Origin of the sequence: Microcystis wesenbergii NRERC-220 (assembly GCF_032027425.1) — a bacterium.
In the GTDB taxonomy this organism is placed as follows: Bacteria; Cyanobacteriota; Cyanobacteriia; order Cyanobacteriales; family Microcystaceae; genus Microcystis; species Microcystis wesenbergii_A.
In genome coordinates this window covers 2458874-2572287 of the sequence record NZ_JAVSJA010000001.1, presented here as the reverse complement: position 1 = coordinate 2572287, position 113414 = coordinate 2458874, and the positions used below count along the sequence as shown (strand labels likewise).

Genomic DNA, 113414 nt, shown 5'->3' with positions numbered 1-113414 from the left:
AATTTCTGGGTGTTTAGCCACTAAATGATTAAGCAATTTTCTTATTTTACTTTCATTGATTGGTGTCAATAACTCCTCTAGAGAGGCTTTTTTGATAATTAATTCTGGTTGACGAGAACAGGTTAATAAAACTGCCACAATATGCTTACACCAACCTTCATAATCGTAGGGACAGGAACAGGAGATATTCTCAAGGTTTTCTTGGTTAAAAGCGATAGCAACTCGATAGGGTTTAACCTCACTACCACGGACTAAAGCTTGCAGGTTTTGCCCCCGTTGCCAAAGAGAAATAACTGCACCGCTATCGTAATAATCCCGACCGCGCTGATAGGAAGCATTGGTGGTATTTTGCCGGATAATTTTTTCATTGATAGGAGGAATAGTCATAGTCAGAAAAGGAGAGGATTGGGTGATAAAATCTTGTCTGTGGCAAGAAAACTACCGGCAGCGAGGCGGACCACTGCATCAGCAACCGAGTCCACTTATCTTCAGTTTAGCCTAAATGTGCTATAGTAAAAACACTATGGAAATTAAAAACATTCCTCTGTCCCAAATTCGTCGTCCTTTACCGCGACAAACCGATCCCGAAAAAGTTAATCAGTTGATGCAATCGATCGCTGAGAAGGGATTACGAGAACCGATCGATGTTTTGGAGGTGGATGGTAACTACTACGGTTTTTCCGGTTGCCATCGCTTTGCAGCTCATCAGCGTCTCGGTAAAGAAACAATTCTCTGTCGAGTTCGTCGCGCTCCTAAATCTGTTTTAGCTAAACACATCGCTTAAGCTGAGAAGTCCCATGAATGAGTCCTTATATAAATATCATCGGCAAAAATTAGAGCAGTTAATGGCAGAAATTGGCTGTAAAAACCTAGAAGAATTGAGTCGGTTATCGGGTCTATCTTCTTGGCAATTGCAGAGAGTTCGCCATGGTTTAATCGCCAAATTATCCTCTGAATCTTTGGTGAAATTAGCTAATGGGCTGCAGCTGCCAGTTAGCGATCTTCTCGCTCATTTTCAAATCCCGACGATGGGGACAGAGGATCGTTCAGGGGAATCAAAAATTCTCGAACAAGAGTATCAAAATTTACAGCAAAAATTAGACAAGCAAAAAGAAGAATTAGCCGCAGAATTTCAACGTCAAAGCATCGAAGCGATCGAATCTTGGTTAGTTCAATGGCCCACGGCCGAGGCCGTTGCCCGCAAAAATCCCGACCTAGCAGCCGTCAAAATCCTCTCCCTAGTTAAACCGATTATGCAGTTACTGGAGCGCTGGGGAGTGCAACCAATTGACAGTGTCGGTGATCATGTTAGTTATGATCCGCAAATCCATCAATTGATCGATGGTCAAGCAGCAATTGGTACACCCGTTATAGTGCGTTATCGGGGCTATCGTCATGGGGAAAAACTACTTTATCGTGCTAGAGTGAGTTTAATTAAAGTAGAAATGCCGGAAATTCAACCAGCAGAAACAGAAAATGTCACCGCTTAAAGTGATAATTCTTACATAGCTTCAGCGCCGCGAAAACGTCTTCGGAGAAGTTCTCTGAAAACGATATCGATAATTGATCGCAAAGGTAAAGAAATTGTTTCTGGCATCTTGACAAATTTGCTTATATGTGCTGTGAAAACTTCTCTCACGGTCTGCTTTTATCTCATCGGTAAAGATTGCAATCCAAAACAAAGACCTTGACACACTCGTGTTAGGAAATTTAAGTCTAAAGTAGCGATTGTATCCCGAGAACTATGATAATAGGGATTACGCATATTAGCCGTATCTGTCACCATAATTGCCGAATAACCGCGACTCCAAAAAGGAGAATGATCGCTGCGTCGAGTATCGGGGACGATATAACCTCCAAAAATTACGGGCAACCACTCGCAGGGAGTCTGATTTTCCCGCAGGACTCGACTGAGAAAATTTAAATCCTTGCGGGTTTTGAGATTGCCAATCAAAGCGATAAAATCCCCAGTGTTGGGGTAAAAATATTCTAGAAAAGCCGGATATTTTTGAGAATGGGGATTTTTATCACAGTAACCGAGCATTTCTAAGGATAACATTAACCTTAAATCCTGCTTAGTTTGTTTTAATTTTTCCGCGTAGGCAATGCTCCCCAGTAATCCGTATTCTTCTAGATCGAAGGCAAGTAAACGAATTGGATAATTAGCCTGATTCTCCCCAAAAAACCTCGCTAATTCTAATAATACCGCTAATCCCGTAGCGTTATCGTCGGCCCCCGGCGACCCCGGCACCGTGTCATAATGAGCGCCAATTAAAATCGGAGGTTTTTGACTGTTGTTAGGCAAATCCAAGATTAAATTTTCGTAAGCTTTTCCCCGAAAATGGAAAAAATGTGATTCAACCTTTCCCCACTGTCCTAACTCTTGTCGCAGGTATTCTCGCACATAAAAATGTCCTTGACTAGAGAAAAAAGGGTTTCTTTCTCGGACAATTTGTTCTAGGTGTTGGCTTAAGCGATCGCTAAGAAGATCAAACATTGATAGCAGCAGATAATTTAATTAAAAGAGCCAATGGATAGAGAAACTGAGGCAAAAATCGGAGAAAATAACAATTGTTAATGATCAAGTATTCTGTGGAGCTAAAATCATGACAAATCTCCAATTGACTAGCTATGAGTGTATCGTGATCGGGGCGGGATTAGCAGGATTAATCGCCGCGCGTAATCTCCAGAGGCGAGGTCATCAAGTTCTGGTAATCGAAGCGCGAAATCGTTACGGTGGCAGAATGTCTGGTCAATATCTCCCCTCCGGACAGTGGATCGATCGAGGTGGTCAGTGGGTGGGCCCAACCCAAGAGCGTTTTTTAGCCCTCCTTGATGAGTATCAAATACGTCGTTTTCCCTCTCCCAATCAGGGAAAAACCGTCCTAGTCTTTAACAAAAAACGCTATGAATTCAACGGTTTTTTTCAAGGTTTCCACGAGGGAGAAATACCGGATATCGGCCCGGCAGAATGGCAAGATGCGATGTCAGCATGGGCGCGTTTTCAAGAACTAGCCAAAACCCTACCTTCCGGTTATCCCCAAAGCAACGATCACACCAAAAAACTAGACAGTAAAACTTTTGCCCAGTGGATTGAAGAAAACACCACCACAGATTTTGGTCAATGGTATTTTGCTTATATGGCCCGTGCAGTGGGGTTTCTCGGGCCGGCCGAACCCAACCAAGTATCACTGCTGCACGTTCTTTGGGGACAAAATTGCGCCGCTCAAGCTGAACATCCAGAAGCCGAACTGATCCATGGCGGAGCGGGACAAATTCCCGACAAGATCGCGGCGGAGTTAGGAGGGCGAATTCGACTGGGGGAACCGGTTTTTCGCCTTAATTATGACTCGGCCGGCGTGACCGTAGAAACCAGCCAGAACACTTTTACCGCCAAATTTGCCATCATTGCCATGCCGCCCCATCTTGCCGGCCGCATTATTTATCATCCCCCGCTGCCACCCCAGCGAGAACAACTAACCCAACGAGTACCGATGGGATGCTGCGCTAAAGTCCTGATTTCCTATGAACAACCTTTCTGGCGAAAACAGGGACTAGCGGGACTTGCTCAAGGGAATTGTCAATGGTTGGAACTCTGTGCTGATAGTTCCGATCCCGAAACCGGCGTGGGGGTAATGGCCACCTTCCTAGTTGGCGATCGCTATAGTCGTTGGCGCTCGATGAGTGGCCCGGCGCGCCGTGCCGCCGTCCTCTCGGATTTAGCTATTTATTTCGGTCAAGAGGCCCTTTTCCCGATCAGTTACGATGAGGTGGATTGGCCCGGGGAGCCCTGGACTGGTGGCGCATATTCCGCTTTTATGCCCCCCGGAGTCTGGACAAGTTTCGGCGAGGCTCTTTTTACTCCCGTCGGACCGATTCACTGGGCCGGCACAGAAATGGCCGATCGCTGGCCGGGATTTTTTGAGGGAGCGATCCGCACCGGTGAGGCAGCGGCCGATCGAATCGCCTTGCTTTTCCGCGAAAAATGAGCATCTACAGGGCTACGCACCTCCTTAGGTCAAAAAAGTCATCATAGTCAATTTTCGTGGATAATAGGGCAGAAAAATCCTAAATCATCACTATTTCGCCCTGGTAATGTTCGACGAAATATTGGACACGATGACGATATTCTTTAATTGTCCGATCGACCCATTCCCGATGTTCACTGTTAGCGTAGATATGCACTAAAGGTTCTCCGGCATCGGGTAAAATCAATACCCAGTCATCATTAAGGGGATTAATCACCTTCACCCCATCGATCAACTCTAGATTATCGGTAGCGTGAGTTTCCACCAGATAGCGCATCAAGGATCCCTTTACTTTCCAAGGACAACGCACCGCCGTATTCTTATTATAAATGCGCGGTAACTCGGCCCGCACCTGAGCTAGAGAACGTTCCTGAATGGTTAACATCTCCAAAAGTTTCGCCACGCTGAACATGGCATCGAAACCAGGATGTAATTGCGGAAAAATAAAGCCAGTTTGCCCTGATCCTCCTAAAACCACATTAGGATTGGTTTGACATCCTTCCATTAAAGCGCTAGGACTGGCTTTTGTCCGCACCACCCGGCCATCGTGACGACGCGCGATCTGTTCCACGGCACTAGAAGCATGAACCGGCACTACCACTGTACCGCGAGGATGGGCGGTCAGAATTGTATTCACCATTAAAGCGGTTAATTGTTCCCCGCGAATCGATAAACCACTCTCATCGACGAGGACTAATTGTTCCCCGTTGGCCGAAACTTGTACGCCTAAGTTCGCTTTCAGGGCCTCCACCACATGGCCCAATTGATGGATCAGTAACTCTCTTTCCTGCATGGAAAGGGCATTCTGACGTAAACTGGCATTGAGAACCACGGCATCACAGCCAAATTTGGCCAGTAATTCTGGTAAAATTGCCCCTGAGACTCCGTAGGCGTAATCAATGACGATTTTGGAACCACTATTGCGAATGGCCTCCACATTTAGCTGAGTTTCAAAGGTTTTGCGGTAATTATCGAGAATATCAGCCGGATAGGACATACTGCCGATTTCCTGCATTCCCACCCGTCGCAGATCTTCTTTGAAATAAGCACCTTCGATTTTCTTTTCCTTGGCTTTGGAAACATTAATCCCTTTTTCGTCTAAAAACTCGATTAAGAGAAAATCCGGGCGATCCGGGTGGATACGAACGTGAATGCCACCGACTACGTTTAATTTAGCCACTAAAGTCCTGGAAATCGGTAAAGCATTCGCTTGTAGGTTTTGGATATTCACCCCCACGGACATTAAACCGGCAATCAGCGAGCGACTGACCATGCGCGAGACACTACGTTGATCCCGGGAGACGATTACCGTTGACCCCGGTTTCAGGATGGAACCGTAGGATGCCCCCAGTTTAACGGCGAATTCGGGCGTGATATCGATGTTAGCGAGGCCCGATACTCCTCGTTGACCGAAGAGGTTTTTATGGGCAGTATTTCCCCAAATCAGGTTAATATTGAGGATGGCTCCCGATTCGATCTGTTTACTCGGCCAGACTCTGACCCCAGAATTGATCTGCGCTTCTTCCCCCACGATCGATAATTGTCCGATCACCGCACCTTCGTGTACCTGGGACCGTCGATCGATTCTGGTTCCCCTAGCGATCGTACAAGCGGCTAAATTGACCTCATCCCCGATCACCACACCATTCCAGAGGATGGGACGTTTCAGATCGGAACCAGCACCGATGGTGACATTATCGCCGATAACCGAACCCCTCTCGATCAGAACATTTGCACCAATACGGCAATGATTGCCGATCATGGCCGGTGCCTCGATCTGGGCGCTAGGATCGATATAGGTATTAGTGCCGACCCACACCCCGGGGGATTTTTCTCGATAGGGAAATTCTAGGTTAACTTTGCCGGATAAAGCATCGTATTGCGCTTCTCGGTAGGCCTCCAGATGACCGACATCGCACCAATAACCATCGGCCACATAACCATACATAGGTTCGCCCCTTTGCAGCAGCAGCGGAAACAAATCTTTAGAAAAGTCGGTTTCTTCTTTGTAGGGGAGATAATCGAGGACTTCTGGTTCGAGAATATAGGTTCCGGTGTTGACAGTATCGGAAAAAATCTCGCTGGTGGATGGTTTTTCGATAAAACGGCGAATTCTGCCTTCTTTGTCGGTAATCACTACCCCAAATTCGATCGGATTGGCAACCCGCGTCAGGACGAGGGTTGCTTTCGAGTTTTTACTTTTATGGAATGCGATCGCTTTTTGCAGGTCAAAATCGGTGATACTATCGCCACTAATCACCAGAAAGGTATCATCTAACCATTCGGCAATATTTTTCACACATCCTGCGGTGCCTAGGGGTTGATCCTCCTCGACAGCGTAGGTAATTTTTACCCCAAAGTCGCTGCCGTCTTGAAAGTAGTCGCGCATGACATCGGGAAGATAGTGCAGGGTGGTGATAATTTCGGTAATGTCATGTTTTCGTAGTAAATTGATAATATGTTCGGCGATCGGACGGTTGAGAATCGGGACCATCGGTTTGGGAAGATCACAAGTAAGCGGACGTAATCTTGTCCCCGAACCACCTGCCATTAATACCGCTCGCATAATTTCCTCCCAAGGCTATCTTTTCGCCGTTTTTAAATATTTTTTTCAAATTCTGGCTTGAGTTTCCCGACCTCGATCGAGCTAGTCCCTAACCGGCATTCTAACACCGTCCCCCCGATTCAGAACAATATTTTCTTTTCCCAAGCCAGCAAAACCAAAGCTTAAAATAGGAGATGTGAATTGTCTAAATCTAAGGATGAGATGGCATGAGACTGGTTATTTTTCTCTTAATAATTGTTTATGGTGCCGGTGGTTGGAAATTCTGGAATGGATACAGAAGCACTAATTTTAGTTCCAGTTTACCCAATCGTTTAGCTCTAACGCTGTTCTGGCCGCTTCTGTTGGCTGTTAATCCCGCCTATCGCAAGAATTTTCAAAAAGCCCTCAAGGGCAAATAAAATTAACATACTGCCAAGGTCACGGCCATAAAACAGAAAGTGGGTGGGTATCGAGGCGTTTTCTGCCGGATTAGTCGAGATTACCCCCCCCAAAAAACCCTAAATAATCCATGGCAATCGGCAATTTAGCTGTGGATGGCTTATTATGGTTAGGGAAAAAAAGGGGTCGTAGCTCAGTTGGATAGAGCGAGTGCCTCCTAAGCACTAGGCCGCCGGTTCGATCCCGGCCGATCCCGCCTTTTTCAGTGTTGCCAAAGGCACGGCGTAGCCGTCCAGTGATCAGTAAACAGTGAAAAGATGCTGGGAAACTGCTATTTAATACTGCTCACTTAAAACTCAAAACTTAAAACTGATAACTGATCACTGATCACTGATCACTGATATTTATCTTCTCATTCTGCCCTTAACTTGATACCAAAGCCTTCTTAAACGTAGATCGAGAGAAAAACCCCGACTGGTGGGAATAACAATCGTGCCACCGATGCGATCGTGGAAAGCGCGGTTAAATTGCTCATCACCGATCGCCATACCACAGTCGGCGAAAAGGGGCGAAGATAATAAAATCAAACTTAAAGGATTGCCAAAAAAAGTATTTAACCCTACCATCATTAAAGCTGCCCCGCCACCAGCGATCGCCTCTCGTTTGCTTAACTCCAAAATTCCGGGTAAACGCTGAAGTTGTAGATCGATGATCTTCATATCCAGGGCCCAACGTCCTAAACTCTGACCCTGATTCTGCGCTACCAATAACACCCGCAAACACCACCAAATCAGGAGAAAAAGGAAAAATTGCAGTACAGGCGCACTATTAGCAAAGGAGCTTAAAAACCAGATCGAGGCAAAGTCGATCAGGAAAGCATAGGCGCGACGATCTAAGGGAATTTTCGGAAATTTTTGCGGTAGATTATCTTCAGGCGGGATGGGGTAAACCATAAAAGACCTCTTGTAAAAATCAAAAATTGTTGTTAGGGTTAGGGGTCAGTAGCCAGTAGTCAGGAGTCAGGAGAATTAAGAATGAATGATAATCAGTTAAATAATCTATTTACAGACTTTATGCCATTTAATTCTTATTTTTGCCGTTTTTGAACCCTGAAAAATTAATTATGCAAGAGATTTAAAGTAAATTCTCGGAAAAATCCTGCTGTTTATCTTCCACTTTAATCGGGAAATTGGCAATTCTAGGATAGTTGTCTCTTGTCTTTTTTCTCCCCCCGTCTCGGAGTCTTCTGTCTGGGGGTCTCCTCACCTAAGGTCAGATTTTTGATTTTTGCAGGAGATATAATTATTAATCGACTCGGAGATCTAAGCTACCATTGAGCAAAGGTAGCCCAGAATACAGGGATAATCATGGAGCAAGATTCATTAACAACGGAGGTTATTCTGACCCATCCGCGGCAAAGTTTGGGAGAGATACAGTTGGATTGGATGCCACAACCGGGTAATTATTTGGCCTTAAAAGGACAAACCTATGCGGTTTTGGAACGTCACCACCAGTATCAATACAAGATTGGTGGCTATTGTTTACGCAAAATATCCCTTTATGTACAAACTGCTCCCACTCCTAACGAAAAAAGTTTTATTGAAGGACGTTGGGTGATGGGGGATGCTAGTTGTCGTTTTAACGCCAGATCCGAACTGTTACGCTGTGCGATTAACCCCTCCGGTCCCTGTCAAGATTGTCGTTTTTACGAAACTATTAACCCTTAAAAGAGCCTTTTTCGGCAACAATCTGGCTATTTTCCCCAGCTAAGCTAAGACGCATTTAAACCGCTTACTCTTAGATTAGCCGAACCGCCCCCAATCCCTTTACTGTTGCCTTTTGCCTCTTGCCTCTTGCCTCGTCTCAACAAGCAATTTAAATTAAGAACAGCTTAATCGCTATATTGATCAATCGCCTATGAATCATCCTTATTCTTGGATCGAGGATAGCTTAAAAACCCTCCATCGGGCCAATTGGTATCGAAGGGTTAAAACCATTCAAGGCCGGGGCGGAGCCGTTATAGAATTAGAGGGTCGATCGCTGCTCAATTTTGCCAGTAATGATTATCTGGGATTAGCAGCCGATGAAAGAATGATCGCGGCAGCCATAGCAGCGACACAAAGCTATGGAACCGGAAGCACCGGCTCGCGTCTATTAAGTGGACACCGAGATCTTCATCGAGACTTAGAATTAGCGATCGCATCTTTTAAAAATAGCGAAGACGCGATCGTTTTTAGTTCGGGATATTTAGCCAATTTGGGGACAATTACCTGTTTAGTGGGGCAGAAAGACCTGATTTTAGGCGATCAATACAATCACTCTAGCCTCAAAAATGGAGCCAAGTTAAGCGGTGCCACGGTGAAAGAATACCAGCACAATAGTCTCGAAGATTTAGAAAATCAGTTATTAGCCCACCGTCATCACTATCGTCATTGTTTACTGCTCACCGATACAGTGTTTAGTATGGATGGGGATATCTGTCCCCTAGCGGGAATTCTCGCTCTAGCCGAGATTTATAATTGCATGGTTTTGGTGGATGAGGCCCACGCTACCGGAGTTATGGGGGAAAATGGCACAGGTTGCGTGGAATATTGTGGTTGTCAGGGACGGGAATTAATTCAGATGGGAACCCTGAGTAAAGCTTTGGGCAGTTTAGGGGGCTATGTGACCGGAAACGCCAAAATTATCGATTTTATCCGCAATCGCGCCGCCACCTGGATTTATACTACCGGTTTATCCCCCGCCGACACCGCCGCCGCTAGAATGGCTTTAGAGATTATTGGTCTGGAACCGGAACGTCGCCAACGCTTACACCAAAATATTAATTTTGTCAAGAGTAACTTAAATAATCTTAATATATTGCCTTCGGAAGCGGCGATTTTATGTTTACCGGTAGCCAATCCGGGTCAAGCCCTAGAATTATCACAAAAACTGCTAGAAAAAGGGATTTTTGCCCCCGCCATTCGTCCTCCTACCGTTCCCACCAGTCGTCTGCGGTTTACTGCCATGGCTACCCATAGCCTCGCCCATCTAGAGGTTCTTGTCCAGTCTATTGGCGAATCTTTCCCCACATAGGGAAAAAGTTTTTGGTGGGAGCAGGGTATGGGAACGGCTTATGCTGCGGCAGGTTTAGGGACTCTTGAAAGGATTGACAATTTTCAGCCCATCAATGTCTGAATAGCCAAAGTCTTCTGTATAGAGAGTTTCGACGTTTGCTTCCAAACAAGCAGCAACCACCATCGAATCCCAATGAGACAAACTAAAACGGCTGATCAAGTCCTCAGCACGATTAATCACAGCCCAAGTTGGCAAAGCTGTGTACCAAACCTGTTGCAAATCTCGAATGTACTGATAGGCTTGCGCTCTGTCATACCCAAATGGCTCAAGTTTGCGGCTTGCCGCTAAATATTCGCAGGCAACCCGCCAAATTAAAACTCCCTCTGTCAGATTAGCTACTAGAGAAGCTGCGATTGCCTGCTCACTAGGATAACGCGAATCATTGACGTAAATTAAAACATTTGTGTCAACGGCGTTCATGCAACATATCTCTCGTAAACTGGGGAGCATTAGAGGGAATGGGGTTTTGTTGCATTCGCTCAACAAGCAGCCTTAAAAAATTCTGCCTAGCCGCAATATCGGTAATCTTTGGGGGAATAATTTGAGGTGATTTTACAAAAAGCTCCACCTCAGTGCCTTCAGGTAAATCGTAAGCTGTTTGAAGGATGAACGTACCACTATGATAAATCGCTTTCAAAGCTTGGGGCATGGGGAAATCTCTATCACAAGAATTAGGGGTGATTTAGTTAGCTGCTTACAGTCTAGCCTACAGGATTGCCCCTCTATTTTAACCAAAGCTAACATTCCTCAACTTGGCCCACCAGATCAGCATTGCACTTTAACCCACAGCTTCAATCAATGTGCATGGTGCGTTCCCCCAAAAATCGATCGGTGAAGCAGTAGGAGCCACATTAGGGAACGCACCCCACCAGATCAGCGTGCTGCTACGCAGTGCCTTCGGCATCGCACTTTGTAAAATGGGTTGAAATAAATATTGCAATAGACTCATTCTCCCGCAATTGTCAAAACCTTTCTGTAGAGTGTTTCGCTAATTCGGAATTCTGCTTTTGAGATTAGCTGATCAACAATCGGTTTAATATTCATAATCAATTCTTTTTGCTTGGCTTCGAGTAAAACGCCCAATATTCCAGTAATATTTAGCCCAAGAGATCGTGCAACTTTGCGTCCTTTTCTTTCATCCAAAATTAATATATCTGCGCCTAATTCTAGCGCTAAAATAATCCCTTCTGATTCTCCTCGGTCTAATTTATTGAGTAGTTGATTAACTTGGTTTTGCTGGGTGACGGGCCGTGTTTCTATCCAAGATAAGGTCATGATTTCAATCGTGCCAGGAACGGCGTAACCTAAACTCGCCATTTCCTCATAAACGGCTTGAGGAATGATAATTGTTCCATAGAGTTGATGCAAAAGGGTTAACTGGTTAACGGCGGCTAGGTTGGTAATGGGTGAGGTGTCACTCACGACGATCATAGTCTGCCTAGTTTTTGTAAGGTTTGGATGTCTTCTTCTAATTCTTCAAGGTCATAATGGACACAAATCTCTCGTAGATTAAGTTCGTGTTGAAATTGGAGGAGGTTCATGCCTGCAAGATGACGGGCTTTGCCGATGCTGATTTTGTCTTGTTTAAAGAGCATGATGGCGATTTCTAGTTTTAGCTCGTCTTCGGAGAGTCCTGATGCGGTCAGTATGTCATTAGGAATAACTACGCTCATAATTTTTAGGGGTTGGCGATTGTCAAATCAGCGATGGTTTTATGATAGCTCGCTTGTGTCTAGTGCCTTGAGGGAGGTTTATGATTTCTCCAATCTCCGTTAAAAAGAAGCAAATATCAAATAATCCTCTTTTAAATAGCAAAAAAAGAGACCCTTGCGGTTCTCCTGTTGTAATCCCTTCAATTAAAGCTTAGTTTTTGTCTGCCTGAGTGGGGCGGCGCTTGAAGCCAGCCCCCAGAGCGACGACAGCCCCCAGACCAACGAGGGCAGAGGGTTCCGGGGTTTGAGCGGGGGGAGCGGCATCGCACTTAAACCCACAGTAAATGTGCATGGTGCGTTCCCCAAAAATCTATTAGTGGAGCAGTAGGAGCCACATTAGGGAACGCACCCCACGGCTGCGTTGTTAGACCGCACCTCACCGAATCTCTTCTAGCACTGGCTCATAAGGCTTCAATCTTGACCTTACCGCCCTCAATGTTATCGACCTGCAACCGATATCTGTAAAGCAGCGCCATTCCTAGTAGAGGCTCTGTTTCTGATTCTGCAATATCAATCTCTTGGTACTGCCCATCCCATATCACAGTCCCAGTGTACAGATCAAAATAAGTTTCACTGCCATCACCCAGCGTGACAAAATCAGAACCACTCCAAGGTAAATTTAATGTAGCGATGATTGTAGAGGGCAAAGATAAAAATCCATTGAACCCGGTATCAATCACCGCGTCAACCGCTTGCAGTTGCCGATTTGAGTTTCCGACTACAATCGTTAGCGTGGCTTCACGCCGCCAATTGACAACACCTTCCATCATGGATTTTTCTTCAAACTCCGTGCCCCGAAATGATAAACAGCGCGATGTCCGATACGAATGATCCAAGGTTGGGCATCGGGGTGACGTTCAAAGAGCCGATTAGTTGCAGGCACAACGTTTTCATCGACTTCAAACTCTCCAGTTTCAATGTCGATCGCTACAATCTTACCTTCATTACCGGCTTCGACTTGCTGCCGAATGCCAGATTCGTAGAGTTTTTGCCCTCGCTCGGCTAACTCATCTTTGGGATAACGCCGTTGACGAACTGCCATCTGGTTGACCTCAACTCAGTATTTTGCCTTAATTATACTCTGATTTATTCTAACGAAGTGCTCCCGCTCTACTACTGATGAGCCGCCTCATCGGAAGCCCCCCAGTGGTGCACTTCAAATTTGAATCGGCGCTTCAATCAATGTGCATGGTGCGTTCCCCAAAAATCGATCAGTGGAGCAGTAGGACTTGCATTAGGGAACGCACCCTACAAGATCAGCGTGCTGCTACGCAGTGCCTTCGGCATCGCACTACAAATCATCAATCGTTACCAACCCACCTTCCGTAAACTGAATCACAAGTTCATAGCTATCTAATAAAGCAGTTCCAACCAGGGGTCGCCGCCCTGTGGCAAATACACGAGTTTCTCACTCCTCACCATTCCAGATAATAATTGCTTTGTGAAGAGGCAGCATTACTTGGCTGTTGTCTGCTAAATTCGCACGCATATCGTACCTGAAAGGAAGATTCAGTAATGCTACTGCTTCGGGTGGTAAACAAAGCTCATCTGTAAATCCTGTATCTACTACAAACTCAATCGGAAAGTCAGCGCGATTTGGAATCCGAAATGGGATAGTGATAAGCGGGTGTCCATTAGCCACAATACCTGAAATCACTTAACTACACGCTCCATAACACCCCCACCAAAAGCGGCAGCAACGTTGTAGCCAATTTTGATCCCAAAGAGCCGAGCATGGGGGTGTTTCTCGCTCAATAAGTCAGCAGCGTGTAAGCCATTTTTATCAACTTTGTAGTCACCTGTTTCAATGTCAATGATGACCATCTTGCCAATGTTTTCTTCAACTTCCACCTCTTGGCGGATTCTGCTTTCGTACAGTTTCTCTGCCCGTTGAGCAACTTCTTCACGGCTTAAAAGGATTGCTTGCATATACTAACTCCCGATTACGGCTTTTCTATTTAATTAATATCCCCAGCGAGTGGGGACTAAAACAATTATCTTTATTAATTCTAAAGGGATATGTGTTTCCATGCAATTAAGGTCCCCAGCGAGTGGAACGGTGGATCGAATCTAAACGTCGGTGGGATTCTAAGTGGTTTCCATTCAATTAAGGTCCCCAGCGAGTGGGAACTCCTATGGGTAGTATGATTGAAGATAAAGATAGCTTCAAATGTTTCCATTCAATTAAGGTCCCCAGCGAGTGGGAACAAAGCCATTAATCAACAATTACCCAATAAACAGATGGTTTCCATTCAATTAAAGTCCCCAGCGAGTGGGAACTTTACATTTCTTCAAATAATCAAAAAGGATTACTGATTAGATAGACTTAAAGTACAAACTCGTCGCAACATATTCTGACTAGCAATACTATCAGCGGGAACTAGAAAATATTGAGGCCAATAATCTATAAAAGTAGTGTAGGTTTTCCAGCTAGGATTAGCACTTAATTTACCATGATTACAGGACTTGGTATAAGCATTTCTTGTTCTGCCACCAATACTGTATTCAAAGATAACAACTTTTACCTTTGGGTATGTATCATTCTCGCTATAAAATCCATCTTCATTATTGAGAGTATCGTCAGCTAACATAATTTCAAATTTGACACTACGCTCATTTAATTTTATGATTTCACCGTTATTAGTTTGACCAAAATCTACCCACTTTTCTTGTTTATTTTGAGCTAATACAGGTGTTGTGAATATAGGTAGACAAGAAATTGCGATCGCTGTAGTGTATTTGATTAGTTGCATAATTTTAGAACCTCACAATGAATTAAATATAGTTTCCATTCAATTAAGGTCCCCAGCGAGTGGGAACTCAAATCACCTCAGTCTAAAAATAAGGGGGAATTAGTTGATGTTTCCATTCAATTAAGGTCCCCAGCGCGTGGGACGCACCCTACCAGATCGGCGATCGCACTTCCCGGTCCGAGATTCCGGGGGATTCCACCCTAATCCACAGGACATCATGGCCATTTTGTACTAGGGCTTCAACCGCATCAAGGGGGAAATTTTCGTTCGCTAGAAAACGCATCAGTTAAGCAGGAATAGCATAGACTTTCTCAGATTTGAGCATTACACTAGCATAGCTAAGACAAGCTTGAATATCTTCTACTGTAATACCTGGGTAGTTTCGCAGAATTTCATCAATACTCCAACCTTGGGCGAGAAGATCGATGATAAATTCAACCGCAATCCTTGTTCCTTTAATGATAGGTTTTCCCACCAAAATATCGGGATTTAGTGTAATTCGAGTTTCCCAGTCCATAGCTACATCATTGAAAGTGTTTTCAAAAAGGTCAAGGCTGCGTGGGACGCACCCTATATCTCGTTTTATTATAACAGGATTTGGTATCACAGTTTCAATCAATGGGCATGGTGCGTTCCCCAAAAATCGATCGATCAGTGGAGCAGTAGGAGTCACATTAAGGAACGCACCCTACAAGATCGGCGATCGCACTACAAGATATGCGATCGCACTCATAAATCAAATATCTGCTCAAATTTTTCAGGATCAAAATATTTAATAATCATTTCATTGCACTTGAAAAAGTGTGAGATAAGGTCGCTCCAGATCTCTAACTTTATGTCCCCGTCAATGCGCCAAAGCTTTACTTTACAATGACTCTTGAACTCTTTTGGCATAAAAGAATTCTTTCTATTTTGATAACTATCTCTAAGATAAACTTTAACCGCTCCATCCAAATGACGAAATGCTTTTATTTGAATGTCACGTTCACTATGCACATACCGATTAAAGTAGTAATGATCAAATATATAACTATCGCCTGAAATTTCCTCAGCCTCAAATGTTTTAATTCCATCACGATAACTCCAATAGAACTCAGTACGGTCAAGGCTACACGTCTGTTCAAATAATGAATTTTTGTTTCGCTCTACAACAGTCAAGCCAATATAATTTTGGTCATCCAACTTGTTTTTATCAAATGGTAAACCACGCCATCCGTCCATCTCAATAACTTGGCGATAAAACTCTTTTAACATGATTCGTCGGTGATCAATGGCAATCCGAAACTGATTTTCATTTTTTGTATATCGGTAGTACCTTATAAATCCATCTAGAAAATCAAAGTTTGGATTAGATCGGTATCCTCGTCTGAGAAGTTGATGATAATAAAGAATGTGGTCTTTATATTGAATTCCGCCATCAAAAAGAACAAAATTAGAATCTATATGAAGTAATCCATCTTTATCAAACTTATCAGCTAATTCTGGATATATTTTTATCACTTCACTTTGTAATAAATCTTGCTCAAGTACCCCCTTAAAGGAAAAATAGCTTCGCTCGACTTCTGATGAAACATAATAAAGGGCAAATCTTCGCCGCTGCTGCTCAGTCTCTACCTCTAATTTTATATCAAATAACGTTCTGTAGCCACGAGGCATAGCACTTAGAAGTTCTTCAATTTCACTTTGACTACAAGCTGATAAATATTCGTATGCATCGTTAACCAATTCACCTAGATGCTCACTAATTGGATGGGATTGAGCTTCAGGCATATATTGGGATAAAAACATAGGGGAAATATTATAGTGCCTAGTCTTCTTTATCAAGACTTCAAGCTTTCTGGAATCGAGCGGCAAACTTTGTAAACTCATTGTTTGTATAACCTTAAATAACCAAATAATAAAGTTTTTGAAAGGATGTAAAGCACATAAGAGATAAACTAGGACACCTAACCATTTATTATACGAAAACTTTCCGTAAAAAACTCTCCAGAGTAACGATATGGGTCAACTTTCGGCATATCACCCTATTTAGGCGCGATCGCCAAAACTTTTCCCCATATCACGCCCAAAAGCGTGTTAGCCAGATTAGCTTACTGCAAACAATCTCTTTTTAAGGAGACTTATCACAGAAGCTTTCTAGAAAGCTAGCAAAGATTCTTGTATCTGGCTGCACTTTGTCACAAAATTTCACTATTATTTCGGGTAAGGTATGGTAAATCTCTTGATAGATTCAATCGGGACTAACTTCTGGGAAAACCGCTATAGTTCTCCTGCAAAAATCAAAAATCTGACCTTAGGTGAGGAGAATCCGAGACAGGAGGAGAAAAAAGACATAAAAAATTTAGTACAAATGCTCTGTTCTCCCTGCTCTGGCGCTCCCTAGCTTACCAGAGGTCGATTGCGACGACAATTATCACAATGACCACAGCGAAAATTATCGGCATTTTCCTGAAAACCAAAGGCATTTAAGAGAAAGTGCCAACGACAGCGACGGGTATAGAGGTAGGGAAACATCTCATTTTTGGGGTTAAAAGTCATCTTGGCTGAATTATGGCGATAAATAAGCCGATAATGAAAAGGATCGAGCCATTCTAGGCGATCAAGACTGTGTAAAAGGGAGAGAATGAGCGCACCATCGGGAAATTCGGCACTAATCGCCTCTAATTTGCCCTCTAGGGGAATTTGGGCTAAAATTTGCCAAGCTTGTCGGTATTGGCGTTCCTGTTGCAAGTTAAAGAATTTTTGCTGGTTTTTATCGCTATTATCTAACCATCCCGTCGGTTCACTAATTAAGGTGAGAGCCTGCATTTTACCGCCATCGCGACCACCGCGGCCGATTTCCTGTAGGTATTCCGATAGTAAAGCTGGGGGTTGGTAGTGGACAACCCAACGCACATCGGGTTTATTGATACCCATGCCAAAAGCTGAGGTACAGACAACAAAAGTTAAATCCCCCCGCAGCCAATTTTGTTCTATTTCCCGACGCTGAAAGGGGGATAAACCGGCATGATAGGCACTGGTGCGATAGTGGAGAGATTGCAACCATGCCGCTAAATTTTCACTGTGGCGACGGGAACGAGTATAGATCAGGCCGGATTGTCGAGGTTGACCGGTGAGGAAGTTTAATAGTTGATGACGACGACAACCGGGGCTAATACATATTTTGGTGCTTAAGTCAAGGTTTTGACGGTAAGGATTTATTAAGAAAAGCTGCGGTTTTTCTAGTTGTAAGACGCGGGTGAGAGTCTCACGGGTAGCGGGGTTAGCGGTGGCGGTAAAAGCAGCGATCGCTATTTGGCTGCCGGCCGGTTTCGATTGTAGAAGAGCGGGACGGACAGCCCCAAGACGACGGTAGGCAGGACGAAAATTATCGCCCCACTGGGTTAAACAATGGGCCTCGTCGAGGATGAGAGCGTTAATTTTAACGTGGGGAAGGGTTAATTTTGACCAGAGGGGCGGACTTAAGAGGGTTTCCGGCGAAAGATAGAGAAGTCGCAGGGTTTGATCTGCGATCGCATCTAAAGTTTTCTTTCTCTGTTGTCGGGGGATTTCGTGATGAATCAGGGCGACGGGTAGTTTTCTGGCTAATAATTCCTCCACCTGATTTTCCATTAGGGCAACCAGGGGAGAAATCACTAGGGTTAAGCCGGTTTTTAATAAAGCGGGCAATTGAAAACAGATAGATTTACCGAATCCCGTGGGCATGACAATCAGAGCATCTTTTGCCGCTAGAATTGTCTCGATAATCTCCTGTTGGGGAAAGCGAAAGCTATCATAGCCCCAAATTTTTTGAAAAATAGTCTGGATGCTTTCGGGATATTGGGAAGACATGGTTAGACTGCTGGGGTGTGGGGTGTGGGGTGTGGGGGAGAGGAGAGCATTTGTATCAAAATTCAGGGTACTGTTTAAAGGCGCAACTGGTTAGAAACCTCTGGGTTAAACAGTTTGAGCGGTTTTGACTATCCCGAAAGGGGAACAATTTTTCCCCGTACTTAAATTTTTTTTACACTTTTTTAATAATCTGTTACACTTATAGCGAATCAATCTTTGTCTGGGGAATTACTGATGACTGAACCTGTTAGTGCCACCGACCCCGCAGTAGAAACCGCCACCGAAGCGCAACCCAGTTACGTCAAGCTGGCGATGCGGAATATGGTCAAGAAAAAAGGCATCTCTTTAAAACACTTTTTTTTGACTACGGCAGCCTTACTGGCCTTTTTTGTCGGTGTTTCTTATCTGACGCGTCCCTAGGATGAAATCTGGTGAGTGAGACTTTGCCCCTAGTGGTGGATTTATGCCTACAGGATAATTATTTTGCTCCCGGAAATAGTCCTGTGGATGGGGAAACTTGGCACTATTGGTTGGAGACATGGTTAGGCTATCTATCGGATTATCTCCCCGTTGCCGCCGGTTATGAAATAAGTTTGCGCTTAACAGACGATCGAGAAATTCAGACCTATAATTGCCAATATCGCCACAAAGATCAACCGACGGATGTTCTCGCTTTTGCCACTCTCGAAGTGGATTTACCAGTCGATGAGCGCATTTTAGAGACAGAACCTTTATATTTGGGGGATATTATCATTTCTGTCGAGACAGCACAACAACAGGCTTTAACACAAAATCATCCTTTGGCGCGAGAATTGGCCTGGTTAACTGCCCACGCTTGTTTACATCTTTTAGGTTGGGACCATCCCGATGAAACAAGTCTGTTAGAAATGCTATCTTTACAGGAAACTTTATTAGAGACCGTCAAAATTGCCGATACATAGTTAGTTATTTTTGTCAAGCATTATTGAGGAATATGAAGACAAATTATCATCAAGCCAACCAATCTGCCAGCATATCTAATCCCTATCTCAATAATAATTTTATCCCTCGATCGGGACGGGTGGATGAGGGCAACAATTCGACTCAAAGAGAATACGCTTGGCAAGTCGCCTCGAATCTGTTAGTCAGTTTTCGCTACGCTTGGGCAGGAGTCCGTTATGCTTTTGTCAGTCAGAGAAATTTTCGCATTCACACCCTGATTACCCTAGTAGCGATTAGTTGGGGCTTATTTTTGCGAGTTAATGTCCTGGAAATGGCGATTGTCACCCTTACCTGCGCCCTGGTGATGGTCTTAGAATTAATTAACACTGCTCTAGAATCAGTGGTGGACTTGACGGTGGGGCAATCCTACCATGATTTAGCCAAAATAGCGAAAGATTGTGCCGCTGGTGCCGTTTTAATCGCCTCGATCGCAGCTTTACTCGTAGCGGCTTTTATTTTTATTCCCCATTTATTAGTTTAAGCTGGAAGCTTTTTTCAGTGTTGCCAAAGGCACGGCGTAGCCGTCCAGTAAACAGTAAACAGTGAACAGTGAACTGAAAACTCAAATCTGATCACTGATAAGCTGTACTGATTTTAAAATGCGTAGGGGAAACTTCAGTACAAATGCTCGAACTTCCTCTCCCTGCTGCCAACTCCGGCACTGCGGTGCAGTCCTAACCAGTAATATTAGATAGTCAACAGCTTAACTGATCACTGATAACTGATCACTGATAACTGATTTGGCATAAGGGGACTCGACAGCTTTTAGCCGATCAATTTAACTTTTCTTAACCTAAGCCTAAACTGGTAAGGGGAGAGGGTTTCGCTATATATAAAAAATTGTAATCGTCGATACAGCAAAAAATCTCTTTTGTCCCTCTATAGGTTAGACTATAGTTAGTGATAAGACTTCTTTTGTAGATCTTGCAGGAAATCTCCCATGAGTGCCATAACTTTCTCCACCGCTCCCACCGCTTACTCTATCAGGATGATTAAGGACGAAGTCCGTCAGATGGTAGAACAGGGGGTAGTGAGCAGACACCAACCGATCTACACTCTCTGTCAGTTCATTCCCCCCCGGGAGTGGGTTTGTGTTGAATGTGAACTAGAACGGTGTGACTACCTTCTCAGGGATCAAATTGGTGACTTAATCGCCTCGGAATCTTGGGATAATGATTAAACTCTCCCGTTTGCCGATCTGGGGAAAAATCGGACTAATCAGAAATTTAGCAGCTTTGTCCACTTTCTTAACTATTATAATTCAGCCCCAGTTAGTTCTGGGGCTGAAACTATGGGAACAGGAGGGGGATAATTGTTAAGAAAAAAGAAGTTTTTGTGAGATTTAGCAAAGTTAGTTCACAAGTTACCCATTGCCAAGGGACGCTATCTCTAACATCCCCAAATTTTCCCTAACTTAAAATCAGTAGTTGGCGCTGTTGTAAAGAACGCACACCGGTTAATCCTAAAGCAACTTGAGCGTCGATTTCTCCCACGCTTAAACGACCATCACAAGCTTGTAAAAAAGCAAATTCTCTTTCCGAGAGATTAACCGGCCGATAATCGTAATCTAGAACACTTGCACTAGGCCAGCCGTAAAGACAGGGATGAACTTCGGCCACTGCATTCTCTAGGACTTGATCCCCGGACCAATCGGCAGTAAAAATCGGTGGTTTAGCGAGGAAAAATTCATAGTGGGTGATTTCCGGGTCTAATAATTCCGTCAAGCGATAACGTTCCCTTTCCCCTAAATTTTGCGCTCTAGCCATCAATTCGGGGGATTTACCCAATAAACGCTCTAATTGCCAGTAGGAAGGGTTAGAAAAGCCAATAAAGGCTAATCCTGACGCATCAATCAGTTGAAAGAGGGTATCGATATTATAGTCCACTTCCCGGGGGTGAACGTACATATCAGCGAAGGACTCATCGCGATGATTTTCCATTGACCAACGCTCTTTTTCCCGTTTCAAAATGCGATTATTTTCCGGTAGAGAGGCAAAAATCTCTCGGCCGACAGCGACCCCATCTTTATAATCCCCGCGTCGGTCTCCCTGCAAAAGTGCGATCGCAGATTGCATTAACTGGATTTCCCAGCGGCCCAATTGAGCATAGACGAAAATGTGCAGCAGACCACCGGGGGCCAGTTTTTGTGCGAGGGATTGAATCCCTTTAATCGGGTCCGGGAGATGGTGCAGCACCCCGACGCAGTTAATTAAATCAAATTCTCCGGGGAGATTGGTGGCCGATTCGAGGGGTAAATGGTGAAAATCCAGAGAACCTCGGTGCTTTGCTGCGACTCCCGAACGATTACAGCGTTCTTTGGCAATTTCTAGAGCTTTTTCACTGATATCTATCGCGACTACATGAGCGAAAGGGTTGAGCGCGAGCAGATATTCGGTTCCCGCACCAGTACCACAACCTGCATCGAGAATGCGGATATCCTCTCGTTCGGGTTTACGATGACAACAAAAGTTATAGGCAGCAATCCAATTCCAGCGCCAATTGTAACCCGGAGGAGGTTCGTCTAGGAGCGGTTCGGGGGGGAAAGGATAGGTATTGTAGAGACGTTGTACAGCAGTGCGAATAGTAGCGTCGTCGGACATGAAAATTGGCGGAGTTTAGGATAACACTCGATCGATTGTCTCACAGAGGGCAGCGATCGGGAAAGTCAGCCGGGGTTTTTTTTGAGTTGGTCGAGGGTAAATGATAAATAATCATTATGACTATCCGGTTCTGTGCCAAAATTAGATATTATTTCCTTGCTCAATATTCTTTTCTATTCCTTGTCCTACTGTCTCTTAACCCTATCTAAGTTTTACTGGCAATTATTCGAGAGTCATTCTCTAACAATTATCTCAAATATAAGCAAATCTTGCCGATACAAAAACCATGAAAATTAAGTCTATAAAGCTTATTAATTATCGAGGTGCAGTCAGTTTAAACATCGACTTTCATCGGCAACTCAACGTATTCATAGGAGTTAATGGTGCGGGAAAATCCACCATTTTAGATAGTTTGGCGATTATGCTTTCATGGTTAGTTAATCGCCTAAAAAATACTAATGCCAGTGGACGACAGATGAGCGAAACCGAGATTAATAATGGTCAGGGGACGGCTATAATTGAAATCACGGGGGTGACGGAAGATAGTCAAGAGATTACTTGGAAAATAGTAAAAACTAGGACTGGATATATCCACGCTGGAGAACGGAGTAATTTTAGCCAATTAAATGAATACACTCAACAAATACAACGACAAATTACTGAACATCAAGGACAAATTAACTTACCTTTATTTGTTTATTATTCTGTTAATCGAGCAGTGCTGGATATACCCTTAAAAATTAAAACAAAACATCAATTTGAATCTCTAAGTGCCTACGAAAATGCTTTAACCAGTGGATCAGATTTTCGCACTTTTTTTGAATGGTTTCGCGAGCGCGAAGATTTAGAAAATGAAAATAGAAAATATCAGGATTATCTAATTAAACCAGAAGGTTTTTGTTTTCCTGATCCCCAATTGGAAGCGGTTCGGGAAACGATCGAACGTTTTCTACCCGATTTTAGTAATCTTAGCGTCCGTCGTAATCCCTTGAGAATGGAAGTAACAAAAAAGAATAAAATAGTTACTGTTAATCAACTTTCTGATGGAGAAAAATGTCTGATTGCTATGCTGGGAGATTTAGCTCGAAGAATGGCGATTGCTAATCCTCAAAATCCTTATCCCTTAACGGGTACTGGCGTTATTATCATTGACGAAATTGATTTACATTTACATCCTCAATGGCAAAGATTTGTAGTACCTAAATTACTAGAAGTTTTTCCTAACTGTCAATTTTTTATTTCCACCCATTCTCCTAATATTATCACTCATGTTCAGCCAGAAAGTTTACACTTCATGGAACAAACAGAAATGGGAATAAAATTTCATCCCGTGCAAGAGTCCTACGGCAAAAATGTTGATCGAATTTTAGAAGATTTGATGGGATTAGAGACAACTCGTCCCAAGGAAATCGCTGAAGCTTTGAAAGATATCTATGAACAAATCTCTCAAAATCAATTAGAGGCAGCTAAAAATAAAATCAATGATCTCAGAGCTAAAATTCAAGATGATCCAGAATTAATTAAAGCTGAAGTTATTATTCGACGCAAGGAAATTATCGGAAAATGAAGTATATTAGGAAAAGACAAGAACCACCAGAGTTTAAGAATTGGAAAGAGCAAGCTAACTCAGATTGGCAGCCCGACTTTAAAAATTTAGCAGGAAAACCAAAAGAAATACTAATTAAAGCTTTGATGACAGAACAGGGGGAAATATGTTGTTATTGTGAAAATCGATTGATTGATGGTAAATGCCATATAGAACATTTTAAACCTCAGAGTGATCCCACTGTTGATCCCTTAGATTATGCCAATTTGCTATGTTCCTGTCAGGCAAATCTTACGCCTAGTGAATTTCGGTACTGTGGTAATCTAAAAAATAACTGGTTTGATGAAAATCTCTTAATCTCTCCACTTAATCCCGATTGTGAGTCTCACTTTGCTTTTAATGATGATGGTGCAATTAAACCCGCACAAGAAGATGATCAAAAAGCAATTAATACTATCGAAAAGTTGGGATTAAACCTCAATAAACTCAAGGCACTTCGTAAGGCAGCCATCGATCCTTTTTTGGATGAGGAGATAGATAATGACGAATTAAAATTTTTTGTCAATGGATATTTATGCTTAGATGATCAACAAAGATACAAACCTTTCTGGACAACAATCAAATATTTGTTCAGCGATTTAATTGAATAATCGTTCCTTGACAAAAATACAAGAATTATTATAAAAGTTTAAATAAACAAGAAAAAATATAAAGTCTTATGAAGATTATTCAAGAATTATCTCAAAAGTCAACAATTGATGAGATTCTGGCCAGATAATGGGAGTGGAGGGGTGGATCAACCTTTCCCAAGTTGAACGGAGATTGTTGTCGAGAGTCGGAGAGAAAAGCAATGAATATCAAGGATACGTTACACAATCTTGTCCAGTACCTAACAGAGGCTTTTGCTCGCATTTTTAGCCCCAACAATGATGAGTATCCCGATGTGGGGATGCAGCCTTTTGATGCTGAACCCTACCATGCTCCCAAGGGTAATTCTTAACTAAAAATGACGGATAATTGCTTTGAAATAAAATAAGGTAGGGATAAGAACCCTGCCTTATTTTCTGGAAAAATAATTAATCCTCTGCTTGCCAATCGGGACAACTATCACCATTCCAACCGTAGGGATGGAAACCGCAGACGAGAAGATTGTCTCCGTAGATATAGCCGTGATAATTACGGCAACCGATACAAGCAGGATGGGTGTTAGGATCGGGGTTAACCTTGGGAGTGAGGATAAAATCCGAAGGTTCATCTAATTCCGAAAATAGGGATTCATCGGAGTTAAAAAATTCTTCTAATTCCTGGGGCAAAACCTCTTGAATAAACTGTTCCAGATCGATGATAATTTCCTCATTAATTTCTTCGATAGTTTGGGTCACTTCTTGGAAAAAAGTTTCAACTCCCAGCGCCACAGTTTCGATCACTTCCCAAAAATCCTTCTGCCAATCGTCCATGTTTATACTTGCGTCCCTTGTCTGGTAATAATTAATTATTTGCCGCTAAAATCTAGGTTTTAATCCTGTTGCAGTTTCCGTAATTCTTCCTGAAGACGTTCCACCTTTTGCCGCAATTCATCTACTTTTGGATCGGCTGCTTTGGTGTCCTCCTCATCTTCAATAATTTCTATCCGCCGGGGTTCATGGGGAATATTAGATTCATTACCTGCCACCATTTGCTGTTGTGCCTGTTTCACCAACTCATCAACGTATTTGCGCGCTTCTTCCGCGTTTATTTCGCCGCGAGAAATCATCTCATCGGCTATTTTTTGGGCTTGATTTCTTAATTCTTGTAAATTTACTTCAGCTTTTTCGGCGGCATAAGCGGCAATGCCTACGCCCAAATAAACTGCTTTTTTGACTAAATCACCTAAGTTGGCCATAGCAAAAATCCTGAATCGATCGCTCTTACTTCCCAGAATAAACGATCCTTCTCGCAAATGGAAATGGGTTTTGGGAGTCAGTCCCGATGAAAAAATTTTCACCCCCACAGATGAAAGAGGTTTCCTTCCCTACACCCCACACCCCACACCCTACACCCTCTTTCAAGTCAGTGAACAGTGAACAGTAAACAGTAATCAGTGAACGCTTGCGCCTCTATCCAAGAGAGCCATCAGTGAACTGAAAACTCACATCTGATAACTGTTAACTGATGAGGTAAAGTTTTGTAAAGAGATGAGGTGGTGGCAACAGCAAAATTGATGGCTATAAAGATTAAATTTTAGTCAAATTGCTGGTTTTTCGCCCTCAAAACGACGATAAAGCCTCATTAGGTCATTTTTGACCTAAATAGTGTGATTAAGCTCAAAATAACTAAATATTGCGGCTAGCTGCCGGCAGCCAGCAGCCGGCTGAATCGATTTGTGTTCATCCTAACCAAAGATTTAAACTAAAGAATCGAGACCAGATTCCCGATTTAATCACAAAAAACTATGTTTCCTATTCATCGCCCCCGTCGTCTGCGTCAAACCCCTCAAATGCGCCGTCTGGTGAGTGAAACCGTCTTGACAGCCAATGACTTTATCTATCCCCTTTTCGCCACGGCGGGGGAAGGTATTGCCCAGGAAGTCAAATCGATGCCGGGGGTGTACCAATTATCAATCGATAAAATTGTTGACGAAGCCAAGGAAGTGCGGGATTTAGGAATTCCAGCGATTATTTTATTCGGGCTGCCGGAAAGTAAAGACACAGAGGCGACGGGAGCATGGCACGATCATGGTATTGTGCAAAAAGCGGCCACAGCAATTAAAGAGGCAGTTCCTGATTTACTCATTGTCGCCGATACTTGTTTGTGTGAATATACCAACCATGGTCATTGTGGTTATCTGCAAACGGGAGATTTAACCGGCAGGGTATTAAACGATCCCACTCTGGAATTATTGCAAAAAACCGCCGTTTCCCAGGTAAAAGCGGGAGTGGATATCATTGCACCATCGGGAATGATGGATGGTTTTGTGCAGGCAATTCGTCAAGGATTGGATGAGGCGGGTTATAGTGATACACCGATTCTTTCCTATACGGCTAAATATGCCTCTGCCTATTATGGGCCGTTTCGGGATGCCGCCGATTCTACCCCCCAATTCGGCGATCGCAGAACCTACCAAATGGATCCGGGTAATGCCAGGGAAGCCTTAAAAGAGGTGGAATTAGATGTATTAGAGGGAGCAGATATGTTAATGGTTAAACCTGCTCTATCTTACCTGGATATTATCTGGAGAATCAAGGAAATGACTAATTTACCCGTGGCTGCCTACAATGTGTCGGGGGAATATTCAATGATTAAAGCGGCGGCGTTAAATGGCTGGATTGACGAAAAACGGGTGACTTTAGAGACTTTAACCAGCTTTAAACGGGCGGGTGCCGATATTATCTTAACCTACCACGCTAAGGATGCCGTGCGCTGGTTAGCAGAGGGTTAAATCGGAAAGGTGACAATTTTTGGCTAACCGATCAGGATAAGGGGGGGTGAGGTTGCTACTATTAATTCTAGGGATTACCTGAAAGGGATTAAGTAGTTAGGTATTAAAAACTGTCAGATTCCCCCGCCTATCGGCACCCCCCTTATCAAGGGGGGGCAGGGGGGATCAAAGACAAAATCTATCTTCAATTTAATTATAACCAGCTACTTACCTGAAAAAAATACTTGCCAACGATTGAGTTTAGGAGCGGTAGATAACCTCTCATTCAAGCAACTACATAGCGCACTGCTGCAACGATTTGTTAACCGATCGTGGAATCTATGATGCCTTTTATACAAACATTTTCGGTAAAAGTTCTGATCATCCATTCATGCTTATTTTTTAGATGTTCATGTTCCGACGGTTCCACAGTTTTAGTCCTTCAAACCAGAAAATACTGACAACTCCAGAAACTAAGCTGACCAGCAAATCATCAGTATGTAGAAATGAAAAGCCGAACAGGTGTCGTAGCAGGGGAACATAGAGAACTAATCCCAAAAAGAGTAGTCCACCGCCGATCACCCACCACAAAGCCTGATTAGGAGCTTGGAGCATTTCTGGAATCGTTCGGGACCAGGAACGATTGGTTAGGATCATAGCCAGGTTGGAGATAATCAATGTCGTAAACGCTAAGGCACGGGCATCAAATTCACTATTGCCGTTGTTATAGGCGATCGCAAATACAATAACCAGTACCACTAAAACGCTGATCCCTTGAAGCAAAGCCAATCGCAACGTCCGACGACTGAACAAGGGTTCTTTGGGATTACGGGGTGGGCGGCGCATAATATCGCTTTCTGCCGGTTCAGCTTCAAACACAACCGTGCAGGCCGGATCGATAATTAAGTGCAGAAAGGCAATGTGGATGGGGAGTAGCACCAAAGGCCAGCCAAAGATGACTGGAATCAACGACATACCCGCGATCGGAACGTGAACGGCCAAGGTATAGGCCATCCCCTTCTTCAGGTTGTCAAAGATACGTCTGCCCAGTTTGACCGATTCGACGATGGACGAAAAATCATCTTTCAACAGGACCAAATCGGCAGACTCTCGCGCTACATCGGTCCCCCGTTCACCCATGGCAATGCCGATATGAGCAGACTTGAGAGCCGGGGCATCGTTGACACCATCACCAGTCATGGCCACAATTTCCCCGGAGCGTTTCAGTGCATTGACAATCAATAGTTTTTGTTCGGGGACGACACGGGCAAAGATGTTGGTGCTTTGAATGCGATCGCGCAGTTCCGACTCACCCATTTGCTCCAGTTCCCTACCGGTGATCACCTTGTCTAAAGGCCTGAGTCCAATCTGACGGGCAATGTTCTGGGCTGTTACCGGATAATCACCCGTAATCATCACAACGCGAATTCCCGCACCATAGCATTCAGCGATCGCAGGTGCCCCAGTAGGACGCACGGGGTCTTCCAGGCCGATCAGTCCGACAAATTCAAACTCAAAGTCGTGTTGTTGAACAGGTAAGCGATCGTCAGATTCTAAGTAGGCTAGAGGCCCAGATGACTCAAAAGCGTGAGTTTTGGGTAATGTTCCCATTTTGCGTCCTTGGGCAACTCCCAGAACTCGCAAACCCTCTCCGGCCATTGCCTGGATCTGTTCGACAAGCTCCTGTTGTTGAATCGGGCTGAAATGGCAGAGATCGGCGATCGCTTCGGGGGCCCCTTTTGCCGCAACGGTAAGCTCCCCCGTCAGGGATTCCCAGACACAGGACATGGCCAAGAGATCGGTGGACAGGGGATATTCGTGCAGTAGTTGCCAATCGGTGTGCAGGTGTTCGGTCTTGGCTAGGTAATTCCAACCAATTTGCTGCAAAGCTTTTTCCATCGGGTCAAAGGGATCTTTGCGACTCGCTAGAATACCAAACTCGATCAGGGGATGAAGGACTTCTGGCAAGGGTTCGCGCTCGTGGAGCGTCACATCGTACAGATAAGCACCGGGGCCGCTGTAAACCAACAATTGTTTGACGGCCATTTGGTTCAATGTCAGGGTTCCAGTCTTATCGACACAAAGAACGGTGACAGAACCCAGGGTTTCAACCACTGGAATGCGACGGGTTAGTACCTGTTTTTGCGAGAATCGCCACGCTCCCAGAGCCAGAAAGATGGCCAGCACCACCGGAATTTCATTGGGCAAAATTGCCATCGCCAGGGCTAATCCTGCCAAAAAGCCATGCAACCAATCGGCCCGGGTTAATCCATAAATCACCACCACCGCCGCACAAATGGCCAGCGCGATCATCGTCAATTTACCGACAATGCGACGGGTTTCTTTCTGTAAGACCGTGTCTTCCGGTTCAACCGTTTGCAGAGCTTTGCCAATTTTTCCCATTTCAGTGCCGATACCCGTTGCTTGCACCTGGGCAATGCCCTGCCCTTGTACCGCCAGAGTACCGGAATAGACGGTGGGCAAGTCGTCTCCACCCGGTCTCAAGGTGGCTGAAAGGTGCTTCGGGTCTTCTTCCCTGTGGATGGTGCGTTTCCTGACCGGAACTGACTCTCCGGTTAACAGCGATTCATCAATCGTCAAGTGAGTGGACCACAACAAAATCGCATCCGCAGGAACGCGATCGCCCTCCTCCACCACGATCAGATCCCCCTCTACCACTTCTCGGCCGGCAATTCGCTGCCGCTCCCCATCTCGAATCACCAAGGCCCGCGGACTGGATAAGTCCCGCAGTGCTTCTAGAGAACGTTCCGTTTTCTGCTCTTGGTAAAGATTGATGCCAATAATAAAAAAGACAAACCCCAACAAAATCAGAGCTTCTTGAGCATCACCCAAAAAGAGGTAGATGACACCACAGGCAATCAGGAGCAAGAAAATCGGCTCTTGGATAATGTCTAGGGCGATGGTTAAAAAAGTACGATGCTGGGTTGAAGGGAGTTCGTTGTAGCCGTGCTGTTTCAAGCGATCACTAGCTTCTTGACTAGACAACCCGTTAAACTGCCTATTTTGTATATGTGCAACCATAACAATTACCTAGGTTTTTCACACAGGCTATTCTCCCATATAGAGAGTGGGTAATTGGATCGGGCTTACTTCTGTCTGAGATTAGATCAAATCTTGGAGAAGGTTGCGAAGAAAGCAACGGCTATGGTCGGTATGAGGGCTAACCCTCTGTAGCGATCGCACTTGCTCAAAGAATAATTAATGTCCAAACCTGATTTTTTTGGGTTCCTTCCACTGATTTTAGGCGATTATCGATGCCCTCAACCTTTTCGGTTAACTTTGCCTGTCTTACCTCTAGCTTATTTAACCGTTCGTCGATTTTGTCAAATTTTTGGTTAACATCTTTTTGGAGATTGTTAATTTTCCCCTCAATCCTAGTCAAAACAGCTTCTAGGGAATAGGTAACGGTTTCGTTAGACATGGTGAGCAACTCCATTAGATCATATTTTCTCGGTTCCCGATCGACAGTCAGCTATCGGGGACTATTTTAAGACTAAACCGGTTCATCGCTTTCTTGCCAAGAGTGGAGAGGTTGATAGACAAAAGAAGACGACGAGAACTTGGCAACATTCAGCACTGTCTCAAGAAAAGGGAATTAGTGCAAGGTGAAGGGGAAAATCGGCACTAGAGTTATGTTCCGCGATAGTTTTAAGTCTAGCAGTTTCCTTTAAAATAATAGACACAATTGCCTTTGTTCAGTTGTCAGTCTTCGGATATAAAAATAAAATAAGAATTGGCTAGGACATATATTAAAATAGCAATTTTCTGGCTTTAACCGGCATCTTGCTCATTTTGATCGATAATTGTCTGGCCAACAGCCACGACTTTAACTATTGCCCTCATCCCCTATAAGTACATAGACAAAATTAATTACACCTATCGAACCACCTCTGGCCTGTTGTCTATCCTAACCAAGAAATGAAAAGAAAAGAGCTTAAAATCGGTCGCCGCTATTCTAGCAAACCCCTGCAAATATTTTTAATTATTGCCTTCATCGCCGCCGCTCCCTTTGCTATTTTTTATCTTATTGCCTTGGCTTATCTCTGGCAAGGCGATCGACTTTTGGCCGCGGGGGAAAAGGAATCGGCTCTGTCTGCTTACCGAACCGTTTTATCTTTCCACGAAAATTTGGTCCCAGCCCATATAAAAATCGCTCAGGTCTTGCAAAGTCAAAAACGCTATTCTGAAGCCTTAGAAGCATATAATCGTGGTTTTATCGTTAATGATAAACCATCGACGGAACCCTCCCTAAGTAATCATTTAGTCGCTTTGGGAGATATCTTCGCCCAAGAGGAAAAATGGTCAGAGGCGATCGATGCCTACCAAAAAGCAATTATCATTAAACCAACTTTTAAAGGGCAATTTCAGCTAGGAAAAGCTCTCTATAGTTTACAACGTTGGGATGAGGCGGCGAAAGCTCTGCAAGCAGCGGTTTTTCTCGATCCTAGTCAGGGAAAAGCCTATTTTTATCTGGGAAAGGCCTACAGTGAACAGCAACTCTGGCCAGAGGCCAGTTATGCCTATCAGCAAGCTCTAGAATTGATACCTAATCAGGGTGAAATCTACAAAAAATTAGGAGAAGCCCTAGGAAAACAGGGAAAATGGCAGCAAGCAGAGCAAATATATCGACAGGCTTTAATTTACGCCCCTAAAGATGGGGATATTTATAATTATTTAGGCAAAGCTTTAGCGGAACAGGGCAAACTAGGGGCAGCGATGGCAGTTTTTCAACAGGCACGCCAAATTAGTCCCAAAAATGCCAAGATTTACGAAAATCTCTGTTATACCTATATCAATAGCGGTCAGATCGATCAGGGTCTCAATTGGTGTCGGCAGGCCGTAGAAATTGATCCCAATTTATCAGAAGCTAGATTTATTTTACAGGAAATCCAACGGGGGCGATTAATTCATGACAATCCCGAATTATTAAAAATGCCAGAGATAATTCCCAGTGTTAAGAGTGATCCTCTGGTAAATTTAAAACGCTCAATTGTTAAAATTATCATTCGCGGCCAAAATAAAAATGGCATCGGCACTGGTTGGTTATTAAAACGAGATCAAGACACAGCTTGGATCGTGACTAACCGCCATGTGGTGACGAATTCCCGTCAAGAAATCGATGCAGAGGCGCGCATTTTTGTCGAGTATTATAGCCAACCCCCCCAGGGAAAACTTCGCAAGCGTTCAAAAGCTAAAATTCTCCACACTACCCCCCCTAATGACTGGCTCGATTTAGCAGTATTAGAGGTAAAAAATCCTCCCCCAGATTTAAAACCTTTAGCTTTAGCACCCCTCCCAATTGCCCCTAATCAACCGGTAATCTCGATCGGTAATCCTTTTAATCAAAAAGATTGGACTGTCAGCAAAGGCACTGTTAATGATAATAACGAAAAATCCTTAAGTTTGTCCATGTTTGTCGTTTCTGGACAGTCGGGAAGTCCAGTTTTAAACGATAAAAATCAAGTGGTGGGAGTGATTTCTCAAGCGAGTTTATTTTGTGATGATCCCTCCACTCCTAAACCCCTAGAAAATGCCGTTAGATTGGGCTGCGGTTTCGCAATTCCCATTGACAGAGTGCGAGAAAGGTTAAGGGATTGGGGAACTTTTTCAGTTATCAGTGAACAGTAATCAGTAATCAGCTTCTGAAGGCAAGAGGCAAGAGGCAAAAGAAATAATCTGGCAATTCTCCTACCTAAAAAGAAGGTTATAAACTAAGTACATCAAAGCTTTTAGCTTAACAAATTAGGTTTTAGTTTCGGCCTTTGTTATCAGTTATCAGTGGATAGTGATACTAAATCCAGTTATTAAAAACTGATTATTTATTCCCCTTTGCATGAGTGCCTCTTGCATGACTGCTTCTCCGCATAACTAGCCTGTACTCAACGGATTTAGTATGATTGATCACTGTTTACTGTTTACTAAGTAGCTGGTTATAATTAAATTAAAAATGGATTTTAGGTTCGATCCCCCCTTAGTCCTAGGGTTGATTCATAGTAGGGTTGATTCATGAATCAACCCTACCCTTAGTCCCCCTTGATAACGGTGGTGTCTGATAATTTTTAACGCCTACCTACTTATTTACTGTTTACTGGTTACTGATAACTGTTTACTGGTTACTGATAACTGATAACTGCTATGCTACTCTAGGCAGAAAACCATTCGATCGAGATCACCGTGGCTAACCAAGAAGCAACTTCCCCCGCTATTCGTACCCCCTTATACGACCTAATTGCCCAACAAACCAGCAAATTTACCCCTTTTGCGGGTTGGGAGATGCCGATACAGTTTAGCGGCCTAAAAATCGAACATAATGCTGTCCGCAACGGTGTCGGGATGTTTGACATTTCCCACATGGGCAAATTTATCTTAACTGGAGATAATCTGGTTCAATCTCTCCAAACCCTAGTTCCCTCTAATTTAGCCCGTTTAAGGGCAGGAAAGGCACAATATAGCGTTTTACTTAACCCAGAGGGTGGTATAATCGATGATATTATCTTTTACTACCAAAGCGAAAGCCAGGGCGTGTTAATTGTTAATGCCTCAACCACCGATAAAGATCGAGAATGGATTTTAGGCAATTTAGAGGGTTCGGGGGTCAAATTAGCGGATTTATCCCGAGAAAGGGTCTTAATTGCTCTGCAAGGACCAAAGGCAGCGACAATTTTACAGCCCTTGATCGGGGAAAAATTAAGCGATTTTGGTCTATTTAATCACTGGGAAAGCCAGCTTTTCGGGGAAAAAGTTTTTATCGCTAGGACCGGTTACACGGGAGAAGATGGCTTTGAAATTATGGCCCCTCCTGAAATCGGACAGCAACTTTGGACAGAATTCTTAAATTTAGGGGTGACTCCCTGCGGTTTAGGGGCCCGGGATACCCTGCGTTTAGAGGCAGCTTTAGCCCTTTATGGACAGGATATCGACGATAGCACGAGTCCCCTAGAGGCTGGCTTAAATTGGTTGGTTCATCTGCCAGAAAAAGGCGATTTTATCGGTCGCGATGTCCTTGAAGACCAAAAACTTAATGGTGTCAATCGGCGCTTGGTGGGATTGCAGATGTCTGGCAAACATATCGCTCGTCACGATTATCCAGTAGTATTTGCCGGAGAAACGGTGGGTAAAGTCACCAGTGGCACTTTATCACCAACTTTAAACACAGCGATCGCTTTAGCCTATCTTCCCACACCTTTCGCCTCGATCGGACAGGCGATCGAAGTGGAAATCCGCGGCACCACCTACCCCGCTACCGTAGTCAAAAAACCCTTTTACAAAAGTAAAAAGTAAAAAGGTGATCGAGGTTAGGTGGCTTTTCAGTGAACAGTAATCAGTAATCAGTGAAGAGAAAACGGCAACTGCTAGATAACACTGTCCACTTAAAACTCAAATCTGATAACTGATAACTGATAACTGATAACTGATAACTGAAAATGCAATCCGTAGACTTTACCACCCTCAGCGCCACTTGTGCCGAAATTGCCGCCCCTTGGCTACCGGCGAGACTAGAACAAGTGTATCAAATTGATCGCCAAACGATCGCCCTCTATTTACGAACCTTCGATCGCAAGGGATGGTTAATTATTTCTTGGCATCCCCAAGGGGCGCGGCTGCATATTGGTGAGCCACCGCCAAAAGTCCCTGATACCTTCACTTTCAGCGATCAATTGCGTCATCAACTCAATGGTTTGGCGCTGACAAAATTAGCATTTGTTGCCCCGTGGGAAAGAGTCATCGATCTACAATTTGCCCAACGTCCCGATGATCCGGCGCTGTGGCATTTGTATATAGAAATTATCGGCAAATATAGCAATGTCATTTTAACTGCGGCTGACAATCAAATTGTCACCGTTGCCCATCAAGTCAATGCCACCCAGTCCAGTGTTCGCACCGTACAAACGGGACAAATCTATCAACTACCCCCCGTTTTATTGGCAACAAATCCCAGTTTAGAAGAATCCTTGAGCAGTTGGCAAGCTAGGGTTAGTTTAATCCCTAAAACTATCGAAAAACAGTTAGTTAGTACCTATCGTGGAGTTAGTCCAGTTATCGCTCGATCGCTGTTGCAAAAAGCCAAAATTAACCCGAAATTAAACACGGATCAGTTAGATACTAATGATTGGGAAAAGCTCTTTTCAGCTTGGCAAGAATGGTTAAAAATGCTCGAAAATAAAACCTTTCAACCCGGATGGACAAGAGAAGGTTATACAGTTATCGGTGGGGAGATACTGGCAGCGGCTAAAAATGTTCAAGAATTATTAAACCGTTATTATAGCGACCAAATTAATCAAGAAAGCTTTCGACAACTACAGCAAAAATTAAGCCAAAAAGTCATCTCTTTACTGACTAAACTGCAAACTAAAGCCGCAGGATTTCAAACAAGACTAGCAGAATCTGCTCATGCTGATCGCTATAAAGAGCAAGGGGATTTATTAATGGCAAATCTGCAGCAAATACAGCAGGGAATGACTAGCATTAGTTTGGCGGATTTCCAGACAGGAAACCCTGTCATTATTCCTCTCGATCCCGAAAGAAATCCCGTGCAGAATGCCCAATATTTTTATAAACAACATCAGAAATTAAAAAGGGCGCGGTTAGCGGTGGAACCTTTATTAGAGGAAGTGGTCAGTGAAATTAATTATCTCGAACAAGTGCGATCGAGTTTAAGTCAACTAGAGAATTATAGCAGCAGCGAAGATTTAGAGGCCCTAGACGAGATACAAGAAGAATTAATCCAACAAAAGTATCTAGAAAGCAATTACCGGCGTAATCGGGCGAATAATAAAGAATCCGAACCCATGCGCTTTACTACTCCCTCTGGAGTAGAATTATGGATTGGCAGAAATAACCGTCAAAATGATCGGCTAACTTTTCGTAGTGCCAGCGATTACGATATCTGGTTTCATAGTCAAGAAATCGCTGGTAGTCACGTTTTACTCCGTTTAACCCCCGGTACAGTTCCAGAAGCCGCCGATCTGCAATTTGCCGCCGATTACGCCGCTTATTATAGCCGCGCTCGCCATAGTGAACAGGTTCCCGTCGTCTATACCCGTCCCAAATACGTCTATAAACCCAAGGGCGCCAAGCCCGGTATGGTGGTTTACAAACAGGAAACGGTAATCTGGGGCTGTCCTCAGAGGGTTGAGGATTACCGCAAAAAATAATTTTTTACCAAATTGTTTACTTTTTTTTACACAAAATGGGTATTGTCTGTTACAATTTTTACTATAGAGACAAATGCAGTTCAGGCGCTTGGGAACGCAAGAACTATATTTCCTCGGATTACAACAACAAACAACAGCAAACCAGTGGTAGCAGCCGATAGTCTCGGGAAAGACACAAAAAACCGACTATTCAGGTGATATTAAAGCGACCACTGGTATTTTATCTTCACCTAACCGGTTCTGTCACTTTCCTCAACTTTCTTTTCGGTTTCCGAGACTTATTGCCCAGATGACTGAGTTTGATTGTTGAGAATATTTGCTCTATCTTTGGGATGAAAGAGGGATAGTTGGCATCCAGCTTTTTTTGACATACCCCACGCCGTTTACGACGTGGATTCTTCTAGCATCACTGCTGAGAATTTCTGGCTCAACGAGTCCACTTGAATTAGATTCCTGGCGAAATCCAACCCAGAGGTGGTTCTCTCCCCAGACTTTCGCGACCTTACAGAAGCCTGTTTTCGTATGCCCTACGATACAGTTCAAAACCTCTAAAATCATTGGTTTCTTTGGTACTTGGTGCTGAGAATTTTTACCTATAGGAGCATTCCCCTATAGAACCCCATAACTCTAGTTTTCAAGGCTTCGGCCGTGAGCTTTTGCCGAACGGTGCGTTCATCCGGCGATGACTGGGTTTTTTAAGCGGTTGCTTACCCTGCCCGCTATTCTTAATATCATACATCCTATAAAGTCGCCCTCAAAGGGCGAGGCTTTAAACCCAATTTTTCGGTAAAGAAATTTAAACTTAACGCATAGTTAAGCCTCTTCGGCCTAAATAAACGACTAGAAACAGTTTTTCTCGGGAGGCCGGGTTTATGGATAGCCCATTAGGAACGATGAACTTTCAACAGACAGAGCTATATAAAAGAATTCAGGCATTTGCCTTGGATCGGCCAGATAGTCAATTATCTTTCAGCCAACGATTAGCAAAAGATAACGGCTGGTCCTTAGGCTATACTCAGAGAGCGATCGAGGAATACAAAAAGTTTATATTTCTAGCCGTTGCAGCAGGACATCCGGTCACGCCATCCGACCAAATCGATCAAGTTTGGCATTTACATCTGACCTATACGCGATTGTACTGGCAAGAGTTCTGTCCCAAAATTTTGCAAACCACATTACATCACGAGCCGACTCGTGGGGGTTCATCCGAGCAATTAAAATTTGGCAGTTGGTATAGCAAGACGCTAGAAAGTTACGAACAGTTTTTTGGACATATTCCTCCAATAGATATTTGGCCTAAACCCAAAGACCGATTCGGGCGAGATTTGCATTTTATCCGGATCAACAGTCAACAAAGCTGGGTTTTGTCAAAACCTAATTTGACAATCTTCTTGAAACCACAACTGCGAAAAATAGGCATCTTTACCTTTTTAGTCTTCCTCTCACTGATGATAACTAGCTGTCAGATAATCTCCCAAATTCCTAACCCAATGAATTTTACAGGTCCGGAATTTTTAACCTTCTATATTTCCCTAGGAGTAATGGGAATCGCTTTGGCAGCCTGGCTACGTTTTTCCCTGTGCCTAGTTAGCGGTAATATAAATCAGCAACCTGATTTAAATACTTACGAGATAGCTTTCTTGGCGGGGGGCAATCATCGCCTGATTATGGCCGCAATCGCCAGTTTGGTAAAACAAGGCTATGTGGAGGTATTAAAAGAAAAATCACCATTTGCTTTTAGAAAAACACAAGGCAAACTGGTGGTGACAGGAAAGATCGATGCTATTGCCGATCCTGTAGAAAAGGCGGTCGCCCAAGATATTTTGGCCACTGATGGGGCAATTGAACAGGTTTTCCGGAAGTCTACAGGAATGAAAGATAGCATTCGTTCCCGCCTAGAACAGCTTGGTTTGTTTCTGAGCGATGCCCAAGCATTGAAAGCGCAAATTTATCCATCATTGATTGTGGTTATTCTTCTAGGAATAGGCTTGTGCAAAATGGCGGTGGGAATTTCTCGCGATAAGCCCGTTGGTTTACTTCTCATCTGTATATTTGGGCTTCTAGTTTTGGGAGCAAGGTTTTTTGTCAAACCACAGCGTCAGCGCAGCCGTTATGGAGAGATCATTTTTAATGATTTAACAAATCGCTTACAACATTTAAAAACAGCCAATAGCAGCGATTCTGAACTTGTACTTGCGGTTGCGTTGTTTGGAGCAACAGTTCTGATGGCGGATATGGCTTTAGCAGACTTGTATCAAATGCTGACTCCCATAGCCGCTGCTAGTAGCGGCAGTGGTGGCGGCAGTGGCGGCAGTGATGGCGGCAGTGGCGGCAGTGATGGCGGCAGTGGCGGCAGTGATGGCGGCAGCGGCGGTTGTGGCGGCAGTGGCGGCAGTGATGGCGGCGGCAGTGGCGGTTGTGGTGGTTGTGGTGGTTGTGGTGGTGGTGGTTGTGGTGGTGGAGGTTGATTGAGTTCAAGGCTATTAACAGCCGCTCGATCGTTCCGTTGAACATTCCCGCCACCGTAGCCCTGTTAATTTTTGCCTTAATCTCCTCCCTGGTTTGATTGCTTAAGTAGGGTTGGCTTAATAAGCTAAAACGCATCTAAGATGCGTTTTAGCTTACAAGTAGTCGTGCAAAATTAATTTCCCTGCAGCCAGAACTATAACCTAATTATCCACTGGTTAAGCGTCAAAACATCTAGGCTTTTCCTTGATCCCAGTAATGTAAACTTTAATTAAGAAAAAGACTTCTAGCCCCGATCCGATGTTATATTAATAATTGAAGCTAAAGAAAAAAGCTTCCCTGACAGATCGACTGGCAAGGTTATAAAGGTCAAGTTCACAAAGGAGTAAACCCTGTTAAAGTTACATTCTGTCTCGATAACGACGATAACAGCGATCAACCTGAACGCTCATATTTCCTAGAGTAGAGAACAAGGGAGTTAGGCAATTGGAACTAGGGTTCAATGCTTCTCCAACCAGTCTCAAGTTGTGAGGGGAAATACCTGAGAATCGGTAAACTGATCGCTGTTATTGTTTGTCAACACAAGTAATTGATAATTGCAGTCGCTCTCCTTTGATGAGATAATAGAAAGTCTTCTGTTCAAAAGGATATCGATAGGATGCGACTCTCTCAACAGCTTTTTGTCACCCTCCGGGAAGATCCGGCCGAGGCGGAAATCCCCAGTCATAAATGCTTGGTCCGTGCCGGTTACATTCGTCGCATTGGCAGCGGCATTTACGCCTATTTACCCCTGATGTGGCGGGTTTTACAGAAAGTCTCCCAGATAGTCCGGGAAGAAATGAATAAAGCCGGCGCCCAAGAATGTTTACTTCCCCAACTGCAACCGGCGGAACTCTGGCAAGAATCGGGCCGTTGGGACACCTACACGAAAGCAGAAGGGATTATGTTTGCCCTGACGGACAGGCAAAAGCGGGAGTTAGGATTAGGACCGACTCACGAAGAAGTAATTACTGCCGTCGCTCGTGATTTAATTCGTTCCTATCGACAATTACCAGTTAATTTATATCAGATTCAAACTAAATTTCGCGATGAAATTCGCCCTCGTTTTGGTTTAATGCGAGGACGGGAATTTATTATGAAAGATGCCTATTCTTTCAATCTCGACGAGGAATGTTTAAAGAAAACCTATCAAGCGATGGATATAGCTTACCGCAATATTTTCCGCCGTTGTGGGTTAGCTTTTCGGGCAGTAGAAGCAGATTCTGGAGCGATTGGCGGTTCCGCATCCCAAGAATTTATGGTCTTAGCTGATGCCGGAGAAGATGAGGTTTTATTTACTGCCGATGAAAAGTATGCGGCTAATGTGGAAAAAGCCGTTTCTTTGCCAGCAGATAAAGTGGCTTCTCCCTTTAAAAAGTTGGCTAAAAAAGAAACTCCTAACACCAACACGATCGAAAGTTTAGCTAAATTTCTCGATTGTTCTGCCACTGCTATCGTCAAAAATGTTCTCTACGAAGTGGTTTATGATAGCGGCATAACTGTTTTAGTTTTACTGCATATTCGCGGCGATCAAGAGGTTAACGAAGTTAAACTACAAAATGAATTAGTTAGACAGGCGGGCCGTTACAATGCTAAAACAATTTTGGCTTTAAAAATACCCGATGCTGCCGCTCAACAGAAATGGGCAACTAAACCCTTACCTTTGGGTTATATCGCTCCCGACTTAGAAGATAATTTGCTCAAAAAAGCCAGCGATATCGCCCCTCAATTTTTACGCATAGCAGATACCACCGTGACAGACTTAGAAAACTTTATCACTGGTGCTAATGAAACGGGGTTTCATTTAGTGGGGGCGAATTGGGGTAAAGATTTTATCTTACCGGAATTAATCGTCGATCTACGCAAAGCCCGGGTAGGCGATCGAGCTATTCACGATCCTAATCAAACCTTGCAAAGTGCTAGAGGAATTGAAGTCGGTCATATCTTCCAATTGGGCTATAAATATTCTCAAGCTATGAATGCTTTTTATACTAATGAAGCGGGAGAATCTACCCCCATTTGTATGGGTTGTTATGGCATAGGAGTATCGCGTTTAGCCCAGGCAGCCGTAGAACAATCCTACGATAAAGATGGTATTATTTGGCCCGTAGCTATTGCCCCCTATCAAGCGATTGTGGTTATTCCTAATTTAGCCGATGCCGAGCAGGTAAAAACCGCCGAAAGTTTATACAATGAGTTAAATCAAGCCGGCATTGAAACCCTTTTAGATGACCGGGATGAACGTGCAGGAGTTAAGTTCAAAGATGCGGATTTAATTGGGATTCCCTATCGCATTGTCACGGGTAAATCTCTCAAATCGGGTAAGGTGGAATTAGTCGAAAGAGCCAGTAAAAAAGCGTCAGAAGTAGCAATTAATGAGGTAGTTTCCTATTTAAAAACTGCTATTTCAAAGGTAAAAGCTTCTGATTGAGTGATTAAATATACAGATAATTTTGCTTGTTTATGGTTTGATGAGCGAAGATGACTGGTTGAAGGCATCAAAAACTGTTGCCTGGTTTTTAGCATAAGTTGCTGTTTGCTTCGCTTTCTCTTTAATTCTATCAGCTAATTTCAAAAGGCTGACTCTGTAATTCTGGGCTGCTCAAAAGCTTGACGATGATTCAATCCCTCCTCTTGCCGCAATAAGGAATCAGTGAGCGTATTTTTTTAGGAACGTAGAATATCGGACAAAATATCTATAATTAAGGTTTGGGTTTTTAATGATAATGAGCCTAGTTCACGCTGAACCAGTGAGGAGCGAATTTTTACTAAATGATCAAGTCTGATGGCTGACGATTTGCGAAGACCACTCATCATAAAATCTGGATTTTCTGGTCTCAGAATAATATCTGTATGAAGGGTATTTTTTGGAATACGACTGGTAATTAGGGCAAAGATAATGTGTTGATAGCCTCCAATTTGATTGGTTAGGCAATAAGCAGGGCGAACTTTACTGGAAGATAAATCGTCGAAGGGAAATTGAATTAAAACGATTTTACCCTTCATTGCTTACCGGTTGTCCATCGTTTAGGGTATAAATATCTTCTTCGGGATCATGCAGAAAAGCAAAGCTAGGGTTATGGGAAACGGTATCTAGCCAGTTTTTTTCGTTCAGTTCATCCTCCGACATCAAAAGAATGACGCGCACAAATCTATCTTTTTCTTGGGGAATAGGATGATCAAGTTGAATTTGCCCTTGGGTGTTGAGGATACCAGTGGTTTCAATCGCACCCATAGCAAAGTCTAAAGGGGGCGATTCGACTCTAACATTAAAAATTATGGAAAGTGGAAGTAGCTACAGCGATCGCATTTTTTATTGGTTATTGGTGCGCTTCCATATAGGCTCGGAGCAACTCATTGATCTGTGTTTGATAGCCTTTTCCCTGAGATTTAAACCACTCGAATACATCATTATCAATGGAGAGAGTAACTTCAGCTTTGGCCCTGATTACGGGGACACTTCGCCGCACTACGGCTCTCCCAAACATTTCGGGTGTAATTTCTGGACAGTCTGACAAATCAATATCTTCATCGCTCATTGCGTCTAATCGTTGCCAATCAGTTTGAGAGTTGCTTAAAGTAGGTTCGTTGTTCATATTTCGTTGCCTTTCTTGCAGAAATAATACGAGTGTAATCCTCACGTTCGGTATGGACAACGGCAATAATTCGCCCTTTTAGTAAACCCAATGTAACAAAACGCTGCTCTCCATAATCGAGACGATCATCTTCAACCGTTAAAATGTCCCCATCGAAAACGGCGGGAACATCGGCAAAATCTATACCGTGTTTACGAAGATTAGTAAGTCGTTTTGCTTCATCCCATCGGTATTCCATAACTGAACGACTGTTACAACAATCTATTGTAGTTGCCAATTGTTGTCACCGCCACGCTCCAAGTTATTGGGATTGTGATATGGATAGTAAAATAATCTACAAGATCACCCTAGTAAACTTCATCGTGGGTTCCAAGAGATTCCAAAAGAATGGCTTGCTGATTTTCATGATCAACAAATTTAAAGATAATTCTCAAATCGTAGCCTGCATTACAAGCATAGGATTCTTTGAGTTCCCCTTTTAATTTGTGGGTTCTTAATCTAGGTTGAAAAGGGTCTATTTGCAATAATTCTAAGGTGTCTTGAATATTTTGAGCGAACGAAGGCTGTTTTTTGATAATTTTACGAGCGTTTCTAATAAACACATTGGAGCGCAATAACACAAAACTCATGCAAGGATCTCTTCCATTAGTTGTTGAGGGGTTGCGGATTGGCATTGACCTTGAGCGTATTCCTGTTGAGCTTCTTCAATGTCTTTAATTAATTCGGCTCTTTTTTGGTCTCGCAGGCGACTTTTCAAGATGTGAATAAGTTGTTCTTGAGCTTCTGGGGGAAGTTGTTCGGTTGCGTCTAGTATTTCTGCAAAGGTGGCTTGAGTCATGGTTTTAGTTGGTTATGGTGGTCTTTGGAGCTAATTATAGCAGTAAAGATAGGATGGGTTAGCGTGGCGTAACGCATCCTACAATATCGGCGATCGCACTGGATGAAGGGGTTTCTCAGGCGATCGCCAAAGGTTTAAGAATGTGAGGGATTGATGTTACAATGTCTTCAGAGGAAGGACTGATTGGGGCTTCTGATGAGGAACAGTTAGCTTATGCTTTGTCGCAAGGCTGAGTTGTTTTCAGGTTTCATGTCTCTGATATTGGAAGCAGCGATCGCCGATGATTAAGTTTTGGTTTTTAAATTTAAGATCAGTTTTGGAGACATGAAGAAAATTTGGCAAGGTCTTTTTTCTGTAGTTATTTAGAGGTAGAGGTTGAATTAACCGATGAGCGAGAACAGCATATTATTGATCGCCATCCGGGGACATTACCCGATTATGAGGAGCAATTAGCCCAGACTTTAGCTGATCCAGATTTAATTCGTTCTAGCGATCACGATGAAAAGGCGTTGTTATTTTCTAAGTGGTTTTCAACGATTCGGACGGGACGATTTTTAATTGTGGTGGTGGTTTCCCAATCTGCTCTTAGTCGTCATTGGATCGTGACTATATACACAGCCCGAAAAATTACAGGGGGAATAATGGTATGGAAAAAAATCTAACTTTTCGCTATGATCCGACGGGAGATATTCTTTATGTAGATGTCTGTTCTCCCTATGCAGATCAAGAGTCGGAGGAGATTGGGGATGAAATTGTCGCTCGTCTAAATCCGACTTCTGGGGAGATTGAGAATTTGGAGATTTTATTTTTCTCGAAACGCTGGAATCAATCCTTACCGTTACAATTGCCGATTGATGCTGCTTTTCGATTAGTGGGATAATTGAATCCTTTAGAAAAGTGAAGCAGTTATCAGCAGAAATACATCAGGATTGAACGAAAATTGAAACAATACGGATTAATGTCAGGATTTGATGGGGTAAAAACTTAACATTCTTTACAGGTGTATTTAGGTTGGGATGGAATTGACATTTCTTGGGTGTACCATGTTAGTCATTAGTGATCGCCAAAGGTTTAAGGATGCGAGGGATTGATGTTACAATGTCTTCAGAGAAAGCACTGATTGGGGCTTCTGAATGAGGAACAGTTAGCTTATGCTTTATTGCCAAGCCGAGTCATTTTCACTTTTGATGATGGCGATCACTGATGCTTCTACACTCTGTGCTAACATTTTCAATATTATAGGTGCTTTTGTTTTATGAAAAATCAGTTATTAAAATTAGCTTTTGAAGTAGAAATTGAAGAAGGGGAGCAACTCAATCTTCCCAGTTCTATTGTGCAAGGAATTGGTAAAGGGAAGTGGGTGATCACCATTCAGCCCAAAACGTTGGTTAGCGATCGCCTTCGTTCTTCTTTTCTGAATAGTTATGCCCCAGAAGACGAAGGTTTATATGACGATTATTAAAGGCGGAGCCAATCTTTCAGCCCGTTTTCAATTAATTTCATCTGTGATTCCGATAGCATTCCAAGCTTTTTCACAAAATAGGGTGGAGGAACGGTTACAAAACCCTGAAGTAGGAAGGCACCTTTTCTTTTCAGAAAGGGAAGGTCGATCTGAATCTCATATTGGGAGCCTCTGATACTAGTTGTATGAGGAATCACACCAATCAAAGCTCGATCCTCATCTCCATAAGGTTCACTCACAACAAGAGCGGGGCGTACTTTTGCTGCTATCCCAAAATCAATCAACCAAACTTCGCTACGAACTGGCTTCGGATTCCCCATCTGCTTCCTCCTCTGCATCTAGACGAGCAAACGATTGAGCGGCAAAAAGAACTGCATCATCATTACTCCAATCACCATAGTCTCCAGTCGGACTCAGGCTGGCTGAAAGGAACTCAGATTTTTCTCTAGCTGAAAGTTTTTTGAACTGTCTAAGAAGTGTTACAACGGCTTCACTCATGGCTTCAACTGATCGCTTGTAGATTACTTTCTGTCCACTAGGTTAGCACGGCGCTCGCTCTTTCAAAAACCAAAATGATCGCAATTTTAAAGTTTAATTAACAAGAAGATAGCGATCGCACTGGATGAAGGTGTTTCTAAGGCGATCGCCCACACCTTGCGGTGGTTCGGTGAAGCGGATTTGTCCATCCTGATAAATGCCTTCGATGGTTTTTAGCATGGTTTGCTGTTTGGCTGGTTTCCTCTTCAATTTTAGCAGCTAATTTCAACGGGCTGGATATGCCATAATTTAGAGTGTAAGACATGGAGAGCCATTAGGGATTGATCGAGTGGTTTTGTTATCTCGACAAAAGCGGAGAAAAAGTAATTTATGGCAACGTCGTTTTTGGGAATATTTAATGTGAGATGAACGAGATTATGGGTTACATTGTGATTATATTCATTACAATTCTGGGCGGCATGGGTTCTGTTTAAAACCGTAAGATTGGCTGTTTTCTAGGGTTTATCGGTTTATCAGGGCTTTTATCTGACCGATTGGAGAATGGTAGAAATCCCCATTATTCCCGATAATATTGGCGATGAGTAATGGTAGGATGTGTTAGGGTAGCGTAACGCATAATAATATAAAATGTCTCACATTAAAAGGCGAGAATACTAAAGTTATCACACCTTACATCCATTCTTGTGAGTTGCAAAAAAAAGGGGCTTTTAACCCCTCTTAAAAATTGCATTATAAGCTTGGTGATCGCATTACGAAAGGGGCGATCACACTATGACAACTTGATTCCCATAACTAGAGAATTTCTCAAATCCACCGATACTAACTCTGCATTGTTTGTTGCTGGCCATTTTGTAGTGCCAAGACAGTTCGCAGCAAAATCATTAAAAGCAGGAACCTTGTCGTAATCCTCCTCTGTCACAAACTTGGCCACTGCGATTCCTGCTGATGAAACCCCTGCAATTGCTGCTGCAAGACCGCAATATGCTCGAAACTGGCCAGTTAGAAGGAAACTACCTTTCTGAACTTGTGCTGCTCCCTCCACACCAGAAATACCTTCATCAACTGATAGCGCAGCCTCATTTTCTGCCGCCTCAATTGATTCTTCGCTGGCACTCTCTATTGCTTCTTCCACAACCTCAGCCGATATCTCCGCAGAGGCTGCCGCTCCTTCTGCTGCAACAGTTGCGCCCTTAGCTATTAACGCACCAATGCCACTAGCTCCTGCTGCTAATCCAGCAACTGCACCGACTACAGCAAGTGTTATTTCTAGAATTTTCAAACCTTCAGAAATACTAACTGCGGTGACAATGTGGGGTGAGCCGAAACTACTTGTATCAGGAATAAAAACATACTTGCCATCACTGTCTCGTTTTACAGTCTTAAAACCAAATTTTTGTGTAAGAGTTAAATGGACAGTAATGCCAGCCGAAGGTTCGTACTCTGCATTGACAATTTCTAAAAGAATATGGTCGTCCTGAAGAGTCATTGTAAAGTTACCTACATTGATTGTAGGAGAAATTACTCCATTATCGGTTTGGAAATTACCCCAAGTTATTTTGTTCACATTCCTGATACTAACTTGGTCGCTTCCTATTGTAAAGTCAGAATCTTTAGAACCTTGAATTGTTGCTACAGCACCTTTAAAAAGCATATGCTGAGTTACTTTTTCAGGGCTGATAACAAAAGATGAATTGGCATCAGGGGGTAAACCTTGCAGCGCACTAATATCAACAGCTTGCTGCATTCCACCAGAAATCGTTGCTCCGTCTGTCAAACAAAGAGTTGCAAAAACAGCCTTAGAAAGGTCATCATCCTCGGTACTACCGACCGCATAGCTAAGATCTGTTGGTTTCAACCAAGCAAAATCGTCTTTTGCTGCTTGTTGATTCAGCATCATCACACTAAAAACATGGGAAAAACTACTAATATTTGCGTTGAAATAATGTCCAAAAACGCTTCCAAGTAAGTCTTTAAATAGCTCAACGCTCACATTAGGGTATTGAGAAGATTGCAATACAGAAACGACAGGATCATCACCTATTGCCTGGGTATTAACTTTAATTGCATTAGCAGTACCAGTATCAGGTTTTGCTGTTGTGTCTGTAAAATTGAGACTTGCATCTGCTATTTTTTGTAATTTTACTTGGATAATAAGGCTTGCATCCTTGAGATCCCCATCTGGTTGACCCAATCCTGATATTGTGCCACTGTCAACAATACATTTCATTTGGACATTGCTACCGCTGCCTCCAGAAATAAGCTGCCAAGATTTCCAGTTACCCTTGATATGTACACCTACATTATCTGGATAATCAAAAGATGTAGGGAATGATTTTTGAGTTACAATTGCATTATTAACAACAGGAACACTAGCCGCATAAACAGTATTCCATCCAAAAGTATTTACATTTTGAGACATGATTTTCTCCTAGTTGTTTTTTCGTTAGTTAGATTGTCCACGCATATAAAAGTTATCGAGCAGACCTCCATCGTCAAATTTGATAGCATTTTGTCCTGGCCATGTCACCAATACCGCTCCCATACTCTGAGCAGAGATTCCTGTGCCAGATACTGCTGATGAGACACCATCTTCAATGTAATCTCCTACAATCTCCACAACTGCATTTAGAATGCCCAAAGTTAATACACCAAGAACCTCTTCCCACCAAGGAATATGTTTACTGGTAGTAACATCTTTTTGGGGATCGTTTAAGAAGCTAATTGAAGGAACTGAAGCATCAAATTGAGCCACATTTCTAGAAGTGACCGAAAAGGATACATAGGCATCCGTCAAACCTGTTATGTCGCAATTTCCAGCAGCTTGCGTTCTGATCGCATCGCTATCTATGTGGATATTCAGATCATTAATGTAAGGAGGATACCAAATAGCTCCGACTTTGACTTCATTAAGGTTGACATTGCCGTTATTAACTATGTTATTCCCGTCTATTTTGAACTGGGAAGAGTTACTTCCTTTATACCCATCAGGTAATTTAGGAAGAATAAGATTGGTCAGAAATTGAGTGCCAGAAAGTATAAACCCAAAATCATCATTTGCCCTCAAAAGATTTGTGTCAAATACATGAGATTGGGAAGAGATGTCTGCATCTGTCAGCATACCTAATATAGTCAACGCTCCCAAGGTATTGTTCATGTGCTGCTGATAAGCATAAACCATCTGTTTTAGTGTTAACCAACCTGAATTTTGGGGAGGAACAAGTAACACAGATGCAAAGACAAATGACAACTTATCCTTGTTAGCAATCAAGCACTTGGCTAACCCTGGTATTAGTAGAGCGGCGGCTAAACCATCTGGATCTTGATGAGCCAGCACTCCTGTGGTGTCAGAATTGATGACTGATACTGCTCCTGAAGTTGTATCGTTAGGAGATTGACCAACAACAGAACAATTAAAGGTTAAATTCTTTTCATTTGTAGATGCACCATCAATGAAACTTAATTGTAATTGTAGTAGAGGAATAGCTCCATCTAATGAACAGGTTTTATTAATGGATTTGACTGTTACAACTCCCTGGGTAATAGGGGTTTTGAATTGCAACAAGTTTGGAGAACCGCCAGGGCTCAGTTCCCACGCCCCAAAAACACCCTCCATTTTGATTGCATCATCTTCATAAGAAAATGACTCAACATACTTGTCGGTATTTTTGGCCAATTGCTGGTTAATGTACTCGCCGCTGCAAGCAAAAACGACATCCCATTTGTAATTTTGCATAACAAAACTTTTCTAATGTGTTTGAATCTAACACTATCTATTGAACCCTACTGCTATAGCAAGCCTAGATTGGGATATAAATAAGCGAAAGTTTGAACTTTGCTTGTCTCAAGCTACCATGACCTCTATCCTCAAAACAACCAAAGTTTACCAACTTAAGAAAAAAGTCCATAAAATTCCCCAAACCCTTACCGCACCTAACTTCCAGCCCCTCCATCCTCCCACAAAAATCCTTAACTTGGGAAAAATTCCCAACTTTACCAACTTAAGTCCAAGCCTTGTCAAAATATCCTGACAATCTCCCCACTCTCCCAACCCCAAACTTCTACTTCATACCCAAGACACCAAAAACAACTATGCCAGCATCCCACCTTAGCCATCTCCACAGACCAGAAACCCACCCCACCGCAGAAACGAGAGAAACCTCTTGCCTCGGCAACCCTGGGATGATTCCATAGCGATAAACCTATAATGAAAAAAAGCCAAGCCTTAACGACCCTGAAATTAACCTTAAAACCCGAACACCAAAAGCTGATCGAAGCCAAACTAGATACAGGGCGTTATGCCAATCCAGATGAAATCATTGCCGAAGCCTTGCAATTACTCAGTAAACGCAATCGCTATCAACAATGGGCAATCGAGTTTGATCCCCCTAAATCCCCCTTAAAAAAGGGGACTTTCTTGAAGAGGCGAAGGAATTGATGGAGAAACCGCGATACAATCAGCGATCGCCCGATAAATCTCTATAATATTCTATAATATCGAGTATTCCCCCATCCCAAACCAGCCATGACAGCCAAAGAACAACTCCTACAGGAAATCGAAAAAAGCTCCGAGCCACTCCTACAAGAAGTTCTCGACTTCCTCTTGTCGGCACGCTCAGAAAAATATCCTGAAACTCGTAAACCCATCTGGCAAATCGCTCAGGAAATTATGGCTGATGTTCCGCCAGAAATTATCGCTCAACTCCCCACCGACGGAGCCGAACAACACGATCATTATCTTTATGGCACACCAAAACGTAAAGAATGAAAATAATTTTTGCCGATACCTTTTACTGGATAGCGTTGCTTAGTCCTAGAGACACTTGGCATCTCAGAGTCATCGAATGGAGCCAATCTAACCCGGGAGCATCCCAATTTTGCCATAAGTATAAATGCTTAGAGACTAAAAACGTTAGCTAAGGCAAAATAAAGAGAAACAATTAAACGGTAGAATCATGAATACAGACCAAAAAGAACAACTAGATCAACATTTAAAAGCCATTGCTCAAATTCTAGTCGATAATACCCCAGAAGAACAACTACGTAGCTTTGAGGGCATTGAAACCGCCCTGCGAGACCATTGGCTGACTACATTGGGTCCTGCCATAGGCAATTTTTTTTTGAATCAGCAACAGGAACCCAAGCAGGGCGAACCAAAAGCGTAAGCAGTATCATAGGGAAAGTCAAGATAAGCGAGAAACAAGCCGATAAACTAGGATTAAGCAAGAATAATCGATTAAGTCCCATGCTGGAGAAATGTTGCTTAGGAGCAGTGGCTAAAGTCTCTTTTGAAGATGCGGAAAAAGATCTCAAAATGGCGACAGGAATGGCAGTTTCAGGCAGTAGTCAACAGAGGCTTGTACAAAGATATAAATTTGAGGAAGCAGAAGCAAAGAGTCCGGTAGAAGCATTGAGTGTAGAGGTCGGAAAAGTCAGAATCAGAACGCCCAAAGGACAACCGAGTCAAGGTCGAGATTACAAAGCAGTAAGTCTGCATGGTCAAGAATGTGCGGGATTTTTTCAGCAAAATGAAGAATTACTGGAATGGGTGAACCGTCAGCCCTTAACAGAGGTAGTCACCTGTTTAGGAGATGGTCATGATGGGGTGTGGAATCTGATGGAGAAAATCGGTGTTAAAAGGAGAGAAATATTGGATTGGTATCATTTAGTAGAGAATATGAATAAAATAGGCGGGTCAAACAAGCGTCTGAATAGAATCAAAGAGAATTTATGGAAAGGAGAGGTGAAAAGAGTTTTAGAGGAATTAGAGGGATGCAAAAAGAAACAGGCTATAAATTTCACCAAATATGTCGATAAACATCGAGAAAGAATACCCAATTACGAACTCTATCAATCCCAAGGGATTTGCATCGGTTCTGGAAGTGTAGAGTCAAAGATTAAGCAAATAGGTGCAAGAATGAAAATTGTGGGAGCACAATGGAAAGCAGAGAATGTTCCTCAGTATTTGAAGCTACGTTGTGCTTATCTCAACGGCGATATTGCCTGAGTATTTTTACTCATTGCAAAACTGGGATGCTCCCATCTAACCCTCATGTATCGCTAGTGATGACAGACGGTATTGTTGATGAAATTTTTGCTCATTTCTCCAAACAAGGCGACATTATGCGCGTTAAGGCCGTAGAACTTTATCACAGTATTCTTGATGATCCCAGCATTCAACTAATTTCTTACCATCAAGAACTAAGAAAGCTAGGAATAGAACTTTATGCCAGTCGTCTAGATAAAGGCTATAGCCTTACCGACTGCATTTCAATGATGGTGATGAAACAAATGGGAATTTATGAAATACTCACCCATGATAAACATTTTACCCAAGAAGGTCTAACTATTCTTTTTTGATAACTCAGACAGAATCCCATTATTGATCTCCACAAAATCGGGCATCGTCGGAAAATTAAAGAAGAATAACCGAGATCATGAGAATTAGGCATCGTTGGGAAATTAAAGAAGCATAACCGCGATCGCCTAACCCTAACTTTCAATAACAATATAGACTCTTTTCTGCCGAACCTCTTAAATTCAGACTAAACTAGACTATCACTGCAATATCATAGACTTAGTTAAGAAAATTGTTAGAGAACCTTAACCATGCTCAAACATTATGACGTGACCATCCAAGGCGATCATATCCAATGGCTAGGGGAAAAACCCAAAGCACAGACCCTCCGCGCCATCCTTATCATTGAAGAAGAACCATCTCCCACAACCCAGGTAAAACGAACGACCCCTGCTCATTTAATCGGTAAAGGCAAAACCTTAGGGGATATTGTCAGTCCTATCGTGGATCAAGAAGATTGGGAATGTAAAACTTCCGCCCCTTCCCCGCAAACTAACAAACCGATTTGGGAAATCGCCGATGAAATAATCGCCACCATCCCTGAAGAATCCTTTGACCAGATCCCCACCGATGCGGCGGCCAACTTGGATTACTATCTTTATGGCAATTCTCCTCAAGAATAATGCAGACCCTCTTCGCCGACACATTTTATTGGGTTGCCTTGATTCATGCTAAAGATCAATGGCATAGACAAGTGCGAGCTTTTAGTACGTTAATTCAAGATTATTCTTTAATTACAACCGATTTAGTCTTGGTGGAATATCTCAACTTTTTTGCCAAATTTGATCAACCCATGAAACAAGGTGTCGTCAATTTCTATCGCCAAATCCGAACCTCTCCAAATCTGCAAATTATTAGCGTTGATTCCTATTTAATTCAATCAGGTGTAGAACTTTATGCCAACCGTCTAGATAAAGGCTATAGCCTCACAGATTGCATCTCTATGATTGTAATGAAACAAAGAGGCATTATAGAAGTCTTAACCCATGACAAACACTTCACCCAAGAGAACTTTCGGATTTTGTTCCAAGATTCTAATTTTAATAATCTTACTTAGAATTTGATTGCTTAGAGCAGTATTTCATTATTGATCTCCACAAAATCGGGCATCGTCAGGAAATTTATCAAGCATAACCGCGATCGCCTAACCCTAACTTTCAATAACAATATAGACTCTTTTCTGCCGAACCTCTTAAATTCAGACTAAACTAGACTATCACTGCAATATCATAGACTTAGTTAAGAGAATTGTTAGAGAACCTTAACCATATGACGTGACCATCGAAGGCGATCATATCCAATGGCTAGGGGAAAAACCCAAAGCACAGAATATTCGCGCCATCATTATCATTGAAGAAGAACCATCTCCCACAACCCAGGTAAAACGAACGACCCCTGCTCATTTAATCGGTAAAGGCAAAACCTTAGGGGATATTGTCAGTCCTATCGTGGATCGAGAAGATTGGGAATGCCTAATTCGATAGGCTAGAAACCCTACCCCACAGCAGAAACGAGAGAAGCATCTTGCCTGACAAACCTGGGATTATCCCCCAGCGACAAACCTATAATGAAAAAAAGCCAAACGTTAACAACCATGAAATTAACCTTAAAACCTGAACACCAAAAACTGATCGAAGCCAAACTCAATACAGGGCATTATGCCAATCCAGACGAAATCATTGCCGAAGCCTTACAGTTACTCAGTAAACGCGATCAGTATCAACAATGGGTGGAAGACATTGGCCAAAAAATTGATATTGCTGCCGAACAATTAGATCGAAGCGAAGGGATTGATGGAGAAACCGCGATCGCTCAACTCAAAGTAAGACTTCAAAAAAACTGTGAAGCTTAAATATTCATGAATCAATACATCATTTCAACCGAAGCCATTCGAGATATGGAACAAATTCTTGATTATTTGGCTAATACTAACATTAGTACGGGTGAGAAATTCCTAGAAGAGTTTAGCAAAAAATGTCGTTATCTTAGCCAATTTCCTCTAATGGGGCGCAGTTATCGAGAGATTCGTCCCTATTTGCGTGGCTTACCGATGAAAAACTACATTATTTTCTATCCCTTAACTGAGCAAGGGCTAGAAATCATGCCTTTTATCAAAGGAGAGCGAGATTTAGAAGCTTTTTTCTTTGAAAACCCCTAAAAAATCAAGGCAATTACTTTTTTCAACTGTTTATAATAGAGATCGCTATAATCTGGAACATCCCCCCATCCCAAACCAGCGATGACAGCCAAAGAACAACTCCTCCAGGAAATCGAAACCGCTTCCGATGAAACCATTCACCAACTCCTCGATTTCCTCCATCAAACCCAAACCGCCAAACCGAAACAACCCTTTTGGCAATTCATTGAAGAACTCACCGCCGATATTCCCCCAGAAGTCCTAGAAACCTTACCCACCGACGGAGCCGAACAACACGATCATTATCTTTATGGCACACCAAAACAATAACAATGAAAGTCATTTTTGCTGATACCTTTTATTGGATTGCCTTGATTAATCCCAGAGATAACTGGCACACTATTGCCTTAGATTATGCCCAAAAATATGCAGATGATTACCTAATAACTACCGATGGCATCATAGATGAAAAACTGAATTATTTTGCAACTAAAGGTGCTATTATGCGTCGAAAAGCTCTTGCTACCTACCTTCAAATTTGCCAAGAGTCGAATATGGAAATTATTTCTTACACGCCTCAACTAAGACAAGCTGGATTTCAACTATTCGATGAACGTCCTGATAAAGGCTATAGCCTCACAGATTGCATCTCTATGATTGTAATGAAACAAAGAGGCATTATAGAAGTCTTAACCCATGACCAACACTTTACCCAAGAAAACTTGCGGATTTTGTTCCAAGATTCTAATTTTAATAATCTTACTTAGAATTTGATTGCCCAGAGCAGAATCCCATTATTGATCTCCACAAAATCGGGCATCGTCAGGAAATTTATCAAGCATAACGGCGATCGCTATAATAGCGAATATCTCCCGTCCCCAAAACTCCCTACTCCCTTGACCAGCAATGAAAAGCGTCACCTCAAGTAAATTACAAAATAACCTAGACCAACTGCTCGATGAAATCCTCAACACAGGAAAACCCCTAGAAATTGAGCGCAACGGCAAACGATTAATCATTAGTCCCGTTGAAACCGTAGATAAATTACAAAAATTAATTTATCGTCCTCAAGCCATTATTGGCGATCCCGATGATCTTGTACAAATCAGTTGGGAACAGGAGACAAACCTTGATTTACCTTGATACTCATATTGTTGTCTGGCTTGATGCAGGACTAACTGCTAAATTAAGCGATTGCGCCAAACATCTAATTAACGAGAATGAACTCTATATTTCGCCGATAGTAAGGCTAGGGTTACAATATTTATACGAAATTGGGCGAATTACTGAAAAATCAGACGACATTGTTCTAGAATTAGTAAGTTGCCTTGATTTAAAGGTATGTAAAAAAGATTTTAATTTAATTATTAATCAGTCTGTCATTATTAACTGGACTCGTGATCCCTTTGAGCGCTTAATTGTTAGTAACGCTTCAGTAGATAACCATATTTTGCTAACCAAAGATTATCACATTTTAAATCATTATGAAAATGCCGTATGGGATTAATCACAATCTATGGGAAATTGATGAAGCATAACGGCGATCGCACCATTCAATCGCTAAATAACGATGGACTCCTATAGGTTAAGTACATAATAACTGTTCAAGGAGAATCATCGGTGATCTCACCTAGTTAAAATCCTGACTCCTAGCGCAAACTTTAAATATTGTAAAAAAAGTAATTTTTTGTATAGCAAAGAGCGGGATAGTTAGGACATAATAGAGAAAAAGAAATGAGGAGAAGCTTTCATGGCAGCACCCTATAGTGATGATTTAAGACAGAAAGCAGTGAGTGCCGTAGAGCGAGGGGAGAAAAAAAGCCATGTCTGTCGCACCCTCAATATTAGTCGTAATACATTAGACATCTGGCTGAAACGGAAGAAACAAACTGGGACGGTGGCCGCTAAAACTAACTATCGTCGAGGGCCGAAGCCCAAAATTGACGATTTAGAAGCCTTTCAAAAGTTGGCCGAACAATATGGGCATTTGACCCAAGAAAAAATGGCGCAAAAATGGGCTAACCCAGTCAGTAGGATGAGAATTGGTCAAGCGCTCAAAAGAATTGGATTTACTAGAAAAAAAAAACTTATGGCTACAGAGAAAGAGATGAAGAAGCCCGAAAAGAGTTTCTCCAAAAAATCAGAGGTTATGCCCCGGAAAGATTTGTCTATATTGATGAAGCTGGAATAGATAACACCATCGATTATCCTTATGGATATTGTCACAAATCAGAAAGATTTGAGGCTTTAAAGTTAGGTCACTGTAGCGAACGAGTTAGTGTGATCAGCGGTTGGTGGCGTGGTTCCACGATCACGCCAATGGTGTTTGAGGGGTACTGTAATACAGAGTTGGTGTGTGAGTGGATAGAACAATTGCTATTACCCGAACTACTACCCGGTCAAATTATCATCATTGATAACGCCAGTTTTCATCCCAAAGAGAGAATCAAAAAATTGTTAGCTAAAGCGGGATGTGAAGTGCTATTTTTACCCGCCTATTCTCCAGACCTCAACAAAATTGAAAAGTTCTGGGCTAGATTGAAAAACTATGTTAGTCAGATTATCAATGATAGTGAAAACCTTGTGGATGCTGTGAGTAAAGCCTTCAGGCATCTGTCCTAACTAACTCGTTCTATGCCATATTCCCATTGATTACCATAATGGAAAATTCTGCTAATCTCTATGTTGATGAGGTAACTTATGGAACAGTCAAAGGGTAAATCCTTTCGTCAACGCGGCGTAATATTAACCTCTATCGGCTACCAAAAACTGCACCGTGCTAAAGTGAATTGGGAAATAAAACAAAACACTCGCTGCACCTTAGACATTCTTAGCCAACACACTGGACTGACTGCCAATACTCTCAGTAAAATTTTTAGTCGCTCTGTCGCCGTTGATAAACGTAGTCTGTGGGTCTGCTTTTCTGCCTTTAATCTCGATTTAGACGGTCAAGATTATTTATCCACTTTTACCCTTGCCTACAAAGACCGCCAATTTTCACATTGGGGGATAAATATGAACTGTTAAAAGATCAATGATTGCGGCGTATAACAGAACTGTCTTTTATACGAAATCCGTTGAGTATAGGCTACATATCAGGACAGGCAAAAGGCAGAAGGCAACCCCCCCAACCCCCCCGACGTCGGGGGGCAAGGGGGGGTAGGGGTAATAAATAATCAGTCTTTAATAACCAGATTTAGTATTATTCTCTCATAGCCACGATCGCCACTGGTTATCCCTCCTTTCTCAACAAAAAAGCACCCCCTCGCGGGAGTGCCTTTTCGTTCAGACTAGGAATTAACCATTAATAGCGGGAGCAATCAGAGCCACAGGAGCCTGTTCACCACTAGCCAAGTCTAAGGGGAAGTTGTGAGCATTGCGCTCGTGCATTACTTCCATACCGATACCAGCGCGGTTTAACACATCGGCCCAAGTACCAATTACACGACCTTGAGAATCGAGAATCGACTGGTTGAAGTTAAAACCATTGAGGTTGAACGCCATGGTGCTAACACCCATTGCGGTAAACCAGATACCGATTACCGGCCATGCACCTAAGAAGAAGTGCAGAGAACGGCTATTATTGAAAGAAGCGTATTGGAAGATTAAACGTCCGAAGTAACCGTGAGCGGCAACGATATTGTAGGTTTCTTCTTCTTGACCGAATTTGTAACCGTAGTTCTGAGATTCGATTTCAGTGGTTTCACGCACTAAAGAAGAAGTTACTAGCGAACCGTGCATCGCGGAGAACAAGGAACCGCCGAACACACCAGCAACACCTAACATATGGAAGGGGTGCATCAGAATGTTATGTTCTGCTTGGAACACGAACATAAAGTTGAAGGTTCCAGAGATTCCTAAAGGCATACCGTCGGAGAAAGAACCTTGTCCGATGGGATAGATTAAGAATACAGCAGTAGCGGCGGATACAGGTGCGGAGTAGGCAACACAAATCCAAGGACGCATTCCTAAACGGAAAGACAGTTCCCACTGACGACCGAGGTAGCAGAAGACACCTAGTAAGAAGTGGAAAATGACTAACTGGTAGGGACCACCGTTGTATAACCACTCATCTAAGGAAGCAGCTTCCCAGATGGGGTAGAAGTGGAGTCCAATCGCGTTGGAAGAGGGAACAACAGCACCAGAGATGATGTTGTTTCCGTAGAGTAGAGAACCAGCTACAGGCTCGCGAATACCGTCGATATCTACGGGAGGAGCGGCGATAAAGGCGATGATGAAGCAGGTGGTGGCGGTGAGCAGGGTGGGGATCATGATCACACCGAACCAACCGATATAGAGACGGTTGTTGGTGCTGGTGATCCACTGACAGAACTGCTCCCACAGGGAAGCGCTCTCGCGCTGTTGTAGAGTGGTGGTCATTGGTTTATGATTCCTATTAAGTTATCGAGGTACGATTGAGTGATGATGTCTCTATCTTAAGGAATTTGTAACGGTTTGTAAAGGGGTTTGACGATATTGTTACTTATACCATTGATAAGCTGAGATTATGAAATGGGTCGGGTGCGGTCGGGTCTTTTCTGGTCTAAGATTGAAGATATGACTCGACCACCTCACGATCAATTTGCCAAACAATACCTAGAGGGATTGCTGTCTCCCCTGGGAAAGGTGGAAGTTCGCAAAGAAGTGGCGGATGAAACCCGTCAGGTGGATATTTTCTTCTCTCCTCACCCTAATACACGGGGAAATGCTCAATCTTTGGGTCTTTTAGGGCAAATGGTGACAACAAGCACTTTGCTTGAGCCTTTTCGCAATGCTCCCAGTCGAACGGAAATTCGCAACTGTATCTTAAAACTGTTTTCGATTTTCGCTGAACTTCAACGGAAAGGGAAACGGGAAAAAACTGAGTTAAACGAGGATGACTTACCTAAATTGTGGATTTTGGCTACCTCTATTAGTTTGCACATCCTAGAGAGTTTTGATGCTAAATTAGAACTAGAAAACTGGACAGAAGGGATTTACTTTTTATCTCCCTCTCACCGAACGGCAATTATAGCGATTAATCAGTTACCTATTACCCCAGACACTTTACTGTTAAGATTGTTGGGACGGGGGAAAACCCAAAGCCAAGCGGTGAGAGAGTTGCTTGAGTTGCCCTCTGGCGATTCCTTCCGTCAAAATGTCATGGAATTATTGATCAGTTGGCGTGTGAGTGTTGAAATTAACAATCTTTTAGAATCAGAAGATAGGGAGGTATTTATGGCTTTATCTCAATCTTATTTAGAGTGGAAAGAGGCGACTAAACGGGAAGGACTTCAACAAGGACAACGACAAATTATTGAAAATTTAATGCAAGTGAGGTTTGGAGAATTGGATGAGTCTTTAATAAAAGTTGTTGATGAGTTGCTCAAGTTATCACCGATGGAGTCTAGTCGCCTTTTGTTAGAGTCTTCACGGGAAGATTTAATCAGACGATTCATCTCTGAATAAATTAATTAAGCTGGGTTAAAATACGTCTTAGCTTAAACAGCTTCAAAGAAGCAATAAACGGCGGAAAACGGGAGGATATTATTTAACAGATGAAGAATTGCGATAGACCTGAAAAGACGCTTATGATTTAGCTTTAGGACAAGCTACTTTAGAGGCTTTTCAAGGAAAATAGGGAGTCAACGAATTAGCAGAAATTGTGATAAAATGCGATTATTTACCAAGCAATGGTGTTGATTTTGTGGTGATTATATTCTCTTAAATCTCTACAGATGAATTAGAATAGGCTCAAGAATCTAAGCATCCAAAAAGTGAAGATTTTAAATTAATAATTATCTTAAAAAACTAGTTTCCATCCTAGCTAAAATTCTCTGAATAATTCTTTACCTAATTTCAGGAAGCCAATCTTCGTCTAAAATATCAGCTAAAGTATAAGGACTTGCCGAGGGGAATTTTAAATCCGTTTTCACCTCTGCCATTTTTCTGGCTTTACCATAAAGATAATCGAGACGATTAGATAAATGGTTTCTGAGATTGGTCGTTAATCTTAATTCTAATTGAGTCCGAAAACCAATTAATTCACCTCGCCAATGTCGCTCGTTATATTCTCGTTCGCTTGACCAATACTGATAGAATAAAAGATGTTGTATGATTTGAATTACTAAACTCTCAACGGCATTTTTTTGTTCCCTTCCCAAAGCTTCTAACTCCTCAATCAAATGCTCATAATCTAAACTATCAACTTGACGATTTTTTAACAATAAAACTGTCTCATCTAGCCATTGCTGATAATCTTCTTCATAGATAGATGATAAACTTTGTCCGGCATGAATCATCGGTTATTCCTCAATTTTTCAGAATATATTGCCATTATACACCAACAAAAAAGCACCCCCTTTCGAGGATGCCTTTTATCTAATGATTTAGACGCTAACTGATTAAAATGCCAAAAATAGGGAATTTATGGACTTTACCATCAAAGTTAGGTTGATGATTGAAGCTGGAAATCGCCATCATGTTGTATAAGCAACAGGATTAACGATAATTGCTATTAAGAGTCTTTTTTGGCTTGCTTCTTATTTAATTTTCCCGTCAAGAAAGCACCGAATCCGAGTAATCCTAAACCCAATAAATTGGACGGTTCAGGAACACTAACGCCACCAGTATTTTGAATAATGGGGTTTTGGGTGACTGTTACTGTTCCAGCAGCAGTAAATGTTAACCCCGTCACAAAAGCAGTAGGATTAGTTGGATCGAGCATTTCCGCAGGATCGATATCACTGATGCGAAAATCACTAAAGCCAAGGGGATTAACACCCAACAAGTTGAAAGTCGTTCCCGCAACTAGAGAATAATTGCCAAATCCGGGTAATTCTAAGGTAAAGTTACTGTCGCCTTGGGGGAGAGCATTAGGGATTAAAACAGAGGCGAATAAGGGGCCGCCTGTCACTGAATAATCATATCCTACCGACACAATGGGATCGAAAAAGATGGGGTTAGTTGTACCGAATCCATTATCACCGACGGGAACACCAGGAAAGGTAAAGCCGTCGGGGTTGCTTGGATTTGGAGTAGGGAGAAGCGGATTGGTAGGAGTTGTTCCTGGAGGAACTGGTTTTCCATCTAAACGAGCAATCCAAGCTTCAGTCAGACCATCAGGGTTAGTCCCAAAACCCACAACTGTTAACCCATCAGCAGAAATTGCGTTAGCTTCGTTCAAAAACCAACCGGTTAAATCTAAACCATAATCATTAGTTAAAACCTGTTGTAAGCTCCGCATCCCTTGGGTGCTATTCCAGATAAATGCCTCTGCGCCGGTAAAAGGGCCTGTCCTGCTGTAACCAACCACGACAGACCCATCGGCTGATACTCCATTAGCATAGCTAGCTATACCTCCAGATAGTACCCCTAGTCCGACCATTCCCCCTGCTTGTGTCCAACGGAATGCCTCAATAAGATTACCATTAAAACCATTACCACCATTGCTGTAACCAACAACAACAGACCCATCGGCTGATACTCCATTAGCCTCGCTAAAGCCAAGGAAACCATTAACCCCCGGTAAGTACCCTAGTCCTACCATACCTGTCCCTTGTGTCCAACGGAATGCCTCGTCACCACTTTTACCAACTACAACAGACCCATCGGCTGATACTCCATTAGCCTTGCTATAGTCTCCTACTAGTAAGGACCCCAGTCCGACCGCCCCCGTTGCTTGTGTCCAACGGTATCCCCCACTAACTACAACAGACCCATCGGCTGATACTTTTACACTGGGGACATCGCCAGGTCTGGTACCAGGTAAGTCCTCTAGTACGACCATTCCCCCTGCTTGTGTCCAACGGAATGCCGTATCACCAGCGCTATAAAGAGAGCCTGAACCAACCACAACAGACCCATCAGCTGATACTCCTGAAGCACTGCTATATTTTATCTGCTTTGGGCAAATTGGAATCTCCCCCCCTGGCAGACAAGGTGGCGCTGGTAAGTACCCTAGTCCGACCATCCCCGTTGCTTGTGTCCAACGGAATGCCTCACTATTAAGATCAGTACCATTAGCAGTTTCACTTCTACCAACCACAACAGACCCATCAGCTGATACTCCATAGGCTGCGCTCCCGAAAATACCACCAGGTAAGTCTCCTAACCCCTGAAAAGAGGCGGCTTGTGCCTGGAAAGCCACCCCGATCGCACCCAATCCGATCCCTAAGCTGATACAATTAGCTAGTATCTTGTTCATAACCTGATAAGACTCCAAAAAACTAAGTGATTCTTACAATCTAGATGTTCACTTTGGTTTTGTCTGTGGGAATTTGTGGCCATTTTGGATTTTCTGATATAATAATTTTTGTGGGATAAAGTGGGATTTAGTGGTAAAAAGGAGGGCAAGGATCATAAAACAAGGCTAAATTTGATTTCTAGGTTCGATCCCCCCTAGCCCCCCTTGAAAAGGAAGGAACCAGACTCAAAGTCCCCCTTTTTAAGGAAGGAACCAGACTCAAAGTCTCCCTTTTTAAGGAGGGAAACAGACTCAAAGTCCCCCTTTTTAAGGAAGGAACCAGACTCAAAGTCCCCCTTTTTAAGGAGGGAAACAGACTCAAAGTCCCCCTTTTTAAGGGGGATTTAGGGGGATCGAACTAGCGAAGCTTATAACTAGCAACTTGGGTTAATTTAAATGCGGAACAAATTACTAAATCAAGAGGTTAACCAGTAAAAAAAAGCAAAAAATGGAAGAATTATTAGAGTTAAAAAATCTATTAATAGCTGGCAATGTTCCCGATGCCTTGATCTTGGTAGAGGAAATGACAGAAATGAGTAAGGATGATAAGCTCAATAAGATTTTTAGCTTTAGTATTATTGTCCTATTACATCTGATTAAGCAGCAAGCAGAAAAACGCAGTACCCGCTCATGGGAAACCTCTATTTCTAATTCTGTTCGACAGATTCAACGCATTAATCAACGACGTAAAACTGGAGGAAATTATCTAACATCAGAAGAATTAAAAGAAACCTTAGATGATGCTTATTCTTCCGCTTTAAGACAAGCGGCATTAGAAGCTTTTGAGGGTATATATCAACCAGAAGAAATTGAAGCTATGATCGATAAAAATAAAATTATTAATCAAGCATTGGAATTGATATTAATCGATTAAGTAACAGGTGACAGTCGGAAACAAATCAGGAGGTTTAAATGTCAGAAACAGTCGCTTAAAGATTAGCAGCCTATTTAAAAACCTTAACAGAGGAAAATTAATGATTAACTTAGAACAAATTCAACAAGATATTAACCAATTACCTGAAGAAGCACAAAACTTACTGATTGATTTTATTGAGTTATTTAAAAAACGCTATTCTTTAGCAAAAAAGCCAGAGATTGCAGCAAAAATAAACCCTCAAGCTCAAAGTACCCTAGACATTTTAAAAGAATCTGGGTTAATCGGTTGTATTAGTGCAGAATCAGACCTTTCTACTAATTATAAATCCGTTCTCAAAGAAGGATTAAAAGCTAAATATGATCATCGTTGATACTGGGTTCTGGGTGGCTTTATTTAACAATAAAGATCAATATCATCTAATAGCACAGCAAACCTTAGCACAGTATTCTTCTCAACCTCTAATTACAACTTGGTGTGTTTTAACAGAAAGTTGTCATCAGTCCGTGGTAGTTCGTAGCGAATATGTCAGATTTTTAAATATAGCGCAGGGTTCAATTAATAAATTAGAAACTTATCTTCTCCTATCTGGACGGATAGGATGAGGTGAGCAAAAAGAGATAAAATAATAGTTGATATTTTGCAAGAGTAAAGTAAAATGATTATTAGTCTGATAAAAAAACAAGAAACCTAAAATATGTTCCCTTATCCCAACCAGCAATACAAATGTTCTATTGCTTACTTATATGGATATTCAAACCCTTTTAGAATGGACAGATAAACAGGTATTAGAGAAAACTGGTAAACATCTTGATTCATTGCAAGAATCCATCTTACAGGGTATTTGGGAACATCAAGATTATGAAAAAATTGCCGAAAATAATCAGCGCAGTTATGACCATATAAAAAAAGAAGCATGGAAGTTATGGCAACTGTTATCAGATGTTTTTGAAGAAGATATAAAAAAGTCTAATGTTCGTTCTATTTTAGAAAATAAAGCTTCATCTACTATTTATCACTTTGTTAACTATCATTGTAATAATATCGGCAATAACCATATAAACATCTGTAGAGAAAATAACCCCTATTCAGAAAACAACTTAAAAAAGTCTTCAAATTTTCCAGATAATGATCATCTATACCCAATAATTAACCTAACAAAAGCTCCTGAATTAAGGTATAACTATGGACGTAAGTTAGAAATATCAACCTTAAAAGAATGGCTAGATAATAAAACTCGATTAATTACTATTTATGGGTTAAGTGGAATCGGAAAAACAGCTTTAACCCTTAAATTAATTTCAGAAGTTGCCCGACAATTTGATTATATTATTTACCGCAGTCTGGAAAATATTCCTCAATTAATCGCTCTCAAAGATGATCTAAAACAGTTTTTCAACCAATCTCTATCAACCCCCTTACCTGATATAATAGATTATCTAAGCTCCTATCGTTGTTTAATTATTCTTGATGATGTACAGAATATTTTTAAACTGGGGGAATTAGCAGGTAAATATTTAAGCGACTGTCAGGATTATCATAAATTTTTTCAGCAAATTGCTACCACATCTCATCAAAGTTGTTTGATTTTAATTAGTTGGGAACTTCCCAGAGATTTTGTCACCTTAAAATCCGATAAAATTAAAACTTTATACCTGCAAGGTTTAACGACAGAATTTGAAGAAATCTTCAAAGAATACGGTTTAAAAAATGAGGAGAAATGGACGAAACTGAGGGAAATTTATCAAGGTCATCCTAACTGGTTAAATATCATCTCCTCAACCCTTATTGAACTATTTGATGGGGAAGTATCCTTATTTTTAGAACAAATGAAAAATGAAATTTATTTAGGAGATATAGAAGACTCGATCGAATGTCATTTACAGCGTTTATCCGCAACAGAAAAAAAGGTGATACACTGGTTAGCTAATCAAACTGAAGCGGTAGAAAAGTTTCCCAAAACTGCTAGTCTTGACCTTTCTCAATCTGAATTTTGGGCAACTATTCAGTCATTAATAAGACGCTGTTTACTGGATAAATTACCATCAGAAACCTCGTCCTATTTTCCTATTAATCCTGTCTTTAAATCTTATCTTAAAAGAAATCCTAACGATTAGAAAAAATTGATATTATTCTAAATATATGTGTACCGCAACGCAGAAACCCGCCGGATCGCTTTCCAGTATATCCTATTTTCTATACACCTGATCGTGACTACCAATATCAATTAACAAGATGATAACTTCTAAATATTCTCCATCTTCCGAAAAACTAAAAATAATTCGACAATCGTAAGCTACAGTACAAGACCATAACTCTTCTAAATTACCACTTAACTTATGGGTTTTTAAAGACAGTGTAAATGGGTCTTCTGCCAGTTTTCTAAGTACATCGAAAATTTTAGGTTTTAACTGGGGATTTTTCTTGATTAGCTTCTTAAACGAACGCTTAAACCCATCACTCCATATTAGATCCATTGTTAATCCTCATTCAAATCAGCAATCAAATCTTCTACGGTTCCCCTTCTGGCCGTTCCAGTAGCGATCGCCTCTTTCAATTCCTTAAAATTAGCTAAAATTTCTCTTTCTCTTGCTTTGGCTCTATATTGACACAAAATCTCTAACAATGACTCCTGTTCATCCTCTGATAAATTCTCAAAAGATTTGATCATTTCTGGCAAAGTCATCATTTTACCTCTTAACTATTTTCCTTATATTTTAATTATTTTCCAAGATGATTTTATGGTAAACATCTGCGATCACTATCTGAATTCCCAAAGAGTTTAAATGAATTATCCTATCAGATTCATAAGCTGTAAACAACCAAAGATCGCCTTCCTTTTGAAAATGTTCAATATAACATTTTTCCTGAGAAATCAATAAATATTCCTGAAAAGTTGCAATGGTTCGATAAGCGGCAAACTTTTCTTCTCTGTCGTAATTTGCCGTTGAAGCAGACAAAACCTCAGCGATTAAAACAGGATTAATTAAAGTATCTTTGCGTCCTTCTTGATAAATAAGAGGTTCAGAAACTACCATAATATCAGGATAGGTGGCTATTTGACGCTCAGGTATCCATAAACGCTGATCGGTGACAAAAACGGCATAGGGTTGATTCTTTAGTCCAGTATATAAAGCCACTAATAAATTACTAATAATGCGATTATGAGTCGGTGTCCCTCCTGTCATAGCAATAATTTTTCCATCCAGATATTCATGACGAGTTTGGGATTGTATTTCCTGCTCAAAATATTGACTAAGAGTATATTTTCCAGTGAGAGCGGTCATAATAATGATTGTTTGAGAATAAGCATTTTGCAGCGTTTTTCATTGTTCCCCAATTCTAACAACAAAAAAGCACCCCCTTGCGGAAGTGCCTTTTCGTTCAGACTAGGAATTAACCATTGATAGCAGGAGCAGTCAGAGCCACAGGAGCCTGTTCGCCACTAGCTAAGTCTAAGGGGAAGTTGTGAGCGTTGCGCTCGTGCATTACTTCCATACCGATACCAGCGCGGTTTAACACATCGGCCCAAGTACCGATTACACGACCTTGAGAATCGAGAATCGACTGGTTGAAGTTAAAACCGTTGAGGTTGAACGCCATGGTGCTAACACCCATTGCCGTAAACCAAATACCGATTACCGGCCATGCACCTAAGAAGAAGTGCAGAGAACGGCTATTATTGAAAGAAGCGTATTGGAAGATTAAACGTCCGAAGTAACCGTGAGCGGCAACGATATTGTAGGTTTCTTCTTCTTGACCGAATTTGTAACCGTAGTTCTGAGATTCGATTTCAGTGGTTTCACGCACTAAGGAAGAAGTTACTAGAGAACCGTGCATCGCAGAGAACAAGGAACCGCCGAACACACCAGCAACACCTAACATATGGAAGGGGTGCATCAGAATGTTATGTTCTGCTTGGAACACGAACATAAAGTTGAAGGTTCCAGAGATTCCTAAAGGCATACCGTCGGAGAAAGAACCTTGTCCGATGGGATAGATTAAGAATACAGCAGTAGCGGCGGATACAGGTGCGGAGTAGGCAACACAGATCCAAGGACGCATTCCTAAACGGAAAGACAGTTCCCACTGACGACCGAGGTAGCAGAAGACACCTAGTAAGAAGTGGAAAATGACTAACTGGTAGGGACCACCGTTGTATAACCACTCATCTAAGGAAGCAGCTTCCCAGATGGGGTAGAAGTGGAGTCCAATCGCGTTGGAAGAGGGAACAACAGCACCGGAGATGATGTTGTTTCCGTAGAGTAGAGAACCAGCTACAGGCTCGCGAATACCGTCGATATCTACAGGAGGAGCGGCGATAAAGGCGATGATGAAGCAGGTGGTGGCGGTGAGCAGGGTGGGGATCATGATCACACCGAACCAACCGATATAGAGACGGTTGTTGGTGCTGGTGATCCACTGACAGAACTGCTCCCACAGGGAAGCGCTCTCGCGCTGTTGTAGAGTGGTGGTCATGGTTGGATAATTTCTGTATGTATTTAGTTGTCAAGGTTCTTTGTTTGACATGAGTTAATACTATCGTCTTTTTATAGTTATGTAAAGGGGTTTTAAGGAATTTTAACCCTATTTCTCATTATCATAGAGATAAGCCCTACTTATGAAAGCGATTGCCCTGTTGACATCCTCCCTGCCCTGAGAGACTATTCGTAAATGAACATTAAGCTGCAATCGGAGCCATCTTGGGTCTCCGTCGCTGGTTATCGGTTTAGAAATTTTTGCAGCGATTCTTGCAGGCATTGACTGCGTTAAATAAACCCTATTGCTGAGTTGCAGGGTAAAATAGAAGGCATCTCCCCCTGAGATTTAGCAGTCACTAACCCCGTCCTAAAGGTGCGGGGCAAGCCCCGCACCAATCTAGGCGACGCAAGTAGCGACTACCGCAAGAGACACAGCTTGGAACAGACTTCCGAATACTTCCCTCGTTCGGACTATCTCTAAGCCTTATTGGTAAGGCGTTGTCAGACAAGGCATCTTAGCTGTGTTGCGGGAAGGGACTTAGACAAGTTTGCTGGTTCTTGCCCTTATCGGGATTTTCAAAAACCAGCTTCCCGCAAGGGAAAACAAAGTAAAGCCGTCCTTCTAGGACGGGGTTTCAAACCCATTTTTTTCGATGAACAGAAATACTATAGAACGGCAACCGATCCTTGCAGCAGTCAGCACTCTTGCTTCCGTTGAGAGGGGTTCACGAGTCATAACCTTAAAATCGAATCAGGAGGGCGATCGAGCAAGAATTGCTTGTTAACCCCCCCTTTTTCTAACTGGTAACTGATAACGGATCACTAATAAGGAGGAGAAGAAAAGTTGTTAGAAAATGCCAAGAAAATTACGGTTATAGGTGGGGGAATTTGGGGGCAAACTCTCGCTAATTTGGCTAGACGTAATCACTTAGCCGTTCGGGTTTGGTCGCGTCATAGCGGGGAAGATTTAGGGAATGTTATAGCAGATACTGAGGTAATTATTTCAGCAGTTTCGATTAAAGGAGTTGCCCCAACAATCGAAAAATTACAGCAATTACAATTAAATTCTTGCACAATTATCGTCACCGCTACTAAAGGTTTAGACCCAATCACCACTCGTACCCCTTTTCATCTGTGGAATCAAGCGTTTCCTGATAATTCTCTTGTGGTTCTTTCCGGTCCGAATTTAGCTAAAGAAATTAATCAAGGTTTACCTGCGGCGACGGTGGTAGCAAGTTATGCTCCAAAAGCGGCAATATTGTTACAAAAATTATTATCTGGGGAATCTTTTCGGGTTTATCTTAATAGCGATCCCTTGGGGACTGAGTTAGGTGGCACTCTCAAAAATGTCATGGCGATCGCTTCTGGGGTTTGTGATGGTTTACAGTTGGGTACTAATGCCAAATCTGCCCTGTTAACTCGCGCTTTACCGGAAATAGTTCGGGTGGGAACTTGTCTAGGAGGTTGTCAAGAAACTTTCTTTGGTTTATCGGGTTTAGGGGATTTATTAGCCACCTGTAATAGTCCTTTATCTCGCAATTACCAAGTGGGTTATCAATTAGCTTTAGGTTTATCTTTGCCTGAGATTTTAGCTAAGTTAGAGGGAACTGCCGAGGGAATAAACACCACAGAAGTTTTAATGAGAATTGCCCAAAAAAAATTTTTATATGTACCGATTACCTGCCAAGTTGATCGTCTTTTGCGCGGGGAAATTTCTCCCCAAGTTGCCGTGGATGAATTAATGCGTCGGGATTTAAAAGCAGAATTTGATTAAGAGACAAGAGAAGGGTGATTTTTCAGTTATCAGTAAACACTGAACAGTAATCAGTGGGGAGTGGGGTAGGGCTATTTCATTTAAATTAAGTACAACTGATTTTGAGTCAATAAATTTGACTTAAGAGTCTCAAGTTTATCTTTCTCTAACCCTAAGAGTTGGTCATAGTAATTAATCTTTAATATTTCTCAATAAATGTTTCAGGCTCTACTCCACAAAAGCATTCTCTTTTAACATAAACAACATCAAGGGATTGCGGGGTATTGGGGTTTTAGGGTTTTGGGTTTTTAGTTGAATTTCCCCAGCGTAAGTCATGGTTTTTCTGAGTGTTTGACTTTATTTTAGATGGCGGAGTTCCGATTTCTGCTCCTGATTGCTTCGAGATATTTCCCCGAAAACTTGACAGGGACGAGATAAAGCTTAACTAAATGTTACAATAAAGGCGGACTGCCTCACCGGCCTAGGACTGGAGAAAAATCAGCGATGCTACGACTAGAGAGAATTAGTAAGATTTACCCGACGGGAGAAGTGTTAAAAGATGTCACTTGGGAAGTAAAAACTGGCGATCGCATCGGCTTGGTGGGAGTTAATGGGGCGGGAAAATCCACCCAGCTGAAAATTATTATGGGGCAAGTGGAACCTACGGCTGGGGAGATCATCCGTCCTACCAGTCTCCATATCGGCTATCTTACCCAAGAATTTGAAGTGGATCCCCGTCGGACGGTACGCGAGGAATTTTGGACGGTGTTTCAAGAAGCGAATCAAGTCCACCATCAACTAATAGAAATTCCCCAGCACATGGAAAAAGCTGATCCCGAAGAATTAGATCGCTTAATTCATCAATTGGATCGCCTACAAAGACAATTTGAAGGGTTAGATGGTTACGGATTAGAAGCGCGCATCGAGAAAATTTTACCGGAAATGGGCTTTACTATTGATGACGGCGATCGCTTGGTAAGTTCCTTTAGTGGTGGTTGGCAAATGCGGATGAGTTTAGGCAAAATTCTCCTGCAAACTCCCGATATTTTACTCCTCGATGAACCGACTAACCATTTAGACTTAGAAACCATTGAATGGTTAGAAAAATTCCTCAAGGATTTAACCACTCCCATGGTCATAGTTTCCCACGACCGGGAATTTCTTGATCGTCTCTGTACCAAAATTGTCGAAACTGAAAGGGGAGTTTCTACCACTTATTTAGGTAATTATTCCTCATACCTAGAGCAAAAATACGAACAACAATCCGCTCAGTTAAGTGCCTACGAACGTCAACAAAAAGAACTAGAAAAACAGCAAGCTTTCGTGGATCGATTCCGGGCCAGTGCCACCCGCAGCACCCAAGCAAAAAGCAGGGAAAAACAATTAGAAAAGGTAGAAAAAATTGAAGCACCAATCGCCGATGTGCGTACCTTAAAATTCCAGTTTCCTCCAGCAGTGCGTAGTGGTCGAGAAGTGGTAACTGTTAAAAATCTTGTTCACATCTACGATGATAAAATTCTCTTTTTGGGAGCAAATCTGGAAATAGAAAGGGGCGATCGAGTGGCGTTTTTAGGACCCAATGGTGCGGGAAAATCCACGCTTTTACGTTTAATTGTTGGCTTAGAAACTCCCACAGAAGGCTCGATCGAAATCGGTAAACATAACGTTATTCCTAGTTATTTTGAGCAGAACCAAGCGGAAGCTTTAGACCTAACTAAAACTGTTTTAGATACCATTCATGATGAAGTTCCCGATTGGAAAGATGTGGAAGTTCGTAGTCTTTTAGGGCGATTTTTATTCAGTGGGGAAACGGTATTAAAAAAAGTAGAATCCTTGAGTGGTGGCGAAAAAGCGCGTCTTGCTTTAGCTAAAATGTTACTTGCTCCCGCTAACTTATTAATTCTCGATGAACCCACTAATCACCTCGATATTCCCGCCAAGGAAATGTTAGAATCGGCTTTAAAAGTTTATGAAGGCACGGTTTTAATTGTTTCTCATGATCGTTATTTTATCTCCCAGGTAGCTAACAAAATTGTCGAGATTCGGGATGGCGAATTAATTGCCTACGCGGGAGATTATCACTATTATCTAGAAAAACTAGACGAAGAAAAACAAAAAGCCGAACAAAAACGCATTGAAGCAGAAAAAGCGGCCAAAGCTGCCGCTAAACGGGCTAAACAAAAGGCCAAAAAAGGTTAGAATGTAAAGTACCACCCTATCCACGATTATCTATCAATTAATTAATCTTATGGCAGCTATAAAAGTAGGCGATCGAGTTCCCAATTTTTCTCTCCCTTCCCAAACAGGGGCAACGGTTAATATCGGCGATTTAATCGGTAAAAAATCCCTGGTAATTTATTTCTATCCCAAAGATGATACTCCGGGTTGTACCGCAGAATCCTGCGCTTTCCGCGATAGTTACGAAGTGTTTACCGATGCGGGTGCGGAAGTTATTGGTATTAGTGGCGATAGTCCCCAATCTCATCAACAATTTGCCCAAAAATATAATCTTCCCTTCACCCTTTTAAGTGATACCGATAACCGAGTCCGGAAATTATTCGGTGTTCCCTCTACCTTATTCGTTCTCCCTGGACGAGTTACCTATATCATTGATAAAGAGGGAATCGTCAGACATATTTTTGATTCTATGTTAGATTTTAAAGCTCACGTTACCGAATCTTTGAACACAATTAAATCTTTTTAGGTTGACGAGAATGGCTCTGGCCACCACAATAAAAGAAATTGCAACCCTCAGCGTGGAAAGCTGGTCAGCTTTTACAACTATGTCGCCAGAATCTTGATAATAATCAATGGGAGAAAGTCAAGGAGATGCACCCATCTTGATCGCTGATAATCAAGATTATTTCCTAACTTTTAACTGCCGACATCTGCCGCATTTCTAGATACACTAATAAAGCGTTAATATCGGCGGGATTGACTCCGCCAATTCGCGAGGCTTGGCCGATGGTGGCGGGTTTAATTTTTGTTAATTTTTCCCGCGATTCCATTGACAAAGTTTCGATTTTCATGTAGTCAATATCGGGGGATAAATGACGGTTACTGTGGCGACTAATTTGGTCGATTTGATTTTGTTGTCGCTTCAAATAACCGGAATATTTAATCTCAATTTCTACCCCTTCTCTTTCGGCTAAATTTAAATCGGGATTACCTAAACCATAGCGATCGAGATCGAGATAATGGAAGCTAGGACGACGCAGTAAATCAGCTAAAGAGAGAGAACCTTTAATTTTTTGTTCCGTATCCTTAACGATGGCAATTGCCACCTGATCCCGTTCTTTAATTCTCGTTTCGTGTAGGCGTTCTTTTTCAGCGATAATATTAGCTTGTTTGCTCTGGAATAATTGCCAACGCCGGTCATCAATTAAACCAATTTCTCGTCCTAAAGGTGTTAATCTTTGATCGGCATTATCCGATCGCAATACTAAGCGATATTCGGAACGACTGGTTAACATTCGATAGGGTTCCCGCAGATCCTTGGTACACAAATCATCGACCAAAGTTCCTAGATAACTTTCCTCCCGGGTAAAAACAATTAACTCTTTTCCTAAAGCAAACCGCGCCGCATTAATCCCCGCCACCAGTCCCTGGGCTGCCGCTTCTTCATAACCGGTTGTCCCGTTAATTTGTCCCGCACAAAATAACCCCTCAATCTTCTTCGTCATCAGGGTTGGATAACACTGAGTTGCCGGTAAATAATCGTATTCCACTGCATAGGCAGCCCGCAACATCACACAGTTTTCTAAACCGGGTAAAGTCCGCAGCATTGCTAATTGAACATTTTCCGGCAGTCCCGTTGAAAAGCCTTGGATATAAAGTTCGGGAATATCGCGCCCTTCCGGTTCGATAAAAATTTGATGACTTTCTTTATCGGCAAAACGGACGATTTTATCCTCAATACTAGGACAATAACGCGGCCCTTTGGAGTCAATAAAACCGCCATAAATGGGGGATAAATGTAAATTATCTCTGATTAATTGATGAGTTGCCGCCGTGGTGCGGGTGAGGTGACAGTTCATTTGTTCCCGTTCGATCCAGACATCGGGATCAAAACTAAACCAACGTACCTCGTCATCGGGCGGTTGCGGTTCCATACGGGAGTAATCCACCGAACGCTTATCCACACGGGCAGGAGTGCCAGTTTTTAGGCGACCGGTCTCGAATCCGAGACGATTTAGGGTTTCTGTTAAACCCACCGCCGCAAATTCCCCCGCCCGTCCAGCTGCCATAGACTTGCCGCCAATCCAGATTTTGCCGCCTAAAAAAGTGCCAGTGGTTAAAATGACGGCTTTAGCGGCGAAACAAGTGCCGAAATAGGTTTCTACCCCTAAAACTTGCTCATTTGCCCCTAAAATCAGGTCTGTGGCCATGCCTTCCCGAATAACCAGATTGGCTTGGGTTTCGACGATACCTTTCATCACCGCCGCGTATTCCCGTTTATCGGTTTGGGCGCGTAGGGCCCAGACTGCCGGTCCGCGAGAGGCATTAAGAACCCGTTTTTGCAGATAGGTGCGGTCGGCCATTTTGCCAATTTCGCCGCCTAAAGCGTCCACTTCGTGGGTTAATTGGGATTTAGCCGGACCACCGACGGCGGGGTTACAGGGTTGCCAAGCGATTTTATCGAGATTAAGGGTGAGGAGAAGGGTACGACAACCGAGACGGGCGCAAGCTAGGGCCGCTTCACAGCCGGAATGGCCCGCCCCGACGACGATGACATCAAATTCATCTTGAAAGTCTGCGGCTGAGGAGAAAGTCATACTCGATCGAGGGGAAAATTAATTAATCAGGCTAATATTCTAGCAATTTTTCTGAGTTTTCCCCCCAATATAATACAAGAATACTAACTAAGTCATTGACTAACACCAAAGCGATCGCATAAATCTAAAAACAATCTGTATAATCCCTATTTACCCTTGCCTTTTCAGGGCATTACTGGCTAAGTATTATAGGTGCTTATCATATTTTCACGATCGTTTAAAGATTATAATCATGGATTTACTTGCCAATCCCGTTGCTTTGTCGCGGATACAATTCGCCATCACCGCTATTTTCCATATGCTTTGGCCGGTGTTAACCACTGGTATGGGCATTTATCTAGTCATTGTCGAAGGATTATGGCTAAAAACCCGCAATCCTGACTACTATCATCACGCTCGCTTCTGGGCAAAACTCTACATTCTCAATTTCGGCATTGGAGTTGCTTCTGGTTTACCCATGGCTTTTCAGTTTGGCATGAATTGGGCGCCTTTTTCGGAAGCGGTGGGGGACTTTTTCGGAACTATCCTCGGTTTCGAGGGAACCATGGCCTTTATGCTAGAGGCTAGTTTTCTAGGAATTATGCTGTTTGGTTGGGGACGAGTTCCCCCGTTAATTCACTTCCTAGCGACAATTCTCGTCGCTTTCGGGGCTAATCTTTCCACTTTCTGGATTTTAACCGCTAATTCTTGGCTGCAAACCCCCGCCGGCGGCATCTTCGTGGATGGTAAATTTATCGTTCAGGATTACCTACAAGCGATTCTCAATCCCTTCATGGTTAATAGTTTCCTGCATATGTTTTTCGCTACTCTGGAAACTTCTCTTTTCGTCATTGGTGGTATTAGTGCTTGGTATTTGCTCAATAAACGTCACATTAGCTTTTTTAGTCGTTCTCTCAAAATTGTTCTTACTCTAGCGATTGTTATCGCCCCCTTGCAAATTTTTGTCGGTCATCTTAGTGCCGAACAAGTGTATCACTATCAACCGGCTAAATTAGCCGCCATGGAAGCGCAATGGGAAACCATTCCTGCGGGAGAAACTGCCGGTTGGAGTTTGGTTGCTTTACCCAAGGATAAAGCGGAGACAAATAGCTGGGAAGTGAAGATTCCTAATGCTTTGGGTTATCTTTTGGAGTTAAAACCCAAGTTATCGGAACCTGTTCTCGGCTTAAAAACGTGGAAATACGAAGACAGACCGCACATGGTGGGGCTAATCTATTATTCCTTCCGGATTATGGTCGCTATCGGTCTTTTTCTTGCTTCTTTAATGACTGTAACTGTCGGGCAATGGCTGCGCGGTCAACTGAGTAACGAAAAAATCGACAGTCAAAAATGGTTACTGCGCGCTTGGGTTTTTGCGGCCCCTCTGGGTTATCTTGCGGTTGAAACCGGTTGGATTGTCCGTTGTGTCGGTCGTCAACCCTGGACGGTTTACAATCAAATCCGGACAGTGGATGCTGCTTCTAAACTGCCCGCAGGCGAGATTTTAACCTCTTTAATCGGAATTACGGCGATTTATGTCGTTTTCTTGGTTTCTGCTCTCTATTTCGGTAGTCTTATTATCCGTCAGGGACCCAATCTTAACTTACCACTGCCGGGGACTCAACAGGAAAAAGTGACCTCACCAGAACTAAATCCTCGTTCCCTAGAAGCGCAACAATAGGAGGAACTATGGAACCGTTACAGTATTTTTTGCCACAAATTTGGTTTTTTATTCTGGGTTTATTCCTGTTTCTCTACGTCCTCCTCGATGGTTTTGACTTGGGGGTGGGAATTCTTTCCCTGACTTCCTCCTCCGAGAAGCGTCGCAGTATTTTAATGACCAGTTTGGGCAATGTTTGGGATGCTAACGAAACTTGGATTGTCTTGATGGGTGGTTCCCTGTTTGGGGCGTTTCCCCTAGCTTACGGGACAATTTTAAACGCTTTATACCTACCAGCAGTGATTATGGTGGTGGGGCTGTTATTTCGGGCTGTTTCCTTCGAGTTTCGTGAACATTCTCGTCGCAAGTTGTTCTGGAATTATGCCTTCGGACTCGGCAGTTTTTTGGCCGCTTTGGGGCAAGGATTCGCCCTCGGTGCGGTTTTTGAGGGCATTAAAGTGGATGAATTGGGTCATTTTGCCGGCGGCCCCTTTGATTGGTTAACATGGCGATCGATTCTAGTGTCTCTAACTTTAATCCAAGCTTATGTTTTAGTGGGTTCCACTTACCTAATTCTGAAAACTACAGGTAATTTACAGGAAGTTCACTATAAAACGGCAAAAATTGCCGCTATTACCACTTTTATCGGTGCTATCTTTATCACCATCAGTACGCCGCTGCTTTCTGACCATATCCGTCAGCGTTTATTTGACCCTCGACTAATTTACATTTTTATCCTCATCCCGATTTTAGCTGTGGTGTTACTGGGTTTGTTACTGCGGAGTTTGCAACTAAAGGAAGAAAACACCCCGATGGTCTGGACAGTATTGCTGTTTATGCTCTCTTTTATCGGTTTGGGATTGTTGATTTTTCCCGATATTATTCCCCCGTCCGTGACAATTTATCAAGCGGCAGCCGCCCCTAGTTCTTTGGTGTTTATGCTGACTTTTGTGGGGTTTTTAATCCCAATTTTACTGGCCTATACGGTTTATAATTACATCGTTTTTCGGGGTAAAATTACTGCTGAATCCTACGGAGAATAGATGACGTTGCCGATTTCAGATATAGCGGGTTTCAGTTGAATGAGGTACAGCATGGATGACTAGGTAGGCTCTTTAAAAGGGGTATCGCAATAGCAACAATGGGTAAACCAGTGATGGATGTCTCGCAATGTAATCTGACTAAAGGCTTGAACGATCGCTTTTTCTAGATCAGCATAGGTACGAGGTGACATAGAACGAATCAGTATTTTCACTTTCGACCAACAGTTTTCAATGGGAGAAAAATCGGGAGAATAGGGAGGTAAAAACTCCAGTCTAGCACCGACTTCTTGAAGAATTGGTTCGAGGGTTTCTTTTTGATGAATCGAAGCATTATCCATTAATACACAAGCTCCTTTCCACAAGTTTGGAACTAATAATGTAGCAATAAATGCTTCAAATATTAAACCATTTGCGGCTCCAAATACATTGATAAAAGCCAGCAAGCCTTTGAGCGCTATCGCTCCAATTATCGTGACGTTTTTTCCTCGGTTTAACGGAACTGAATCATACACTCTCTGACCTTTTTCAGCCCTGCCATAAAGTCTTGTCATCCCTAGATTAGAGCCAGACTCGTCAACGAAAACCAAATCTTCCGCTCTAACATCTCGGATTTTCTCCCAATATTCTTCTCTTAATTTTTGCACTCTTTCCGTGTCTCTTTCCCTAGGGTGTAAGCTTTTTTTTTTGAGTTAAATTTAGCCGTTTTAAAATTCTACTGATTGTTGAGTTACTCACCACCGTCTGTGTTTTTTCCTCAATTTGTTTTCTTAACTCGTCTAAGGTGGCATCTTTCTTTTCTTGGACTAAATCGCCCAGCAAGATAATTTCGTCGCTCTTAAGCTTGAGTTTTTGTCCTCCACCATGCGGTCGGGGATTTAGATTTCCTGTTTCACGCCACTGCTTGATTAGTTTCTGGATAAAGCTTAAAGCTACTCTAAATCTTTTGGCTAACTCACGTTGTGAGAGGTTATTCTCCTCGTAGGTCTCGATGATCTTTTGTCGCAAGTCTAAAGAATAGGGCTTCATCGGGTCGTGGCTCCTGCCTAGGTCTATAATTTATTGTCCTCTTCTATTGTACCTCATGCAAGTGCATACCGCTATATCAATCTTCTTTGGTGGGATTTTTAAAACCTAGACCCAAACTAACGGGTGCAATTGGTACTGGTTTGTACCAGATCACCGCAGTTTTGATATTGGTAATCCCGTGTTTTTCCTGTAACAAAAGGGAGTTTTTTGGGAGAGTGATTCCCGAATCGACTTCAGGAATAACTCTTCCCATTGACGTAATAATCGCGGGTTCCCTTCGCATCTAGGGCTTCACCGAGACGAGTAATGGCCTGGGCGTAGGCGGCGTTACGCAGAGACGTATCGAACTCCTGGGCGAAAGACCAGACTTTTTCGGCTTCTGTCACCATTCTTTCTTTTAAGCGCTCATTTATCTCGTTTAATTGCCAATAAAGACCGCTGCGATTTTGCACCCATTCAAAATAACTCACCGTTACCCCACCGGCGTTAACCAGAATATCGGGGAAAACCAGAATCCCTTTTGAGTCTAAAATGCGATCGGCTTCTGAGGTAGTTGGACCATTGGCCACTTCAAAGATATATTTTGCCCGCACGCGATCGGCATTTTCGGCGGTAATTTGGTTTTCTAGGGCAGCTGGAATCAAAATATCCACATCTAGGGCTAATAATTCTTCATTACTAATCGCCTCGTGTTCCACGATATTACACACGGTACCCTCACAGTAAATAGCAGTAATGCCGCGATGTTCCTGTTTATACTGACGAATGCTGGCAATATCTAGCCCTTTTTCCCGATAAATGCCGCCCTGGGAATCACTTACCGCCACCACTTGATAACCGGCTTTGGCGAGGAGATCCGCCACTACGGCCCCGGCGTTACCGAACCCTTGGACGGCCACGGTAGTATTAGCCGGTTTTTTGTCTAATTTCGGCAAAAGAGAATGAATAACATGAAAAGCACCCGTTCCCGTCGCCGTATCGCGACCACGACTGCCTCCCATGGTTAAAGGTTTCCCCGTCACCACCGCCGGACTAATTTTACGCTGAATAATGCTGTACTGGTCCATCATCCAACCCATGATCATCTCGTTGGTATAGACATCGGGGGCAAGAATATCCACATCCGGACCGATAAAGTCGGCTATACCCTCGATATAGCCCCGGCTAAGGCGTTCTAACTCGGCTTTTGACAATTCTTTCGGATTGAGGGTAATACCGCCCTTAGCCCCACCAAAGGGCAAATCCAGCAGGGCGCATTTAAAGGTCATCCAAAAGGCTAGGGACTGTACCTCATCAATGCTGACGTTGGGATGATAGCGCACACCTCCCTTGCCAGGGCCGCGGGTGTCATCGTAGCGGACGCGGTAGCCTTGGAAGATTCTTAAAGTGCCGTTGTCCATACGGACGGGTATGGAGACGCTGAGACTAGCTTTGGGATATTTTAACCGCTCGATCGCATCATCGGAAATGGAGACATACTTAAGGGCCCGTTCTAGGCGACTGCTGGCATCGGTAAAGAGTGATTTCGACATGATTTTTTTCCCCCTATCTATCCCCATTAGAACATGGAAAAACAGTATATTTCACTACAGTTTATTTTTCTTAATTAGGAAGTTTCTCATAAAGATGAAGTATAATCGGAGCGGGCATCGATAAAGGACGAATGACCCCCCAAAGGGAAAACTTTGTACCTCATTATTCAGATAAATGCTAGATCAAGCTAAAATTGCGGGGCCGAGGCGGGCAATTAGAGGGATAATAAGACCAGTCCTAACCCCTATGCCCCGACTGGTAAGCTAAGACGTATTTAAACCGCTTATTCTTAGATTAGCCGAATCTCCCTCAATCCCTTTACTGTTGCCTTTTGCAAGAGTGCCTGTTGCCTCGTCTCAACAAGCAATTTAAATTACGAACAGCTTAACTGATCACTGATAAGCGATGGTGAATATTTCTAATCAAGTTACACCCAATCGGGGACTAGCGCCCCTTAGAAAAGCCTCCGATGCCCAAATCCTAGCGGCGATCGATATTGGCACGAATTCGGTTCACATGGTAGTAGTGGCAATTGAACCGTCTTTGCCTGCTTTTACGATTATTGCCCGAGAAAAGGATACAGTCCGTCTGGGCGATCGAGATCGGAAAACCGGTAAATTAACCCTAGCGGCCATGGAAAGAGCGATCGCCGCTTTAAAACGCTGTCACGATCTAGCCATTAGTCTCCATGCGGATCAGATTATCGCCGTTGCCACCAGCGCCACCCGGGAAGCGGCCAATGGCGACGAATTTTTGGCTTTAATCGAGAAAGAAGTCGGTATTTCCGTAAATCTCATCTCTGGACAGGAGGAAGCGCGCCGGATTTATCTCGGTGTCGTCTCGGGGATGGATTTCCAAAATCAAGCCCATATTATTATCGATATCGGTGGTGGTTCCACGGAATTAATCTTAGCTGATAGTCAAGAAATTCGCTTTCTTGGTAGTACCAAAATCGGCGCGGTGCGTTTGACGCAAGATTTGATCACCACCGATCCCATTAGTCCCACAGAATTAGCCTATTTAAGGGCATACACCCGCGGAATGTTAGAGCGGGCAGTAGAGGAAATTAAACATCATTTACAGGTGGGAGAAGTGCCGCGTTTAGTGGGAACTTCTGGGACGATCGAAACTTTGATGACTATCCATGCTTTCGAGAAATTGGGGGAAATTCCTAATCCTTTAAATGGTTATCAATTAACCCGCAAAGATGTCAAAGAATTAGTCAAACGTTTCGCCGTTTTGGACTACCATCAAAGGCTGGCAATTCTGGGGATGTCCGATAAACGGTCCGAGATAATTCTGGCAGGTTCGATCGTGCTTTTGGAAGCGATGACCATGTTAGATGTTGATAAGTTAGTTCTCTGTGAAAGGGCCCTGCGAGAAGGGGTGATCGTCGATTGGATGCTGACCCACGGGTTAATTGATAATCGGTTACTTTATCAGAGTGAAATCCGTCAGCGCAGTGTCCTGAAAATAGCGAAAAAGTATCAAGTTAATTTAGAATCGGCCGAGAGAATAGCGACATTTTCCCTGTCTTTGTTCGAGCAAACGCAAGGACAATTACATTCTTGGAATCAGGAGGCTAAAGATCTATTATGGGCGGCGGCAATTTTACATAATAGTGGTTTATATGTTAGTCATGCTGCCCATCATAAACATTCCTATTATTTAATTCGCAATGGTGAACTGTTGGGCTATACGGAAATAGAGTTAGAAGTGATCGCTAATATCGCTCGTTATCACCGCAAAAGTAAACCGAAGAAAAGGCATGATGATTTTATAAAATTAACGGAATACTATCAGTATATGGTCAGACATTTAAGTGCTATACTGCGCTTGGCTGTGGCTTTAGATCGGCGACAAATAGGAGCGATTAAAAAGATTGAATGTAAGTACGATCCCGAATATAGGACACTACATCTGCATCTTTTTCCCAATAATGCTGAAGATGATTGTGCTTTAGAATTGTGGAGTTTAGACTATAAAAAACCTGTTTTTGAGGAAGAATTTGGGGTGAAAGTGGTGGCAACTTTGGCATTTTTACCCTGAAATAACGACCAGTGATCGGTTATCATTGACTAGCGCTGGTATTAAGTAGCTTGAAATCGGCAAGAGGTCTATTTTGCAGACTTGTTGCCTATTAAGTAGTCGTGGAAAATTAATTTCTTGGTTAGGATAGGCACTCATGCAAGAGGTAGTGAGATATGTGTAATTAATTTTGCCTAGGTACTTATTCTTGGTCAAGATTATCGACTGTGGTAAATCGATAATTTTTGTTGATAATCAAGCAGGAAAACCGTTAAAAACTGCCAGGTTACTGTTATAATCTAGAAGGAATAGGAACGCAGGAAGAAAAGGAGCAGAAAAACTTGTTGCAATTAGCTAAAATCGGTCGCTTGATCGCTCTGGGTTGCTTGGGAACAATACTGACTAGCTTTCCTGTCCTCTCGGCCGAGAGAATCACTTTTATCTTAGCGCCCTTTAGTCGGACCCTAGAAATTAGTTCCCTAGAAAACTTTGCCAAGACTGGCAGAATTGACGCTAATCTAAGACAATATTTAGGTAATACAACCGCCGAACAACAAAAAGAATTTCGCCAAGCTTTAACCACAAGTAAAGAAGTTAATCCCGTCCTGATCTCGCGCTTTTTTAACACCACAATGGGGGAAGATATACTAACCCTTTTAGGGGAACTGATCACCATTCAAGGGGGTATTAATGGTAAATTTGCCCTGCGTTCTGCCCTAGTTAAATCAGCCTTTGAACCGGGAGGGGTAACTATTCTTAACCTGCTGGGTAATCTGCCCACTAATATGCAGATTGATGTGACAAGAGTGGAAAGATTAGCCCGGGCGATCGATATCGTCCTGAAAGCCACCAGAGTATTTACGGAAAAGGTGGCGCAATTATCCTTAGAAGAAGCTAAAAAGGCCGGTGAAATTAATTTTACCGCCATGACCGACCCCCGACAACCGGGACCCCAACAAGTGGAACAGATGCGGCTGGATTTAACCGATAGCCGTCGTCAGAGGGAACTTTATCTAATCATTGTCAAACCCAAGGGGCAATTAACCCAGAAAACCCCCATTATCGTCTTTTCCCATGGTTTAGCTTCCCGTCCTGAAGATTTTGTCCGACAAGCGGAACACTTGGCTAGTTACGGTTATCTCGTCGCCATGCCCCAACACCCCGGCAGTGATACCCTACAGGTGCAGAATCTGCTCGCCGGTTTATCGCGGAAGGTTTTTGATACCAACGAATTTGTCAATCGTCCATTGGACATATCTTTTGTGATCGATGAATTGCAAAGACGCAACGCTAGGGAATTTCAAGGGCAATTAGATGTAGATAATGTGGGAGTTGGTGGACATTCCTTCGGCGGTTATACGGCCTTAGCCGTGGGTGGGGCGACGATCAATTTCGAGAATTTACAACGGGACTGCCAAAGAAGATTGGCTTTTCTCAATGTCTCCCTCTTGCTGCAGTGTCGTGCTTTGGATTTACCCCGGGAAGAATACAACTTTCGCGATCCGAGAATAAAAGCGATTTTTACGGTTAATCCGTTTAATTGGAGTATTTTCGGGGCTAAAGGACTAGCTAAGATCGAAATTCCCACTTTTGTAGCGGCAGGAACCTACGATCCCGCTACTCCCGCTATTTTTGAACAGGTGCGCTCTTTTCCCCTGCTCAATACCGAAAATAAATATTTAGCTCTGATTGAAGGTCAAGCTCACGTCGATTTTTCGGTACTAGACGCGGGAATTAACGAAGCGATCGAATCCGTAGCCGATCTTACCCTGCCAGCACCCTATCTGATCGATAGTTACGCCCATTCCCTATCTTTGGCCTTTTTTGAGGTGTATATTCGCAAAAACCCCAGCTATAAACCTTTTTTACAGGCGGCCTATTCCCAATATCTCAGTCAAGGCCAAGAGTTTAGATGTTTTCTGATTACCCGCGCCTCCTCGGCCGCTTTAGAACAACTCATCGAAGATTTTATGGCTCAAAAGGTCCGTTAATCAGTTATCAGTTATCAGTTATCAGTTATCAGTTATCAGTGTTCAGTTAACTGATAACTGAAAAAAATTACCACCTCCTAGTCCCAATTCATAATTCATAATTCATAATTCATAATTTATGTTTGTTGAGGGCGTTTAAGTAGTAATTGGATAGCCAAAAGAATTAAACCAATGGTGACAAAAGCAAAAATAAAGGTTCCTAGAGAAGCTAAACCAAAAACTAAAGTGCGGACAGCACTGCCAATTCTCAAGGCGATCGGACTGTGAGCAACCATCGGTTTTGAGTAAAAAGAATGACCGATCGCTGCCGTGAGATAATAGAGAATTGTCCCCAAGGCTGCCGAAATTGCCGCACCAACTAAACAGCGAGTAGGAGTAACTTTTTGGGTTTCTAATTCTGTGGTCATTACTTTTTAGTCCTCAAATATTGCCCAGGTTAAATTTTAATTCTGTTTCCCCAGCATTTTACCGGACTAAGACCAAGGATCGGGGACGGAAGGAAAAGAGGTATTGACTTCGAGAGAGAAAGGATCGTCTAAATCCGAGGAGACGATCGATCCTTGATTCGGGTCTATTTCTTGTTTTAACTGTTCCCAATCACCGGGGTCGGTTAACTCCTCATAAACAGGATCATCGGCAACGATCGTTTCTTTGTCCGATGACTGGTCTCGCGGAGGAAGGACTGGATTAGTCAAATCAGGCAACTCCTGGTCGAGAATAGTCGGACTTGCGCTCTCAGGGGAAGCTTTGGGCGAATTTAGGTTAATTTCCCGCTTTAGTGACTGTAATTCACGATTGAGAGCCTGTAATAGCTGCTCGATCGCCTCGATTCTCCCGAAAACAGCCCAGGTAATCTCGGGGTTGAGATGGGGGAGAGATTGGGCATCTTCAAAAATGTCCCTTGTGTCAACTATGGCCTCTAGATCTTGTTCTTGGGGAAGACAATGGCCAGATAGGGCTTCTTCTTGGCGAGAATGATAGATTTCGACCAATTTCTGGTAATCTGCCCGATCAATGACACGACGTTCAAACTGCAATTCTTGATCCCGGAGGATACGACGTAAATCATCGAGAATTTCCTGATTAGCGGGATCCACCATGGCTAGGTGAAGGACATGGGGAGGGGATTTCTGTTTTTGTAGGGGCAGGATCTGATAACGACGGCAAATTTCAAAGGGGAGGACTTGACGAAACAGATTCTCGATTTCTGTCCAGTCGATCGTCTCACTTTCAGGGTCAAGATATTCTACCCCATACTTGGCTTTTAATTTTGACAGTTGTTGGAGTCGGTAGTATGCCAGTGCTTCTTTGGGTAAAGGACGACCGGTAATCAGGGGTAAAATTTCGATTAGAGGTAGATGACTTTTCTGCTTTTCGATCATTGCCTTTTGTAGTTGCCCGATAGTGATATAACCCGATTGCACTAACTTTTGGGCAAAGGAAGGCAGCTTGGTCTGGGGTTTCTCGTTTGCTGATGACATGGAATAGAACCAGTTAAGACTGTACAGCCGACTACATTACTTATTATGCCCATTTTCTCAGCGCAGCTAACAGGCAGGCGATTTTTTTATTGATAGTGAACAATCATTCATTATATATTAATAAATATAAATAAATATCAAGTAATTTAAGTTTCAAGAAGAATGAACCCGATCTTTTTTACGATGGGGGTAAAACTGATTTTCAATTTCTCAGGTGGAAAGATGAATCCAGATTAAGCTATCTCAACGATAAGAGGACAAGCCAATGTTTGAAGATTTTACCTATATTACCGATGAGGCTTTTTTAGAGAATTATTGGTGGGAAGAACAAATTATCTGTCCCCACTGCCAAGGCAAAGGAAGAATCTATCTAGAGACGGAGAATGAATCCGTCCCCTGTAAATTCTGTGAAGGTAAAGGCATTGTTAAACGAAAAAAAGAGGAAACTAACTATTGCTAAAAATCTGTATAATTAGATACCATAAATTAAAAATCTTCTTGAGTTAAAACCTCTGGCTGACATTGTTTAATTTCGCTGTTAATTCCCACAGCAGATTCCGATTGTAGGTCTTCGATATAACCGGATTGATGGGATAAAGCTTCCGAAAAACTCTCAAAAGGGCCGAAATAATAGAGACATTTCGGCTGACTGGTGATGATCTCTACCCACCAGGGTGGGGGGGGTGAACTAGGCTTGATCGAGACAGTTTCTGGGTCAATAGGCCTTATACTGAGAATCTTGGCACCTTGGCGCAGGAGGCGCTGTGTTTCTTGACTCATGCGGCTTTTAGGTACTCGCAGGACTGTCCGGGAGAAGCGTTGAGGCAAAGAGCCAGAAGAACCGGAAAAAACAACTTCATAGAGAAATATTTGATTCTCTCCCTGATTATTAGCCTCTAGCATACAGAAAAGATTCTCTTTTGGGGGTAAGGGTTAAAAAAACAGACGCTACTTTGAGCAGATGACTCAAGCAAAATCATCTCCTAACAGAGTAGCGCCTCTTGATACCATAGCATAGAGCGGCAAAAAGTTAGGTTTTGAGATAAGCTGCCCGCGCATTTAAATTGCTTGTTGAGACGAGGCAAGAGGCACTCTTGCAAGAGGCAACAGTAAAGGGATTGGGGGAGATTCGGCTAATCTTAAGAATAAGCGCTTTAAATGCGTCTTAGCTTACTCTCCCCTCACGGCATAGCTTGACGGGAGATTGTTAGACAGCAAGAACCCGATAGAGTCCTTTATTCAAGATGCTGTAGCCGAATATATAGCAGTTATCTTAATGGTGAGGTACAAAGTTTTTGTTTTGGGGAGTCGGTCGTCGATACCAAATCCTGTTATACTTCATCTTTATGAAAAACACTGTCAATAACATTGACGACAAATAGAGTTTTTTAACAAATATGCAGCCACCAAAATTAAGCTTAGGAACCAGATTATTTTTATCCCATCTCCTCGTTATGGTGGTGGGATTGAGTAGCTTTATTATCATTGCTAAATTATCCTCTCCGCGAATGTTTGTTTTGCGTTTGGAACAGTTAGAAAGGCAGGGATTTTTTACTGTGCGCTCGGCGAGAACTTTCTTGGTTAGGGGTTTTGAGACAGCTTGGGATAGTAGTGCTGTTTGGTCATTCATTGCCGGAGGAAGTACGGCTGGTTATCTGAGTTTTTTGGTTTCTCAACGCATTATGAAACCGGTAAAACAAATGAAACAAATCACTAAAAATTTTGCTGAAGGGGATTTATCGGCGCGAGTTCCAGAAAGCGAAATCCCCGAATTAAATCAATTAGCCATCAGTTTTAATCAGATGGCGATTAGTTTAGCCGATGTGGAAAAACGGCGCCAGGAATTAATCGGTGATCTTACCCACGAATTACGCACCCCTTTAACTGTGGTGCGGGGATATTTAGAAGAATTAGCCGATGGTGCGATCGAACCTAATCCAGAACTTTATCAGAAATTAGTGAAAGAAACCCGCAGGTTAGAACGTTTAACCCACGATCTACAGGAGCTATCGCGAGCGGAATCTGGTTATCTCTCGATTAAACTGCAACCTGTTAATTTATTACCTTTGTTAACTTCTCTCATCGAAAAATTTGCCGATCAATTATTAGAAGATGGACCGAATTTACAGTTAGATTGTCCCCCCAATTTACCAGCTGTAATGGCCGATCCCGATCGCCTCGAACAAATCTTAGTTAATCTGCTCGGTAATGCCATTCGTTACACCGATAATGGTGCAATTACCCTGCAAGTGACAAGGGACAAAAACCACCTACAAATTGCCGTTATCGATACAGGAATCGGCATCGCAGCAGCGGATTTACCCTTTATTTTCGAGCGCTTTTGGCGGGCCGATCGTTCTCGTTCCCGTTATTCTGGGGGTAGTGGTATTGGTTTAGCGATTACCCGTCGTTTAGTGGAATTACACCAAAGTCAAATCGAGGTGGAAAGTGAATTAGGTAAAGGCAGCACTTTTCGTTTTTCCCTAGCCATATCTGCCAATTTTCAGTGAACAGTGAACAGTAAACAGTAATCAGTGAACTGAAAACTAACATCTGATAACTGATAACTGATAACTGATAACTGATTAAATGCCGTGACTTTTGCCGATTACCCAATGACGACGGAAGAAGCGAGCGAGCGAGGTTTCTTCTAAGGATAAGTAAATCGGTCTTCCGTGGGGACAGGTGCGGGGATTACGGGTATTTTGCCAATCATCGAGTAAATTCTGCATTTCTTCTAAACTCAAAGCTGTACCGTTGCGGATCGCACTCCGGCAAGCGGTGGCAACCTGAGCGGCTTGTAAATCCCCCCCTAAACTTAATTCTAGTAAAGCATCAGCCCGATCCTTGCGTTCTTTTAGTAGAACAGGAATACTACGAATCGCCCAAGAGCGATCGCCAAAACTAGCAACTTCTAGTCCTAAACGTTGTAATTGTTCGATTTGTCGAGTAGTTAACTGATTTAAGATGATCGGAGTATCTAACGGCACGATTTCCCAGTTATCCTCTAAACGTTCGTACAAAACCCGCTCATGGGCAATATGTTGTTCCACTAACCATAATCCGTTAGGATGTTCGGCAACTATATAAGTTTGGTGAATTTGGGCTAATGCCTTTAATTCCAGCCGATTTTTCGGGGATTTCTCCCCTATTATATAAGTGCTTTTTTCTTCGGCAGCCTTGAGAATTTGACTGACGCGCTGATTTTGCGCTTTTTCGGGTATATGTTCGGGATTTAGTCCTAAAGCCTTGTCTATGGCTGCAATTATCTGTTCTTGCCAAAAAATGAGGTTATGCAGGTATATTTCCGCTTTGGCTGGGTGACGATTCCAATCGATCGAACGAGGGTTAAGATCTAGATGGAGAAAACAAACGGGATAGCGATCCTTAGGAACTGTGCGGGCGAAAGCTTGAAATATTGCCTGTTCTAACTCCGATGAGCGCACCATTCGTCCATTAACAGCAATTCTAACCCAATCCGGCTGATGGCGAGAAATGCGATCGGGCAAACCGATGACTAATTCAATTTGAGCCGATTCTGCGTCAGGAGTCGTTAAGTCAAGGTTTAGCGATGCTAAATCGTTAAAATGCAGAGATTTAACTAATTGCGGTAATATTTGACTGGCATCCTTACCCGGACTAATGCGTAACCAATCTTGATGATCTTGGAAAACCTGCCAAGTAATGTGGGGATGACAGAGAGCAAAATTATGAATTAAAGTCTGTATATCCTTTAATTGTTTGTTAATTGACGGTAAAGCTTGACGACGCACGGGAAAGTTACCAAAGAGATTCTCTACCGTGACGATAGTGCCGATAGCTATAGGAATCGTTTCTAAATTATCTGGCTCGCCTTGGTGATTGTAAAGACAATAACAACCCAAATCATCGTCATGGCGACTGGCAACCCGCAGACGCGCCACCTGTGCGATACTGTGCAAAGCTTCGCCACGGAATCCGAGACTGGTAATCTGCCAAAGATCGTCCCGTTGGCGGATTTTGCTGGTACTGTGGGCATAGCTACACAGTTGCAAATCTTCTCTAGACATTCCCCTACCGTTATCCGATACTTGTATTCGCCAGTTTTGGGGAGATATATCGATGGTAATCCTATCTGCCCCTGCATCAATGGCATTTTCGACTAATTCTCGCACCACAGCACCTAAAGAGTCGATTACCTCTCCTGCGGCAATTAAGTCGATTACGTCTTGGGGTAAAACTTGTATGGGCAAGGTCATCAATTAATGGTTTTAGCCAAGGGCAAACTCGCTATATTGTCGCACAGGGGACCCATGGTAAGCTAAAACGATGTCTTGTTTGGGAACTCCCCTAGCTACCAATTTATCTGCGATCGCTGCTTCCGTGCCGTCGTGCTGCACCCAAATTTTATTATTATAACGCGATGTGCAACTAAAAACCACAGAATCAGGATTCCAGAGGATACTTTATCTCTGCTGATTTCTGAAAACCTTGTAAATCAAGACTGAAAATATAGTTGCACACGGGGTATTATACTAAATCCGGTTATTAAAAACTGATTATTTATTTCCCCTACCCCCCCCATCCCCCCGACATCGGGGGGGTGGGGGGTTGGGGGGGTTGCCTTTTGCCTCTCCTCTATAAGTAGCCTATACTCAACGGATTTAGTATTAGACCTCTTGCATAATTAATTTTTGATGGTTCAAAAACGGCAAAAATAAGGATTAAATGGCATAAAATCTGTAAATATACCATTTCTTTAATTATTATTCATTCTTAATTCTCCTGACTCGGAGACTACTGGCTACTGACTCCTAACCCTAACAACAATTTTTGATTTTTACAAGAGGTATATTGATAATATCAACGTGAATTATACAGCCATAAATGCGCTTGATGCTGTCCCTAAAACCCAGATTAAGCAAAAGATAACGAGCCTGTTTGGTGTCAAAAACTGTTTCGGTTTTTACGGGATCACTAGGCGCTAGTTTACCATAGACAAATCTTCTGATTTTATTGCATTAAACTCTCGTGTAGTTGTTAATTGATAGCGCAAAATTGTATACCTGAACTTCCACCATACATATCTACTACAAGAGCCGAAAACCCTTATCCATCAATGGATGCACCCGTTAACTTTTCTTAATGTACCCAGGTAATTTGTAACATTTCTTAATGGACAAAATTCTCTCTATTTGCTAGAATGGTAGTCATGTATATAGAAAAAGTTCCTAACCGTAATTCCCCCCCCCGCCGTTCTTCGACCTGATTCTTACCGAGAAGGAGATCGAGTCAAAAAAAGAACCCTTGCCAACGGCTCCGCTGAGCGTTCGACAAAAGCTCACGCGGCGGTTCGGCGGTTCGGCGGTTCGGCGGTTCGGCGGTTCGGCTGATCTCACCGTCCGCTCGACTGAGCGTTCGACAAAAGCTCACGCCGAAGTCTCGCCGAACGTCCGAAGTCTCGCCGAACGCCCTCTCAAAATTACCCGATGATATTATCGACAATTTGAAACTGGCTCTCAAAGGGGCAAAAGTTTCAATGACTGAAGGCATTCCCGCTCATTTTGAAGTGATTAGAAGTCTTCCTCATGGTCATGTAATGGCTATTTTAGAGACGATTAAAAAATTAGGTTTAGATAGAATAATCAGTGAAAAATCCTCGGCTCGGCTGAGATCGCCGAACGCCTGGAATCAGAAACTTAGTGGTGGCGATGATTGTGGCAAGAATCATCAATCCTAAATCGAAATTAGCCACAGCGAGAGGATTTAATGGCGAGACTGGCAGCCAGAGTTTAGGACAATTATTAGACTTAGAGAAAGCCGATGAAGACGAATTATATAACGCCCTAGATTGGTTATTAGAAAAACAAGAGAAACTTGAGAAGCAACTAGCACTGAAACAATTAGAATCAGGAACATTAGTCTTGTCTGATGTCACTTCCACCTACCTAGAAGGAAATGGCTGTGAACTGGTCAAATATGGTGATAATCGAGATAAAAAGAAAGGGAAAACTCAGATAGTTTTTGGTTTGCTATGTTCAGCTAAGGGTTGTCCGATAGCGGTAGAAGTCTTTGAAGGAAATACCTCAGACAGTGCTACTTTAGCCAGACAAATCGAGAAAGTCAGAAAGGGTTGGGGGATTGAGAATATCGTCTGGGTAAGTGATAGAGGGATTTTAACTAACTCAAAAATCAAGGAATTAGTAAAACCGATAGAAGGATTAGACTATATTACCAGTTTAACTAAGCCTCAAATTCGGAAACTGGCTGAAGTAGAAGTGATTCAATTAGGATTATTTGAGCAGGTAAACTTAGTGGAATTCGAGAGTGAAGATTATCCAGACGAAAGATTAATTGCTTGTCGAAATCCGTTGATAGCTCAGAAAAATCAACAATAAAGAGAGGCATTATTAGAAGCAACAGAGAAGGAATTGGATTTGATTGTTCAAGCGACTCAAAGGGAGACAAGAGCTTTAAAAGGTCAAGATAAGATAGCTTTGAGAGTGGGCAAGGTTATTAATCGGTTTAAAGTCAATAAATACTATAACTTAGAGATAAGGTCAGAAAGTTTTTCCTATCAGCGTAAGCTGGAATTAATCGCTTAAAACAGTCCTTGGCTCCTTGATTATTTGAGGATGAAGAAATTGATGATAGTTCCGTTGATGTGATTAAAGCGAGTCGCAGTGAATCGGTGCAATCTAAAGAGAGAAAAAAACGGAATCAAGAGAATTTTACCGTGCATAGTTTTCGGACTTTGTTGGAAGACCTGGGGACAATTTGCTTGAATACAGTAGAATGTACGATTAGAGAGGGAAGTTATCGTTTTTCTAAGATAACTCGACCGAATGAACTACAACAATCATGCGTTAGATTTATTGGGGGTTTCTTTAATTTGTACCCAGTAACGGGGCAGCAGAAATTCTCTTAATCCCTCCTACAGCAGATGTTATGGCCTTTTGTCAACGGGGAAGTCCAGGTATAACTAGGGTTTGCTGAATAACGATGAAAAAACCCGGTGAAACCGGGTTGCACTAGCTTGGAGTCTGTATAGTCAACTGATAAAGCAGTTGAAAACTTGAATAAATGTAAATAGAAAAAAGGTAAGCAATTCCACTCTAAGAAAATCAAATTTAATGAACTACCCCGCAAGTTAAGGGGCAAGAAGCATAAACAGCTTGATGAGAGGTTTTTACCTCACCGTGTAACCAGTGTAACCAGCTAACTTCGTGGGGATGAACACCTTTTGCTGTTAATAAAGCGGCACTAATTAGGATAGCTAAAATATTGATACCAATAATCATCCCCGCAACTAAAAGCACGGAACTAATCGGTAAAACTGACTGTAAGATAATCGCCGACAATGATCCCACTGTCATCATTAATACTACTAAAGGAAATCCCACTACTAATAAACAGACAGTGAGGACGAAACTCCAGAGGAGAAAGCTTTTTAGCATTGCTAAAGAAACGTAGCCCCAATTATTTCTTGCGGTTAATTGCATCTTCCTGACCTCTTACAAACTTGGTGGTCTAACTTTTCTGCACGTCGGCTCAAAGTTGATGAAAACCAGTATAGGGAAAACACCGAAGAAGATGAGCTATTCGCAATATAAATTTACAATCATCGCTGATCATCTATGTTATATGTATCGAACTATTACAAGAATCGGCGAGAGGTATCGAAAACTTTACAATCGGTTTCTCTTGATCCCCAATGCAGTTTACTGCTGAAATCCTTGATCCCCGTCGATAATCCTTTCTTGTGTCCCTGTCCTCAGATTTTTCCTCGTCTCGTTGTAACAAATATTTACAAGTACCTCTAGAATTCTCAGGAAATAGGTGGACGGGATCGCCAGAAGGCCAGAGTTGGGAGTGGGAAGTGGCAAGGGGGTTATCTATTCTTGTTTAGATGTAATAACCTCCATCGGTCTGAGTAATTTATCCTCGATAGTAAATCCCTGCCTGACTATTTTTGTGATCGTCTGTTCTGCCAAATCGGGGCGTATTTCTCGCTCGACCACCTGACAGATAGTAAAATCTGGCTGATCAGCGGACAGTTCTATTTTCAGCACCTGACGTTTTTCTAGAATACTTAATAATTTTGTCTGTACACTTTTTAAAGATTTCGGTAATCTTTTCCAGACTCGATCATCTGGTTCGTGTCGATATTCTAAAAAATTTAATAACGATTCGAGGGTATCAAATACCTCTAATAGTTCTAAAAAAATCTGTTCTTTTTCCGAGCGATTGTTCTCTCCTTGCTGCCGTAAAGCTTGTTTTAAACTTGCCTCCTCTTTGGTTAAATTTATAATTAGGCTTAATAATTTGTTTCTATCTTCTTCGCTAATTTTGTAATTATTCATCCTTATTCCTCCAAAAAATTAAGGTCTTTGAGTATCGATGAAGCCAGTTCGCCAGCAACTTTTTTAAGTTGTTCTTGATCGTAATTATTAATATCATCCATGGTATTTAAGATTTCTAAAGATGGTAAAGGTTCAGACAATTCCGAGAAAGACATGGTTTTCAAGCGTTGAACCAGAGGGAGATGAGGACGTAAATAATCCGCAACTATCCTATCTTGAGGATTCATTAATATCTTACGCGCTTTAGCTATGCTATCCATAGAATAGCTACGGCGTTTCATAGCTAGACCGAAAGCTTTAGTGATTTCGGCAGTGGAAGCGGCCGGAGAAATTTCTAGAATATCGTAAGGATTACTATCTAAATTATCGTACATTAATCTAACTCCCATTAAATAATATGAAATAGTTTATATACTTCTCGAAACTCTGGATCGTTGGGGCATAATTCGTAAGCCGATCTAACAAGTTCTATTAGTAATTCTGGGGGTAATTTTTGATAATTTTCTCTTAAAAGATTGAGACAGAATTGGGCGGTAAGGTGACGGAGTTTTTGTGATCTCGATCGTTTCGCCTTTTTGATCGCCTCGGAAAATTGATTGCGATCCATCAATCGCCCTACTTCCCTTACGTCTTTTCTAAAAATAATCTCCTCGATCAATTCGTTTAGTATCGCATTATTGTAATCTATCTGTTTTAATTTCTCCAGTTCGCTTAAAGCTTTGGAATCGTCTATCTTTTGCTCATCCAATCTCCTGACTATTTCCAAGGCTTTATCTCGGACGTAATACATTTTCGAGTTAGTAGTTTGTACTAACTCGTACCAATTTCTATTCATCCTTAATAGATTCTCGAAACCCTCAATCTCCTCCTGTAATTCTAGGTAAAGTCGATCGATCTCCTCAATCCATTCTGGGTGATTTTTAAGGGCTGGTTTTGCCTCTTTTAAAGGATTCTCGGCTTTTTGCCACTGTTTCTGTTGTAGATAATGACAACCTTGGTGGAATGATACAAAAGTATTAGCTATCTGTTCGAGAGTAGATTGGCAGGTTAGGGGTTTTAACGCGACTCCGCGAACCCGATCCCCCTGCAAACAGGCAGCCACCGATTCCCCCCAACGGGTATAGAGAGTCGCCCAGAATTGATCGGGCAGTTTAACAGTATTTCTATCAGGGTGAGTCCGATACAACCCAGGTAGGATGGTTAACCCTTCGATATGGATTCCCTCTACAGGATTATCGCGTAATAACCCTAGGGCGACAGTATCGCGACGGTAAAGATCGCGAAGTTGCAGGTAGTAATTTAGGTCTTCTTTGGTTCGATCGATCAGATCCTCAAGTATTCGGGTTAATTGTGCTTCTAAGTCCCTTATATCACCGTCATCGATAACTTTCCAAACCATATTCCTGATACTGGTGTTGAGATTTAAATTCGCCGTAGCGGATAACCAGACGGGTATTAATTTCTCTAGGGTAGCGGGATTTTCTACCGATCGATAATAAAGGGCGATTGCCAAATTGTGCAATGATTCCAGATTGCGTTTTCTTTCCCATTCCCTCTCGGCGTTGATAAGGATTTTTTCTCGATCCTGAGACATCCAGAGTTGATGGGCTATCCGGGAGACGATATGATTGCTTAAGTTCTGGCTAACTTGAGGGTCATCGCCGAATTTCTCTAAAAACACCTCGCTTTTCGAGCGGGCTAATTCTAGGTTTTCTTCTTGAATTAGTTCTTGTATTTCCTGCTGTAGAGTTAATTTTTCCCTTTGGCTATATCGGGTGAGCAGCTCTATCTGTTCTTTAATTTCCGGTCGATCGATCTTTTTCCATTCCCGACGCGCTTTCCTCCATTCCTTTAATCTCGCATAACCGTAACCCCGTAAGTAGATCGATTCCCTATCTTCGATTCCCTCTAATTGTTCTATTCCCTCCCGATAGTTCCCCGCTTTAATATTCGTCATGCCTAATCGCCGGTTTATATCGATTAATTCGGGTGTCATGAGTAGGGCTTTTCGATAGTTATCTATCGCCTTGTTTAGATCGCCGTTTTTTTCGGCAGCCACTCCCTGTTCAAAATAATTGAAGCCGATCGTTATCTGTTCTACCTTAGTTAATAGGTTTTTAACGTCCAGTCGCTGGAAATCTGCTAGGGCTTGATTTATTAATTCTCTCGATTGTTTTAGTTCTCCCTGTCGGGCTAATTCCTGGGCTTTTTTAAGTCTTACTTGACAGATATTTTCTGGCTCTACCTGTAATTGACATTTCTGGATTTCTAAACCGATTCGGTGATGGGAATAAAGAGCCTGTGCGCTTTCCAGTACATCTAAAGCCTTCTTAAAATATCCCCGATTTCCCAACTCCTTACCCTGTTTAAAAAAATCCAGAAATTTTTTTCTTTTTTCTAATTCTTGTTCAAGATTTTTCTCTAAACATCTTAACTGAGGATCATTAATTAATTTGTTAGCCTCTTGGTAGAATTTTAAAGCCTCCGATAACTTTCCTTTCTCGAAAGGGTTTCCCGTATCCTCAGCCTGTAATTTTCTCGCTTTATACTCTAGTTCTCTACCCTTTTTTCTTTCTTCTATTCGTCCATAAAAAACCAAGAAAATCAAAACAAATGTAGTGATAGAAAAATAAGTGATAAAATTCTCATCTAAAGCCAGCCAATTTTTGAGGAAAAAGAGGATATATATAATGACAATTCCGCCACCAAAGCCAGTTAATATTTCTAATTTTCTTGACCAATAGTTATTGTCCTTATTAGGAGGAAACCCTAAAAAAACAGCCTTTAAACTAATGGCGAGAAAAAAAGCTAAAACAAATCCAATAGCATAGCCCAAGAAAACTAACATAATATTCGTACTGGGTAAAATTAACAGGATTAATCAGAGTTGGGGATCAATAACTTTTCACCGACCTCGAGAGAATCGAGCCGATCAAGCAAAAAAGGATTAGCCTCAAGTATGGGAGATAATAGAGACTCATCTCCGTAAAAACGTTGAGCGATACGAGATAGGGAATCACCCGATCGAACCCGATAGTTAAACCCATCCACGCAGACAGTTTTAGTCAGCTGCTTCGATGGCGCAATCAGTTCCCCAACAGGAGGGATAACGGGACTAGATTCGCTGACAGGGATTAGGGAACGGGGAAATAGATTAGAAGCGATAGCACCCAGAAAAATCCCCGAAATTAACAGTAAAAGAGCCAATCCCAGTAATAAACCGCGGCGGTTATTTGGAGTCCGATTATCGACAACGGGGGATAGTTCCATTAAAAGACGTAGAGAGGATAAATCCGTCTCGCAATTGGGGCAAACATTCCCCTCCACGTCCGATCGTTGACAAACGGGACAATTAATTTTACTCATAATTAGGGTTTGCGGCAAAAAGTTTTTCGTGGGGGCAGGGTGTGGCCCCCCCAACCCCCCACCCCCCCTGCCCCCCCGACATCGGGGGGGTTGGGGGGGTTGGGTGTGGGGTGTAGGGTTTTACCGATTTTGAGGTAGTCAGTTACCTAATTTTCAGGCAAAAAGTACCGGAATTTTACCCCCGATCAGTCCAAGGGTCGGCACTTTTTGAGGTCAAAAAAGTCTAAAAGCCTTATCCAACAAGTTTTTTAGATTTATTCAGCCAGCCCTAATTAAAATCGGGTTAATCCAGTAGCCACATTGCCTGTCGGTAATTCGAGATCGCAATTCTGGCGAACTTCCGGTAATAATCGCTGTAATTCTCGTTCCGCCGTTTCTTGATCCCCCGCTGCCAAAGCGGTGATAACCGCACCGAATTTTCTCGCCATACTATCCGCGCTGGCTTGATTTACCACTCCAGTACGGGTGATGACCGTACGACACAATAGCAGCAGCAGCAGCAATTCGGGGAAATTTTTCCTCTCCTGTAGTGCTGTTTCATTTAATCGCTGTATAGCCGAGAGATTACCGTTATTGATAGCTTTATTTAAATCTTCGATCAGTTGTTCGATGCGCGCCTGTTGTTCTTCTGGAACCAGAATTTGACAGTATTTTAAAACGAACTCGAACTCGGAGATCAGGATTTGACCCTGACTACTATCCTCGCAGGAGTAAGTTTTTAACTCGCGTAATTTTTCCCTGGCCACCTTGACCCGATCTTGCCGCGATTTTCCATCCTCTCCGCGGATTTGATTGGCCGCCCGAACTATTTCCCCAGCTATTTGATAGACGTATTTGGCCCCTACCTTGGTTAATAACTCCTTACGGTTCATCTCCTCGATACTTTCTTCTACCTGTCGCGAGATATCCTCGTCCTCACCGCCGCGGGAAAAATCGGAACTCACTTTGAGCGAGGGGTCATTTTTTAAACTTGCTACCATCGATAGAGAATTATTCTGTTCGTCTAGGGAAACGGCTAGTAATATTTCTGTACCCTTTGGATAGGGTCGATCGAGGGCTAACCACATTTCGCCAATTTTCTCGTCGCACCTCTCCCCGGTACTTTCTGCCCGCACCCGATCCGGACTAGAAAATTTTAAATGGATCAGACTCTGATCATCCACTTCGGTTTTAAAACTTTGGATGGTTTTAACGGGTAATATATCCCCCTGTCTAATGATCGGATATTGGCTGCCGTCGGCCAAGTGGATACAGTAATCACGGGATACGGTCATTACCTTCTCTGTTAAACCAGCAGCCACGATCGCTGCTCCCTCCGCTACTGCATACATCGGCCGTCGGTGAACTACCACTCTCTCGGAACCGAAAACTTTTTTAACTTCCTCTTGGACGAAAGGAATCTGGGAGGAACCCCCCACTAATAACACCACATCAATCAGCTCTTCGGGATAGTCGGAATACCGGATCGCTTCTCGACAGATGGCGATCGTTTTCTCCACTAGGGGCCGGATCATCTCTTCAAATTCACTCCTCTTCATCGTCACGGCAATGGTGATCGCCATACCCATCTCATCGATCAGCGGGGTCGCGGGGATGATGGCAGCACTTTCAGCACTACTTAAATCTATCTTTGCCCTCTCTACGGCACTCTTGAAATCCCCTAAAAATCTTACCCTTTGATAATGGGGCATCGCGGCGATCAGAGCGTCCACATCCTCTAGAGCTTCTTCTTGTGCCACTTTTTCCTTGACAAATCGCATTAATTGTGCATCTATGTCATCTCCTCCTAACCACAGATCCCCAGCTTTCCCCGATTCTATAAATTGATTTCCTGCGGCGGTGATCAAACAAGAATCGAAAGTACCACCACCGAAATCGTACACCAGTATAGTTTTTACCTCCTCCGAATCCGGTTTATAACCGTAGGAAATTGCCGCCGCGGTCGGTTCCGAGAGCAACTCGCGGGCGATGATACCAGACCGTTTTGCCGCCATCTCCGTGGCATGACGCTGTTTATCGTTAAAATAGGCGGGAATAGTGATCACAGCTTCCTGTATCCGGCTTTTCTGACCGTTAGCCCCTTGATAATTCTGGGCATTAGCTACTACTTTTTTTAAAATCTCAGCCGATATGTCTTCCGGTTCGTATTCCTTGCCCCCTAACCATACCGATAGACTATCCTCTGTACCCCGGCTCGAGCGAGTGACTTTATAGCTTAAACGGGGTATTTGTTCCTGAACGATAGTATCGCTAAAACTCCTACCCATCAAACGCTTGATCGACATGATCACGTTTTCTGGGGTCGCCTTGATCTGTCTGTAGGCTTCCTCTCCAACGATCAGCCCCTCTCCGGCTAGGGAGACGAGCGATCGGGTTAATTTTCTCTCCGGAGGCGAGTTATCTGCAGCGGTCACTACCTCTACCCCCGCAAATTTGAATGCCGCCACGGAATTTGTTGTACCCAAATCTATCCCGACAATATTACCCATCGGATGCCTTCATCTTCTTTAAGATTGCTCTTAATTATACCCATGATTACTCTATTTATTAAAGGAAATACTATTTATAGTTAATAGATTTTATTCTATACATATTAACCAATGTACATATAGTTTATTTTTTGCAAACTTCCTTGGTTTTTTGCCGCATTGATCAACAAGATCAAGCCGTTTCCTCACTCCCTCCCGCCTGAATCATTGCCCCTTGCCTCTTGCCCGACTCCTGATCGGCTTTTCTTTGTCACAGAATTGACATCTGGCTGTTATAGTCCTGACAAATGAGAGTTATATGCTGAAGTTAATCCAGCAAAGGAATAAATCATTTCCCTTAGCCCAGCTTTCCTCAAGCTGCCCACACAGGGTCTAGGGGAAGTTTATTTTTCTACAAATTTTACCCGTTCTTTGCTCACAACATGGTCAAAATCAATCCCCCTCCCCGCGCCTTTACCTCCCATGAGGAAAACCGCTACCCGGCCGGAAAAGGAAAAAAGGTTTTTGGGGCAAAAATATAGTTTCTTGCCCTTCTATCTCCCTAAAAAAGCAGTCTTAGCTCTGATGGCGAGCATAGTCATCCTGAAAACGGACTATATCATCCTCTCCTAAATATTCCCCATTCTGCACTTCAATTAACACCAATTTGATCACCCCGGGGTTTTCCAGACGGTGAGCGGTACACTGAGGCACATAAGTGGACTGATTGGCTCCGAGAATTTCCTCGTTATCTCCACAGGTGACTTTTGCAGTCCCCGAAACGACAATCCAGTGTTCACTGCGATGGTAGTGCATCTGTAAACTGAGACGATGACCCGGATTCACTTCAATTCGCTTGATTTTATAACCGAGACCTTCTTCTAGAGTGGTGAAGGAACCCCAGGGCCTAAATTCTGTTTCCGCCGATTCTACGCTCGAAATAAGCTGAAATGGTGCCACATCTTGAGATGCGATCATTATATTATGTCTCCATTGCTAGGTCTGCTCTTAGTCCAAGATAGCAGCAAAAACCCTAGATGGCATCTAAATCAGTGATCAGTAAACAGTGAACTGAAAACTCACATCTGATAACTGAGTAACTGATCACTGATTTAGTCTTCGTCGGTGTTGAGAATGCGGGGAACACGGAAATAATCCCCTTCTGGGACCGGCGATTCTTGCACTAAGACCTCGTGATCGGGATAAGGTCTATTACTATCGGCGCGAGTAATATTTTGAATTTCGATCGCTCGCGTGGTGGGTGGCACATTTTCCGTGTCTAATTCGCTTAACTGCTCGAAATAATCCAGTATCCCGCTTAATTGCAGCGCAAATTGTTCTTCTTCGCTGCTATTAATCTCTAAACGGGCTAAATGGGCGATTTTTTCAACTGTAGCTCGATCGATCATGGGAGAAATGGGGTAATGATGAATTATGAATTATGAATTGGGGAGTGGGGGAGTAGGGGAGTGGGGAGAATAAAGCTGCCTTTTGCCTTTTGCCTTTTGCCTTTTGCCTTTTGCCTTTTGCCTTTTGCCTCCTGTCTCCTGTCTCCTGTCTCCTGACGACCGACTCCTCAATTTAGAAGAAAACATCAATTTCCGATCGCCCGGTGATTTTCAGCCAGTTTTGGGCTTCAATGTAGTTATTGGGGGCTAATCGGATGGCTTGTTTCCAGTATTCTGCCGCTTTGTCGTAGAGTGCTTCTGCTTCGGCCTGTTGACCGTCCTCTCTGGCTTTTTCCCCTTGAAAATGGTAAATAACGGCGATATTATTCAAAGCGGAGGGCATTCTGGGATTAAGTTGGATAGCTTCTTCGTAGTATTCCAGAGCCTTTTCATGCTCGCCGTTACTAGCGTGGATAATGCCGATATTGTAGAGGATATAACTGCGATCGTTAGGATCCTCTTCTAATGTTAAAGCTTCATAGTAATTATCGAGGGCCTCGGCGTATTCGCCGTCAGCTTGAGCAGACATCCCATCGCGGTAATAAACAAAGGCTTCCTTGGCTTTTTTATTGGCGGGGAGTATCTTTAAAATGATATCCGCCATGACCGTAAAAGATTTATCAATAAAATTATCGTTACGTTGAGTGCGTGGCATAGTTAGGACTGGTAAGCGATCGAAATGACTATTTACTTTTATAGCACTCGCGAGAAACCCTATGGTTGTTTTTCTAATTTTTCTGGCCACGGTTTCGATTTAGATGGTTTTTGGCAGCCCACCAGCGAACATTATTTTCAAGCACAGAAATTCCTTCAACATCCCTATTCAGAAGCGATTCGACTGGCAGCCACTCCCCAGCAATCGGCAACTAGGGAGCGCACTAATTTTTATCCCTTGCGTCCCGATTGGGAAAATGTCAAAGAGGAAATCATGTATCGAGGTGTATTAAGAAAGTTGACAATTACTGGCGATTTTCGCCAAATTCTGCTAAGCACAGGCGACAGTTTATTAGTAGAAAATTCGCCGATCGATTATTATTGGGGCTGTGGTGCTGATGGTAGCGGCAAAAACCGTTTAGGCCATATTCTTATGGAAGTGAGGCAGGTTTTCCGGCTGATTGGCTAGGATAGAAACTGGCTATCATTGACAGGAATTAAGAGCATGAGACAGAAGCTGACGAGTTTTCTAGGATTAATCACCCTGGCATCTGTGCTGACAGGGCAACAAGCGATCGCCTCTACTGTAACTCTAGAAGGAACTAATTGGAAATTGAGCCAGTGGACGGGAACAGAATTAGTAGAAGGTACGGAAATCAGCGTTGCTTTCACTGGGGGTAATTTAGCTGGTTTTTCGGGGTGCAATCGCTATGTCACCCGTTACCAGAAGGAAGGAGATAATATGGCGGTGCAGTCGGAAATTGCCTCAACCATGAAAGCTTGTCCGGAAGCTTGGATGAAACAGGAAGCGAGTTTTTTAGCAGCTTTAAAAGGTGTGCAGCAATATGGGATTACTAAAGAGGGAAAATTGCAGTTAGTTTATCGTCTGCCGGAAGGATTTGGTATCCTAACTTTTATGTCTGAAAACCTGAAAAAATAAGAAAGTCAGAAGCCAGAAATTGGGTGGGGAAGAAATTCTGTCTTCTGCCTTCATAGCGGGCAATCTGCCTACTGATGAGATTCTAGCTTCGTGGTTTTGCTATTGTCGCCATCCGAGAATAAATCATCGCTAAATAGATCATCAAGGGGCAGTTCTTCGTCAGAAGGCAGAGATTCTAGATTTCCCATTTCTTGATCATCCCACATACTAAAAAAATCTGGTTCTTCTTGGTTGCTCAGAACAGAAGAACCGTTTTTGCTCTTAGCTTCAACTTTAGGGGTTTCTTCAGCAAAAGTATCGAATAATTCGGAGCTATTGCTGTCAGCAACATCGGCAAATAAGTCATCTAGAGAATTTTGGGCATCAGCGAATTTTTCTGCATTACCCGATAATTCTTCTAGACTACTGATCGTTCTCGTTTCTTCCTCTAATTGTAGAGCATTGAGAAATTCCATCTCAGCAGCGGATATCTCCAAGTTAGAGATCGCTTGTTCTTCGATGACGGGAGAATCTTCGACTATGGTCATTTCTGGAGAAACTAGGGTTTCTTCCCTGGCGTTTAAACCGTCAAATGTCTCCATTGCTGGGGCGAATTCTGGTTCTAGTTCCAGATGTCCTTCTAGGGTTTCAAAACCGCCAAACACCTCCATCTCAGGAGTAAATTCTGGCTCTAATACTACGGTTTCTTCAGTGACAAAACCATCAAAAGGACTCATTTCAGGAGCGAATTCTGGTTCAGAAACGGGCGTTTCTACCAGCATCTCAGGAGTAAATTCTGGCTCTAATACTACGGTTTCTTCAGTGACAAAACCATCAAAAGGACTCATTTCACTTTCAGAAACGGGCGTTTCTACCAGCGTTTCAGGAGCAAATTCTGGCTCTAATACTACGGTTTCTTCAGTGACAAAACCATCAAAAGGACTCATTTCACTTTCAGAAACGGGCGTTTCTACCATTGTTTCAAAACTGCCGAAAGCTGCTGTTTCAGGGGCAAATTCCGGTTCAGAGATGAAATCCTCAGCAGTTGTGGCGATTTCGGCACTGGGGTGATCGGGGAAATCATCCCAAGGTTCGACGATTTCAGTGGTTCGATCATCCACTACTGCTTGACGGGCATTTTCTAGTTCTAACAGTTGGCGTTGATAACCCTGTTCTCGTTGTTGAATTTGCGACTGATAGCCATTTTCTAATTCTAGAATCTGCGTCTGTTGACTTTGACCCAGGGCCTCCATTTCCCCTTGCTTCCCGTCCATCATCTCTTGAATTTGACTTTGATAGCTTTGGCGCAATTCCTCGATTTTAGCTTCGTATTCCTGTTGAAGTTGCTGAATTTGGGTTTTATAGGCAACTTCCACGGCTTGATCGGGAGTTGCGCTGGCTGCCTCTTGTAAACGCCCTTGGCTATCTTCTAACTCTTTTTGCAATTTAGCCACTTCTTCTCTATGGGTGGCTTCGATATTGCGAATCCGTTCTTCGGAGAGATCGAGTAGCTTTAACTGTCCTTTGGTGTCTTTTAACTCCGCTTCGGTTTGACCTAAAGCCGCCTGAATTTTCTCATATTTTTCTAGTGCTTCCCTGATTTTTCCCTGTTGGAAGGCATATAAAGCCCCACCCCCGATCGCACCTCCACCGACAAAACCGATTAAAATATCGACGATATTCATTATGGGATTCCTCCAATAAAAAAATTTACTTCTAAGTATGCCAAATTTCACCAGATAATTAGGACTTGCTGAAAAAGTTTGTTGGTGGGGTTAGGAGTCTCCGAGTCTCCGAGTCAGTAGTTTCAGGCTTTGTTGCCCTCTTTTTCCTACCAGTTTATGTACTACAAGAAGGAGAATGCAAGATTTTTGAAGATCCCAATCCTATTTTCGCAGCACTAACATCGGATTTTAACAGGTCAAAAGCCTTATTTTAAAAGGGTTTTACCATTATTCAGCACACCCTAATTAACAAGGGGCAAACGTGGTCAGTATTTTCGGCAATCGAGCCTGGCAACTCCTACTCTCTATTCTGATTGTTTTTGATTGTGGCAGCAATTATCAAAAAAAAAAAAGAAAATATTCAGTTTTTGATCAGGAAATGTTGACCTCGATAGCATTTATCTTAATGGTGGGGTACAAATTCTCTGGTTTTAGAGAACGCCGGAATATTGAACATTAGCTGGTCGTCCCAAGACTATGGCCAATCCCATTATACCTCATCTTTCTGAGAAACTCGGTCAGCGGTGTCGGTAAGACATTTCACTGAAGCTGCATTTCCCGATAAGCTTGATAAACGCCGCGCACGTTGTACCAATTGAGAAAAATGCGGGCAATTTCTAGGGCTAATTGCGGTTTACCTTGATCGATCAACCATTGCAACAGAGGAGAGAGGCTGCGTTCATTCAGGGTTCCGCCCAAGGAAAGTAAACCCCACAACAGTCGATGAATCCAAGTCATTTGAATCATCATCCGCACTTCCCAGCTGGGATGTTTTTGATAAAAAAGCACTCCCATTCGTCCCCGTTGAATTTCCTTATCGATGAGATTGGGAATTTGAGCGAGATTAAAGGGGGGATGCCAATGATAACCGACGGCTTCAGGACATTTAATTAATTTTAGTCCCAATTGCTTCAATCTCACCCCTAATTCCAAGTCTTCCCAACCGTAGAGTTGAAACTGGGTATCAAATAATCCCGCTGCTAATAACCATTTTTTAGCGATCGCCACGTTGCCAGTGGCAAAATAGGCGGCGGAGAAATCGGTGATTTTATAAGGTTCACTGCTGGGATGCTCGAAGTTACAGGTATTAATGACGCTGCCGTAGGTAAATAAGCGCTCGCTGCCGAGACTTGCTGCCCCGGCGGTTAAAGCGTCGGCGTGAGCTTGCAAAAAATTTTCTGTCACTACCAGATCGCTATCAATAAAAATAATCGTATCACCACGAGCTTTTTCTACCCCCAGATTTCTAGCGATCGCTGGTCCACCGTGATCCTGTTGCCACAATTGCAGGTGGGGTAAATTAGCCTTTTGAGTTTCTAGCCAAGCGATCGTCCCATCGGTAGAGCCATCATCGACAAGGACTATTTCGTAGTTTTCCACCTTATTATCGGTTAAACGCTGATTTTCTAGAGCAAGTAAACATTTTTTTAAAATTGCTTCGCGATTGTAGGTAGGGATGACAACACTGATCAGCACAGGCATTCGGGGATCAAGATTACCGTTTTAGCTTAACAAATGATTAGACCTCTGGCAAAAATCAAAAATCTTCATTATTCAGGAGGCAAAAGGCAAAAGGCAAAAGGCAAAAGGCAAAAGGCAAAAGGCAAAAGGCAAAAGGCAAAAGGCAAAAGGCAAAAGGCAGCTTTGTTCTCCCCACACCCCACACTGTAAGGAACCCTGGGAGGAGGATTAGGGTCAACTGGGAACATTGATTTGAAAAAATCGGTGATCATGTTATCCTCTGAATGTGTTGTGTGAGGAAAGGAATCGGCCATGGTAGCTTCTCTGTCGTATCAAAATGGGCAAAAAACTCGATCGCATCCCCTGTTATCCTTAGGGGGTTTGATCGAATTACCGTCATCACCCCTGTTTGGCACGGACGGAATTCGCGGCCAAGTGGGAGAATTATTAACTGCCCCCCTAGCGCTACAAATCGGATTTTGGGCGGGACAGGTATTAAAAAATCAAGCTGGTGTCACCAAACCAGTAATTATCGGTCAAGATTCGCGTAATTCCAGTGATATGTTAGCCAATGCTATCACTGCGGGCTTAACTTGGGCGGGAATAGAAGTCTGGCAACTGGGATTATGTCCCACTCCCTGCGTCGCCTATTTAACCAGAGAAAGCGAAGCGATGGGTGGGATCATGATTTCTGCCAGTCATAATCCTCCTGAAGATAACGGCATTAAATTTTTTGACAGCAGCGGTTTAAAATTGTCTGGCAGTTTAGCGGCACAGATAGAAGCGGGTTTAAGAGGCAATTTAGAATTAGCAGATAAACCGGAAAATTGGGGAAAAGCGACTTTTTGTCCCGAATTAATCCAAAAATATTATCAAGCTGTGATTAATTCCGTCGGGACGGATATTAACCTATCGGGATTAAAAATAGTTTTAGATCTAGCTTGGGGGGCAGCCGTTAACCTAGCACCTTTAGTATTCCAAACCTTGGGGGCGGAAGTTATCTGCCTACACGATCGAGCCGACGGCGATCGCATTAACGTTAATTGTGGTTCTACCCATTTAGAAAGCTTACAGGCGGCGGTGATTAATCAGCAAGCGGATTTAGGGTTTGCCTTCGATGGCGATGCCGATCGAGTCCTGGCCGTGGATAGTCAAGGTAGAGTAGTAGATGGCGATTATATCCTCTATTTTTGGGGTCGTTCCCTCTTAGAAGCTGGACAGCTACCCGATGGGTTATTAGTAGCAACGGTGATGGCTAATTTAGGTTTTGAACGCGCTTGGCAAAAACTGGGGGGTCAATTCTTGCGGACTGCCGTGGGCGATCAGCACGTTCAGGCGCAAATGTGGGAAACTGGAGCCATGCTAGGGGGTGAACAATCCGGTCATATCCTCTGCCATCATTACGGGGTTTCTGGGGATGGAATGCAAACCGCCCTACATTTAGCGGTTTTAGTGCAGAAATCGGGGGTTTCTCTGACTAATTTAGTCGATCATAGCTTTGTCACCTATCCGCAGATTTTACGCAACGTGCGGGTGGAAGATAGAGAAGTGCGGCGCAATTGGCAGCAATGTGAACCTTTGCGGCGAGAAATCCGCAAAGCTGAGACAGCTATGGCAGAAAAAGGTAGAATTTTGGTGCGCGCTTCCGGGACCGAACCCTTAATTCGGGTGATGGTGGAAGCAGAAACCCTAGAATTAGCCAATTTTTGGACAGAAAGGCTAGTGGAAGCGGTGCGAAGCTATCTTTTGTAGTCGATCGAGGGGAACAGGGATTATAATGCCCTTAGCCTAGCCTAGCAAGGGATAATTATGACCGGACTAAGTATCGATCGCCAGAAAAAAAGGAATAAACAAGGCCAAACAAAAGCTGATAGTCCCCCGCTTAACATCAAAGAGAGACTTGACCTCAAAAAAGAAGAAAGGCAAAAGAAACAAAAGTTAGCGGGGTTGATTGTTTTTACTATTTGTGTAGCAATTTTGCTCGGATTACCCCTCAGCTTATTATTTGATGCCAAGATAGGAGCTGCAGTAAGTTTAGTCTTGATTTTAGTAGTTTTCTCCTTTAGCTATCCTCGCACGGCTATTTGGGCATTTATTATCTATGTCCCCTTCATTGGCACTGTTATCTATTCGTTGGGAGGTAATCAAATCCTCCAGCTAAGTAAAGATATCTTTTATCTACCCGCTTTAATCGCCTTAGTTTTAGAATGTCGAAAAAAGCAATTACCGATTATTGTCCCGAAACAATTAGGTACAACTCTATTATTAATCTTTGTTTTCTGTGTGGTCTGTCTATTAGCGGTCAATTTACAAAGACAATTTTTGCCTACTTGCGATTCCGTGGCTGGGATGGGTATGTTTAGGGATGGCCGTTTGCGCGGAGTTCCCTGTCGGGAAAGTGAGACTTTTCTGCAAGGACTATTAGGATTTAAAGTTTTGCTAGGTTATGTCCCCTTAATCTTCTGCACTTATTACTTAATCAAAGACAAACCCACCCTATTATTTTTTGGTCGTCTTTTAGTGACTTTAGTGATTATTTGTTGTGTCCTAGGACTAATGCAATACTGGATGCTGAAAACCGGTCGTTGTGTAGGAACTAGAGGCTACGTGGCTGATGCACTATTCAAAGCCCACTTAGAGGCAAGGTGTTTGATCGGTGGGGCATTAGTGTATAGTCCGGAAGTGAATATGATCCGTTTACCCGGTACCTTTGTTTCTCCCTGGCACTGGGCTTGGTTTTTGGTCTCTAGTGCCGTAATTTGTTATGCCAGTGCCTTTAGTGAAACTTCCCAAAAATGGCGACTAGCAGCCCTAATGGGTTTAACCCTAGTTTTTATTAATTCAGTAATCTCTGGGCAAAGATTAGCTTTCTTTGCCGTACCGATGATTATTGGTCTGATCACGATTCTTACGGGACAAATCGCTAACTTAAAACGATTTTTGCCGATCATTTTTGCCGCCACTTTACTTCTAGCTATCGGTTTTTCTTTTCTTAACCCCGATTTTGTCCAACAACGCTACGATAGCGCCGTTAGCCGTTGGCAAAACAGTCCCCCCACCGCTTTTATTCAAGAACAGTTGAATTTTGCCATCCGTAATCAGGGCGGTATTTTAGGTCGTGGACTTGGTGCGGCCACATCTTCTGCTAGGTTTTTCGGTGATATTTCCTTTGTGGAAACCTTTCACAGTAAAGTTTTATTCGAGTTGGGATACATTGGTTTTGCCTTGTACATGATATTTATGACCCATCTAGTTTATCTGGCCTTCCGCACCTATCGTTCCCTCAAAGACCCGACTCTGCGAGGTTTTGCCGGTAGTTATTGGGTTTTCCTGCTCTTTGTTGCCTATCTTCCCTATTGGTATGCCCTCGATACGGATCCTGTGGGCGTTTATTACTGGATATTTGCGGGCGTAATTTTTAGATTACCCATTATCGAAAAACAGGAAAAAGAAGCCAAAATTCTGGCGGGAGAAACCGCCACAAAATCCTCCAAAAAGGGCTTAAAATTTAAACGCAAAGGTGTTTCTTTAGCTTGAAATATGGGTGTTGGGTGTTAGTGGTTGGGTTTTGGGGTTTTAGGGTTTTAGGGTTTTAGTGGAAATTCCCCCATTCCCCCATTCCCCCATTCCCCCATTCCCCCATTCCCCCATTCCCCCATTCCCCCATTTCCCCATTCCCCGCTATGAATTTTCCCTCGATTTCTGTCATCATACCCACCTATCGACGCGAAGAGCCTCTTAAAGATACCCTCGATGACCTACTCAAACAAGATTATCCCGATTTTGAGGTATTAGTTATCGACCAAACCGCTACCCACAGCCCCGCCATACAATCCTATCTGGAAAATCTGGCTAATCAGCAGAAAATTAGCTGGTATCGCCTGGATTGGGCGAGTTTACCTGGGGCCAGAAATTATGGAGTCCGTCGCGCCCAAGGCGATATCGTTCTTTTTATCGATGATGATGTGCGGCTACCGGATAATTATCTCAAAGCACATGGTGAGAATTTTGTCAAGAACCCTGAGATAGGTGTAGTGGCCGGTCGGGTATTCGATCGCATGAAATTGGGTGACTCCCAAAAAATGGTGACAGATACCAGCAAACCCTACGAAATCGACTTTTTACCCCCCCAAGCCATGGATCCAGGCATTGCTTGGTATTACATCGATCTTGTCCACACCACTAAACCCCAGCAGGTAATCTCGGCCCGGGGCTGTAATATGTCTTTCCGGAAGGATATATTTACGAAATACGGCATTTGGTTCGATGAACGTTTTCGTGGCAGTGCCGTGCGCGAGGAATCGGATTTTTGCTTAAGGTTACGCCGGACTCCCTATCATGTCTGGTACGATCCCACGGCTTATCTGGTTCATTTAGGGGAAGAAACCGGCGGCTGTCATGATATTAGCACTCGTTCTTTGAGTTATCAGACGACTTTTTATCATAATCACTTTTTGATGGCTCTGAAAAATCTCACTCCCGCTCAACAATTGCGACTCTATGCTAAATTATTTGATTGTCACGTTCTTGGCAATCCTCCCTGTAATAAAGGTGGTTCCCCGATTAAAATCCTTTCTAGGGGAATTTTTTATAGTTTAGGTTTTCTCGATGCTCTGAAAACTCAAGTAAAGTCCCTCTGGAATGATGGTCAAATTTATACAAAACTAGATAATCTATGAGAATTTTAGTCGCTAGTCATACATATATAGTTGATCTCAACTGTGAGAAACTGCGCTCCCTGACAAGATTAAATCCCAATATTGAGGTTACTATTGTTGTTCCCCAACGTTGGCAACCGGGAGGAGTCCAAAATAAAATCATTGAAAGTCAACCGAAAATAGCTGATAATTTCCGAGTCATTCCTATCTCTAATTTTAGCCAGAATAACCAATCTTTATTAACTTTTGGCACTGATATAATTTCTTTATTGCAAAAATTTAGACCCGATATTATTCAAGTGGAACAGGGTTCTAAATCTCTCGCTTATGCTCAATCTATTACTCTGAATCGTCTCTTAAATCTCCGGGCTAAAAATGTATTCTTTACTTGGTGGAATCTTCCCTATACTCCTAAATTTCCCATCTCTTGGTTAGAAGCTTATAACCTGAAAAATACCGATGGTTTAATCGCCGGTAATCAAGACGGAGTAGATGTTTTAAAAGAACGTGGTTACAGGGGGAAATACACCGTTTTACCGCAATTAGGAGTGGATGAAGTCCTTTTTTCCCCAAGCAAGCAACCCGATTTAGCCCGATCTTTAGGCATTGAAAACGATGAATTTGTGATTGGTTTTATCGGTCGTTTTGTAGAAGAGAAAGGCATTTTAACTCTGATTAAAGCCGTATCTAAATTAACAGGTAAGTGGAAATTATTACTGTTAGGTCGGGGAATCCTCAAAGATAAAATAGTCAGCGAAGCTACAGCCGCAGGAATAAGCGAGCGCTTGATGATAGTGGAAAGTGTTCCCCACGATCAAGTAGTTAATTATCTTAACCTGATGAACACTTTAGTTTTGCCGTCAGAAACCACCTATCAGGTCAAAACCTTAACGGCCGTCGGTTGGAAAGAACAATTCGGTCATGTCTTAATTGAAGCCATGGCCTGTCAGGTTCCTGTTATTGGTTCTGATTCGGGAGAAATTCCCTTTGTTATTGCTGATACGGGGTTAATTTTTCCCGAAAAAGATGGGGAGGCACTGGCTAAATCTATACAAACTCTCTTAGATAATCCCAGCTTCGCTCAAGAATTAGGCCAGAGGGGTTATCAGAGAGTAATGACCAATTATACTAATAAAGCCCTCGCTCAAAAACAATTGGATTTCTATCAACAATTACTCCCTCGGTGATGGAAGTGGGGAGAAGGGAGAGGGGAGAAGGGAGAGGGGAGAGGGAAGTGGGGAGATGGGGAGCAGGAAGAAAAAAGCTGATTACTGATTACTGATCAGTGGATCACTGAATCACTGAATCAGTGATCAGTGATCACTGATCACTGATCACTGATCACTGATCACCGGTTATGAACCATTCTTGACACCCCCCAGTCTAAACGGACAAGTAGCTAGGGGTGAGGGGAATGATCGAGGTGATAACCGATAAGCAAACAAGTGTGAGCGATCGAGAGTTAATCTTAAAGTGTCAAAGGGGTGATAGGGCTGCTTTTCGTCACCTTTACCGTCTTTATCAACCAAAAATCCGCTCTACTCTCTATCAACTCTGTGGACAGGAATTCCTAGAGGATTTTGTCCAAGAGGTATTTTTAAGAGTGTGGCACGGGTTGCCGAAATTGCGTTCACCTGAATACTTTTCCACTTGGGTTTATCGGATCACCTGGAATGTAGCGATCGATGGTCGGCGACAATTAGCCAAAAGACAAATGAGGATGGCCAAAAGCACTGATGAGGAAAACTCCCTTGATAGCGAATCCCGTCCCCAAGATAGTCCCGATTTGATGCAATTGCATTATGAGGAAGTGGTCCGACAAGGGTTAGAAATTCTCAGTTTAGAACATCGCGCTGTCCTCGTCCTTCACGATCTAGAGGACTTACCCCAAAAGGAAATCGCCCAAATCTTAGAAATTCCCCTCGGTACGGTGAAATCACGTCTTCATTATGCGCGTAAAACCATGGGTCAATTTTTGCAAAAACAAGGAGTTCTCTAATGTCCCCAGAAGATGACAAAGTGGTTAATTTTCTGCGTCGCTATCGTCCATCGCTGCCACCTCGACCGATAGATGAAGAGGAACAGTTAATGCAAATGATTAGGGGAGAAAGGCCGGTAACTTCTCCAAAATTGCCGCCTTTATTGGGTTTGATAACTGGTATTACTGCCTTATCGGCCCTGATTTTTGCTTCCTATCGTTGGTCTCATCCTCATCCACAACTGAGCCAAATTTCTGACGAGGAGTTAGAAGCTTTTTTAGTGGAGAGTTGGAACCATAGCATCGCTCCACCGATTGCTGCTCCTAGCGTTTATAGTTCGCCTTGGATGAGCTTAAACGAGCCTCAACTCACCTATTCTACCTATAATCCTTAATTTCTTTGTGGAGGTCAATTATGTCCCTTTCTACTCTCTCGATTCTCGGCACAACCATGGCTTTAACTCTGGCGGCTAACCTAGTCCCAACTGCCACTGTGCTATCCTATCCCCAAGATCGTCTATTTATCGCTCAAACTAGCTCTCCCCAGCGTCCTGAAAATCGTCCCCGTCGGATGAATAATTCTAGAGAAGGACTAATCGAACAATTAAACCTTACCGATGACCAAAAGTCAAAAGTTGCCGCTATTCGTCAGAAATATCAGGAAAAAACCAAAAAGTTGCGAGAAAACCTGAGAAGCAACGAACAAGAACTAAATAGTTTATTATCCAATAATGCCTCCGATCGAGATATCCGTGCTAAACATCAGCAAATCTCCCGGAATCGCCAAGAAATCAGTAACCTGCAATTTGAAAGTTTTTTGGAAATTCGCCAAGTCCTAACTCCTGCTCAAAGAACCGAATTTTCCCAGTTAATGCAGGAACGTTGCCCTAATTCCCCGAATTGCGGACGACCATAATTCCTATCAGTTCGGATTAAGGAACTTTTGCCTATTTTTTCACTTTCTTGGCCTGATATTGTCGGCGAAAATATTGGAATGTTCTTTGTCCGAACAGTAAAATACTGAAAAATCCTAAGCTGGCGATCGAGTTTGATTCCGATACATTAACCTGCTGCCCAGGATTAAAAGGCGCGAACGGAATCAGAGAAGTGGAAATACCCCAATAATTGATGAAGCCTCCTGAAAACCCATTAACCGTTACTCCTGCTGAACCCCAATTACCCCAATTATCGATTGAACCCCAATTACCTATCATTGTTTCTGCTGAAAGCCAATTTTCGCCCACAGAATTTCTAATTTCTGGGTCGGGATTTGTGGTTGTTTCCCCCGAAGGGTTAAAAGTAAATGAGGGACCTGATTGAAGTTTATTATTAGGGATATTGTCAAGGCCGAATAAATCTCGGTTAACAACAATACTTACCCATTCGCCATTACTCAATTGTAATTGACAGGTAATGCTTCTATTGCTGGCTAGGGAGCTGCCGATATCTCCGCTCTCGGCCAGACAGTTAGGGATATTGTCAAGGCCGAATAAATCTCGGTTAACAACAATACTTACCCATTCGCCATTACTCAATTGTAATTGACAGGTAATGCTTCTATTGCTGGCTAGGGAGCTGCCGATATCTCCGCTCTCGGCCAGACAGTTTTCGTCAATTCCTATGATATCGTCAGGAAAAAGTGAGAGACTATTTAAAATTCCTAAAAGCTGATCAAGGGAAATATTTTCTAGGTCTAAATCTGCCAAACTTTCCGATAATATGGATTGCCAATTGATCGGTTCCGTCAAAGAATTTTTGTCTTGATCACAACCCGTAGCAATTAAACCACAAAGTAACAATGGAGCCAGTTTTTGCCAAGCTAGTTTTCTCATATTTTTTGACAATTTGGGATGGTGATTAGGAAAATGTAAAATGCAAAATAGGTTTTTAGAAGCGATTGATTAGGCATAGGCAAATAATCCTAAGACCAAAGGAGGAATTTAGAAGTAAAAAAAATTAAGGTTATATCTAGGCTAAACATTAATCTTGCCTGAGTGTATCCTAACACGAGCAAAATCGGGTGACAACTGCAATGCTCGATTTCTGGAGAAAAACGCAAAGGATGGGTTACT

The 113414-nt window shown here is 42.8% G+C and carries 120 protein-coding genes, 1 tRNA gene and 6 pseudogenes (1 of these 127 cut by a window edge); 63 read left to right on the top strand and 64 right to left on the bottom strand.

All coding sequences use genetic code 11. The features are described from left to right. Positions 1-387, bottom strand: partial view of an SWIM zinc finger family protein gene (locus tag RAM70_RS12740; RefSeq protein WP_312674041.1) — the 5' portion only. It extends 1377 nt beyond the left edge of the window; 387 of the gene's 1764 nt are visible here — the first part of the coding sequence; it begins with the start codon at positions 385-387; its stop codon lies beyond the left edge, outside the window. 115 nt (positions 388-502) lie between these two features. On the opposite strand from RAM70_RS12740, the gene RAM70_RS12735 reads away from it, so the two are divergent. Continuing rightward, positions 503-784: a ParB N-terminal domain-containing protein gene (locus RAM70_RS12735; protein WP_045356129.1), complete on the top strand. Its 282-nt coding sequence runs from the start codon at positions 503-505 to the stop codon at positions 782-784. Between the two features lie 13 nt (positions 785-797). Next, positions 798-1490, top strand: coding sequence for a helix-turn-helix domain-containing protein (locus tag RAM70_RS12730; RefSeq protein ID WP_045356127.1), 693 nt, complete (start codon positions 798-800; stop codon positions 1488-1490). Between the two features lie 158 nt (positions 1491-1648). On the opposite strand, the gene RAM70_RS12725 is transcribed toward RAM70_RS12730, so the two are convergent. Further along, positions 1649-2497 carry a M28 family metallopeptidase gene (locus tag RAM70_RS12725; RefSeq protein ID WP_312674036.1) on the bottom strand — a complete coding sequence of 283 codons (849 nt, stop codon included), beginning with the start codon at positions 2495-2497 and terminating at the stop codon, positions 1649-1651. A 109-nt stretch (positions 2498-2606) separates the two neighbouring features. Between RAM70_RS12725 and RAM70_RS12720 the strand changes: the two genes are divergently transcribed. Then, entirely contained in the window at positions 2607-3989 is a 1383-nt protein-coding gene (locus RAM70_RS12720) for a flavin monoamine oxidase family protein (RefSeq protein WP_312674035.1), read from the top strand. A 79-nt stretch (positions 3990-4068) separates the two neighbouring features. Here the strand turns inward: RAM70_RS12720 and RAM70_RS12715 are convergent, their stop codons facing one another. Beyond that, a complete protein-coding gene (locus RAM70_RS12715; protein ID WP_312674034.1) occupies positions 4069-6594 on the bottom strand; it encodes a mannose-1-phosphate guanyltransferase in 2526 nt (841 codons plus the stop codon). 206 nt (positions 6595-6800) lie between these two features. Between RAM70_RS12715 and RAM70_RS12710 the strand changes: the two genes are divergently transcribed. Together RAM70_RS12710 and RAM70_RS12705 are read left to right on the top strand one after the other, a co-directional pair. After that, positions 6801-6992 carry a hypothetical protein gene (locus RAM70_RS12710; RefSeq protein WP_045356121.1) on the top strand — a complete coding sequence of 64 codons (192 nt, stop codon included), beginning with the start codon at positions 6801-6803 and terminating at the stop codon, positions 6990-6992. Positions 6993-7154: 162 nt separating this feature from the next. Next, a tRNA-Arg gene (locus RAM70_RS12705) sits at positions 7155-7228 on the top strand. Positions 7229-7376: 148 nt separating this feature from the next. On the opposite strand, the gene RAM70_RS12700 is transcribed toward RAM70_RS12705, so the two are convergent. Beyond that, on the bottom strand, positions 7377-7925 hold the full coding sequence (locus RAM70_RS12700) for an RDD family protein (protein WP_312674033.1): 549 nt from the start codon (positions 7923-7925) through the stop codon (positions 7377-7379). Between the two features lie 414 nt (positions 7926-8339). Between RAM70_RS12700 and RAM70_RS12695 the strand changes: the two genes are divergently transcribed. Then, positions 8340-8699: a DUF6464 family protein gene (locus RAM70_RS12695; protein WP_045356117.1), complete on the top strand. Its 360-nt coding sequence runs from the start codon at positions 8340-8342 to the stop codon at positions 8697-8699. 190 nt (positions 8700-8889) lie between these two features. Next, positions 8890-10047, top strand: coding sequence for an 8-amino-7-oxononanoate synthase (gene bioF / locus RAM70_RS12690; RefSeq protein WP_312674032.1), 1158 nt, complete (start codon positions 8890-8892; stop codon positions 10045-10047). Positions 10048-10101: 54 nt separating this feature from the next. On the opposite strand, the gene RAM70_RS12685 is transcribed toward bioF, so the two are convergent. The 14 genes from RAM70_RS12685 to RAM70_RS12620 all read right to left on the bottom strand — a co-directional run bounded on the left by RAM70_RS12685 (position 10102) and on the right by RAM70_RS12620 (position 18385). After that, positions 10102-10509: a PIN domain-containing protein gene (locus tag RAM70_RS12685; protein WP_045356115.1), complete on the bottom strand. Its 408-nt coding sequence runs from the start codon at positions 10507-10509 to the stop codon at positions 10102-10104. Further along, positions 10496-10738, bottom strand: a complete 243-nt coding sequence (locus tag RAM70_RS12680) for an antitoxin family protein (RefSeq protein WP_002763431.1) — start codon at positions 10736-10738, stop codon at positions 10496-10498. The genes RAM70_RS12685 and RAM70_RS12680 overlap by 14 nt, the downstream gene beginning before the upstream one ends. Positions 10739-11034: 296 nt before the next feature. After that, positions 11035-11520 (bottom strand): PIN domain-containing protein, encoded by a 486-nt coding sequence (locus RAM70_RS12675; RefSeq protein ID WP_004163648.1) that lies wholly within the window; start codon positions 11518-11520, stop codon positions 11035-11037. Further along, positions 11517-11762, bottom strand: a complete 246-nt coding sequence (locus tag RAM70_RS12670) for a UPF0175 family protein (RefSeq protein WP_002770883.1) — start codon at positions 11760-11762, stop codon at positions 11517-11519. Before RAM70_RS12670 ends, RAM70_RS12675 begins: the two co-directional genes overlap by 4 nt. A 190-nt stretch (positions 11763-11952) precedes the next feature. After that, on the bottom strand, positions 11953-12093 hold the full coding sequence (locus RAM70_RS12665) for a PEP-CTERM sorting domain-containing protein (protein WP_287999527.1): 141 nt from the start codon (positions 12091-12093) through the stop codon (positions 11953-11955). Positions 12094-12202: 109 nt separating this feature from the next. After that, a complete protein-coding gene (locus tag RAM70_RS12660) occupies positions 12203-12571 on the bottom strand; it encodes a clan AA aspartic protease (RefSeq protein ID WP_190357208.1) in 369 nt (122 codons plus the stop codon). Then, positions 12568-12843: a hypothetical protein gene (locus RAM70_RS12655; RefSeq protein ID WP_002752924.1), complete on the bottom strand. Its 276-nt coding sequence runs from the start codon at positions 12841-12843 to the stop codon at positions 12568-12570. Before RAM70_RS12655 ends, RAM70_RS12660 begins: the two co-directional genes overlap by 4 nt. A 366-nt stretch (positions 12844-13209) precedes the next feature. After that, positions 13210-13458: a hypothetical protein gene (locus tag RAM70_RS12650; RefSeq protein WP_312674024.1), complete on the bottom strand. Its 249-nt coding sequence runs from the start codon at positions 13456-13458 to the stop codon at positions 13210-13212. Then, positions 13455-13730 carry a hypothetical protein gene (locus RAM70_RS12645; protein WP_002784322.1) on the bottom strand — a complete coding sequence of 92 codons (276 nt, stop codon included), beginning with the start codon at positions 13728-13730 and terminating at the stop codon, positions 13455-13457. Before RAM70_RS12645 ends, RAM70_RS12650 begins: the two co-directional genes overlap by 4 nt. Before the next feature lie 380 nt (positions 13731-14110). Next, positions 14111-14392 (bottom strand): hypothetical protein, encoded by a 282-nt coding sequence (locus RAM70_RS12640; RefSeq protein ID WP_199308146.1) that lies wholly within the window; start codon positions 14390-14392, stop codon positions 14111-14113. A gap of 310 nt (positions 14393-14702) precedes the next feature. Further along, positions 14703-14837 carry a DUF5615 family PIN-like protein gene (locus RAM70_RS12635; protein WP_312674020.1) on the bottom strand — a complete coding sequence of 45 codons (135 nt, stop codon included), beginning with the start codon at positions 14835-14837 and terminating at the stop codon, positions 14703-14705. Positions 14838-14840: 3 nt separating this feature from the next. Beyond that, complete coding sequence (locus RAM70_RS12630; protein WP_002779924.1) at positions 14841-15071, bottom strand: DUF433 domain-containing protein; 231 nt, start codon at positions 15069-15071, stop codon at positions 14841-14843. A 212-nt stretch (positions 15072-15283) separates the two neighbouring features. Further along, complete coding sequence (locus RAM70_RS12625) at positions 15284-16423, bottom strand: hypothetical protein (protein ID WP_312674017.1); 1140 nt, start codon at positions 16421-16423, stop codon at positions 15284-15286. A 510-nt stretch (positions 16424-16933) separates the two neighbouring features. Then, a complete protein-coding gene (locus RAM70_RS12620) occupies positions 16934-18385 on the bottom strand; it encodes a RecQ family ATP-dependent DNA helicase (protein ID WP_312674015.1) in 1452 nt (483 codons plus the stop codon). A gap of 234 nt (positions 18386-18619) precedes the next feature. Here RAM70_RS12620 and RAM70_RS12615 point away from each other — a divergent pair, with 234 nt between their 5' ends. The 4 genes from RAM70_RS12615 to RAM70_RS12600 all read left to right on the top strand — a co-directional run bounded on the left by RAM70_RS12615 (position 18620) and on the right by RAM70_RS12600 (position 20546). Continuing rightward, positions 18620-18805: a DUF3285 domain-containing protein gene (locus RAM70_RS12615; RefSeq protein ID WP_045356100.1), complete on the top strand. Its 186-nt coding sequence runs from the start codon at positions 18620-18622 to the stop codon at positions 18803-18805. An 11-nt stretch (positions 18806-18816) separates the two neighbouring features. Further along, positions 18817-19326, top strand: coding sequence for an rRNA maturation RNase YbeY (gene ybeY, locus RAM70_RS12610; RefSeq protein WP_152606940.1), 510 nt, complete (start codon positions 18817-18819; stop codon positions 19324-19326). Between the two features lie 32 nt (positions 19327-19358). Further along, entirely contained in the window at positions 19359-19847 is a 489-nt protein-coding gene (locus RAM70_RS12605) for a diacylglycerol kinase family protein (RefSeq protein ID WP_045356098.1), read from the top strand. A 459-nt stretch (positions 19848-20306) separates the two neighbouring features. Next, entirely contained in the window at positions 20307-20546 is a 240-nt protein-coding gene (locus RAM70_RS12600; RefSeq protein WP_002738935.1) for a DUF4327 family protein, read from the top strand. A 229-nt stretch (positions 20547-20775) separates the two neighbouring features. Here the strand turns inward: RAM70_RS12600 and RAM70_RS12595 are convergent, their stop codons facing one another. Further along, on the bottom strand, positions 20776-21966 hold the full coding sequence (locus RAM70_RS12595; RefSeq protein ID WP_312674009.1) for a class I SAM-dependent methyltransferase: 1191 nt from the start codon (positions 21964-21966) through the stop codon (positions 20776-20778). Between the two features lie 286 nt (positions 21967-22252). Between RAM70_RS12595 and RAM70_RS12590 the strand changes: the two genes are divergently transcribed. The 3 genes from RAM70_RS12590 (at position 22253) to RAM70_RS12580 (ending at position 24512) form a co-directional block, all read left to right on the top strand. Further along, positions 22253-23533 carry an AAA family ATPase gene (locus RAM70_RS12590; protein WP_312674008.1) on the top strand — a complete coding sequence of 427 codons (1281 nt, stop codon included), beginning with the start codon at positions 22253-22255 and terminating at the stop codon, positions 23531-23533. After that, positions 23530-24162: a retron system putative HNH endonuclease gene (locus RAM70_RS12585; protein ID WP_045356095.1), complete on the top strand. Its 633-nt coding sequence runs from the start codon at positions 23530-23532 to the stop codon at positions 24160-24162. Before RAM70_RS12590 ends, RAM70_RS12585 begins: the two co-directional genes overlap by 4 nt. 200 nt (positions 24163-24362) lie before the next feature. After that, positions 24363-24512, top strand: a complete 150-nt coding sequence (locus RAM70_RS12580; RefSeq protein ID WP_045356093.1) for a hypothetical protein — start codon at positions 24363-24365, stop codon at positions 24510-24512. A gap of 76 nt (positions 24513-24588) precedes the next feature. On the opposite strand, the gene RAM70_RS12575 is transcribed toward RAM70_RS12580, so the two are convergent. Together RAM70_RS12575 and RAM70_RS12570 are read right to left on the bottom strand one after the other, a co-directional pair. After that, positions 24589-24969, bottom strand: a complete 381-nt coding sequence (locus RAM70_RS12575; RefSeq protein WP_045356091.1) for a hypothetical protein — start codon at positions 24967-24969, stop codon at positions 24589-24591. A gap of 59 nt (positions 24970-25028) precedes the next feature. After that, positions 25029-25394 carry a phasin family protein gene (locus RAM70_RS12570; RefSeq protein WP_045356090.1) on the bottom strand — a complete coding sequence of 122 codons (366 nt, stop codon included), beginning with the start codon at positions 25392-25394 and terminating at the stop codon, positions 25029-25031. Positions 25395-25943: 549 nt separating this feature from the next. Between RAM70_RS12570 and hemB the strand changes: the two genes are divergently transcribed. After that, complete coding sequence (gene hemB, locus RAM70_RS12565) at positions 25944-26930, top strand: porphobilinogen synthase (protein WP_045356086.1); 987 nt, start codon at positions 25944-25946, stop codon at positions 26928-26930. 381 nt (positions 26931-27311) lie between these two features. Here the strand turns inward: hemB and RAM70_RS12560 are convergent, their stop codons facing one another. Beyond that, positions 27312-29951, bottom strand: a complete 2640-nt coding sequence (locus RAM70_RS12560) for a cation-translocating P-type ATPase (protein ID WP_312674005.1) — start codon at positions 29949-29951, stop codon at positions 27312-27314. An 86-nt stretch (positions 29952-30037) separates the two neighbouring features. Then, a pseudogene (locus RAM70_RS12555) lies at positions 30038-30351 on the bottom strand (DUF4164 domain-containing protein). A 497-nt stretch (positions 30352-30848) separates the two neighbouring features. On the opposite strand from RAM70_RS12555, the gene RAM70_RS12550 reads away from it, so the two are divergent. The 5 genes from RAM70_RS12550 (at position 30849) to RAM70_RS12530 (ending at position 41021) form a co-directional block, all read left to right on the top strand. Beyond that, positions 30849-32558, top strand: a complete 1710-nt coding sequence (locus RAM70_RS12550; protein ID WP_312674002.1) for a serine protease — start codon at positions 30849-30851, stop codon at positions 32556-32558. 546 nt (positions 32559-33104) lie between these two features. Beyond that, entirely contained in the window at positions 33105-34211 is a 1107-nt protein-coding gene (gcvT, locus tag RAM70_RS12545) for a glycine cleavage system aminomethyltransferase GcvT (protein WP_312674000.1), read from the top strand. A 143-nt stretch (positions 34212-34354) separates the two neighbouring features. Further along, positions 34355-36085 (top strand): Rqc2 family fibronectin-binding protein, encoded by a 1731-nt coding sequence (locus tag RAM70_RS12540; protein WP_312673998.1) that lies wholly within the window; start codon positions 34355-34357, stop codon positions 36083-36085. 872 nt (positions 36086-36957) lie between these two features. Beyond that, positions 36958-38553: a TIGR04222 domain-containing membrane protein gene (locus RAM70_RS12535; protein ID WP_288016783.1), complete on the top strand. Its 1596-nt coding sequence runs from the start codon at positions 36958-36960 to the stop codon at positions 38551-38553. A gap of 656 nt (positions 38554-39209) precedes the next feature. Continuing rightward, a complete protein-coding gene (locus tag RAM70_RS12530; RefSeq protein ID WP_045356072.1) occupies positions 39210-41021 on the top strand; it encodes a proline--tRNA ligase in 1812 nt (603 codons plus the stop codon). Positions 41022-41257: 236 nt separating this feature from the next. Here the strand turns inward: RAM70_RS12530 and RAM70_RS12525 are convergent, their stop codons facing one another. The 6 genes from RAM70_RS12525 to RAM70_RS12500 form a co-directional block, all read right to left on the bottom strand. Continuing rightward, positions 41258-41596, bottom strand: coding sequence for a type II toxin-antitoxin system PemK/MazF family toxin (locus RAM70_RS12525; RefSeq protein ID WP_045356071.1), 339 nt, complete (start codon positions 41594-41596; stop codon positions 41258-41260). Beyond that, positions 41586-41825, bottom strand: a complete 240-nt coding sequence (locus RAM70_RS12520) for a hypothetical protein (protein ID WP_045356070.1) — start codon at positions 41823-41825, stop codon at positions 41586-41588. Before RAM70_RS12520 ends, RAM70_RS12525 begins: the two co-directional genes overlap by 11 nt. 85 nt (positions 41826-41910) lie before the next feature. Then, on the bottom strand, positions 41911-42186 hold the full coding sequence (locus RAM70_RS12515; RefSeq protein ID WP_045356069.1) for a BrnA antitoxin family protein: 276 nt from the start codon (positions 42184-42186) through the stop codon (positions 41911-41913). Next, the gene (locus RAM70_RS12510; RefSeq protein ID WP_012265670.1) at positions 42149-42424 is read right to left on the bottom strand and encodes a BrnT family toxin; all 276 of its coding nucleotides are present in this window, start codon (positions 42422-42424) and stop codon (positions 42149-42151) included. Before RAM70_RS12510 ends, RAM70_RS12515 begins: the two co-directional genes overlap by 38 nt. 109 nt (positions 42425-42533) lie before the next feature. Next, the gene (locus RAM70_RS12505) at positions 42534-42815 is read right to left on the bottom strand and encodes a type II toxin-antitoxin system RelE/ParE family toxin (RefSeq protein WP_004163793.1); all 282 of its coding nucleotides are present in this window, start codon (positions 42813-42815) and stop codon (positions 42534-42536) included. Continuing rightward, complete coding sequence (locus RAM70_RS12500) at positions 42812-43024, bottom strand: hypothetical protein (RefSeq protein WP_004163792.1); 213 nt, start codon at positions 43022-43024, stop codon at positions 42812-42814. The genes RAM70_RS12505 and RAM70_RS12500 overlap by 4 nt, the downstream gene beginning before the upstream one ends. Before the next feature lie 335 nt (positions 43025-43359). Here RAM70_RS12500 and RAM70_RS12495 point away from each other — a divergent pair, with 335 nt between their 5' ends. The 3 genes from RAM70_RS12495 to RAM70_RS12485 all read left to right on the top strand — a co-directional run bounded on the left by RAM70_RS12495 (position 43360) and on the right by RAM70_RS12485 (position 44486). Further along, positions 43360-43686 (top strand): hypothetical protein, encoded by a 327-nt coding sequence (locus tag RAM70_RS12495; protein WP_312673988.1) that lies wholly within the window; start codon positions 43360-43362, stop codon positions 43684-43686. After that, positions 43671-43904, top strand: a complete 234-nt coding sequence (locus RAM70_RS12490; protein WP_002769319.1) for a DUF2283 domain-containing protein — start codon at positions 43671-43673, stop codon at positions 43902-43904. Before RAM70_RS12495 ends, RAM70_RS12490 begins: the two co-directional genes overlap by 16 nt. A 375-nt stretch (positions 43905-44279) precedes the next feature. Then, positions 44280-44486 (top strand): hypothetical protein, encoded by a 207-nt coding sequence (locus RAM70_RS12485; RefSeq protein WP_312673985.1) that lies wholly within the window; start codon positions 44280-44282, stop codon positions 44484-44486. Here RAM70_RS12485 and RAM70_RS12480 read toward each other — a convergent pair. The 5 genes from RAM70_RS12480 to RAM70_RS12460 form a co-directional block, all read right to left on the bottom strand. Beyond that, a complete protein-coding gene (locus tag RAM70_RS12480) occupies positions 44483-44806 on the bottom strand; it encodes a type II toxin-antitoxin system PemK/MazF family toxin (RefSeq protein WP_004163786.1) in 324 nt (107 codons plus the stop codon). The genes RAM70_RS12485 and RAM70_RS12480 overlap by 4 nt on opposite strands. Then, complete coding sequence (locus RAM70_RS12475) at positions 44781-44984, bottom strand: hypothetical protein (RefSeq protein ID WP_002797544.1); 204 nt, start codon at positions 44982-44984, stop codon at positions 44781-44783. The genes RAM70_RS12480 and RAM70_RS12475 overlap by 26 nt, the downstream gene beginning before the upstream one ends. Positions 44985-45077: 93 nt before the next feature. Beyond that, positions 45078-45203, bottom strand: coding sequence for a hypothetical protein (locus RAM70_RS12470; RefSeq protein WP_312673982.1), 126 nt, complete (start codon positions 45201-45203; stop codon positions 45078-45080). 550 nt (positions 45204-45753) lie between these two features. Next, a complete protein-coding gene (locus RAM70_RS12465) occupies positions 45754-47403 on the bottom strand; it encodes a TULIP family P47-like protein (RefSeq protein ID WP_312673980.1) in 1650 nt (549 codons plus the stop codon). 24 nt (positions 47404-47427) lie between these two features. After that, positions 47428-48717 carry a TULIP family P47-like protein gene (locus RAM70_RS12460; protein WP_312673977.1) on the bottom strand — a complete coding sequence of 430 codons (1290 nt, stop codon included), beginning with the start codon at positions 48715-48717 and terminating at the stop codon, positions 47428-47430. Between the two features lie 471 nt (positions 48718-49188). Between RAM70_RS12460 and RAM70_RS12455 the strand changes: the two genes are divergently transcribed. The 16 genes and pseudogenes from RAM70_RS12455 (at position 49189) to RAM70_RS12380 (ending at position 56503) form a co-directional block, all read left to right on the top strand. Beyond that, positions 49189-49419, top strand: a complete 231-nt coding sequence (locus RAM70_RS12455; RefSeq protein WP_312673975.1) for a ribbon-helix-helix domain-containing protein — start codon at positions 49189-49191, stop codon at positions 49417-49419. An 87-nt stretch (positions 49420-49506) separates the two neighbouring features. Further along, entirely contained in the window at positions 49507-49749 is a 243-nt protein-coding gene (locus RAM70_RS12450; protein WP_004163782.1) for a hypothetical protein, read from the top strand. A gap of 187 nt (positions 49750-49936) precedes the next feature. Then, positions 49937-50988 (top strand): ISKra4-like element ISMae18 family transposase gene (locus tag RAM70_RS12445; protein WP_288087067.1). Its coding sequence is split into 2 segments (ribosomal slippage): positions 49937-50093 and positions 50093-50988, totalling 1053 coding nucleotides; the frame shifts between segments, so codons are not numbered across the junction. Between the two features lie 59 nt (positions 50989-51047). Beyond that, complete coding sequence (locus tag RAM70_RS12440) at positions 51048-51341, top strand: type II toxin-antitoxin system VapC family toxin (protein ID WP_312673969.1); 294 nt, start codon at positions 51048-51050, stop codon at positions 51339-51341. A gap of 249 nt (positions 51342-51590) precedes the next feature. Further along, positions 51591-51962 carry a hypothetical protein gene (locus RAM70_RS12435; RefSeq protein ID WP_312673967.1) on the top strand — a complete coding sequence of 124 codons (372 nt, stop codon included), beginning with the start codon at positions 51591-51593 and terminating at the stop codon, positions 51960-51962. Beyond that, positions 51962-52396, top strand: coding sequence for a type II toxin-antitoxin system VapC family toxin (locus RAM70_RS12430; protein ID WP_002802319.1), 435 nt, complete (start codon positions 51962-51964; stop codon positions 52394-52396). Before RAM70_RS12435 ends, RAM70_RS12430 begins: the two co-directional genes overlap by 1 nt. 217 nt (positions 52397-52613) lie before the next feature. Further along, positions 52614-52823, top strand: coding sequence for a hypothetical protein (locus tag RAM70_RS12425; RefSeq protein ID WP_312673964.1), 210 nt, complete (start codon positions 52614-52616; stop codon positions 52821-52823). Between the two features lie 110 nt (positions 52824-52933). Further along, entirely contained in the window at positions 52934-53191 is a 258-nt protein-coding gene (locus tag RAM70_RS12420) for a ribbon-helix-helix domain-containing protein (RefSeq protein ID WP_312673962.1), read from the top strand. 6 nt (positions 53192-53197) lie between these two features. After that, a complete protein-coding gene (locus RAM70_RS12415; protein ID WP_312673960.1) occupies positions 53198-53497 on the top strand; it encodes a type II toxin-antitoxin system RelE/ParE family toxin in 300 nt (99 codons plus the stop codon). 81 nt (positions 53498-53578) lie between these two features. After that, on the top strand, positions 53579-53806 hold the full coding sequence (locus RAM70_RS12410) for a hypothetical protein (RefSeq protein WP_002797529.1): 228 nt from the start codon (positions 53579-53581) through the stop codon (positions 53804-53806). Between the two features lie 2 nt (positions 53807-53808). After that, the gene (locus RAM70_RS12405) at positions 53809-54243 is read left to right on the top strand and encodes a type II toxin-antitoxin system VapC family toxin (protein WP_312673958.1); all 435 of its coding nucleotides are present in this window, start codon (positions 53809-53811) and stop codon (positions 54241-54243) included. 139 nt (positions 54244-54382) lie between these two features. Then, complete coding sequence (locus tag RAM70_RS12400; protein WP_002769357.1) at positions 54383-54619, top strand: type II toxin-antitoxin system Phd/YefM family antitoxin; 237 nt, start codon at positions 54383-54385, stop codon at positions 54617-54619. Further along, positions 54606-54983: a type II toxin-antitoxin system VapC family toxin gene (locus tag RAM70_RS12395; protein WP_312673957.1), complete on the top strand. Its 378-nt coding sequence runs from the start codon at positions 54606-54608 to the stop codon at positions 54981-54983. Before RAM70_RS12400 ends, RAM70_RS12395 begins: the two co-directional genes overlap by 14 nt. 243 nt (positions 54984-55226) lie before the next feature. Beyond that, the gene (locus RAM70_RS12390) at positions 55227-55667 is read left to right on the top strand and encodes a helix-turn-helix domain-containing protein (protein WP_312673834.1); all 441 of its coding nucleotides are present in this window, start codon (positions 55227-55229) and stop codon (positions 55665-55667) included. Beyond that, positions 55613-56098 (top strand): annotated as a pseudogene (locus RAM70_RS12385) (IS630 family transposase); the annotation flags it as partial. The gene RAM70_RS12390 and the pseudogene RAM70_RS12385, both read left to right, overlap by 55 nt. Before the next feature lie 78 nt (positions 56099-56176). Next, the gene (locus RAM70_RS12380) at positions 56177-56503 is read left to right on the top strand and encodes a hypothetical protein (protein ID WP_312673956.1); all 327 of its coding nucleotides are present in this window, start codon (positions 56177-56179) and stop codon (positions 56501-56503) included. 270 nt (positions 56504-56773) lie between these two features. Here RAM70_RS12380 and psbA (RAM70_RS12375) read toward each other — a convergent pair whose 3' ends face one another. Further along, the gene (gene psbA / locus RAM70_RS12375; RefSeq protein WP_012264511.1) at positions 56774-57856 is read right to left on the bottom strand and encodes a photosystem II q(b) protein; all 1083 of its coding nucleotides are present in this window, start codon (positions 57854-57856) and stop codon (positions 56774-56776) included. Positions 57857-58033: 177 nt separating this feature from the next. On the opposite strand from psbA (RAM70_RS12375), the gene RAM70_RS12370 reads away from it, so the two are divergent. After that, positions 58034-58924 (top strand): hypothetical protein, encoded by an 891-nt coding sequence (locus tag RAM70_RS12370; RefSeq protein WP_312673952.1) that lies wholly within the window; start codon positions 58034-58036, stop codon positions 58922-58924. A 380-nt stretch (positions 58925-59304) separates the two neighbouring features. On the opposite strand, the gene RAM70_RS12365 is transcribed toward RAM70_RS12370, so the two are convergent. Beyond that, a complete protein-coding gene (locus RAM70_RS12365) occupies positions 59305-59757 on the bottom strand; it encodes a DUF29 domain-containing protein (RefSeq protein WP_190381777.1) in 453 nt (150 codons plus the stop codon). 215 nt (positions 59758-59972) lie between these two features. Then, entirely contained in the window at positions 59973-61661 is a 1689-nt protein-coding gene (locus RAM70_RS12360) for a PEP-CTERM sorting domain-containing protein (RefSeq protein ID WP_312673950.1), read from the bottom strand. A 487-nt stretch (positions 61662-62148) separates the two neighbouring features. Here RAM70_RS12360 and RAM70_RS12355 point away from each other — a divergent pair, with 487 nt between their 5' ends. The 4 genes and pseudogenes from RAM70_RS12355 to RAM70_RS12340 all read left to right on the top strand — a co-directional run bounded on the left by RAM70_RS12355 (position 62149) and on the right by RAM70_RS12340 (position 64691). After that, complete coding sequence (locus tag RAM70_RS12355) at positions 62149-62574, top strand: DUF29 family protein (protein WP_287998965.1); 426 nt, start codon at positions 62149-62151, stop codon at positions 62572-62574. 100 nt (positions 62575-62674) lie between these two features. Beyond that, positions 62675-62947, top strand: a complete 273-nt coding sequence (locus tag RAM70_RS12350) for a DUF2281 domain-containing protein (protein ID WP_287998967.1) — start codon at positions 62675-62677, stop codon at positions 62945-62947. Further along, positions 62934-63074: pseudogene (locus RAM70_RS12345) on the top strand (type II toxin-antitoxin system VapC family toxin); the annotation flags it as partial. The gene RAM70_RS12350 and the pseudogene RAM70_RS12345, both read left to right, overlap by 14 nt. 246 nt (positions 63075-63320) lie before the next feature. Further along, positions 63321-64691 carry a helix-turn-helix domain-containing protein gene (locus RAM70_RS12340; protein ID WP_312673948.1) on the top strand — a complete coding sequence of 457 codons (1371 nt, stop codon included), beginning with the start codon at positions 63321-63323 and terminating at the stop codon, positions 64689-64691. 72 nt (positions 64692-64763) lie between these two features. Here the strand turns inward: RAM70_RS12340 and RAM70_RS12335 are convergent, their stop codons facing one another. The 4 genes from RAM70_RS12335 to psbA (RAM70_RS12320) all read right to left on the bottom strand — a co-directional run bounded on the left by RAM70_RS12335 (position 64764) and on the right by psbA (RAM70_RS12320) (position 67053). Beyond that, positions 64764-65051, bottom strand: a complete 288-nt coding sequence (locus RAM70_RS12335; RefSeq protein ID WP_002764204.1) for a type II toxin-antitoxin system RelE/ParE family toxin — start codon at positions 65049-65051, stop codon at positions 64764-64766. Positions 65052-65053: 2 nt separating this feature from the next. Then, the gene (locus tag RAM70_RS12330) at positions 65054-65260 is read right to left on the bottom strand and encodes a hypothetical protein (RefSeq protein WP_190381541.1); all 207 of its coding nucleotides are present in this window, start codon (positions 65258-65260) and stop codon (positions 65054-65056) included. A 31-nt stretch (positions 65261-65291) separates the two neighbouring features. Continuing rightward, the gene (locus RAM70_RS12325; protein ID WP_190381540.1) at positions 65292-65861 is read right to left on the bottom strand and encodes a Uma2 family endonuclease; all 570 of its coding nucleotides are present in this window, start codon (positions 65859-65861) and stop codon (positions 65292-65294) included. A gap of 109 nt (positions 65862-65970) precedes the next feature. Then, positions 65971-67053 carry a photosystem II q(b) protein gene (psbA, locus tag RAM70_RS12320; RefSeq protein WP_045358920.1) on the bottom strand — a complete coding sequence of 361 codons (1083 nt, stop codon included), beginning with the start codon at positions 67051-67053 and terminating at the stop codon, positions 65971-65973. A gap of 846 nt (positions 67054-67899) precedes the next feature. Here psbA (RAM70_RS12320) and RAM70_RS12315 point away from each other — a divergent pair. The 3 genes from RAM70_RS12315 (at position 67900) to RAM70_RS12305 (ending at position 71512) form a co-directional block, all read left to right on the top strand. Then, positions 67900-68829 carry an NAD(P)H-dependent glycerol-3-phosphate dehydrogenase gene (locus RAM70_RS12315; protein ID WP_312673946.1) on the top strand — a complete coding sequence of 310 codons (930 nt, stop codon included), beginning with the start codon at positions 67900-67902 and terminating at the stop codon, positions 68827-68829. A 483-nt stretch (positions 68830-69312) separates the two neighbouring features. Continuing rightward, entirely contained in the window at positions 69313-71007 is a 1695-nt protein-coding gene (locus tag RAM70_RS12310; RefSeq protein ID WP_045356036.1) for an ABC-F family ATP-binding cassette domain-containing protein, read from the top strand. Positions 71008-71056: 49 nt separating this feature from the next. Then, positions 71057-71512, top strand: coding sequence for a peroxiredoxin (locus RAM70_RS12305; protein ID WP_045356034.1), 456 nt, complete (start codon positions 71057-71059; stop codon positions 71510-71512). A gap of 163 nt (positions 71513-71675) precedes the next feature. On the opposite strand, the gene mnmG is transcribed toward RAM70_RS12305, so the two are convergent. Further along, on the bottom strand, positions 71676-73583 hold the full coding sequence (mnmG, locus tag RAM70_RS12300) for a tRNA uridine-5-carboxymethylaminomethyl(34) synthesis enzyme MnmG (protein WP_045356032.1): 1908 nt from the start codon (positions 73581-73583) through the stop codon (positions 71676-71678). 232 nt (positions 73584-73815) lie between these two features. On the opposite strand from mnmG, the gene RAM70_RS12295 reads away from it, so the two are divergent. Together RAM70_RS12295 and cydB are read left to right on the top strand one after the other, a co-directional pair. Further along, on the top strand, positions 73816-75243 hold the full coding sequence (locus RAM70_RS12295; RefSeq protein ID WP_045356030.1) for a cytochrome ubiquinol oxidase subunit I: 1428 nt from the start codon (positions 73816-73818) through the stop codon (positions 75241-75243). Between the two features lie 8 nt (positions 75244-75251). After that, positions 75252-76265 carry a cytochrome d ubiquinol oxidase subunit II gene (cydB, locus tag RAM70_RS12290; RefSeq protein WP_002792975.1) on the top strand — a complete coding sequence of 338 codons (1014 nt, stop codon included), beginning with the start codon at positions 75252-75254 and terminating at the stop codon, positions 76263-76265. Between the two features lie 59 nt (positions 76266-76324). Here the strand turns inward: cydB and RAM70_RS12285 are convergent, their stop codons facing one another. The 4 genes and pseudogenes from RAM70_RS12285 to RAM70_RS12270 form a co-directional block, all read right to left on the bottom strand. Next, positions 76325-76909, bottom strand: a complete 585-nt coding sequence (locus RAM70_RS12285; RefSeq protein ID WP_002759745.1) for an IS630 family transposase — start codon at positions 76907-76909, stop codon at positions 76325-76327. Between the two features lie 19 nt (positions 76910-76928). After that, complete coding sequence (locus RAM70_RS12280) at positions 76929-77291, bottom strand: helix-turn-helix domain-containing protein (protein WP_312672182.1); 363 nt, start codon at positions 77289-77291, stop codon at positions 76929-76931. 139 nt (positions 77292-77430) lie between these two features. Continuing rightward, positions 77431-77523, bottom strand: a pseudogene (locus RAM70_RS12275) (phosphoribosyltransferase); the annotation flags it as partial. Position 77524: 1 nt separating this feature from the next. Continuing rightward, the gene (locus RAM70_RS12270) at positions 77525-78823 is read right to left on the bottom strand and encodes a Glu/Leu/Phe/Val family dehydrogenase (protein ID WP_312673938.1); all 1299 of its coding nucleotides are present in this window, start codon (positions 78821-78823) and stop codon (positions 77525-77527) included. 406 nt (positions 78824-79229) lie between these two features. Between RAM70_RS12270 and RAM70_RS12265 the strand changes: the two genes are divergently transcribed. Both RAM70_RS12265 and RAM70_RS12260 read left to right on the top strand, forming a co-directional pair. Further along, a complete protein-coding gene (locus RAM70_RS12265; protein ID WP_312673937.1) occupies positions 79230-80873 on the top strand; it encodes a Ppx/GppA phosphatase family protein in 1644 nt (547 codons plus the stop codon). A 320-nt stretch (positions 80874-81193) separates the two neighbouring features. Then, positions 81194-82843, top strand: a complete 1650-nt coding sequence (locus RAM70_RS12260; protein WP_045356024.1) for an alpha/beta hydrolase — start codon at positions 81194-81196, stop codon at positions 82841-82843. A gap of 116 nt (positions 82844-82959) precedes the next feature. Here RAM70_RS12260 and RAM70_RS12255 read toward each other — a convergent pair whose 3' ends face one another. Next, positions 82960-83250, bottom strand: coding sequence for a DUF3082 domain-containing protein (locus RAM70_RS12255; protein WP_312673934.1), 291 nt, complete (start codon positions 83248-83250; stop codon positions 82960-82962). A 66-nt stretch (positions 83251-83316) separates the two neighbouring features. Further along, positions 83317-84324 carry a GspE/PulE/PilB domain-containing protein gene (locus tag RAM70_RS12250; protein ID WP_312673932.1) on the bottom strand — a complete coding sequence of 336 codons (1008 nt, stop codon included), beginning with the start codon at positions 84322-84324 and terminating at the stop codon, positions 83317-83319. A 265-nt stretch (positions 84325-84589) separates the two neighbouring features. Between RAM70_RS12250 and RAM70_RS12245 the strand changes: the two genes are divergently transcribed. Beyond that, positions 84590-84784, top strand: coding sequence for a hypothetical protein (locus RAM70_RS12245; RefSeq protein ID WP_045356020.1), 195 nt, complete (start codon positions 84590-84592; stop codon positions 84782-84784). A gap of 26 nt (positions 84785-84810) precedes the next feature. On the opposite strand, the gene RAM70_RS12240 is transcribed toward RAM70_RS12245, so the two are convergent. Further along, positions 84811-85227: a DUF1816 domain-containing protein gene (locus RAM70_RS12240; protein ID WP_045356019.1), complete on the bottom strand. Its 417-nt coding sequence runs from the start codon at positions 85225-85227 to the stop codon at positions 84811-84813. A 494-nt stretch (positions 85228-85721) separates the two neighbouring features. On the opposite strand from RAM70_RS12240, the gene RAM70_RS12235 reads away from it, so the two are divergent. Next, complete coding sequence (locus RAM70_RS12235; protein WP_045356018.1) at positions 85722-86834, top strand: sensor histidine kinase; 1113 nt, start codon at positions 85722-85724, stop codon at positions 86832-86834. A gap of 75 nt (positions 86835-86909) precedes the next feature. On the opposite strand, the gene mutL is transcribed toward RAM70_RS12235, so the two are convergent. From mutL to RAM70_RS22975, 3 genes and pseudogenes are all read right to left on the bottom strand, one after another. Continuing rightward, complete coding sequence (gene mutL / locus RAM70_RS12230) at positions 86910-88562, bottom strand: DNA mismatch repair endonuclease MutL (protein ID WP_045356017.1); 1653 nt, start codon at positions 88560-88562, stop codon at positions 86910-86912. Positions 88563-88574: 12 nt separating this feature from the next. Beyond that, a pseudogene (locus tag RAM70_RS12225) lies at positions 88575-88712 on the bottom strand (element excision factor XisI family protein); the annotation flags it as partial. 411 nt (positions 88713-89123) lie between these two features. Beyond that, positions 89124-89315 carry an element excision factor XisI family protein gene (locus RAM70_RS22975; RefSeq protein WP_080754209.1) on the bottom strand — a complete coding sequence of 64 codons (192 nt, stop codon included), beginning with the start codon at positions 89313-89315 and terminating at the stop codon, positions 89124-89126. Positions 89316-89515: 200 nt separating this feature from the next. Here RAM70_RS22975 and RAM70_RS23090 point away from each other — a divergent pair. Further along, a pseudogene (locus tag RAM70_RS23090) lies at positions 89516-91208 on the top strand (IS1634 family transposase). 225 nt (positions 91209-91433) lie between these two features. Here the strand turns inward: RAM70_RS23090 and RAM70_RS12215 are convergent. The 9 genes from RAM70_RS12215 to RAM70_RS12175 form a co-directional block, all read right to left on the bottom strand. After that, entirely contained in the window at positions 91434-91805 is a 372-nt protein-coding gene (locus RAM70_RS12215; protein WP_045356016.1) for a hypothetical protein, read from the bottom strand. Positions 91806-92198: 393 nt separating this feature from the next. Further along, positions 92199-92666, bottom strand: a complete 468-nt coding sequence (locus RAM70_RS12210; RefSeq protein WP_045356015.1) for a nucleotide exchange factor GrpE — start codon at positions 92664-92666, stop codon at positions 92199-92201. Between the two features lie 2 nt (positions 92667-92668). Beyond that, complete coding sequence (locus RAM70_RS12205; RefSeq protein ID WP_238567709.1) at positions 92669-93055, bottom strand: J domain-containing protein; 387 nt, start codon at positions 93053-93055, stop codon at positions 92669-92671. Next, positions 93055-95514 carry a tetratricopeptide repeat protein gene (locus tag RAM70_RS12200; RefSeq protein WP_287999648.1) on the bottom strand — a complete coding sequence of 820 codons (2460 nt, stop codon included), beginning with the start codon at positions 95512-95514 and terminating at the stop codon, positions 93055-93057. Before RAM70_RS12200 ends, RAM70_RS12205 begins: the two co-directional genes overlap by 1 nt. A 29-nt stretch (positions 95515-95543) precedes the next feature. Further along, entirely contained in the window at positions 95544-96032 is a 489-nt protein-coding gene (locus RAM70_RS12195) for a LysM peptidoglycan-binding domain-containing protein (RefSeq protein WP_287999647.1), read from the bottom strand. Positions 96033-96304: 272 nt separating this feature from the next. After that, a complete protein-coding gene (locus RAM70_RS12190) occupies positions 96305-98521 on the bottom strand; it encodes an Hsp70 family protein (RefSeq protein WP_312673924.1) in 2217 nt (738 codons plus the stop codon). Between the two features lie 555 nt (positions 98522-99076). Then, complete coding sequence (locus tag RAM70_RS12185; protein WP_045356005.1) at positions 99077-99478, bottom strand: phosphomannose isomerase type II C-terminal cupin domain; 402 nt, start codon at positions 99476-99478, stop codon at positions 99077-99079. Positions 99479-99612: 134 nt separating this feature from the next. After that, positions 99613-99909: an Asp-tRNA(Asn)/Glu-tRNA(Gln) amidotransferase subunit GatC gene (gene gatC, locus RAM70_RS12180; RefSeq protein WP_045356003.1), complete on the bottom strand. Its 297-nt coding sequence runs from the start codon at positions 99907-99909 to the stop codon at positions 99613-99615. Between the two features lie 172 nt (positions 99910-100081). Further along, on the bottom strand, positions 100082-100603 hold the full coding sequence (locus RAM70_RS12175) for a photosystem I assembly protein Ycf3 (RefSeq protein WP_002770118.1): 522 nt from the start codon (positions 100601-100603) through the stop codon (positions 100082-100084). Between the two features lie 24 nt (positions 100604-100627). Here RAM70_RS12175 and ybiA point away from each other — a divergent pair, with 24 nt between their 5' ends. Further along, positions 100628-101071 carry a riboflavin biosynthesis intermediates N-glycosidase gene (gene ybiA, locus RAM70_RS12170; protein WP_312673919.1) on the top strand — a complete coding sequence of 148 codons (444 nt, stop codon included), beginning with the start codon at positions 100628-100630 and terminating at the stop codon, positions 101069-101071. Between the two features lie 36 nt (positions 101072-101107). Further along, the gene (locus RAM70_RS12165; protein WP_052426655.1) at positions 101108-101542 is read left to right on the top strand and encodes an META domain-containing protein; all 435 of its coding nucleotides are present in this window, start codon (positions 101108-101110) and stop codon (positions 101540-101542) included. A gap of 68 nt (positions 101543-101610) precedes the next feature. Here RAM70_RS12165 and RAM70_RS12160 read toward each other — a convergent pair whose 3' ends face one another. Then, complete coding sequence (locus RAM70_RS12160) at positions 101611-103206, bottom strand: GumC domain-containing protein (RefSeq protein WP_312673916.1); 1596 nt, start codon at positions 103204-103206, stop codon at positions 101611-101613. Positions 103207-103785: 579 nt separating this feature from the next. Continuing rightward, the gene (locus tag RAM70_RS12155) at positions 103786-104727 is read right to left on the bottom strand and encodes a glycosyltransferase family 2 protein (RefSeq protein WP_045355998.1); all 942 of its coding nucleotides are present in this window, start codon (positions 104725-104727) and stop codon (positions 103786-103788) included. Positions 104728-105018: 291 nt separating this feature from the next. Here RAM70_RS12155 and glmM point away from each other — a divergent pair, with 291 nt between their 5' ends. The 7 genes from glmM (at position 105019) to RAM70_RS12120 (ending at position 112258) form a co-directional block, all read left to right on the top strand. Further along, positions 105019-106458: a phosphoglucosamine mutase gene (gene glmM, locus RAM70_RS12150; protein WP_376750881.1), complete on the top strand. Its 1440-nt coding sequence runs from the start codon at positions 105019-105021 to the stop codon at positions 106456-106458. A gap of 57 nt (positions 106459-106515) precedes the next feature. After that, a complete protein-coding gene (gene hpsL, locus RAM70_RS12145) occupies positions 106516-108243 on the top strand; it encodes a hormogonium polysaccharide biosynthesis protein HpsL (protein WP_312673914.1) in 1728 nt (575 codons plus the stop codon). A gap of 146 nt (positions 108244-108389) precedes the next feature. After that, positions 108390-109385, top strand: coding sequence for a hormogonium polysaccharide biosynthesis glycosyltransferase HpsN (hpsN, locus tag RAM70_RS12140; RefSeq protein ID WP_287999645.1), 996 nt, complete (start codon positions 108390-108392; stop codon positions 109383-109385). Continuing rightward, positions 109382-110551: a hormogonium polysaccharide biosynthesis glycosyltransferase HpsO gene (gene hpsO / locus RAM70_RS12135; protein ID WP_312673911.1), complete on the top strand. Its 1170-nt coding sequence runs from the start codon at positions 109382-109384 to the stop codon at positions 110549-110551. Before hpsN ends, hpsO begins: the two co-directional genes overlap by 4 nt. A gap of 227 nt (positions 110552-110778) precedes the next feature. Continuing rightward, positions 110779-111363: a sigma-70 family RNA polymerase sigma factor gene (locus tag RAM70_RS12130; protein ID WP_045358224.1), complete on the top strand. Its 585-nt coding sequence runs from the start codon at positions 110779-110781 to the stop codon at positions 111361-111363. Next, the gene (locus RAM70_RS12125) at positions 111363-111737 is read left to right on the top strand and encodes a hypothetical protein (RefSeq protein ID WP_045358226.1); all 375 of its coding nucleotides are present in this window, start codon (positions 111363-111365) and stop codon (positions 111735-111737) included. The genes RAM70_RS12130 and RAM70_RS12125 overlap by 1 nt, the downstream gene beginning before the upstream one ends. Positions 111738-111757: 20 nt before the next feature. Beyond that, positions 111758-112258 (top strand): Spy/CpxP family protein refolding chaperone, encoded by a 501-nt coding sequence (locus RAM70_RS12120; RefSeq protein WP_045358227.1) that lies wholly within the window; start codon positions 111758-111760, stop codon positions 112256-112258. Positions 112259-112289: 31 nt separating this feature from the next. Here the strand turns inward: RAM70_RS12120 and RAM70_RS12115 are convergent, their stop codons facing one another. Further along, positions 112290-113174, bottom strand: a complete 885-nt coding sequence (locus RAM70_RS12115; RefSeq protein ID WP_312673906.1) for a hypothetical protein — start codon at positions 113172-113174, stop codon at positions 112290-112292. Positions 113175-113414: the final 240 nt, after the last annotated feature.

Bases quoted from the DNA above. Each gene is read 5' to 3' on its own strand.
- RAM70_RS12735 (WP_045356129.1), top strand. From the start codon at position 503: ATGTGCTATAGTAAAAACACTATGGAAATTAAAAACATTCCTCTGTCC.
- RAM70_RS12730 (WP_045356127.1), top strand. From the start codon at position 798: ATGAATGAGTCCTTATATAAATATCATCGGCAAAAATTAGAGCAGTTA.
- RAM70_RS12725 (WP_312674036.1), bottom strand. From the start codon at position 2,497: ATGTTTGATCTTCTTAGCGATCGCTTAAGCCAACACCTAGAACAAATT.
- RAM70_RS12720 (WP_312674035.1), top strand. From the start codon at position 2,607: ATGACAAATCTCCAATTGACTAGCTATGAGTGTATCGTGATCGGGGCG.
- RAM70_RS12715 (WP_312674034.1), bottom strand. From the start codon at position 6,594: ATGCGAGCGGTATTAATGGCAGGTGGTTCGGGGACAAGATTACGTCCG.
- RAM70_RS12710 (WP_045356121.1), top strand. From the start codon at position 6,801: ATGAGACTGGTTATTTTTCTCTTAATAATTGTTTATGGTGCCGGTGGT.
- RAM70_RS12700 (WP_312674033.1), bottom strand. From the start codon at position 7,925: ATGGTTTACCCCATCCCGCCTGAAGATAATCTACCGCAAAAATTTCCG.
- RAM70_RS12695 (WP_045356117.1), top strand. From the start codon at position 8,340: ATGGAGCAAGATTCATTAACAACGGAGGTTATTCTGACCCATCCGCGG.
- bioF (WP_312674032.1), top strand. From the start codon at position 8,890: ATGAATCATCCTTATTCTTGGATCGAGGATAGCTTAAAAACCCTCCAT.
- RAM70_RS12685 (WP_045356115.1), bottom strand. From the start codon at position 10,509: ATGAACGCCGTTGACACAAATGTTTTAATTTACGTCAATGATTCGCGT.
- RAM70_RS12680 (WP_002763431.1), bottom strand. From the start codon at position 10,738: ATGCCCCAAGCTTTGAAAGCGATTTATCATAGTGGTACGTTCATCCTT.
- RAM70_RS12675 (WP_004163648.1), bottom strand. From the start codon at position 11,520: ATGATCGTCGTGAGTGACACCTCACCCATTACCAACCTAGCCGCCGTT.
- RAM70_RS12670 (WP_002770883.1), bottom strand. From the start codon at position 11,762: ATGAGCGTAGTTATTCCTAATGACATACTGACCGCATCAGGACTCTCC.
- RAM70_RS12665 (WP_287999527.1), bottom strand. From the start codon at position 12,093: ATGCACATTTACTGTGGGTTTAAGTGCGATGCCGCTCCCCCCGCTCAA.
- RAM70_RS12660 (WP_190357208.1), bottom strand. From the start codon at position 12,571: ATGATGGAAGGTGTTGTCAATTGGCGGCGTGAAGCCACGCTAACGATT.
- RAM70_RS12655 (WP_002752924.1), bottom strand. From the start codon at position 12,843: ATGGCAGTTCGTCAACGGCGTTATCCCAAAGATGAGTTAGCCGAGCGA.
- RAM70_RS12645 (WP_002784322.1), bottom strand. From the start codon at position 13,730: ATGCAAGCAATCCTTTTAAGCCGTGAAGAAGTTGCTCAACGGGCAGAG.
- RAM70_RS12640 (WP_199308146.1), bottom strand. From the start codon at position 14,392: ATGTTAGCTGACGATACTCTCAATAATGAAGATGGATTTTATAGCGAG.
- RAM70_RS12635 (WP_312674020.1), bottom strand. From the start codon at position 14,837: ATGCGTTTTCTAGCGAACGAAAATTTCCCCCTTGATGCGGTTGAAGCC.
- RAM70_RS12630 (WP_002779924.1), bottom strand. From the start codon at position 15,071: ATGGACTGGGAAACTCGAATTACACTAAATCCCGATATTTTGGTGGGA.
- RAM70_RS12625 (WP_312674017.1), bottom strand. From the start codon at position 16,423: ATGAGTTTACAAAGTTTGCCGCTCGATTCCAGAAAGCTTGAAGTCTTG.
- RAM70_RS12620 (WP_312674015.1), bottom strand. From the start codon at position 18,385: ATGTCTTCCCAATATCCCGAAAGCATCCAGACTATTTTTCAAAAAATT.
- RAM70_RS12615 (WP_045356100.1), top strand. From the start codon at position 18,620: ATGACTGAACCTGTTAGTGCCACCGACCCCGCAGTAGAAACCGCCACC.
- RAM70_RS12605 (WP_045356098.1), top strand. From the start codon at position 19,359: ATGAAGACAAATTATCATCAAGCCAACCAATCTGCCAGCATATCTAAT.
- RAM70_RS12600 (WP_002738935.1), top strand. From the start codon at position 20,307: ATGAGTGCCATAACTTTCTCCACCGCTCCCACCGCTTACTCTATCAGG.
- RAM70_RS12595 (WP_312674009.1), bottom strand. From the start codon at position 21,966: ATGTCCGACGACGCTACTATTCGCACTGCTGTACAACGTCTCTACAAT.
- RAM70_RS12590 (WP_312674008.1), top strand. From the start codon at position 22,253: ATGAAAATTAAGTCTATAAAGCTTATTAATTATCGAGGTGCAGTCAGT.
- RAM70_RS12585 (WP_045356095.1), top strand. From the start codon at position 23,530: ATGAAGTATATTAGGAAAAGACAAGAACCACCAGAGTTTAAGAATTGG.
- RAM70_RS12580 (WP_045356093.1), top strand. From the start codon at position 24,363: ATGAATATCAAGGATACGTTACACAATCTTGTCCAGTACCTAACAGAG.
- RAM70_RS12575 (WP_045356091.1), bottom strand. From the start codon at position 24,969: ATGGACGATTGGCAGAAGGATTTTTGGGAAGTGATCGAAACTGTGGCG.
- RAM70_RS12570 (WP_045356090.1), bottom strand. From the start codon at position 25,394: ATGGCCAACTTAGGTGATTTAGTCAAAAAAGCAGTTTATTTGGGCGTA.
- hemB (WP_045356086.1), top strand. From the start codon at position 25,944: ATGTTTCCTATTCATCGCCCCCGTCGTCTGCGTCAAACCCCTCAAATG.
- RAM70_RS12560 (WP_312674005.1), bottom strand. From the start codon at position 29,951: ATGGTTGCACATATACAAAATAGGCAGTTTAACGGGTTGTCTAGTCAA.
- RAM70_RS12550 (WP_312674002.1), top strand. From the start codon at position 30,849: ATGAAAAGAAAAGAGCTTAAAATCGGTCGCCGCTATTCTAGCAAACCC.
- RAM70_RS12540 (WP_312673998.1), top strand. From the start codon at position 34,355: ATGCAATCCGTAGACTTTACCACCCTCAGCGCCACTTGTGCCGAAATT.
- RAM70_RS12535 (WP_288016783.1), top strand. From the start codon at position 36,958: ATGGATAGCCCATTAGGAACGATGAACTTTCAACAGACAGAGCTATAT.
- RAM70_RS12530 (WP_045356072.1), top strand. From the start codon at position 39,210: ATGCGACTCTCTCAACAGCTTTTTGTCACCCTCCGGGAAGATCCGGCC.
- RAM70_RS12525 (WP_045356071.1), bottom strand. From the start codon at position 41,596: ATGAAGGGTAAAATCGTTTTAATTCAATTTCCCTTCGACGATTTATCT.
- RAM70_RS12520 (WP_045356070.1), bottom strand. From the start codon at position 41,825: ATGGGTGCGATTGAAACCACTGGTATCCTCAACACCCAAGGGCAAATT.
- RAM70_RS12515 (WP_045356069.1), bottom strand. From the start codon at position 42,186: ATGAACAACGAACCTACTTTAAGCAACTCTCAAACTGATTGGCAACGA.
- RAM70_RS12510 (WP_012265670.1), bottom strand. From the start codon at position 42,424: ATGGAATACCGATGGGATGAAGCAAAACGACTTACTAATCTTCGTAAA.
- RAM70_RS12505 (WP_004163793.1), bottom strand. From the start codon at position 42,815: ATGAGTTTTGTGTTATTGCGCTCCAATGTGTTTATTAGAAACGCTCGT.
- RAM70_RS12500 (WP_004163792.1), bottom strand. From the start codon at position 43,024: ATGACTCAAGCCACCTTTGCAGAAATACTAGACGCAACCGAACAACTT.
- RAM70_RS12490 (WP_002769319.1), top strand. From the start codon at position 43,671: ATGGAAAAAAATCTAACTTTTCGCTATGATCCGACGGGAGATATTCTT.
- RAM70_RS12485 (WP_312673985.1), top strand. From the start codon at position 44,280: ATGAAAAATCAGTTATTAAAATTAGCTTTTGAAGTAGAAATTGAAGAA.
- RAM70_RS12480 (WP_004163786.1), bottom strand. From the start codon at position 44,806: ATGGGGAATCCGAAGCCAGTTCGTAGCGAAGTTTGGTTGATTGATTTT.
- RAM70_RS12475 (WP_002797544.1), bottom strand. From the start codon at position 44,984: ATGAGTGAAGCCGTTGTAACACTTCTTAGACAGTTCAAAAAACTTTCA.
- RAM70_RS12470 (WP_312673982.1), bottom strand. From the start codon at position 45,203: ATGCTAAAAACCATCGAAGGCATTTATCAGGATGGACAAATCCGCTTC.
- RAM70_RS12465 (WP_312673980.1), bottom strand. From the start codon at position 47,403: ATGTCTCAAAATGTAAATACTTTTGGATGGAATACTGTTTATGCGGCT.
- RAM70_RS12460 (WP_312673977.1), bottom strand. From the start codon at position 48,717: ATGCAAAATTACAAATGGGATGTCGTTTTTGCTTGCAGCGGCGAGTAC.
- RAM70_RS12455 (WP_312673975.1), top strand. From the start codon at position 49,189: ATGAAAAAAAGCCAAGCCTTAACGACCCTGAAATTAACCTTAAAACCC.
- RAM70_RS12450 (WP_004163782.1), top strand. From the start codon at position 49,507: ATGACAGCCAAAGAACAACTCCTACAGGAAATCGAAAAAAGCTCCGAG.
- RAM70_RS12440 (WP_312673969.1), top strand. From the start codon at position 51,048: ATGACAGACGGTATTGTTGATGAAATTTTTGCTCATTTCTCCAAACAA.
- RAM70_RS12435 (WP_312673967.1), top strand. From the start codon at position 51,591: ATGCTCAAACATTATGACGTGACCATCCAAGGCGATCATATCCAATGG.
- RAM70_RS12430 (WP_002802319.1), top strand. From the start codon at position 51,962: ATGCAGACCCTCTTCGCCGACACATTTTATTGGGTTGCCTTGATTCAT.
- RAM70_RS12420 (WP_312673962.1), top strand. From the start codon at position 52,934: ATGAAATTAACCTTAAAACCTGAACACCAAAAACTGATCGAAGCCAAA.
- RAM70_RS12415 (WP_312673960.1), top strand. From the start codon at position 53,198: ATGAATCAATACATCATTTCAACCGAAGCCATTCGAGATATGGAACAA.
- RAM70_RS12410 (WP_002797529.1), top strand. From the start codon at position 53,579: ATGACAGCCAAAGAACAACTCCTCCAGGAAATCGAAACCGCTTCCGAT.
- RAM70_RS12405 (WP_312673958.1), top strand. From the start codon at position 53,809: ATGAAAGTCATTTTTGCTGATACCTTTTATTGGATTGCCTTGATTAAT.
- RAM70_RS12400 (WP_002769357.1), top strand. From the start codon at position 54,383: ATGAAAAGCGTCACCTCAAGTAAATTACAAAATAACCTAGACCAACTG.
- RAM70_RS12390 (WP_312673834.1), top strand. From the start codon at position 55,227: ATGGCAGCACCCTATAGTGATGATTTAAGACAGAAAGCAGTGAGTGCC.
- RAM70_RS12380 (WP_312673956.1), top strand. From the start codon at position 56,177: ATGGAACAGTCAAAGGGTAAATCCTTTCGTCAACGCGGCGTAATATTA.
- psbA (WP_012264511.1), bottom strand. From the start codon at position 57,856: ATGACCACCACTCTACAACAGCGCGAGAGCGCTTCCCTGTGGGAGCAG.
- RAM70_RS12370 (WP_312673952.1), top strand. From the start codon at position 58,034: ATGACTCGACCACCTCACGATCAATTTGCCAAACAATACCTAGAGGGA.
- RAM70_RS12365 (WP_190381777.1), bottom strand. From the start codon at position 59,757: ATGATTCATGCCGGACAAAGTTTATCATCTATCTATGAAGAAGATTAT.
- RAM70_RS12360 (WP_312673950.1), bottom strand. From the start codon at position 61,661: ATGAACAAGATACTAGCTAATTGTATCAGCTTAGGGATCGGATTGGGT.
- RAM70_RS12355 (WP_287998965.1), top strand. From the start codon at position 62,149: ATGGAAGAATTATTAGAGTTAAAAAATCTATTAATAGCTGGCAATGTT.
- RAM70_RS12350 (WP_287998967.1), top strand. From the start codon at position 62,675: ATGATTAACTTAGAACAAATTCAACAAGATATTAACCAATTACCTGAA.
- RAM70_RS12340 (WP_312673948.1), top strand. From the start codon at position 63,321: ATGGATATTCAAACCCTTTTAGAATGGACAGATAAACAGGTATTAGAG.
- RAM70_RS12335 (WP_002764204.1), bottom strand. From the start codon at position 65,051: ATGGATCTAATATGGAGTGATGGGTTTAAGCGTTCGTTTAAGAAGCTA.
- RAM70_RS12330 (WP_190381541.1), bottom strand. From the start codon at position 65,260: ATGACTTTGCCAGAAATGATCAAATCTTTTGAGAATTTATCAGAGGAT.
- RAM70_RS12325 (WP_190381540.1), bottom strand. From the start codon at position 65,861: ATGACCGCTCTCACTGGAAAATATACTCTTAGTCAATATTTTGAGCAG.
- psbA (WP_045358920.1), bottom strand. From the start codon at position 67,053: ATGACCACCACTCTACAACAGCGCGAGAGCGCTTCCCTGTGGGAGCAG.
- RAM70_RS12310 (WP_045356036.1), top strand. From the start codon at position 69,313: ATGCTACGACTAGAGAGAATTAGTAAGATTTACCCGACGGGAGAAGTG.
- RAM70_RS12305 (WP_045356034.1), top strand. From the start codon at position 71,057: ATGGCAGCTATAAAAGTAGGCGATCGAGTTCCCAATTTTTCTCTCCCT.
- mnmG (WP_045356032.1), bottom strand. From the start codon at position 73,583: ATGACTTTCTCCTCAGCCGCAGACTTTCAAGATGAATTTGATGTCATC.
- RAM70_RS12295 (WP_045356030.1), top strand. From the start codon at position 73,816: ATGGATTTACTTGCCAATCCCGTTGCTTTGTCGCGGATACAATTCGCC.
- cydB (WP_002792975.1), top strand. From the start codon at position 75,252: ATGGAACCGTTACAGTATTTTTTGCCACAAATTTGGTTTTTTATTCTG.
- RAM70_RS12280 (WP_312672182.1), bottom strand. From the start codon at position 77,291: ATGAAGCCCTATTCTTTAGACTTGCGACAAAAGATCATCGAGACCTAC.
- RAM70_RS12270 (WP_312673938.1), bottom strand. From the start codon at position 78,823: ATGTCGAAATCACTCTTTACCGATGCCAGCAGTCGCCTAGAACGGGCC.
- RAM70_RS12265 (WP_312673937.1), top strand. From the start codon at position 79,230: ATGGTGAATATTTCTAATCAAGTTACACCCAATCGGGGACTAGCGCCC.
- RAM70_RS12255 (WP_312673934.1), bottom strand. From the start codon at position 83,250: ATGACCACAGAATTAGAAACCCAAAAAGTTACTCCTACTCGCTGTTTA.
- RAM70_RS12250 (WP_312673932.1), bottom strand. From the start codon at position 84,324: ATGTCATCAGCAAACGAGAAACCCCAGACCAAGCTGCCTTCCTTTGCC.
- RAM70_RS12245 (WP_045356020.1), top strand. From the start codon at position 84,590: ATGTTTGAAGATTTTACCTATATTACCGATGAGGCTTTTTTAGAGAAT.
- RAM70_RS12240 (WP_045356019.1), bottom strand. From the start codon at position 85,227: ATGCTAGAGGCTAATAATCAGGGAGAGAATCAAATATTTCTCTATGAA.
- RAM70_RS12235 (WP_045356018.1), top strand. From the start codon at position 85,722: ATGCAGCCACCAAAATTAAGCTTAGGAACCAGATTATTTTTATCCCAT.
- mutL (WP_045356017.1), bottom strand. From the start codon at position 88,562: ATGACCTTGCCCATACAAGTTTTACCCCAAGACGTAATCGACTTAATT.
- RAM70_RS12215 (WP_045356016.1), bottom strand. From the start codon at position 91,805: ATGCAATTAACCGCAAGAAATAATTGGGGCTACGTTTCTTTAGCAATG.
- RAM70_RS12210 (WP_045356015.1), bottom strand. From the start codon at position 92,666: ATGAATAATTACAAAATTAGCGAAGAAGATAGAAACAAATTATTAAGC.
- RAM70_RS12205 (WP_238567709.1), bottom strand. From the start codon at position 93,055: ATGGGAGTTAGATTAATGTACGATAATTTAGATAGTAATCCTTACGAT.
- RAM70_RS12200 (WP_287999648.1), bottom strand. From the start codon at position 95,514: ATGTTAGTTTTCTTGGGCTATGCTATTGGATTTGTTTTAGCTTTTTTT.
- RAM70_RS12195 (WP_287999647.1), bottom strand. From the start codon at position 96,032: ATGAGTAAAATTAATTGTCCCGTTTGTCAACGATCGGACGTGGAGGGG.
- RAM70_RS12190 (WP_312673924.1), bottom strand. From the start codon at position 98,521: ATGGGTAATATTGTCGGGATAGATTTGGGTACAACAAATTCCGTGGCG.
- RAM70_RS12185 (WP_045356005.1), bottom strand. From the start codon at position 99,478: ATGATCGCATCTCAAGATGTGGCACCATTTCAGCTTATTTCGAGCGTA.
- gatC (WP_045356003.1), bottom strand. From the start codon at position 99,909: ATGATCGATCGAGCTACAGTTGAAAAAATCGCCCATTTAGCCCGTTTA.
- RAM70_RS12175 (WP_002770118.1), bottom strand. From the start codon at position 100,603: ATGCCACGCACTCAACGTAACGATAATTTTATTGATAAATCTTTTACG.
- ybiA (WP_312673919.1), top strand. From the start codon at position 100,628: ATGACTATTTACTTTTATAGCACTCGCGAGAAACCCTATGGTTGTTTT.
- RAM70_RS12165 (WP_052426655.1), top strand. From the start codon at position 101,108: ATGAGACAGAAGCTGACGAGTTTTCTAGGATTAATCACCCTGGCATCT.
- RAM70_RS12160 (WP_312673916.1), bottom strand. From the start codon at position 103,206: ATGAATATCGTCGATATTTTAATCGGTTTTGTCGGTGGAGGTGCGATC.
- RAM70_RS12155 (WP_045355998.1), bottom strand. From the start codon at position 104,727: ATGCCTGTGCTGATCAGTGTTGTCATCCCTACCTACAATCGCGAAGCA.
- glmM (WP_376750881.1), top strand. From the start codon at position 105,019: ATGGTAGCTTCTCTGTCGTATCAAAATGGGCAAAAAACTCGATCGCAT.
- hpsL (WP_312673914.1), top strand. From the start codon at position 106,516: ATGACCGGACTAAGTATCGATCGCCAGAAAAAAAGGAATAAACAAGGC.
- hpsN (WP_287999645.1), top strand. From the start codon at position 108,390: ATGAATTTTCCCTCGATTTCTGTCATCATACCCACCTATCGACGCGAA.
- hpsO (WP_312673911.1), top strand. From the start codon at position 109,382: ATGAGAATTTTAGTCGCTAGTCATACATATATAGTTGATCTCAACTGT.
- RAM70_RS12130 (WP_045358224.1), top strand. From the start codon at position 110,779: ATGATCGAGGTGATAACCGATAAGCAAACAAGTGTGAGCGATCGAGAG.
- RAM70_RS12125 (WP_045358226.1), top strand. From the start codon at position 111,363: ATGTCCCCAGAAGATGACAAAGTGGTTAATTTTCTGCGTCGCTATCGT.
- RAM70_RS12120 (WP_045358227.1), top strand. From the start codon at position 111,758: ATGTCCCTTTCTACTCTCTCGATTCTCGGCACAACCATGGCTTTAACT.
- RAM70_RS12115 (WP_312673906.1), bottom strand. From the start codon at position 113,174: ATGAGAAAACTAGCTTGGCAAAAACTGGCTCCATTGTTACTTTGTGGT.